Annotated in this window: 101 protein-coding genes, 1 tRNA gene and 18 pseudogenes (2 of these 120 only partly in view); 57 read left to right on the forward strand and 63 right to left on the reverse strand. The window is 64.3% G+C overall.

Annotated features, from left to right (window positions below; all coding sequences use genetic code 11):
* From ACTGJ9_RS05370 to ACTGJ9_RS05380, 3 genes and pseudogenes are all read left to right on the forward strand, one after another.
* Positions 1-432: the 3' portion of a glutathione S-transferase family protein gene (locus tag ACTGJ9_RS05370; RefSeq protein ID WP_456676227.1), read on the forward strand. Its footprint begins 261 nt before the window's first position; 432 of the gene's 693 nt are visible here — the last part of the coding sequence; its start codon lies off the left edge, out of view; its stop codon occupies positions 430-432.
* Positions 381-1,566, forward strand: a pseudogene (gene queG, locus ACTGJ9_RS05375) (tRNA epoxyqueuosine(34) reductase QueG). Before ACTGJ9_RS05370 ends, queG begins: the two are co-directional and overlap by 52 nt.
* A 182-nt stretch (positions 1,567-1,748) precedes the next feature.
* Positions 1,749-2,542: pseudogene (locus tag ACTGJ9_RS05380) on the forward strand (acyl-CoA thioesterase domain-containing protein).
* Between the two features lie 48 nt (positions 2,543-2,590).
* Here the strand turns inward: ACTGJ9_RS05380 and ACTGJ9_RS05385 are convergent.
* Together ACTGJ9_RS05385 and ACTGJ9_RS05390 are read right to left on the reverse strand one after the other, a co-directional pair.
* Positions 2,591-3,061 (reverse strand): nuclear transport factor 2 family protein, encoded by a 471-nt coding sequence (locus ACTGJ9_RS05385; RefSeq protein ID WP_456676228.1) that lies wholly within the window; start codon positions 3,059-3,061, stop codon positions 2,591-2,593.
* 141 nt (positions 3,062-3,202) lie between these two features.
* Positions 3,203-3,991, reverse strand: coding sequence for an alpha/beta hydrolase (locus ACTGJ9_RS05390; protein ID WP_456676229.1), 789 nt, complete (start codon positions 3,989-3,991; stop codon positions 3,203-3,205).
* A gap of 251 nt (positions 3,992-4,242) precedes the next feature.
* Between ACTGJ9_RS05390 and infC the strand changes: the two genes are divergently transcribed.
* Entirely contained in the window at positions 4,243-4,782 is a 540-nt protein-coding gene (gene infC, locus ACTGJ9_RS05395) for a translation initiation factor IF-3 (protein WP_148778009.1), read from the forward strand.
* A 64-nt stretch (positions 4,783-4,846) separates the two neighbouring features.
* On the opposite strand, the gene ACTGJ9_RS05400 is transcribed toward infC, so the two are convergent.
* Positions 4,847-5,242: a hypothetical protein gene (locus ACTGJ9_RS05400; RefSeq protein WP_456676230.1), complete on the reverse strand. Its 396-nt coding sequence runs from the start codon at positions 5,240-5,242 to the stop codon at positions 4,847-4,849.
* Positions 5,243-5,514: 272 nt separating this feature from the next.
* Between ACTGJ9_RS05400 and rpmI the strand changes: the two genes are divergently transcribed.
* The gene (rpmI, locus tag ACTGJ9_RS05405) at positions 5,515-5,715 is read left to right on the forward strand and encodes a 50S ribosomal protein L35 (RefSeq protein ID WP_008143958.1); all 201 of its coding nucleotides are present in this window, start codon (positions 5,515-5,517) and stop codon (positions 5,713-5,715) included.
* A 91-nt stretch (positions 5,716-5,806) separates the two neighbouring features.
* Complete coding sequence (gene rplT, locus ACTGJ9_RS05410; protein WP_014490867.1) at positions 5,807-6,166, forward strand: 50S ribosomal protein L20; 360 nt, start codon at positions 5,807-5,809, stop codon at positions 6,164-6,166.
* Positions 6,167-6,174: 8 nt separating this feature from the next.
* Here rplT and ACTGJ9_RS05415 read toward each other — a convergent pair whose 3' ends face one another.
* On the reverse strand, positions 6,175-6,600 hold the full coding sequence (locus ACTGJ9_RS05415) for a hypothetical protein (protein WP_456676231.1): 426 nt from the start codon (positions 6,598-6,600) through the stop codon (positions 6,175-6,177).
* Between the two features lie 151 nt (positions 6,601-6,751).
* Here ACTGJ9_RS05415 and pheS point away from each other — a divergent pair, with 151 nt between their 5' ends.
* From pheS to ACTGJ9_RS05435, 4 genes and pseudogenes are all read left to right on the forward strand, one after another.
* Positions 6,752-7,834: a phenylalanine--tRNA ligase subunit alpha gene (gene pheS, locus ACTGJ9_RS05420; RefSeq protein WP_456676232.1), complete on the forward strand. Its 1,083-nt coding sequence runs from the start codon at positions 6,752-6,754 to the stop codon at positions 7,832-7,834.
* 280 nt (positions 7,835-8,114) lie between these two features.
* Positions 8,115-8,357 (forward strand): annotated as a pseudogene (locus ACTGJ9_RS05425) (endonuclease domain-containing protein); the annotation flags it as partial.
* 136 nt (positions 8,358-8,493) lie between these two features.
* The gene (gene pheT, locus ACTGJ9_RS05430) at positions 8,494-10,902 is read left to right on the forward strand and encodes a phenylalanine--tRNA ligase subunit beta (protein WP_456676233.1); all 2,409 of its coding nucleotides are present in this window, start codon (positions 8,494-8,496) and stop codon (positions 10,900-10,902) included.
* Positions 10,903-10,956: 54 nt separating this feature from the next.
* Positions 10,957-11,726: pseudogene (locus ACTGJ9_RS05435) on the forward strand (sulfite exporter TauE/SafE family protein).
* Between the two features lie 8 nt (positions 11,727-11,734).
* Here ACTGJ9_RS05435 and ACTGJ9_RS05440 read toward each other — a convergent pair.
* On the reverse strand, positions 11,735-13,120 hold the full coding sequence (locus tag ACTGJ9_RS05440; RefSeq protein ID WP_456676234.1) for a flavin monoamine oxidase family protein: 1,386 nt from the start codon (positions 13,118-13,120) through the stop codon (positions 11,735-11,737).
* Positions 13,121-13,308: 188 nt separating this feature from the next.
* On the opposite strand from ACTGJ9_RS05440, the gene ACTGJ9_RS05445 reads away from it, so the two are divergent.
* Positions 13,309-14,265, forward strand: coding sequence for a YiiX/YebB-like N1pC/P60 family cysteine hydrolase (locus ACTGJ9_RS05445; protein WP_456676235.1), 957 nt, complete (start codon positions 13,309-13,311; stop codon positions 14,263-14,265).
* Between the two features lie 115 nt (positions 14,266-14,380).
* Here the strand turns inward: ACTGJ9_RS05445 and ACTGJ9_RS05450 are convergent, their stop codons facing one another.
* Positions 14,381-14,656 (reverse strand): metal-sensitive transcriptional regulator, encoded by a 276-nt coding sequence (locus ACTGJ9_RS05450; protein ID WP_007598521.1) that lies wholly within the window; start codon positions 14,654-14,656, stop codon positions 14,381-14,383.
* Between the two features lie 50 nt (positions 14,657-14,706).
* Here ACTGJ9_RS05450 and ACTGJ9_RS05455 point away from each other — a divergent pair, with 50 nt between their 5' ends.
* Positions 14,707-17,097: a heavy metal translocating P-type ATPase gene (locus ACTGJ9_RS05455; RefSeq protein WP_456676236.1), complete on the forward strand. Its 2,391-nt coding sequence runs from the start codon at positions 14,707-14,709 to the stop codon at positions 17,095-17,097.
* Positions 17,098-17,236: 139 nt separating this feature from the next.
* On the forward strand, positions 17,237-17,683 hold the full coding sequence (gene nikR, locus ACTGJ9_RS05460; protein WP_456676237.1) for a nickel-responsive transcriptional regulator NikR: 447 nt from the start codon (positions 17,237-17,239) through the stop codon (positions 17,681-17,683).
* A gap of 233 nt (positions 17,684-17,916) precedes the next feature.
* On the opposite strand, the gene ACTGJ9_RS05465 is transcribed toward nikR, so the two are convergent.
* Entirely contained in the window at positions 17,917-18,045 is a 129-nt protein-coding gene (locus tag ACTGJ9_RS05465) for a hypothetical protein (RefSeq protein WP_456676238.1), read from the reverse strand.
* Positions 18,029-18,256 carry a hypothetical protein gene (locus tag ACTGJ9_RS05470; RefSeq protein ID WP_456676239.1) on the reverse strand — a complete coding sequence of 76 codons (228 nt, stop codon included), beginning with the start codon at positions 18,254-18,256 and terminating at the stop codon, positions 18,029-18,031. The genes ACTGJ9_RS05465 and ACTGJ9_RS05470 overlap by 17 nt, the downstream gene beginning before the upstream one ends.
* A gap of 238 nt (positions 18,257-18,494) precedes the next feature.
* Between ACTGJ9_RS05470 and ACTGJ9_RS05475 the strand changes: the two genes are divergently transcribed.
* Positions 18,495-19,235: a sulfate transporter family protein gene (locus ACTGJ9_RS05475; protein ID WP_456676240.1), complete on the forward strand. Its 741-nt coding sequence runs from the start codon at positions 18,495-18,497 to the stop codon at positions 19,233-19,235.
* A gap of 14 nt (positions 19,236-19,249) precedes the next feature.
* Here the strand turns inward: ACTGJ9_RS05475 and ACTGJ9_RS05480 are convergent.
* Both ACTGJ9_RS05480 and nth read right to left on the reverse strand, forming a co-directional pair.
* Positions 19,250-19,413 (reverse strand): annotated as a pseudogene (locus tag ACTGJ9_RS05480) (HlyD family secretion protein); the annotation flags it as partial.
* A gap of 110 nt (positions 19,414-19,523) precedes the next feature.
* Positions 19,524-20,305 (reverse strand): annotated as a pseudogene (gene nth, locus ACTGJ9_RS05485) (endonuclease III).
* A 22-nt stretch (positions 20,306-20,327) separates the two neighbouring features.
* Between nth and ACTGJ9_RS05490 the strand changes: the two are divergent.
* Positions 20,328-20,861, forward strand: a complete 534-nt coding sequence (locus tag ACTGJ9_RS05490; RefSeq protein ID WP_456676241.1) for a DUF2244 domain-containing protein — start codon at positions 20,328-20,330, stop codon at positions 20,859-20,861.
* A gap of 54 nt (positions 20,862-20,915) precedes the next feature.
* Positions 20,916-21,812 carry a methylated-DNA--[protein]-cysteine S-methyltransferase gene (locus ACTGJ9_RS05495; protein WP_456676242.1) on the forward strand — a complete coding sequence of 299 codons (897 nt, stop codon included), beginning with the start codon at positions 20,916-20,918 and terminating at the stop codon, positions 21,810-21,812.
* Between the two features lie 71 nt (positions 21,813-21,883).
* Here the strand turns inward: ACTGJ9_RS05495 and ACTGJ9_RS05500 are convergent.
* From ACTGJ9_RS05500 to dnaK, 8 genes and pseudogenes are all read right to left on the reverse strand, one after another.
* A pseudogene (locus ACTGJ9_RS05500) lies at positions 21,884-22,506 on the reverse strand (2,3-bisphosphoglycerate-dependent phosphoglycerate mutase).
* An 85-nt stretch (positions 22,507-22,591) separates the two neighbouring features.
* A complete protein-coding gene (dapB, locus tag ACTGJ9_RS05505) occupies positions 22,592-23,407 on the reverse strand; it encodes a 4-hydroxy-tetrahydrodipicolinate reductase (protein WP_456676243.1) in 816 nt (271 codons plus the stop codon).
* A 232-nt stretch (positions 23,408-23,639) separates the two neighbouring features.
* A complete protein-coding gene (locus tag ACTGJ9_RS05510; RefSeq protein WP_456676244.1) occupies positions 23,640-23,951 on the reverse strand; it encodes a DUF1330 domain-containing protein in 312 nt (103 codons plus the stop codon).
* A gap of 23 nt (positions 23,952-23,974) precedes the next feature.
* A pseudogene (gene pyrF / locus ACTGJ9_RS05515) lies at positions 23,975-24,683 on the reverse strand (orotidine-5'-phosphate decarboxylase).
* 6 nt (positions 24,684-24,689) lie between these two features.
* The gene (locus tag ACTGJ9_RS05520; RefSeq protein WP_456676245.1) at positions 24,690-25,268 is read right to left on the reverse strand and encodes an NADPH-dependent FMN reductase; all 579 of its coding nucleotides are present in this window, start codon (positions 25,266-25,268) and stop codon (positions 24,690-24,692) included.
* Positions 25,269-25,325: 57 nt separating this feature from the next.
* Positions 25,326-25,924 (reverse strand): annotated as a pseudogene (locus tag ACTGJ9_RS05525) (class I SAM-dependent methyltransferase).
* Between the two features lie 93 nt (positions 25,925-26,017).
* On the reverse strand, positions 26,018-27,154 hold the full coding sequence (gene dnaJ, locus ACTGJ9_RS05530) for a molecular chaperone DnaJ (RefSeq protein WP_456676246.1): 1,137 nt from the start codon (positions 27,152-27,154) through the stop codon (positions 26,018-26,020).
* Between the two features lie 257 nt (positions 27,155-27,411).
* A complete protein-coding gene (dnaK, locus tag ACTGJ9_RS05535) occupies positions 27,412-29,313 on the reverse strand; it encodes a molecular chaperone DnaK (RefSeq protein ID WP_456676247.1) in 1,902 nt (633 codons plus the stop codon).
* 412 nt (positions 29,314-29,725) lie between these two features.
* Between dnaK and ACTGJ9_RS05540 the strand changes: the two genes are divergently transcribed.
* Together ACTGJ9_RS05540 and pncA are read left to right on the forward strand one after the other, a co-directional pair.
* Positions 29,726-30,667 (forward strand): hypothetical protein, encoded by a 942-nt coding sequence (locus tag ACTGJ9_RS05540; RefSeq protein ID WP_456676248.1) that lies wholly within the window; start codon positions 29,726-29,728, stop codon positions 30,665-30,667.
* Positions 30,668-30,785: 118 nt separating this feature from the next.
* Entirely contained in the window at positions 30,786-31,508 is a 723-nt protein-coding gene (pncA, locus tag ACTGJ9_RS05545) for a bifunctional nicotinamidase/pyrazinamidase (RefSeq protein WP_456676249.1), read from the forward strand.
* Between the two features lie 63 nt (positions 31,509-31,571).
* Here pncA and ACTGJ9_RS05550 read toward each other — a convergent pair whose 3' ends face one another.
* The 3 genes from ACTGJ9_RS05550 to hrcA all read right to left on the reverse strand — a co-directional run bounded on the left by ACTGJ9_RS05550 (position 31,572) and on the right by hrcA (position 34,379).
* Positions 31,572-32,396 carry an IS5 family transposase gene (locus ACTGJ9_RS05550; RefSeq protein ID WP_456676250.1) on the reverse strand — a complete coding sequence of 275 codons (825 nt, stop codon included), beginning with the start codon at positions 32,394-32,396 and terminating at the stop codon, positions 31,572-31,574.
* Between the two features lie 190 nt (positions 32,397-32,586).
* Positions 32,587-33,192, reverse strand: a complete 606-nt coding sequence (gene grpE / locus ACTGJ9_RS05555; RefSeq protein WP_456676251.1) for a nucleotide exchange factor GrpE — start codon at positions 33,190-33,192, stop codon at positions 32,587-32,589.
* 98 nt (positions 33,193-33,290) lie between these two features.
* Positions 33,291-34,379, reverse strand: a complete 1,089-nt coding sequence (gene hrcA, locus ACTGJ9_RS05560) for a heat-inducible transcriptional repressor HrcA (RefSeq protein WP_456676252.1) — start codon at positions 34,377-34,379, stop codon at positions 33,291-33,293.
* Positions 34,380-34,559: 180 nt separating this feature from the next.
* Here hrcA and rph point away from each other — a divergent pair, with 180 nt between their 5' ends.
* The 3 genes from rph to hemW are packed head-to-tail and all read left to right on the forward strand — an operon-like array spanning position 34,560 to position 37,121.
* The gene (rph, locus tag ACTGJ9_RS05565; RefSeq protein ID WP_456676253.1) at positions 34,560-35,273 is read left to right on the forward strand and encodes a ribonuclease PH; all 714 of its coding nucleotides are present in this window, start codon (positions 34,560-34,562) and stop codon (positions 35,271-35,273) included.
* Between the two features lie 11 nt (positions 35,274-35,284).
* The gene (gene rdgB, locus ACTGJ9_RS05570; RefSeq protein WP_456676254.1) at positions 35,285-35,920 is read left to right on the forward strand and encodes an RdgB/HAM1 family non-canonical purine NTP pyrophosphatase; all 636 of its coding nucleotides are present in this window, start codon (positions 35,285-35,287) and stop codon (positions 35,918-35,920) included.
* Positions 35,921-35,936: 16 nt separating this feature from the next.
* On the forward strand, positions 35,937-37,121 hold the full coding sequence (hemW, locus tag ACTGJ9_RS05575; protein WP_456678444.1) for a radical SAM family heme chaperone HemW: 1,185 nt from the start codon (positions 35,937-35,939) through the stop codon (positions 37,119-37,121).
* Positions 37,122-37,274: 153 nt separating this feature from the next.
* Here the strand turns inward: hemW and ACTGJ9_RS05580 are convergent, their stop codons facing one another.
* The gene (locus tag ACTGJ9_RS05580) at positions 37,275-38,429 is read right to left on the reverse strand and encodes a penicillin-binding protein activator (RefSeq protein WP_456678445.1); all 1,155 of its coding nucleotides are present in this window, start codon (positions 38,427-38,429) and stop codon (positions 37,275-37,277) included.
* A gap of 429 nt (positions 38,430-38,858) precedes the next feature.
* Here ACTGJ9_RS05580 and rsmI point away from each other — a divergent pair, with 429 nt between their 5' ends.
* From rsmI to ACTGJ9_RS05615, 7 genes are all read left to right on the forward strand, one after another.
* Positions 38,859-39,809, forward strand: coding sequence for a 16S rRNA (cytidine(1402)-2'-O)-methyltransferase (gene rsmI, locus ACTGJ9_RS05585; protein WP_456676255.1), 951 nt, complete (start codon positions 38,859-38,861; stop codon positions 39,807-39,809).
* Positions 39,796-40,209 (forward strand): YraN family protein, encoded by a 414-nt coding sequence (locus ACTGJ9_RS05590; RefSeq protein WP_456676256.1) that lies wholly within the window; start codon positions 39,796-39,798, stop codon positions 40,207-40,209. Before rsmI ends, ACTGJ9_RS05590 begins: the two co-directional genes overlap by 14 nt.
* A gap of 10 nt (positions 40,210-40,219) precedes the next feature.
* Positions 40,220-41,164, forward strand: coding sequence for a glutathione synthase (gene gshB / locus ACTGJ9_RS05595; RefSeq protein WP_456676257.1), 945 nt, complete (start codon positions 40,220-40,222; stop codon positions 41,162-41,164).
* Between the two features lie 282 nt (positions 41,165-41,446).
* On the forward strand, positions 41,447-42,274 hold the full coding sequence (cpaB, locus tag ACTGJ9_RS05600) for a Flp pilus assembly protein CpaB (protein ID WP_456676258.1): 828 nt from the start codon (positions 41,447-41,449) through the stop codon (positions 42,272-42,274).
* A gap of 10 nt (positions 42,275-42,284) precedes the next feature.
* The gene (locus ACTGJ9_RS05605; RefSeq protein WP_456678446.1) at positions 42,285-43,802 is read left to right on the forward strand and encodes a type II and III secretion system protein family protein; all 1,518 of its coding nucleotides are present in this window, start codon (positions 42,285-42,287) and stop codon (positions 43,800-43,802) included.
* 58 nt (positions 43,803-43,860) lie between these two features.
* Positions 43,861-44,595 (forward strand): CpaD family pilus assembly protein, encoded by a 735-nt coding sequence (locus ACTGJ9_RS05610; protein WP_456676259.1) that lies wholly within the window; start codon positions 43,861-43,863, stop codon positions 44,593-44,595.
* A complete protein-coding gene (locus ACTGJ9_RS05615) occupies positions 44,592-45,881 on the forward strand; it encodes an AAA family ATPase (protein WP_456676260.1) in 1,290 nt (429 codons plus the stop codon). Before ACTGJ9_RS05610 ends, ACTGJ9_RS05615 begins: the two co-directional genes overlap by 4 nt.
* 45 nt (positions 45,882-45,926) lie before the next feature.
* Here ACTGJ9_RS05615 and ACTGJ9_RS05620 read toward each other — a convergent pair whose 3' ends face one another.
* A complete protein-coding gene (locus ACTGJ9_RS05620) occupies positions 45,927-46,709 on the reverse strand; it encodes a tetratricopeptide repeat protein (RefSeq protein ID WP_456676261.1) in 783 nt (260 codons plus the stop codon).
* 83 nt (positions 46,710-46,792) lie between these two features.
* Positions 46,793-47,038 carry a PilZ domain-containing protein gene (locus tag ACTGJ9_RS05625; RefSeq protein ID WP_456676262.1) on the reverse strand — a complete coding sequence of 82 codons (246 nt, stop codon included), beginning with the start codon at positions 47,036-47,038 and terminating at the stop codon, positions 46,793-46,795.
* 237 nt (positions 47,039-47,275) lie between these two features.
* Here ACTGJ9_RS05625 and ACTGJ9_RS05630 point away from each other — a divergent pair.
* The 3 genes and pseudogenes from ACTGJ9_RS05630 to ACTGJ9_RS05640 all read left to right on the forward strand — a co-directional run bounded on the left by ACTGJ9_RS05630 (position 47,276) and on the right by ACTGJ9_RS05640 (position 51,828).
* Positions 47,276-48,813, forward strand: a pseudogene (locus tag ACTGJ9_RS05630) (YifB family Mg chelatase-like AAA ATPase).
* Between the two features lie 97 nt (positions 48,814-48,910).
* Positions 48,911-49,381, forward strand: coding sequence for a hypothetical protein (locus ACTGJ9_RS05635; RefSeq protein WP_456676263.1), 471 nt, complete (start codon positions 48,911-48,913; stop codon positions 49,379-49,381).
* A 230-nt stretch (positions 49,382-49,611) separates the two neighbouring features.
* A pseudogene (locus ACTGJ9_RS05640) lies at positions 49,612-51,828 on the forward strand (PAS domain-containing hybrid sensor histidine kinase/response regulator).
* A gap of 119 nt (positions 51,829-51,947) precedes the next feature.
* On the opposite strand, the gene coaA reads toward ACTGJ9_RS05640, so the two are convergent.
* From coaA to hisB, 7 genes and pseudogenes are all read right to left on the reverse strand, one after another.
* Positions 51,948-52,904, reverse strand: coding sequence for a type I pantothenate kinase (gene coaA / locus ACTGJ9_RS05645; protein WP_456676264.1), 957 nt, complete (start codon positions 52,902-52,904; stop codon positions 51,948-51,950).
* Positions 52,905-52,932: 28 nt separating this feature from the next.
* A complete protein-coding gene (locus ACTGJ9_RS05650; RefSeq protein WP_456676265.1) occupies positions 52,933-53,259 on the reverse strand; it encodes a phosphoribosyl-ATP diphosphatase in 327 nt (108 codons plus the stop codon).
* Positions 53,260-53,338: 79 nt separating this feature from the next.
* Positions 53,339-54,114: pseudogene (gene hisF / locus ACTGJ9_RS05655) on the reverse strand (imidazole glycerol phosphate synthase subunit HisF).
* Between the two features lie 3 nt (positions 54,115-54,117).
* A pseudogene (gene hisA, locus ACTGJ9_RS05660) lies at positions 54,118-54,854 on the reverse strand (1-(5-phosphoribosyl)-5-[(5-phosphoribosylamino)methylideneamino]imidazole-4-carboxamide isomerase).
* Positions 54,851-55,501, reverse strand: coding sequence for an imidazole glycerol phosphate synthase subunit HisH (gene hisH / locus ACTGJ9_RS05665; RefSeq protein WP_456676266.1), 651 nt, complete (start codon positions 55,499-55,501; stop codon positions 54,851-54,853). Before hisH ends, hisA begins: the two are co-directional and overlap by 4 nt.
* The gene (locus tag ACTGJ9_RS05670) at positions 55,498-56,028 is read right to left on the reverse strand and encodes a DUF2628 domain-containing protein (protein WP_456676267.1); all 531 of its coding nucleotides are present in this window, start codon (positions 56,026-56,028) and stop codon (positions 55,498-55,500) included. Before ACTGJ9_RS05670 ends, hisH begins: the two co-directional genes overlap by 4 nt.
* A 68-nt stretch (positions 56,029-56,096) precedes the next feature.
* Positions 56,097-56,690, reverse strand: a complete 594-nt coding sequence (gene hisB / locus ACTGJ9_RS05675; RefSeq protein ID WP_456676268.1) for an imidazoleglycerol-phosphate dehydratase HisB — start codon at positions 56,688-56,690, stop codon at positions 56,097-56,099.
* 202 nt (positions 56,691-56,892) lie between these two features.
* Here hisB and hslV point away from each other — a divergent pair, with 202 nt between their 5' ends.
* From hslV to ACTGJ9_RS05695, 4 genes are all read left to right on the forward strand, one after another.
* The gene (hslV, locus tag ACTGJ9_RS05680; RefSeq protein WP_027534993.1) at positions 56,893-57,453 is read left to right on the forward strand and encodes an ATP-dependent protease subunit HslV; all 561 of its coding nucleotides are present in this window, start codon (positions 56,893-56,895) and stop codon (positions 57,451-57,453) included.
* 4 nt (positions 57,454-57,457) lie between these two features.
* Positions 57,458-58,081, forward strand: coding sequence for a DUF2585 domain-containing protein (locus ACTGJ9_RS05685; RefSeq protein WP_456676269.1), 624 nt, complete (start codon positions 57,458-57,460; stop codon positions 58,079-58,081).
* A 67-nt stretch (positions 58,082-58,148) separates the two neighbouring features.
* On the forward strand, positions 58,149-59,453 hold the full coding sequence (gene hslU, locus ACTGJ9_RS05690) for an ATP-dependent protease ATPase subunit HslU (protein WP_456676270.1): 1,305 nt from the start codon (positions 58,149-58,151) through the stop codon (positions 59,451-59,453).
* Between the two features lie 28 nt (positions 59,454-59,481).
* Positions 59,482-60,606 (forward strand): hypothetical protein, encoded by a 1,125-nt coding sequence (locus ACTGJ9_RS05695; protein WP_456676271.1) that lies wholly within the window; start codon positions 59,482-59,484, stop codon positions 60,604-60,606.
* On the opposite strand, the pseudogene ACTGJ9_RS05700 reads toward ACTGJ9_RS05695, so the two are convergent.
* From ACTGJ9_RS05700 to ACTGJ9_RS05710, 3 genes and pseudogenes are all read right to left on the reverse strand, one after another.
* Positions 60,603-61,197, reverse strand: a pseudogene (locus ACTGJ9_RS05700) (Smr/MutS family protein). The gene ACTGJ9_RS05695 and the pseudogene ACTGJ9_RS05700 sit on opposite strands and share 4 nt — an antisense overlap.
* On the reverse strand, positions 61,194-62,717 hold the full coding sequence (gene mltA, locus ACTGJ9_RS05705; RefSeq protein ID WP_456676272.1) for a murein transglycosylase A: 1,524 nt from the start codon (positions 62,715-62,717) through the stop codon (positions 61,194-61,196). Before mltA ends, ACTGJ9_RS05700 begins: the two are co-directional and overlap by 4 nt.
* Positions 62,695-63,399 carry a Tim44/TimA family putative adaptor protein gene (locus ACTGJ9_RS05710; RefSeq protein ID WP_456676273.1) on the reverse strand — a complete coding sequence of 235 codons (705 nt, stop codon included), beginning with the start codon at positions 63,397-63,399 and terminating at the stop codon, positions 62,695-62,697. Before ACTGJ9_RS05710 ends, mltA begins: the two co-directional genes overlap by 23 nt.
* Positions 63,400-63,802: 403 nt before the next feature.
* On the opposite strand from ACTGJ9_RS05710, the gene secB reads away from it, so the two are divergent.
* Complete coding sequence (gene secB, locus ACTGJ9_RS05715; protein ID WP_456676274.1) at positions 63,803-64,309, forward strand: protein-export chaperone SecB; 507 nt, start codon at positions 63,803-63,805, stop codon at positions 64,307-64,309.
* A gap of 2 nt (positions 64,310-64,311) precedes the next feature.
* Here the strand turns inward: secB and dnaQ are convergent, their stop codons facing one another.
* From dnaQ to ACTGJ9_RS05735, 4 genes are read right to left on the reverse strand one after another with little or no spacing between them, the layout of a single operon-like run.
* Positions 64,312-65,031 carry a DNA polymerase III subunit epsilon gene (gene dnaQ, locus ACTGJ9_RS05720; RefSeq protein WP_456676275.1) on the reverse strand — a complete coding sequence of 240 codons (720 nt, stop codon included), beginning with the start codon at positions 65,029-65,031 and terminating at the stop codon, positions 64,312-64,314.
* Between the two features lie 41 nt (positions 65,032-65,072).
* Positions 65,073-65,672: a dephospho-CoA kinase gene (gene coaE, locus ACTGJ9_RS05725; protein ID WP_456678447.1), complete on the reverse strand. Its 600-nt coding sequence runs from the start codon at positions 65,670-65,672 to the stop codon at positions 65,073-65,075.
* Between the two features lie 14 nt (positions 65,673-65,686).
* The gene (locus ACTGJ9_RS05730; RefSeq protein ID WP_456676276.1) at positions 65,687-66,295 is read right to left on the reverse strand and encodes a Maf family protein; all 609 of its coding nucleotides are present in this window, start codon (positions 66,293-66,295) and stop codon (positions 65,687-65,689) included.
* A 9-nt stretch (positions 66,296-66,304) separates the two neighbouring features.
* Positions 66,305-67,144 (reverse strand): pyruvate, water dikinase regulatory protein, encoded by an 840-nt coding sequence (locus ACTGJ9_RS05735; RefSeq protein ID WP_456676277.1) that lies wholly within the window; start codon positions 67,142-67,144, stop codon positions 66,305-66,307.
* A gap of 459 nt (positions 67,145-67,603) precedes the next feature.
* On the opposite strand from ACTGJ9_RS05735, the gene hemJ reads away from it, so the two are divergent.
* From hemJ to ACTGJ9_RS05770, 7 genes and pseudogenes are all read left to right on the forward strand, one after another.
* Positions 67,604-68,038 (forward strand): protoporphyrinogen oxidase HemJ, encoded by a 435-nt coding sequence (gene hemJ, locus ACTGJ9_RS05740; protein WP_456676278.1) that lies wholly within the window; start codon positions 67,604-67,606, stop codon positions 68,036-68,038.
* Between the two features lie 248 nt (positions 68,039-68,286).
* The gene (gene rho, locus ACTGJ9_RS05745) at positions 68,287-69,552 is read left to right on the forward strand and encodes a transcription termination factor Rho (RefSeq protein WP_456676279.1); all 1,266 of its coding nucleotides are present in this window, start codon (positions 68,287-68,289) and stop codon (positions 69,550-69,552) included.
* A 307-nt stretch (positions 69,553-69,859) separates the two neighbouring features.
* A pseudogene (gene mnmE / locus ACTGJ9_RS05750) lies at positions 69,860-71,163 on the forward strand (tRNA uridine-5-carboxymethylaminomethyl(34) synthesis GTPase MnmE).
* Between the two features lie 278 nt (positions 71,164-71,441).
* A pseudogene (gene mnmG, locus ACTGJ9_RS05755) lies at positions 71,442-73,331 on the forward strand (tRNA uridine-5-carboxymethylaminomethyl(34) synthesis enzyme MnmG).
* Positions 73,332-73,340: 9 nt separating this feature from the next.
* Entirely contained in the window at positions 73,341-74,111 is a 771-nt protein-coding gene (rsmG, locus tag ACTGJ9_RS05760) for a 16S rRNA (guanine(527)-N(7))-methyltransferase RsmG (RefSeq protein ID WP_456676280.1), read from the forward strand.
* A gap of 28 nt (positions 74,112-74,139) precedes the next feature.
* On the forward strand, positions 74,140-75,006 hold the full coding sequence (locus ACTGJ9_RS05765; RefSeq protein WP_456676281.1) for a ParA family protein: 867 nt from the start codon (positions 74,140-74,142) through the stop codon (positions 75,004-75,006).
* A gap of 155 nt (positions 75,007-75,161) precedes the next feature.
* Positions 75,162-76,049: a ParB/RepB/Spo0J family partition protein gene (locus ACTGJ9_RS05770; RefSeq protein ID WP_456676282.1), complete on the forward strand. Its 888-nt coding sequence runs from the start codon at positions 75,162-75,164 to the stop codon at positions 76,047-76,049.
* A gap of 170 nt (positions 76,050-76,219) precedes the next feature.
* Here the strand turns inward: ACTGJ9_RS05770 and holA are convergent, their stop codons facing one another.
* The 4 genes from holA to ACTGJ9_RS05790 all read right to left on the reverse strand — a co-directional run bounded on the left by holA (position 76,220) and on the right by ACTGJ9_RS05790 (position 82,368).
* Positions 76,220-77,248 (reverse strand): DNA polymerase III subunit delta, encoded by a 1,029-nt coding sequence (gene holA, locus ACTGJ9_RS05775; protein WP_456676283.1) that lies wholly within the window; start codon positions 77,246-77,248, stop codon positions 76,220-76,222.
* A gap of 60 nt (positions 77,249-77,308) precedes the next feature.
* Positions 77,309-77,860: an LPS assembly lipoprotein LptE gene (locus tag ACTGJ9_RS05780; RefSeq protein ID WP_456676284.1), complete on the reverse strand. Its 552-nt coding sequence runs from the start codon at positions 77,858-77,860 to the stop codon at positions 77,309-77,311.
* Complete coding sequence (leuS, locus tag ACTGJ9_RS05785) at positions 77,847-80,471, reverse strand: leucine--tRNA ligase (protein ID WP_456676285.1); 2,625 nt, start codon at positions 80,469-80,471, stop codon at positions 77,847-77,849. The genes ACTGJ9_RS05780 and leuS overlap by 14 nt, the downstream gene beginning before the upstream one ends.
* 199 nt (positions 80,472-80,670) lie before the next feature.
* Positions 80,671-82,368, reverse strand: coding sequence for a diguanylate cyclase domain-containing protein (locus ACTGJ9_RS05790; RefSeq protein WP_456676286.1), 1,698 nt, complete (start codon positions 82,366-82,368; stop codon positions 80,671-80,673).
* A gap of 107 nt (positions 82,369-82,475) precedes the next feature.
* Here ACTGJ9_RS05790 and ACTGJ9_RS05795 point away from each other — a divergent pair, with 107 nt between their 5' ends.
* The gene (locus ACTGJ9_RS05795; protein ID WP_456676287.1) at positions 82,476-83,165 is read left to right on the forward strand and encodes a YggS family pyridoxal phosphate-dependent enzyme; all 690 of its coding nucleotides are present in this window, start codon (positions 82,476-82,478) and stop codon (positions 83,163-83,165) included.
* A 63-nt stretch (positions 83,166-83,228) separates the two neighbouring features.
* Here the strand turns inward: ACTGJ9_RS05795 and ACTGJ9_RS05800 are convergent, their stop codons facing one another.
* On the reverse strand, positions 83,229-84,002 hold the full coding sequence (locus ACTGJ9_RS05800) for a 2-keto-4-pentenoate hydratase (protein WP_456676288.1): 774 nt from the start codon (positions 84,000-84,002) through the stop codon (positions 83,229-83,231).
* A 6-nt stretch (positions 84,003-84,008) separates the two neighbouring features.
* A complete protein-coding gene (locus ACTGJ9_RS05805; protein WP_456676289.1) occupies positions 84,009-84,578 on the reverse strand; it encodes a L,D-transpeptidase family protein in 570 nt (189 codons plus the stop codon).
* A 202-nt stretch (positions 84,579-84,780) separates the two neighbouring features.
* Between ACTGJ9_RS05805 and ACTGJ9_RS05810 the strand changes: the two genes are divergently transcribed.
* Both ACTGJ9_RS05810 and ACTGJ9_RS05815 read left to right on the forward strand, forming a co-directional pair.
* A complete protein-coding gene (locus tag ACTGJ9_RS05810) occupies positions 84,781-85,467 on the forward strand; it encodes a response regulator transcription factor (protein WP_007598630.1) in 687 nt (228 codons plus the stop codon).
* 58 nt (positions 85,468-85,525) lie between these two features.
* The gene (locus tag ACTGJ9_RS05815) at positions 85,526-85,969 is read left to right on the forward strand and encodes a cyclic nucleotide-binding domain-containing protein (protein ID WP_254127397.1); all 444 of its coding nucleotides are present in this window, start codon (positions 85,526-85,528) and stop codon (positions 85,967-85,969) included.
* Between the two features lie 22 nt (positions 85,970-85,991).
* Here ACTGJ9_RS05815 and ACTGJ9_RS05820 read toward each other — a convergent pair whose 3' ends face one another.
* The 14 genes and pseudogenes from ACTGJ9_RS05820 to ACTGJ9_RS05885 form a co-directional block, all read right to left on the reverse strand.
* The gene (locus tag ACTGJ9_RS05820) at positions 85,992-86,903 is read right to left on the reverse strand and encodes a hypothetical protein (protein ID WP_456676290.1); all 912 of its coding nucleotides are present in this window, start codon (positions 86,901-86,903) and stop codon (positions 85,992-85,994) included.
* Positions 86,864-87,469, reverse strand: a complete 606-nt coding sequence (locus tag ACTGJ9_RS05825) for a hypothetical protein (protein WP_456676291.1) — start codon at positions 87,467-87,469, stop codon at positions 86,864-86,866. The genes ACTGJ9_RS05820 and ACTGJ9_RS05825 overlap by 40 nt, the downstream gene beginning before the upstream one ends.
* A 100-nt stretch (positions 87,470-87,569) precedes the next feature.
* Positions 87,570-88,385 carry an exodeoxyribonuclease III gene (xth, locus tag ACTGJ9_RS05830; RefSeq protein WP_456676292.1) on the reverse strand — a complete coding sequence of 272 codons (816 nt, stop codon included), beginning with the start codon at positions 88,383-88,385 and terminating at the stop codon, positions 87,570-87,572.
* Between the two features lie 127 nt (positions 88,386-88,512).
* Positions 88,513-89,269: pseudogene (locus ACTGJ9_RS05835) on the reverse strand (outer membrane lipoprotein carrier protein LolA).
* A gap of 152 nt (positions 89,270-89,421) precedes the next feature.
* Positions 89,422-91,896 (reverse strand): DNA translocase FtsK, encoded by a 2,475-nt coding sequence (locus ACTGJ9_RS05840; RefSeq protein ID WP_456676293.1) that lies wholly within the window; start codon positions 91,894-91,896, stop codon positions 89,422-89,424.
* 8 nt (positions 91,897-91,904) lie between these two features.
* Positions 91,905-93,119: an aminotransferase class I/II-fold pyridoxal phosphate-dependent enzyme gene (locus ACTGJ9_RS05845; RefSeq protein WP_456676294.1), complete on the reverse strand. Its 1,215-nt coding sequence runs from the start codon at positions 93,117-93,119 to the stop codon at positions 91,905-91,907.
* Between the two features lie 274 nt (positions 93,120-93,393).
* Positions 93,394-93,798 carry a GFA family protein gene (locus tag ACTGJ9_RS05850; protein ID WP_456676295.1) on the reverse strand — a complete coding sequence of 135 codons (405 nt, stop codon included), beginning with the start codon at positions 93,796-93,798 and terminating at the stop codon, positions 93,394-93,396.
* A gap of 220 nt (positions 93,799-94,018) precedes the next feature.
* Positions 94,019-95,467: an ammonium transporter gene (locus tag ACTGJ9_RS05855; RefSeq protein WP_456676296.1), complete on the reverse strand. Its 1,449-nt coding sequence runs from the start codon at positions 95,465-95,467 to the stop codon at positions 94,019-94,021.
* A 38-nt stretch (positions 95,468-95,505) separates the two neighbouring features.
* On the reverse strand, positions 95,506-95,844 hold the full coding sequence (locus tag ACTGJ9_RS05860; RefSeq protein ID WP_027535364.1) for a P-II family nitrogen regulator: 339 nt from the start codon (positions 95,842-95,844) through the stop codon (positions 95,506-95,508).
* Between the two features lie 401 nt (positions 95,845-96,245).
* Positions 96,246-96,848 carry an ATP-dependent Clp protease proteolytic subunit gene (locus ACTGJ9_RS05865; protein WP_456676297.1) on the reverse strand — a complete coding sequence of 201 codons (603 nt, stop codon included), beginning with the start codon at positions 96,846-96,848 and terminating at the stop codon, positions 96,246-96,248.
* 39 nt (positions 96,849-96,887) lie between these two features.
* Positions 96,888-97,238: an SRPBCC family protein gene (locus tag ACTGJ9_RS05870; RefSeq protein ID WP_456676298.1), complete on the reverse strand. Its 351-nt coding sequence runs from the start codon at positions 97,236-97,238 to the stop codon at positions 96,888-96,890.
* 52 nt (positions 97,239-97,290) lie between these two features.
* Positions 97,291-97,605: an ArsR/SmtB family transcription factor gene (locus ACTGJ9_RS05875; RefSeq protein WP_456676299.1), complete on the reverse strand. Its 315-nt coding sequence runs from the start codon at positions 97,603-97,605 to the stop codon at positions 97,291-97,293.
* Positions 97,606-97,646: 41 nt separating this feature from the next.
* Positions 97,647-98,948, reverse strand: a complete 1,302-nt coding sequence (locus ACTGJ9_RS05880) for an ammonium transporter (protein ID WP_456676300.1) — start codon at positions 98,946-98,948, stop codon at positions 97,647-97,649.
* Positions 98,949-99,086: 138 nt separating this feature from the next.
* Positions 99,087-99,425 (reverse strand): P-II family nitrogen regulator, encoded by a 339-nt coding sequence (locus ACTGJ9_RS05885; RefSeq protein WP_456676301.1) that lies wholly within the window; start codon positions 99,423-99,425, stop codon positions 99,087-99,089.
* Positions 99,426-99,661: 236 nt separating this feature from the next.
* Here ACTGJ9_RS05885 and ACTGJ9_RS05890 point away from each other — a divergent pair, with 236 nt between their 5' ends.
* Complete coding sequence (locus ACTGJ9_RS05890) at positions 99,662-100,555, forward strand: DUF4339 domain-containing protein (protein WP_456676302.1); 894 nt, start codon at positions 99,662-99,664, stop codon at positions 100,553-100,555.
* Here ACTGJ9_RS05890 and tesB read toward each other — a convergent pair whose 3' ends face one another.
* Complete coding sequence (tesB, locus tag ACTGJ9_RS05895; RefSeq protein WP_456678448.1) at positions 100,556-101,419, reverse strand: acyl-CoA thioesterase II; 864 nt, start codon at positions 101,417-101,419, stop codon at positions 100,556-100,558.
* A gap of 152 nt (positions 101,420-101,571) precedes the next feature.
* Here tesB and ACTGJ9_RS05900 point away from each other — a divergent pair, with 152 nt between their 5' ends.
* Complete coding sequence (locus tag ACTGJ9_RS05900) at positions 101,572-102,789, forward strand: ubiquinone biosynthesis hydroxylase (RefSeq protein ID WP_456676303.1); 1,218 nt, start codon at positions 101,572-101,574, stop codon at positions 102,787-102,789.
* Between the two features lie 221 nt (positions 102,790-103,010).
* Here the strand turns inward: ACTGJ9_RS05900 and ACTGJ9_RS05905 are convergent, their stop codons facing one another.
* Positions 103,011-103,208: a Trm112 family protein gene (locus ACTGJ9_RS05905; RefSeq protein ID WP_456676304.1), complete on the reverse strand. Its 198-nt coding sequence runs from the start codon at positions 103,206-103,208 to the stop codon at positions 103,011-103,013.
* Between the two features lie 58 nt (positions 103,209-103,266).
* Positions 103,267-103,797, reverse strand: coding sequence for a TetR/AcrR family transcriptional regulator (locus tag ACTGJ9_RS05910; protein ID WP_456676305.1), 531 nt, complete (start codon positions 103,795-103,797; stop codon positions 103,267-103,269).
* 106 nt (positions 103,798-103,903) lie between these two features.
* Here ACTGJ9_RS05910 and ACTGJ9_RS05915 point away from each other — a divergent pair, with 106 nt between their 5' ends.
* The 5 genes and pseudogenes from ACTGJ9_RS05915 (at position 103,904) to ACTGJ9_RS05935 (ending at position 106,705) form a co-directional block, all read left to right on the forward strand.
* Positions 103,904-104,254, forward strand: coding sequence for a hypothetical protein (locus tag ACTGJ9_RS05915; protein WP_456678449.1), 351 nt, complete (start codon positions 103,904-103,906; stop codon positions 104,252-104,254).
* Positions 104,255-104,293: 39 nt separating this feature from the next.
* Positions 104,294-105,097, forward strand: coding sequence for a crotonase/enoyl-CoA hydratase family protein (locus tag ACTGJ9_RS05920; protein ID WP_456676306.1), 804 nt, complete (start codon positions 104,294-104,296; stop codon positions 105,095-105,097).
* Positions 105,094-105,621 carry a PaaI family thioesterase gene (locus ACTGJ9_RS05925; RefSeq protein WP_456676307.1) on the forward strand — a complete coding sequence of 176 codons (528 nt, stop codon included), beginning with the start codon at positions 105,094-105,096 and terminating at the stop codon, positions 105,619-105,621. The genes ACTGJ9_RS05920 and ACTGJ9_RS05925 overlap by 4 nt, the downstream gene beginning before the upstream one ends.
* Positions 105,622-105,793: 172 nt before the next feature.
* A complete protein-coding gene (locus tag ACTGJ9_RS05930) occupies positions 105,794-106,072 on the forward strand; it encodes a PepSY domain-containing protein (protein ID WP_456676308.1) in 279 nt (92 codons plus the stop codon).
* Positions 106,073-106,091: 19 nt separating this feature from the next.
* A pseudogene (locus tag ACTGJ9_RS05935) lies at positions 106,092-106,705 on the forward strand (cytochrome b/b6 domain-containing protein).
* 173 nt (positions 106,706-106,878) lie between these two features.
* Here the strand turns inward: ACTGJ9_RS05935 and ACTGJ9_RS05940 are convergent.
* Positions 106,879-107,556, reverse strand: a complete 678-nt coding sequence (locus tag ACTGJ9_RS05940) for an LON peptidase substrate-binding domain-containing protein (RefSeq protein ID WP_456676309.1) — start codon at positions 107,554-107,556, stop codon at positions 106,879-106,881.
* Between the two features lie 33 nt (positions 107,557-107,589).
* A complete protein-coding gene (gene trxA / locus ACTGJ9_RS05945) occupies positions 107,590-108,513 on the reverse strand; it encodes a thioredoxin (protein ID WP_456676310.1) in 924 nt (307 codons plus the stop codon).
* Positions 108,514-108,785: 272 nt separating this feature from the next.
* Between trxA and ACTGJ9_RS05950 the strand changes: the two genes are divergently transcribed.
* From ACTGJ9_RS05950 to ACTGJ9_RS05965, 4 genes are all read left to right on the forward strand, one after another.
* Positions 108,786-108,860 (forward strand) — tRNA-Gly (locus tag ACTGJ9_RS05950).
* A 76-nt stretch (positions 108,861-108,936) separates the two neighbouring features.
* Entirely contained in the window at positions 108,937-109,923 is a 987-nt protein-coding gene (locus ACTGJ9_RS05955) for an NAD-dependent epimerase/dehydratase family protein (protein WP_456676311.1), read from the forward strand.
* A gap of 383 nt (positions 109,924-110,306) precedes the next feature.
* Positions 110,307-111,578: a PQQ-dependent sugar dehydrogenase gene (locus tag ACTGJ9_RS05960; RefSeq protein ID WP_456676312.1), complete on the forward strand. Its 1,272-nt coding sequence runs from the start codon at positions 110,307-110,309 to the stop codon at positions 111,576-111,578.
* Between the two features lie 95 nt (positions 111,579-111,673).
* Positions 111,674-111,903, forward strand: partial view of a c-type cytochrome gene (locus ACTGJ9_RS05965; RefSeq protein ID WP_456676313.1) — the 5' portion only. 364 nt of this gene lie beyond the right edge of the window; only the first 230 of its 594 coding nucleotides appear in the window; the start codon lies at positions 111,674-111,676; the stop codon falls past the right edge of the window.

A 111,903-nucleotide genomic window follows, 5' to 3' on the forward strand; every position in this document is an offset into this window, starting at 1 on the left:
GCGATCGCCGAGCGCGTCGAGGTGCGCCGGCTGATGGCCTGGTTCAACGAAAAATTCTTCGAGGAAGTCTCCCATCCGCTGGTCACCGAGCGTATCTACAAGCGCTTCATGAGCGAGGAGAATGGCGGCGGGCCGCCCTCGCCCGACGTGATGCGCGCGGCCAAAGCCAACGTGCGCTATCATCTGGCCTACATCGGCTGGCTGGCGCAGACGCGTAACTTCCTCGCCGGCGACCGGCCAACTTACGCGGATCTCGCCGCCGCGGCCCACCTCTCGGCGATCGACTATCTGGGCGACGTGCCATGGAGCGAGGACGACGCAGCAAAGGCGTGGTACGCGCGGGTGAAATCCCGTCCGTCGTTCCGTCCGCTGCTGAGCGAATGGCTGGCAGGCGTGCCGGCGTCGCGGACCTACGTGGACCTGGATTTCTGAACTCCGATCCGACCGAACTGAAGGCGGCGCTGGCGCGCGAAGCGCGCGCGCTCGGCTTCGACTGCATCGGCATCACCGAGCCGGGCACGATCGAGAACGCCGGACGACATTTTCTCGAATTCATCGCCGCGGGCGGTCATGGCGACATGGACTGGCTCGCGAACCAGCCGGAGCGCCGGGTCGATCCACGCGGGCTGTGGGCCGACGTGCGCAGCGTGATCATGTTCGGCGTCAATTACGGCCCCGACCAGGATCCGCTCGCGATCCTGCGAGAGCGCTCGCGCGCGGCAATCTCGGTCTATGCGCAGGGCGACGATTATCACGACCTCATCAAGAAGCGGCTGAAGGCGCTGGCGCGCTGGCTGGTCGCGACGGCGACTTGTGAGAAGACTTGCGAGGTCAAAGTGTTCGTCGACACCGCGGCGGTGATGGAGAAGCCGCTCGCGCAAGCGGCCCATCTCGGCTGGCAGGGCAAGCACACCAATCTGGTCTCGCGCGAATTCGGCTCATGGCTGTTTCTCGGCGCGATCTACACCACGCTCGAATTGCCGCGCGACGACGCCGAGATCGATCATTGCGGCTCGTGCCGGGCCTGTCTCGACATCTGCCCCACCGCAGCGTTTCCCGCGCCCTACAAGCTCGATGCACGGCGATGCATCTCCTATCTCACCATCGAGAACAAGGGACCGATCCCGCGCGAGTTTCGCAAGGCCATCGGCAACCGCATCTATGGCTGCGACGATTGCCTCGCGGCGTGCCCCTGGAACAAGTTTGCGCAGGAGGGACGTGAAGCCAGGCTCGCCGCACGTGACGAACTGCGCGCGCCCGGTCTTGCTGAACTTTCACGGCTCGACGATGCCGCGTTTCGCGCGCTGTTCACGAAGTCGCCGATGAAGCGGATCGGTCGCGATCGCTTCTTGCGCAACGTGCTGATTGCGATCGGCAACTCCGGCGATGTGATGCTGGCGGAAGAAGCGCGGCGGTTGCTGGGAGATGAGCGCGCTGGTGCGCGGGGCTGCGGTGTGGGCGCTCGGGCAGTTGCTGTCGCGGGATGAGTTTGCCGCGATGAAGAGCGCCGCGATGAGCAATGAGCGCGACGACCGCATGCGTGAGGAGTGGCACGCCGCCTCCTAACCCCCGCTGTCATCCTCGGCGAAAGCGGCGGATCCAGTACGCCGCAGCCTATCGATTTAATCGCTGCCTTCTCAGAGTACTGGGATTGCCCGGTCAAGCCGGCTATGACACCTGTGTTGCAGCCATGGTGCGCGCTCGCGCCGCCCTTGATTTCCACACCCGTTCCTTCAAGGTCGCGCGTCATGACAAACACGCCTTTCTTCTCCCGCGACGGCGACACATTCCATCCGACGGAAGTCGCCAACGGTCCGTGGGATCGAAATCGCTGCACGGACGCGTCATCATCGGCCTGCTCGGTTTCGTCATCGAGGAACGCCATTCCGGTCCTGAATTCGTGCCGGCGCGGTTGACGGTCGACATGTTTCGGCTGCCGACCATCGACAAGCCGATCGAGGTGACGACGCGGCTGGTGCGCGACGGCCTACGCATCCGCGTGATCGAAGCGGAGTTTGTCTCCGGCGGCGTCAGCATGGCGCGCGCCTCGTGCCAGCTGTTGCGACGGACGCAAAACCCCGACGGCAATGTCTGGTCGCCGCCGAACTGGGACGCGCCGAAGCCGGACGATATTCCAAGGCCGAGCGATCCCAGGCTCGGCATGAACGGCAAATGGACGACGCGGCCGATCGTCGGCCATATGGGCTCGCTCGGGCCACGCCGGCTCTGGATGAGCGAGGTGCGCGAGCTCGTCGCGGGCGTGCCGATGACGCCATTCGTCCACGCCGCCACCGGCGCCGATTTCGCGAGCCCGTTTGCCAACGCCGGCGACAAGGGGCTCGGCTACATCAACAGCGACGTGACGATCTATCTGCATCGTTTGCCGGTGACGAACTGGATCGGTTTTGAGGTGGTCAACCACCAGGCGACCGACGGCGTCGCGATCGGCGAATGCTGGCTTTATGACGAGCAGGGCCCGATCGGCACCGCGACGGTCGCAGCACTTGCGCAACGCAAGCCGATGGCGAAGCCGCCGCCGTAGGCTTTCCCGGTCGTTCCGGGGCGTGCGAAGCACGAGCCGGAATGACAGCTACGCCAGGTGCCGCGCCATCTCCGGCCGCGCCTTCAGCTCCGCGCCCTGCTTCCCGACGATCTTCGCAATCCGCTCCGGTGCAAACTTCAGATCGACGAACGCCGGCGCGGTGTTGGCGACCTCGTGATAGGACAGGATCTTGCCGTCGCGCAGCGTCATGATCGCAACGCCCTCGAACATCGCCCGCGCGCCGTTCGCTTCCGGCAGGGTCGATTTGTAGCTGAAGGTGTAGCGCGCATAGAGCGTGGTGCCGTTGCTGACGGGATCATGCATGTCCCAGCGGAATTCCGTCGCCGTGCGATAGAAGAAGTCGTCGACCATCGCGGCGATTTTTTCGCGGCCCGCAAAGGCGCCATAGAACACGTCGTGATAGACGCCGTCCTCGGTGAAGAGGTCCGCAAAGGCGCGGCCGTTGCGCTGTTCGACCGCGTCACAGAAGGCGCGCAGCATGGCAGTGGTGGTTGTCATTGGCATTTCTCCTCCTCTCCTCCGTCATGCCCCGCGAAGGCGGGGCATCCAGTACGCCGTGGGTTCTCGAGTACTATCACGGCCGTCACTGGGCTACTGGATTGCCCGCTTTCGCGGGCAATGACAGCGAGCATTAAACTTTCACCCGATTTCCGCCACCGCGGCAAGAATGCGCGCGACGTCTTGCGGGCGCGACAGACGGTGATCGCCGTCCTGGATCATGGTCAGCACGACGTCGTCGGCCGGCAGGCGATGCGTCAGTGCAAACGCATGCTGCCACGGCACGTCGGGATCCCGGGCGCCTTGAAGGATGCGGACGGGGCAGCCGAGATCGATGGCACTGCCGAGCACGAGATGGTTGCGCCCCTCCTCGATCAGCTTGCGCGTGATCGGATAGGGCGTGCCGTCGCCATATTCGGATGGCCGCAGCCAAAAGCCCTTGGTCTCGATCTCTTTCTTCACCTCGGGCGAGAAGGTCTTCCACATCAGCTCTTCCGTGAAGTCGGGCGCCGGCGCGATCAGCACCAGGCCGGCGAGCGATGCCTTTCCCGGACGCTTCTTGATCTCGCGCGCTAGCAGCAGCGCCATCCACCCGCCCATGGAGGAACCGATCAGGATCTGCGGACCGGTGCAGAACCGCTCGAACACCGCGATACTGTCCTCGAGCCAGCGTCCGATCGTCCCGTCGGCGAAATCGCCGCTGGATTCGCCATGACCGGAATAGTCGAACCGGACCGCGGCGCGGCCGTGCTCGCCGGCCCAGCCGTCGAGCGCCACCGCCTTGCCGCCCTGCATGTCCGACTTGAAGCCGCCGAGCCAGACCAGGCCGGGTCCTTGTCCGGCGCGGCTGCGCACCGCGATCCGGCGCGCCGACGGACCTTCGCCCAATTCGATGAAGTTGAGCACGGCATCGGGAATTGCTGGGGTCATGGAACGTTTACTCTGGCTGTGGGGTTTGGGCCGTTCGGGCGCATTCGCGAAGCAACCCTATATTGGTATTGACCCTTTGGGACGCTTGCGGAACAGGTGCAAGGTGTCTATGTCGAGCACCGTGCCGACGGGCGTGACCAAAAAGCCTCGCATTTGAGGGTTTTTCGCTCCCCGCAGGAGCGAGTTGCTTGCCGGCAACCGCATCTTCCTGCAAAATAGCCGCTTCCTTTCACAACTTTGGAGAACCACCCATTCGCCGTCCCAATAGAGCCCCGGCGCCTGCCGCCAAAGACGGGCCGCGCATCAATGATGATATTCGCAATGCGCAGATCCAGCTGATCGATCAGACCGGTGACAACAAAGGCACCGTCGAGACGATGCTTGCCATCAAGATGGCCCAGGAAGCCGGCATGGATCTGGTCGAGATTTCGCCAAATGTCAGCCCTCCCGTCTGCAAGATCATGGACTACGGGAAGTATAAGTATTCCGCCCAGAAGAAAGCCGCCGAAGCGCGCAAGCGTCAGAAGACCGTCGAGATCAAGGAGATCAAGCTCCGCCCGATGATCGACGATCACGACTATGACGTGAAGATGCGCGCTATGCTGCGGTTCTTCGAAGAAGGCGACAAGGTCAAGATCACCCTGCGCTATCGCGGCCGCGAAATGGCGCACCAGGAGATCGGCACCAAGCTGCTGGACAAGATCAAGACCGACGTCGCCGAGCTCGCCAAGGTCGAGCAGGATGCCCGGTTCGAGGGCCGTCAGGTCGTCATGGTCCTGGCGCCGCGCTGACACCGGCTCTGCAGGACTGAAAGTTCAACGGCCCGTCCGGATTTCCGGCGGGCCGCTTGTGTTTTCAGGTCCGCGTTGCCTGCCAGGTGCCGCTGCATTGGTCGCCAGAGATGATGCCCCTCCAGGAGCCGGCTCCCGCCGCGCCGCCAAGCCGGCCACCGCCGCTGGCATGCGAAGCGCCGACCGACACTTCCACCGCGACGGCACCGCCACGATTAACCCTGCCGGACACCCGGCCGCCGCCGGCGGACGACACCCGGCTGCCGGTTACGGTGAAGGGCACGCTGTAACCCGAGCTGCAATTGCCGCGGGTGGTCGCGAAGGTGACATTCCAGACCCCGTCATAACTGACGACGCGGGCATCGGCAGCCGACGGGACAGCGGCAGCGAGCATCGCGAACAGCGCCAGGTGGCGCGGACGGGCGAAAACCGACAAAATCGATTGGGAAAAGCGGCTCATTTTGGTCCTGCTCCGGACGGGACGACGTGAACAATGACGCGGCAACCCCCAATAGTCGCCGGCCAGGTTCTGGCGGTTCATCGTTGCCAATTGGCCCGTCCTCTGTCATAAGGCCGACCTTCATCGCCCGGCTGATTAAGGGCTGCCGTGGCGGTGTTTCGTGCGGGTCTCGCGCTTGTTCGCGAAACCTGAGCACAATCAACGCTCTAACGAGCATTTTTGACGGCCAGCCGCCTTCGCGGGCGGAATTCTGTGGCCATTAGGAGAGCCAAATGCCCAAGCTGAAGACCAAATCGGGCGCTAAAAAGCGCTTCAAGGTGACTGCCACCGGCAAAGTGATGTTCGCCCATCGCGGCAAGCGTCACGGCATGATCAAGCGGACGAAGAAGCAGATCCGTCAGCTCCGCGGCACCGCCGTGCTGTTCAAGACCGACGGCGACAACGTCAAGAAGTACTTCTTGCCGAACGCCTGATCGCGTCCAGGGATCGTCCAAGATCATTGCCAACTCTGCTGCGCCTCGCGCAGCGATCCGAAACCTAAGTCATCTCTGAAGGATATTTGTCATGTCTCGCGTCAAACGCGGTGTGACCGCCCACGCCAAGCACAAGAAAGTCTACAAGGCCGCCAAGGGTTTCTACGGCCGCCGCAAGAACACCATCCGCGCCGCCAAGCCGGCCGTGGAGAAGGCCCAGCAGTACGCCTTCCGTGATCGCAAGCGCAAGAAGCGCACGTTCCGCGCGCTCTGGATCCAGCGTCTCAACGCTGCCGTCCGTCCGTTCGGCCTGACCTACAGCCGATTTATCGACGGTCTCGCCAAGTCGGGCATCACCGTGGACCGCAAGGTGCTGTCGGATCTCGCGATCCACGAGCCCGCGTCGTTCCAGGCGATCGCCGAGAAGGCCAAAGCCGCGCTCGCAGCCTGAGGCTTGCGCTAGCGGGCCTTCCGGCCCGCGGCCTTCAGCGCGCGTTGCGAGTAACGCCGGGCGACCTCCGCCCGGCAGAATGCCGTAAACGAGAGATACATGGTGCCGGACTTGTTCCGGTACTTGCCGTCGCATACGCGCATCTCGCGTTTGTAGGCCCGTGCCTGCGCGGCGTTGAGGCCGGGTTTGAAATCCGCCTCGCATTTCTTCTCGACGGCAGCACCGAGTTGGACGTCGCCGCTTGCGGTCAGTTCGCAATCCCTGAAAACCTTCATCGCGCTTTCACAGCTCTTCTGCGCGCTGATGGTGTCGGCGACCTCGTCCAGCGTCATGGATTTGTCCATGCAGACCATCGCGCGCGCCGGGGTGGCTGCGACCGGCAGAACGACGGCCAGGACGGCAAGAAGAACGGCCAGGCAGCGTTTCGAAAGCATCGCAAAGCTCTCCTCATATCCCGGTTGGTGCCCCGCCCCCGCGCGAGGTTCAACCCAGCTGGTCCTGCGCCCGGAATGACCGGCTTTTTGCTTGACGTTACCGCCTTCGGGCGGCGACAACCCAGCCGAATTTGGCAGCAAGGATTTGACTGTGTCCGACCTCGCAACGCTCGAAACATCCATCCTCGACCAGATCGCCGCCGCCGGCGATGAAGCCGCACTCGAAGCGGTGCGCGTCGCAGCCCTCGGCAAGAAGGGCTCGATCTCGGCGCTGCTTGCCACGCTGGGCAAGATGTCGCCCGACGAGCGCAAGGTCCAGGGCGCGGCGATCAACCAGGCCAAGGACAAGGTCACCGAGGCGCTCGCCGCACGGCGCGATTTGCTGAAGTCCGCAGCACTCGATGCGCGGCTGGCATCCGAAACCGTCGACGTGACCTTGCCGCTGCGCGATGCCCAGGCCGAGGCCGGCCGCATCCATCCGCTGAGCCAGGTCTGGGACGAGCTGACCACGATCTTCGCCGACATGGGATTCTCGGTCGCCGAAGGCCCCGACATCGAGACCGACGATTACAACTTCACCAAGCTGAATTTTCCGGAAGGCCATCCGGCGCGCGAGATGCACGACACGTTCTTCTTCCATCCGAAGGAAGACGGCTCGCGCATGCTGTTGCGCACCCACACCTCGCCGGTTCAGGTGCGCACCATGCTCACCCAGAAGCCGCCGATCCGCGTGATCTGCCCGGGCCGCACCTACCGCATCGATTCCGACGCGACGCACACGCCGCAATTCCACCAGGTCGAAGGGCTCGTCATCGACAAGCACTCGCATCTCGGCCACCTCAAATGGATCCTGCACGAGTTCTGCAAGGCATTCTTCGAGGTCGACCACATCAACATGCGCTTCCGGCCGTCGTTCTTCCCGTTCACCGAGCCGTCGCTGGAAGTCGACATCCAGTGCCGCCGCGACAAGGGCGAGATCCGCTTCGGCGAAGGTGAGGACTGGCTCGAGATTCTCGGCTGCGGCATGGTGCATCCGAACGTGCTGCGCGCCTGCGGCATCGATCCCGACGAGTACCAAGGCTTCGCCTGGGGCATGGGCATCGACCGCATCGCCATGCTGAAATACGGCATCGCCGATTTGCGCCAGCTGTTCGACAACGACGTCCGCTGGCTCAACCATTACGGCTTCAAGCCGCTCGAGGTGCCGACCCTTGCCGGAGGGCTGAGCTCGTGATGCTCGCGTTCGGACAAGAGCTTGCGAAGGCTCTCTCCCTTCCCTCCGCGGCGGGAACCCTCTCCCTGCCCCTCTCCCGCAAGCGGGAAAGGGAATGGATGGAGCGAGCGCGCGGCGTTCAGCTCGTGGGCACGTATTCTCTTACTGCTCGACAGGTCGGGCTCCCTCCCCCGCTTGCGGGGAGGGTTGGGGTGAGGGTATCTCCTCGATGGGGCTGCCAATGGTCGATCCTGAACAACCGGCCTGGAAAGTGCCGGCCAAGCTGCGAGCCAACGCGCGGATGCTCAGGCGCAGCTCGACTGATGCCGAACAGATCCTCTGGTCGGAGCTGCGCGGTAACCGGCTGAATGGCGCGAGCTTCCGCCGCCAAGTGCCGATCGAACGCTACGTCGCCGATTTCATCTGCCACGTGGCAAAGCTCGTGATCGAGCTCGATGGCGGCCAACACTTCTCGAATGAAGGCGAGCGCGCCGATGCGCGTCGCTCTGCTGCGATCGAGGCGAAGGGCCTCAAGGTGCTCCGCTTCAGCAATCTCGACGTCATGACCAATCGGGCCGGCGTTCTCGAAACAATCGCGACTACCGTCGCGGAGAAACCCCACCCCAACCCTCCCCGCAAGCGGGAGAGGAGCAGACCGCCTCCGTGGAGAAAAAGCAGCCATGAAATTCACCCTCTCCTGGCTGAAGGATCATCTCGACACCGACGAGCCCTTGGAAAAGCTCGCCGACAAGCTCACCATGATCGGGCTCGAGGTCGAGAACATCGAGGACAAGGCGAAGGCGCTGAAGCCTTTCACCATTGCGAAGGTGATCTCGGCCGAGCAGCATCCCAATGCCGATCGGCTGCGGGTCTGCATGGTCGACACCGGTGACGGTGGCGCGCCGGTGCAGGTCGTGTGCGGGGCGCCGAATGCGCGCGCCGGGCTCGTCAGCGTGTTCTCGCCGCCCGGCACCTACATCCCCGGCAAGGACATCACGCTCGGCGTCGGCACGATCCGCGGTATCGAGAGCCGCGGCATGCTGTGCTCGGCGGCCGAGCTGCAGATCTCCAACGACCATGACGGCATCATGGAATTGCCGGCGGATGCGCCGATCGGCACCGGCTATGCCGAATGGGCGGCCCTTGGCGATCCCGTGATCGAGATCAACCTGACGCCGAACCGGCAGGACTGCACCGGCGTGCACGGCATCGCGCGCGACCTCGCCGCCGCCGACATGGGCAAGTTCAAGGACGCATCGATCAAGCCGATCAAGGGCGAATTCCCTTGCCCGGTGAAGGTCACGGTCGAGGACGCGACGCTGTGTCCGGGCTTCGCGCTGCGCCTCGTGCGCGGCGTCAAGAACGGCCCGTCGCCGGAATGGCTGCAGAAGCGGCTGACCGCGATCGGCCTGCGCCCGATCAATGCGCTGGTCGACATCACCAACTTCATGACCTACGACCGCGCGCGTCCGCTGCACGTGTTCGACGCCAGGAAGGTGGTTGGCAATCTCGTGGTGCGCCGCGCCCGCGACAGCGAAGCGCTGCTCGCGCTCGACGGCCGCGCCTACAATCTCGATCCCTCGATCTGCGTGATCGCGGACGAACACGGCGTCGAATCGCTGGCCGGCATCATGGGCGGCGAAGCCTCGGGTTGCGACGAGAACACCACCGACGTGCTGATCGAATCGGCGCTGTGGAACGAGATCAACGTCGCCCAGACCGGCCGCAAGCTCGGCATCAATTCCGATGCGCGCTATCGCTTCGAGCGCGGCGTCGACCCGGCCTTCATGGTGCCGGGGCTGGAGCTCGCGACCAAGCTCGTGCTGGAGCTGTGCGGCGGCACGCCGTCAGAGAACGTCGTGGTGGGCAAAACTTTCGGCGACGATCGCGTGATCGATTTCCCGCTCACCGAGGTCAAGCGCCTCTCCGGCATCGAGGTGCCGCAGGTCGAAATGAAGCGTATCCTGGCGCATCTCGGTTTCATGATGGCCGGCCCGGGTCCGGTGGTGAAGGTCGCGGTGCCGTCGTGGCGCACTGACGTGCATGGGAAGGCTGACATCGTCGAGGAGGTCATCCGTATCTACGGCGTCGACAAGGTGCCGATGACGCCGTTCGAGCGCGGCGAGGACGCACGCAAATCCGTGCTGACGCCACTGCAGCTTCGGACCCGCCGCGCCAGGCGCGCGCTCGCGAGCCGCGGCATGACCGAGGCCGTGACGTGGTCGTTCATCACCAAGCCCGCGGCAAAGCTGTTCGGGGGCGGCGAGCGCGAGCTGGAAGTCGCCAACCCGATCGCCGCCGATCTCTCCGACATGCGGCCGAGCCTGCTGCCGGGCCTGGTCGCAGCCGCGCAGGCCAATGCCGATCGCGGCTTTGGCGACGTCGTGCTGTTCGAGGTCGGTCAGGTGTTCAGGGGCGATCGCCCGCAGGATCAGTTCATGGCCGCGAGCGGCGTGCGTCGCGGTCTTGCGTCGTCGGACGGATTGGGACGGCACTGGTCGGGCTCGGCGCAGGCCGATGTGTTCGACGCCAAGGCCGATGCGCTCGCGGTGCTGGCAGCTGCCGGCGCGCCGATGCAGGCACTTCAGATCATCGCCGGCGGTCCCGCCTGGCTGCATCCGGGCCGCTCCGGCACGATCCAGATCGGGCCGCAGAACGTGCTCGGCACTTTCGGCGAGATGCATCCGCGCGCGCTGGAGGCGCTCGGCGCCGACGGCCCGCTGATGGTGTTCGAGGTGATCCTCGACCGCATTCCGGAAGCCAAGAAGAAGCCGACGCGCGCCAAGCCGCTGATCGAGCTCTCGGCATTTCAGCCGGTGTCGCGCGATTTCGCCTTCATCGTCGACCGCGGCGTGAAGGCCGGCGACATCGTGCGCGCCGCGCAGAGCGTCGACAAGAAGCTGATCACCGGCGTCAACGTGTTCGACGTCTATGAGGGCAAGGGCATCGACGACGGCAAGAAGTCGATCGGCATCGCGGTAACGATCCAGCCGCGCGAGAAGACGCTGACCGATCAGGAGATCGAGGCCGTCGCTGCGAAGATCGTGGCGGAGGTCACGAAGAAGACCGGCGGCTCTCTGCGAGCATGATGGCGAAAAGTGTGAAGCGGTTTTCGGAAACCATCATGCTCAAAATTGTCAAGCATGACCCTCGCCGACTTCCTTCCCAAGGACGTCAGTCTCACCATCGCGATGGCGCTCTGCGCCATCGCTTTCGTTTCGGGCACCGCGCGCGGCTTCTCCGGCTTCGGCTCGGCGCTGATCTTCATGCCCCTGGCGAGCAGCGTCGCGGCACCGCGGTTGGTCGCAGCACTGCTCCTCGTCATCGATTTTGTTGCTGCCGCGCCGCTGCTGCCCGACGCGTGGCGAAAGGCCGACCGCAAGGCCACGGCCGTGATCGTGCTGGGCGCGCTGGTCGGTGTCCCGGTCGGCACCTATTTCCTCAGCGTGCTCGAACCCGTCACCACGCGCTGGATCATCTCCTGCTTCGTGGCCGCGCTGCTTCTGCTGCTGCTGTCGGGCTGGCGCTATCGCGGCAAGGACCACGCCTGGCTTTCGGTCGGGATCGGCGCCCTCTCCGGCTTCTGCAGCGGACTGGCGCAGACCGGCGGGCCGCCGATCGTTGGCTACTGGCTCGGCCGCCCCATTGCTCCCGTCGTCGCGCGCGCCAATATCGTGCTGTTCTTCGGCGCGTCGGATTTCTTCTCGATGGCCAGCTATGCCACGACGGGATTGATCTCCCGCGAGTCCTCGTGCTGTCGCTGATCGTCGGCCCGGTCTACGCGATCGGCGTCGCCTTCGGCGCATCACTGTTCGGCCGCGCCAGCGAAGCGATATTCCGCGGCATCTGCTATGCACTGATTGCGATCGCGGTGATCGCCGGGCTGCCGGTGCTGGACGGGATTTTGCGTTAGTTCGCCTACTACCGCGGCGCGCGGCGGCGTTTGGTCGATTGCGTCGGCACCTCGGCCGGCTCATCCTTCAGCGCACCGATCTTGCGGAGCGCGGCGTCCGCGGCGCGTTCGCCGCTTTCCCAGGCGCCGTCGACCGTGCCCCACAGCGTCTCATGCGTGGCTTCGCCGGCGAGGAACATGTTGCCGATCGGCTCGGTCAGGACTTTTCGCGACAGCTGGCCGCCGGGCGAGGCCGCCGACATCGCGCCCATCACATAGGGCGAGGCGTTCCAGCGCGTCACAGCGGCCTTCTGCACATTGGCCGCCGCCTCGCTGCCGAACAGCTTCGTGATCCACTCCTTTGCGAAGGCCGCCATCGCCTTCTCGCCCTGCTCGGAGAGATCGCGGCCGAACGAGCCGCCGACGTCGATCGAGCACAGCGAGGAGCCGCCGATATTGGCGAACATCAGCGCGGTGCGCGTCGAGTTGCTCTGCTCGATCAGGATATCGTCGCGCGAGAGCCCGAGCGGATTTCCCGGCAGTTGCAGCACGATGTGATCGTAACTGCCGAGCGTAAGCTTTGACGCGGCGTCGAGCGTGCGCTTGGGGATGTCGGGCGCGAACTTGATCGCGCCGCCGGCGAGCACATTGGTCGAGACCGTGATGATAGCGGCGCGCGCGACGATCTTGCCTGCTTGCGTCTCCACACTGACGTCGCGATTGCTCCAGACAATGCGGCTCGCTGGTGTCGCAAGCGCAACCGGCGCCTGCTCGCCCAGCTTGGCAATCAGGGTGCCCAGACCCTGGCGGCAGGCGATCGGGGCATTGCGGTCCTGCGCACGCGCCTTGTCGATCGCCGATAGCTCTTTCAAATCCTTGCCGGCAAAACTCGCACCGAGCACGAACTCGGCGGCGCCCGACCAATCGCCGAGATCTTTTGGCAGGACCGACGCGCAGGACGTATCGAGCTTGCCGCGCCCGGCTTCGTCGATGGCACGATTGGCGCGCACCAGCGCCGCCAGGAACTCCTCGGTCTCGCCCGCGCGCGCATTGCGGCGGCCGATGCGCATCTTCTGGCCCGACGGTGCCGGGGAGACATCGAGGCCGGCAGCACGCGCCAGCCGGATCATCGGATTGGTATCGGGATTGTGCATCCAGCGCGCGCCGCGATCGAACGGCACGTCGAAGGTGGTGCTGTCAGTGATGCAGCGCCCGCCAATTTGCGACGCCGCCTCCACCACGACGGCCCTGCGATTGGCCGCCATGACGCGCCGCGCTGCAGCGATTCCGGCCGCGCCGGCGCCGATCACGACAATGTCAGCCTCGCGCGGAAGCGGCGCGGCCGTTGCGCCCAGGACCGGCATCGCGGCAACGGCCGCCGACGCCGATAGGAAGCTGCGGCGCGTGATTGTCATGTCATGGTTTCCGTAGACTTGCGGCGAACGGGAACAGCAGGCGAACTTTGCCGCATCTGATGTTGCGCAGCAACTATCATGGTGAATCAATCGTGCTTGATCTCACAGACTGATGAACCGGATGGCAACACGTTTCGACCATGATAGAGAAGGAAAAAAGCGGCCGGAAAGGCCTGGGGGAGTTCGATATGGGGACGGTCCTGGATTCAGTCGGCAAGTTGATTGCCGCGTATCTCTCGAAGGAGGTGCCGGGCTATGAGCCTTTCACGCCGAGCGACCCCGAGCATCTCCGCGGCGTGATCCAGCCCGGCGATGTCATGCTGGTCGAGGGCAACAACCGCATCTCCGGCATCATCAAATATCTGACGCAGTCGACCTGGTCGCATGCCGCACTCTATGTCGGCCCGGTCGAAGGCGCGGTCGAGCCCGACGGCGAGCCGCACGTGCTGATCGAGGCCAATATCGGCGAGGGCGTCACCTCTGCGCCGCTGTCGAAATATTTCCCCTACCACACCCGCATCTGTCGCCCGGTCGGGCTGTCCTACGAGGACCGCACCACGGTGTGCCGTTATGCGATCAACCGCATCGGCTTCGGCTACGACACCAAGAACATCGTCGATCTGATGCGGTTCCTGTTTCCTCTGCCGATACCGCAACGCTGGCGGCGACGCATGATCGCAATCGGCTCGGGCGATCCGACGAAGATCATCTGCTCGGCGCTGATCGCGCAGGCGTTCGATGCGGTGCGCTATCCGATCCTGCCCAAGATCACCAAAGCCGGCAGCCGCGCCGCGCGCCGCGAGATCCTGCACATCCGCGATTCCTCGCTCTACATGCCCCGCGACTTCGACATCTCGCCCTATTTCGAAGTGGTCAAACCCACCATCGTGCACGGCTTCGACTACACAGCCTTGCATTGGGCCGACAAGCAAAAGCCGCTCGAGGAGGTAGCGGGCTCATTCGGTGTGTTTCCAGAAGCGCTCCGTGCGCCGCCGCTCGTTCCTGAAGCGGCTGACGAAGAGACGCCGGGTAAAATTCCGGCTGAGCAAATGATGCGTGAGATGGACGCCACCTTCTCCGGTCAATTTGTGCTGCTGAACGAGCTCGCGATGCACCGTGCGCGGGCGCAAGAGATCGCGGCTTAGACCATCGCTCCCGCCGTCGTCATTGCGAGGAGCGAAGCGACGAAGCAATCCGGAAATCCTTCCACGGAGGGATTCTGGATTGCTTCGCTGCGCTCGCAATGACGACTGTGAGAGCCTACCGCTCCGCCCGTCCAATCACCGCCATCAGCTCCGCGATCTTCTCGCGCTGATCCGCCTTGTCCCCGCTCGCAATCGCATGCTCGACGCAATGGGCGACGTGGTCCTTCAGAACCTCTTCCTCGACCCGGCGGAGCGCAGCGCGCACTGCCGAGATCTGCGTGACGATATCGATGCAGTAGCGGTCCTCCTCGACCATTTTCGACAGGCCGCGAACCTGGCCCTCGATCCGGCCGAGACGTTTTCCGACGGATGCCTTGATGTCCTTGCGCATGGCGTCTATATACCCGTACCAGGTATGGGTTACAAGAGCCGAGTGCAGGAATGAACGACGCGGACCACAACCATCATCACCACGGCGACACGCATTCCAGATGCTGCGGCGGCCAAGGCGATCATGCTGACCATGACCGTGGCGGAGCCGCACCAAAAGTCCTCGACCCCATTTGCGGCATGACGGTCGATCCCGCGACCTCAAAGCACCGCTTCGAGCATCAGGGCGAAACATTCCATTTCTGCTCGGCCGGGTGCCGCACCAAATTCGCGGCCGATCCGGCCAAATATCTCGCCAAAGAGAAAACGCCCGAGCTGGAGATGCCGGCGGGCACGGTCTACACCTGCCCGATGCATCCGGAGATCCGCCAGGTCGGCCCCGGCAGCTGCCCGATCTGCGGCATGGCGCTGGAGCCGGAGGTCGCGAGCCTGGAGACCGGGCCCAATCCGGAGCTCGCCGACATGACGCGGCGGTTCTGGATCGGTGGCGCGCTGGCGCTGCCGCCTGTGGTGCTGGAGATGGGCGGACACCTCGCCGGTCCGCACAACTGGATCGAGCCGGTGCTGTCGAACTGGATCCAGCTCGTCTTCGCGACCCCAGTGGTGCTCTGGGCCGGCTGGCCGTTCCTGGTGCGCGGCTGGCAGTCGCTGCTGACGCGCAACCTCAACATGTTCACGCTGGTCGCGATGGGCACGGGAGTAGCCTATGTTTACAGCCTGATCGGCACCATCGCGCCGCAGATTTTCCCCACCACCTTCCGCGGCCATGAGGGCGCGGTCGCCGTCTATTTCGAAGCAGCCGCGGTCATCACCGTCCTGGTTTTGCTCGGCCAGGTCCTGGAGCTGCGGGCCCGCGATGCCACCTCGGGCGCGATCAAGGCGCTGTTGCAGCTCGCGCCAAAGACCGCACGGCGCGTCGAGCCTGATGGCAGCGAGCATGAGGTCGAAATCGATTCTCTGCACGCCGGCGATTCCTTGCGCGTACGTCCCGGCGAAAAAGTGCCGGTCGACGGCGTCATCCTCGAAGGCCGCTCCTCGCTCGATGAATCGCTCGTCACAGGCGAATCCATGCCCGTCACCAAGGAGGTCGGTGCAAAGGTCATCGCCGGCACGCTCAATCAGTCCGGCAGCTTCATCATGCGCGCCGACAAGGTCGGCCGCGAGACGCTGCTGTCGCAGATCGTGCAGATGGTCGCCGATGCACAACGCTCGCGCGCGCCGATCCAGCGGCTGGCGGACCGGGTCGCCGGCTGGTTCGTACCGACCGTGATCGCCGTCGCAGTCACCGCCTTCGTCGCTTGGGCCTGGTTCGGCCCGGAGCCGAGGCTCGCCTTCGGCCTCGTCGCCGCCGTCAGCGTCCTGATCATCGCCTGCCCCTGTGCGCTGGGCCTGGCGACCCCGATGTCGATCATGGTCGGCGTCGGCCGCGGCGCGCAAGCCGGTGTTCTCATCAAGAACGCCGAGGCGCTGGAGCGGATGGAGACAATCGACACGCTGGTGGTCGACAAGACCGGCACGCTGACCGAAGGCAAGCCGAAAGTGGTCGCGATCGTACCCGCGACCGGCTTTGCCGAGGATGACATCCTTCGGCTTGCAGCCAGCGTCGAGCGCGCCAGCGAGCATCCGCTCGCCGATGCCATCATGCGCGCCGCGAAAGAGAAAGAGCTCACTCTCGGCCAGGTCGAGCAATTCGATTCGCCGACGGGCAAGGGCGCGACCGGCAAGGTCGATGGCAAGACAATCGTGCTCGGCAACGCCAAGTACCTGACATCGATCGGCATCGACATAAATGCGCTTGGCGCGGGGGCGGAACGCCTGCGCGGCGACGGCGCCACCGTCATCAACATGGCGATCGACGGCAAGCTCGCCGGACTGTTCGCCATCGCCGATCCGGTCAAGGCTTCGACCCCTGATGCGCTAAGGGCGCTCGCGGCCGAAGGCATCAAGGTGATCATGCTGACCGGCGACAACCGCACCACGGCCGAAGCCGTCGCGCGAAGGCTCGGCATCGCCGACGTCGAAGCCGAGGTGCTGCCGGACCAGAAGAGCGCGGTGGTGACGAAGCTGCAAAAGGCCGGCCGCGGCGTCGCGATGGCCGGCGACGGTGTCAACGATGCACCGGCGCTGGCCGCGGCCGAGGTCGGTATTGCCATGGGCACCGGCACTGACGTGGCGATGGAAAGCGCGGGCATCACCCTGCTCAAGGGCGACCTCACCGGCATCGTCCGCGCCCGAAAGCTGTCGCAGGCGACGATGAGCAACATCCGGCAGAACCTGTTCTTCGCCTTCATCTACAACGCCGCCGGCATTCCGATTGCGGCCGGCATTCTCTATCCCGCCTTCGGTGTGCTGCTGTCGCCGATCATCGCGGCCGCGGCGATGGCGCTGTCGTCGGTGAGTGTGGTCGGCAATGCCCTGCGGCTGCGCGCGACGCGGCTGTGAACAGCTAAAAACCGCGTAGCCCGGATGGAGCGAAGCGAAATCCGGGTTCTGCTATCATATCGGCACTGCCCAGGATTGCGCTGCGCTCCATCCGGGCTACGGTTCAACGCCCACGGGCGAGGCGCGCGGAGAGGACCTGATGCAGCGGATTACGATCACGATCGAGGACGATTTGCTGGCGGAGATCGATGCCGCAGCCGAAGCGCGCGGCTACCAGAACCGCTCAGAGATCATTCGCGACCTCGCCCGCGCCGGACTGCAGCAATCGAGCAAGGACACGGCGCAGAGCGGCGCTTGCGTCGCCGGCCTCGTCTATGTCTACGACCACGCCGCGCGCGATCTCTCAAAACGGCTGGTGCAGGAATTCCACGGCCATCACGACCTCGCGCTGGCGACCCTGCACGTCCATCTCGACGACAATAATTGCATGGAGATGACCGCGCTGCGCGGCGACGCCGCCGAGGTCAGGCACTTTGCCGATCACATCATCGCGGAGCGTGGCGTCCGTTATGGACGTGTGGTGATGATCCCGACGGGAGAGAGCAAGCCGGCGAAGGTGCGGAAGCACGGGCATCGGCACGACTGACGGCGTCATCGGCGTGTTCAGCCTGATCACCGTGACGATGCTGCTCGTGGTGATCGCAATGGCGCTGAACGGTCCGAACGTGCGCGGCAAGGCGCTGGACACGGTGTGATCCTCAGCTCCCTCCGCACGTTATTGCGAGCGCAGCGAAGCAATCCAGTCTGCCTTCGCGGGAGACTCTGGATTGCTTCGTCGCAAGGGCTCCTCGCAATGACGGAGGAGAGAGTTGCTCTAACTCAGGCAGCCAGCAAATCCTGCAGCGCCGCGCCGTCGGGAACGCCGAGACCGGAGCAGGCGTCCCAGCCCGGGCCGGCCTTGTACATGCCGTGCAGCGAGCCGGTGATGTCGTTATTGCGTGACGTCACGGAACACGCCTTGCGCATGCGAGGCGTAGATCAGCGGATTGATGAAGCCGACCGTCTCGCCGAACTTCTTGGTCGTGGCCTCGTTGATGCGGGCGATCAGTCCGGCCATGAGCGGCGCAACTGCGCTGGTGCCGCCGATCGTGGTCATGACGCCATTGAGGAAGATCTGGTAGCCGGTCGCGGGATCTGCATCGCCGGAAACGTCGGGCACGCCACGGCCGCTCCGGCCCGCGGGAGTCCCTCATGGTGAGGAGCGCGGCGCGCGCGTCTCGAACCATGAAGGCCCGGCTGTCACCTCCGGGGTCTCTATCCTTCGAGACGCTTGCTACGCAAGCTCCTCTCAGGATGAGGAGCGAGAGTGCTTATGACGCAATCAGAGCAGGTCAGCCTCTCTTGCCGAAGCGACCCGGGGTGTCTACTTCTCGCGGGTGGTTTCGTGAGAGGTTCCCATGCTGGATGCCGCCGTCAAGGCGCTGTCGCAAATGATATCGTCGCCGATGCGCTCGATCCTGTGGCGATCGATCGGGCTTGCACTGGTGCTGATCATCGTGCTCGCGATCGGATTGCAGCGGCTGCTGAGCTGGTTCGCGACCTATGGCGAGGTCTGGCTGGAGGGCCTGCTCGGGCCTGGCTGGCACTCGTCGCTGGAGGTGTTCGCCTGGATCATCTCGATCGCGGCCGGTCTTGGCGTCGTGTTCGGCAGCGTCTTTCTGATGCCGGCGATCACCTCGCTGGTGGCGAGCTTCTTCGTCGACGACGTCGCCGATATCGTCGAGCGCGAATATTATCCTGCCGAGCGGCCGGGCGCGGCGCTGCCGTTCAACCAGGCGATCCTCGAGGGCATCAAGACCGCGCTGCTGACGATCGTGGTCTATCTGATCGCGCTGCCGTTCGTGTTCCTGGCCGGCGCAGGGTTCCTGATCTTCTTCCTCGCCGCCGCGTGGCTGTTGGGCCGTGAATATTTCGAGCTCGCCGCGATGCGCTTCCGTTCGCCGGAGGACGCCAAGGCAATGCGGCGCGACAATGCAGCAACGATCTTCACCGCGGGCCTCTTCATCGCAGCCTTCGTCTCGATCCCGGTCGTCAATCTGGCGACGCCGATCTTTGCCATGGCCTTCATGGTCCACATGCACAAGCGGCTGTCCGGACGGCGGCCCGAGCTGATTGAGCCGGCGCGGCAGGTGCGGTGAGGATCTAACTGTCAATCACAAGAACGGTCCGAGGTCTTTGCCTGAGCGATGGTTTCATGTTGCAGCGCGACCTGGTTGGCGAGATTGACGAGCACGTTTGCGCGGCGGCCACGGCCGCCTCGGACTGCGCGACCTGGGCCTGGTAATCGGCGGGATCGATCTGGATCAGGAGTTCGCCGGTCGCTGAGTTGACTTGGGTGGAGGAGCCGTTGTGGCGGCCGGCGACGGCGAAACTTGTTCCTGCTGACTCACGATAGTCCCCCAAACCACCTCGCCCGAATGCCATGCTCAGACCGTCTTCTCCGGCCACCGGCAAAGATCGTTGATCAGGCATACCTCGCAACGAGGCTTGCGCGCGAGGCAAGTATAGCGGCCGTGCAGGATCAGCCAATGATGGGCATGCAGCATGAATTCGGCCGGGATCACCTTTTCGAGACCAAGCTCGACTTCGAGCGGCGTCTTGCCGGGCGCGAGCCCCGTGCGGTTGCCGACGCGGAAAACATGCGTGTCGACCGCCATGGTGCGCTCGCCGAAGGCCATGTTGAGCACGACGTTGGCGGTCTTGCGCCCCGCACCCGGCAGCGATTCGATCTCGGCACGCGTGCGTGGCACCTCGCCGCCGAAATCGCTGAGCAGTTTTGCCGATAGCGCGATCACGTTCCTGGCCTTGGTGCGGTAGAGGCCGATGGTCTTGATGTAGTCGCGCAGGCGTTCTTCGCCGAGATCGAGCATCTTCTGCGGCGTATCCGCGACCGCGAACAAGGCGCGCGTCGCCTTGTTGACCCCGGCATCGGTCGCCTGCGCCGACAGCACCACGGCAACCAGCAGCGTGAACGGATTGAGGTGCTCGAGCTCGCCTTTCGGCTCGGGATTGGCTTTGCGAAAGCGGCTGAAAACCTCATGAACTTCGGCCGCCGTCCAGGGTTTGATAGCCTTGAGCGTTTTTTGGCCGACGCCGATTTCTTAGATGATTTCTTGGCGGAAGATTTGGGCTTCGCGCTGGCTGCCTTTGCCTTTTTCTCCGGCACCGCGGTTCTGCGCGGGGCCGGCTTGCGGGTGATTTTCGCCATGATCGGGATATACTGAGGGACGATGAGCACAGGCAACGAAATTGAGCGCCAAGATCTCGAAGGTCATGCCGAGCAGCAGATATTCTCCGCGCTGCTGACGCCGCATCGCTCGCTGAACCGTACCGGCTTTCTCGCCGTGATGCTGTTCCTGAGCGTGGTCAGCTTCGTTACCGGCATTGTCTTCCTGATGAAGGGCGCCTGGCCGGTGTTCGGCTTTTTCGGCCTCGACATCCTGGTGATCTGGTGGGCCTTCAAGGTCAATTTCCGCACTGCGCGGGCGCGCGAGGAGATCACGGTCACGACCACCGAATTGCGCGTGCGGCGCGTCAGCCATCGCGGCCAGGTCGCAGAATGGACCTTCAACCCGCTCTGGGTCCGCCTCGACACGGAAGTCGACGAGGATTTTGGCATCGAGCATCTCTACCTGATCTCGCGCGGCCACCAGATTCAGATCGCCCGCTTTCTCGGACCGGACGAAAAGGCAAGTTTCTACAAGGGCTTGATTGAGGCGCTGAATGCGGCCAAGCGCGGCCCGACCTACAATCCGGTCACCTGATCACGGTCGGAAATCGGGTGGTTTAGGACCCCCGCCAAGCCTACATTTCCGGTCATGATGACACTCGCCATACATGACCAGCGCCTGGCCAGGCCGGGCTCCCAGAATGCCGCGCTGCGCGATTATGATTCCGTGCGCCGGGCGATCGCCTTCATCTCGGAGAAATGGCGCGCGCAGCCGACCATCGAGGCGATGGCGGATGCGGCCGGCGTCACGCCGGATGAACTACACCATCTGTTCCGCCGCTGGGCTTCGATCACGCCGAAGGCCTTTATGCAGGCGCTCACCCTCGACCACGCCAAGGGATTGCTGCGGGACTCCGCGAGCATCCTCGACGCCGCGCTCGACTCAGGCCTCTCGGGGCCGGGCCGGCTGCACGATCTCTTCGTCACCCACGAAGCGATGTCGCCGGGCGAATGGAAGAACGGCGGCGCGGGCCTCACCTTGCGCTACGGCTTCCATCCCTCGCCGTTCGGCACCGCGATCGTGATTGCCACCGATCGCGGCCTGTCAGGTTTAGCCTTCGCCGATCCCGGCGAGGAGAAGGCTGCGCTTGCCGACATGACACGGCGCTGGCCGAACGCAACTTACATCGAGGATCACGAAGGCACTGCGCCGCTGGCACAACGCATCTTCGACACAAAGCTGTGGCGGCCGGATCAGCCGCTGCGGGTGGTGATGATCGGCACCGATTTCGAGGTGCGGGTGTGGGAGACGCTGTTGAAGGTTCCGATGGGCCGCGCGGTGTCGTATTCCGACATCGCCTGCAACATCAAGAGCCCCAAAGCCTCGCGCGCCGTCGGCGCGGCCGTCGGCAAGAACCCGGTGTCCTTCGTCGTGCCGTGCCATCGCGCGCTCGGCAAGAGCGGCACGCTCACCGGCTATCATTGGGGCATCACCCGCAAGCAGGCGATGCTGGGCTGGGAAGCCGGGCAGCTGGGGATGCAGTAGAACTACAAGCACACTGCCGGTGGGCACGCTGCGCTTTGCCCACCCTACGAGATCTACAATTTTCGCGAGATCTAGCCCGCCAGATCCAGCTTCGACGCCACCGTCGAATCCGCGTTGAGGCGATAGATGATCGGCGCACCCGTCGCGAGCTCGCGCTTCAAGATGCCTTCGGGTGACAGCTTCTCCAGCACCATGATCAGCGCGCGCAGCGAGTTGCCGTGAGCGGCAACAAGCGTGCGCTTGCCGTTAAGCACGCCGGGCAGGATTTCCTGCACATAATACGGCAGCGCCCGCGCCAGCGTATCCTTGAGGCTTTCGCCGCCGGGCGGCGGCACGTCATAGGAGCGGCGCCAGATCAGCACCTGGTCCTCGCCCCATTTCTTGCGCGCGTCGTCCTTGTTGAGGCCGAGAGATCGCCATAGTCGCGCTCGTTCAGCGCCAGGTTCTTCGAGGTCGGCAGCCCCTTCTGATCGAGCTCGCCGAGAATGAGATCGAGCGTGTGCTGCGCGCGCGTGAGCACCGAGGTGTAGGCGACGTCGAACACGAGGCCTTGCGCCTTCAGCTTGCGCCCGGCTTCCGAGGCTTCCTTCACGCCGAGCTCGGTGAGGTCAGGATCCTTCCAGCCGGTGAACAGGTTCTTCAGATTCCATTCGCTCTGGCCGTGCCGCACCAGCACGAGAAGACGTTCGCTCATTGACTGCTTTCCGTTCCAGTTAATGTTCGAGCATGATCTTGTCGGAAAACCGCTTCACGCTTTTCCGGATCATGCTCGCGTTCGTTCAGATGTCTGCAAGACCGAGCACATCGGCCATGGAGTAGTGTCCCGGCTTCTTGCCATGCGCCCACAGCGCCGCCTTGAGCGCTCCGTGCGCGAACAGCATGCGGTCCTCGGCGAGATGCGACAGCGTCAGGCGCTCGAACGGGCCGAGGAAGGTCACGCTGTGCTCGCCGGCGACGGTGCCACCGCGCAGGGAGGCAAAGCCGATCGCGCCCGGCTTGCGCGCGCCGGTGATGCCGTCGCGGCCGCGTTCCGCATTTTCCTCGAGCGAGATGCCGCGGCCGGCCGCTGCAGCCTGGCCCAGCATCAGCGCGGTCCCGGAGGGCGCATCGATCTTCATGCGGTGATGTGCCTCGACGATCTCGATATCAAAATTCTCGTCGAGCGCCTTGGCGACGCGCTTGACCACGGCGGCAAGCAGATTGACGCCCAGGCTCATATTGCCCGATTGCACCACGACCGCGCGGCTGGTGACGCTCTTGATCACCGCGTTGTCCGAGGCAGAAAGCCCGGTGGTGCCGATGACATGGACGAACCCGCGCTCGGCTGCGATTGCGACATTGGCGATGGTGGCCGCGGGCACGGTGAAATCCAGAATGCCGTCGGCCTCCTTCGACATCGCCCAGAGATCGGCGGACACCTTGATGCCGTTGGCGGGCAAGCCGGCAAGCACGCCGGCATCCTTGCCGAGCAGCTCCGAGCCCGGCGCCTCCAGCGCGCCAGCCAGCACCGCGCCTTTGCTGTCGGCAATCGCCCGCGTCAGGGCACGGCCCATCCGGCCGCCGGCTCCAGCAACAATCAAGCGCATGTCTGACATGGTGCGATCCTCTCAGGGCCGTTGTAGCGGCGGGATGCAGTTCCGGCAACCGAGGGGGATCAGGGCAGGTCGCCTGCGGCCATTCTTCGAGACACCCGCCTATGGCGGGCCCTCGGGTTGAGATCGCGGTTCGCGGCGAGATATCAGTCCCTCATGGTGAGGAGCCCGCCAAAGCGGGCGTCTCGAACGATGCAGGCCGAGCACCTCGGCGAGGATAAGAGAAGATCGAACCTCAACCGTCCGACGGCTGCGGGCCGTCATAGCCCTCGATGATGATGAGGTCGGCGATCGCGTGCGGCTGGCGCACCTTGATGTTGGCCTGGTATTCCGGCGAGTTGTAGCAGGCGATCGCGGTCTGGTAGTCCGGGAATTCGATCACGACGTTGCGGCTGCGGCTGGCACCTTCGACAGTGGTGAACTTGCCGGCGCGGACGACGAAGCGGCCACCCCATTTCTTGAAAATGGGGCCGTTGGCGACGGCGTAGGGTTTGTAGCCCTCGTCACTGCTGACGTCGACGCGTCCGATCCAGTAGCCTTTTGCCATTGTTCTTCTCCCTGTGTTGTTGGTCAGCCGAGCGCCTGCGCGATTTCGGCCTGGATGGCGTCCGCGATTGCCTTGGGATCCGTGGCTTCCACCACCGGGCGCCCAACGACGAGGTAATCGGCACCCGCGGCGATTGCGCGTCCGGGTGTCATGATGCGTTTCTGGTCGCCAGTTGCCGAACCCGCCGGGCGAATGCCGGGAGTGACGAGATGCATCTGGCGGCCGACGATCTTGCGCAAGGCTCCGACTTCCTCGGGCGACGACACGAGGCCATCGATGCCGAGCAGCTGTGCCCTGCGCGCGCGCTTCGACGAGCTCGGAGATGCCGAGCCGGTAGCCGGCCGCGTGCAGATCATCCTCATTGTACGAGGTCAGCACCGTGACGGCGAGGAGCTTCAGCTTGGAGCTGCCGCGGCCTTCGACGGCGCCCTTCATGGTCTGCGGATAGGCGTGCACGGTGAGGAAGGTCGCGCCCAACTTCGTGATGCTCTCGACGCCCTGCGTCACCGTGTTGCCGATGTCGTGCAGCTTGAGATCGAGAAAGACCTTCTTGCCCTTGTCGGCGAGCTTGGCGACCAGCGGCAAGCCGCCGGCATAAGCGAGGCGATAGCCGATCTTGTAGAAGGTGACGCTGTCGCCGAGCCTTGCGATCATCGCCTCCGCGGCATCGACGCTGGACAAGTCGAGCGCAACAATCAGGCGGTCCTTCGGGGCGATTTCGGCTGGCGTCATGTCACCTCACATCATGCGTTGGGAAACGTCGATCAACTGCCGCACCAACTCCTTCAACGAAGCGATATCGCCCTCGTTCTTCAGCCTGTCCATATCGTCATAGGCCTGGTCGGCAAAGCCGAGCGTGAGCTGGCTGGCAATCACATTGGCGTGGCAGGAGGTCAGGATCAGCCGCAACGCCTGCAGCGCGCGGGCGGCGCCAAGGCGGCTCTGCGAAGCGCCGGCAAGCGCGAAGGTGCGGTTGCGGAACACGTCGCCGCGCGCCTCTTGGAGCTCATGCACGCGGCTGACCCAGTCGATCGCGTTCTTCAGCAGCGGCGGCACCGAGGCGTTGTATTCGGGCGAAACGATCAGCACGCCATGATGCGCGCCGATCATGCGCTTGAGATTGATCGCGTGCTTGGGCACGCCCGACTTGGCCTGGAGATCGCCGTCGTAGATCGGCAGCGGAAAATCGGCAAGCGAGATGCGGGTGACGTCGACGCCGGCCCGGGCGAATTCATAGGCGGCAACCGCCGCCAGCTTCGCATTGTGCGAGCCGGTGCGGAGCGAGCCGGGAATGACCAGGATCTTCGGGGCTGACATCCAATCCAATGCGTTCGGCGAAACGAGCCCGCCGCGCATGAGAGAAAGGCGGCGGATTTAGTCCTTGCGATACACCCAGACGCGGGCCGGCGGAAGGTTCATCCAGATCCGTTCCGAGGCCTCTGTGGACACGCCGGGCAGCGCTTTCGGGATCGGCGGCACCACCGCATAGGTGAACTGGACGAAGGGCGCGCCGGGCGCGAGCGCCGTGAAGGCGTCGCGAATGAGCCGCAGCCGCGTCAGCATCGGTTTTGTGACGAGCGGCAGGCCGGAGACGACCGCGGAGGCCGGCGCGCTCAGCACGTTCCAGAGCGTGTCGCGCAGGCGATAGGCATCGCCCTGCACCACCTTGGCCTGCGGATAGCGGTCGCGCAAAAGCGCGCAGAAGCCGGGATTGTATTCGACGAGGACGAGGCGCTTCTGGTCGACGCCGCGCTCGACCAGCGCCGACGTGATGGCGCCGGTGCCGGGCCCGAGCTCGACCACCGGAGCGTCCGAATTGACGTCGACGTAGTGAGCCATGGTCGGGCCAGCAGCTTGCCCGACGGCATCACCGCGCCCATGTGGAGGGGCTTTTCGATCCACGACCTTAGAAAGCGCACCTCGTCATCAAGACGGGGCTTCTTCAACGCACGCGCGGACGACGGCAATGGCATGTCTGGACCGGACGGGACGAGACCGCGTGACCGCGGCATGTCAGAAAATGGTCACAAAGACGTATAGGCCGAAACCGATACGGTCAAGACGGCTCAATTCGCCCGATTGCCGAAGAAATCCTTGACCTTGGCGAAGAAGCCCTCGGATTCCGGCTGGGTGTTGCCGGAGGAGAGCTTGTCGAACTCGGCCAGTAATTCCTGCTGCTTCCTGGTGAGGTTCTGCGGGGTCTCGACCACGACCTGGACGTACATGTCGCCCATCTGGCGCGAGCGCAGCACCGGCATGCCCTTTGATGCAATGCGGAATCGGCGCGCGGACTGGGTTCCGGCGGGGACCTTCACCTTGGCCTTGCCCTTGTCGATGGTCGGCACCTCGAATTCACCGCCGAGCGCTGCGGTCACCATCGAGATCGGCACACGGCAATGCAGATCGGCGCCGTCGCGCTGGAAGAACTGGTGCTGGGCCAGCGACAGGAAGATGTAGAGGTCACCGGGCGGGCCGCCACGGACGCCGGCCTCGCCTTCGCCGGCGAGCCTGATCCTGGTGCCGTCCTCCACGCCCTGGGGGATGTTGACCGACAAATTCCGCTCGCGGGTCACGCGGCCCTGGCCCGAACAGGACGGGCAGGCATCCTCGATCATCTGGCCGCGGCCCTGGCAGCCGGGGCAGGTGCGTTCGAGGGTGAAGAAGCCTTGCGACTGCCGCACGCGGCCGGCGCCGCCGCAGGTCGAGCAGGTCTTGGGCTTGGTGCCGGCCTTGGCGCCGATGCCCGAGCAGGCCTCGCAGGTGACCGAGACCGGAATCTCGATCTGCGCGGTCTTGCCGCCAAAGGCTTCCTCGAGGGTGATTTCCATGTTGTAGCGCAGGTCCGCGCCACGCTCGCGGCCGCCACGGCCGCGCTGCCCGGCCATGCCGAACAGATCCTCAAAGATGTCAGAGAAGGAGGAGGCGAAGCCCGCGCCGAAACCGGCACCGCCGCCGCCAGGACCGCCCTGCTCGAAAGCGGCATGGCCGAAGCGGTCATAGGCCGCGCGCTTGTCCTTGTCCTTCAGGATCTCGTAGGCCTCGTTGATTTCCTTGAACTTGACCTCGCTGCTGTCATCCCCGGGATTGCGGTCGGGGTGGAATTTCATCGCCAGCTTGCGAAAGGACGACTTCAACTTGGATTCGTCGGCGTCACGTTCGACTTCGAGAGTTTCGTAGTAGCAGCGTTTGGTGGACGTGGACATGCTGAACTCGGTCTATCCAATCGCGATTCAAGTCGGGGCGAAGCAACGTTGCCACGCGACGATATAGGCGCGCGCCCGCCTTCCGGCAGAGGGCAGCACGGCAGCGTTGAGCATAATGGCTGGGAATTGATCGATCGTAACGGAGCCGACTGCAAAAGTCTTGGCCCGTCGAGCCCGACACGACGGCCTCCCCCTTGAGAGGGGAGGCCGGTGCAGCGTGTGGGGTCCAAGCCGTCCGCATCATGACCCTCTCGGGCTTAGGCGGACTTCTTGTTGTTCTTGTCGTCGTCGACCTCGGTGAATTCCGCGTCGACGACGTCGTCCTTCGCAGCGTCCTTGGCCGCGTCGGCCTCGGCCTGCTGCTTGTACATGGCCTCGCCGAGCTTCATCGACGCCTGGGCCAACGTGTTGGTCTTGGCCTTGATCGCCTCGGCATCGCTGCCCTTCAGCGCTTCCTTGAGGTCGCTGACGGCGTCCTCGATGGCACGGCGCTCGGTCTCGGCGACCTTCGAACCATGCTCGGCCAGTGCCTTCTCGGTGGAGTGCACCAGCGCATCGGCATGATTCTTGGCGTCGACCGCCTCGCGGCGCTGCTTGTCGGCCGCGGCATTGGCCTCGGCGTCCTTGACCATCTTATCGATGTCGGCTTCCGACAGACCGCCGGAGGCCTGGATGCGGATCTGCTGTTCCTTCGCAGTCGCCTTGTCCTTGGCCGAGACGTTGACGATGCCGTTGGCGTCGATGTCGAACGTCACCTCGATCTGCGGCATGCCGCGCGGAGCCGGCGGAATGCCCATCAGGTCGAACTGGCCGAGCATCTTGTTGTCGGCCGCCATTTCACGCTCGCCCTGGAAGACGCGGATGGTGACCGCGTTCTGGTTATCCTCGGCGGTCGAGAACACCTGGCTCTTCTTGGTCGGGATCGTGGTGTTGCGGTCGATGATGCGGGTAAACACGCCGCCCAGCGTCTCGATGCCCAGCGACAGCGGGGTCACGTCGAGCAGCAGCACGTCCTTGACATCGCCCTGGAGCACGCCGGCCTGGATCGCGGCACCGATCGCCACGACTTCGTCCGGGTTGACGCCCTTGTGCGGCTCCTTGCCGAACAGCTGCTTCACGACTTCCTGGACCTTCGGCATGCGTGACATGCCGCCGACCAGAACGACTTCGCCGATCTCACCGGCAGTGACGCCGGCGTCCTTCAGCGCCTTGCGGCAGGGCTCGACGGTCTTCTGGACGAGGTCGTCGACCAGCGCTTCGAACTTGGCGCGGGTGAGCTTCATCGTCAGATGCTTCGGGCCGGTCTGGTCCGCGGTGATGAACGGCAGGTTGATCTCGGTCTGCGTCGTCGACGACAGCTCGATCTTGGCCTTTTCAGCGGCTTCCTTCAGGCGCTGCAACGCGAGCTTGTCGTTGCGCAGGTTGATGCCCTGCTCCTTCTGGAACTCGTCGGCCAGATAGCCCACGAGGCGCATGTCGAAATCTTCGCCGCCGAGGAAGGTGTCGCCGTTGGTCGACTTCACCTCGAACACGCCGTCGCCGATTTCGAGAATGGAAATATCGAACGTGCCGCCGCCGAGGTCGTACACTGCGATCGTGCCGGCCTTGGTCTTGTCCAGGCCATAGGCCAGCGCGGCCGCGGTCGGCTCGTTGATGATGCGCAGCACTTCGAGGCCCGCGATCTTGCCGGCGTCCTTGGTGGCCTGGCGCTGGGCGTCGTTGAAGTAAGCGGGAACGGTGATGACCGCCTGGTCGACCTTCTGGCCGAGATGAGCTTCCGCGGTCTCCTTCATCTTCTGCAAGATGAACGCCGAGACCTGCGAGGGCGAGTAGGTCTGGCCGTCGGCCTCGACCCAGGCGTCGCCGTTGGAAGCCTTCACGATCTTGTACGGAACGAGCTTCTTGTCCTTCTCGACCATCGGGTCGTCGTAGCGGCGGCCGATGAGGCGCTTCACTGCGAAGAACGTACGCTCCGGATTGGTCACCGCCTGGCGCTTGGCAGGCTGGCCGACGAGGCGCTCACCGTCGTCCGTCACGGCGACGATCGAAGGCGTCGTGCGCATGCCTTCGGAATTCTCGATGACTTTGGCGTTCTTGCCATCCATTACGGCGACGCACGAATTCGTGGTGCCGAGGTCGATCCCAATGACCTTTCCCATGGTCCTGATATCCTTGTTTTTGCGGCAGGTTGGCTGGGCCCAGAAGGCACCCGAACCGAAACCCCCTAAGATCAAACATTCGCGATATTGCGATGGTTGACGCTCATATAGGAGGGGGGGAGGGGCCCGCAAGGACCGAACCGCAAGTTTCGGCCGTGAAAACATTGGGTTTTAGAAGATCATATCTAGGCCTCTCCGCCCTTGCGGGTGGGGAAATATTAACAGGTTCGGCCATCTGCCAGCCCCGCCGCCGTGACTGACCCGGCCCTGTTACCGGCGCGCCAAACCCGCTAAAAGGCCGACCTGCCGGACAGCCTCGTCATGGGCTGCTTCTCATTGGGCTGCTTCGCGCGACAAAGCCGCCCAACCGCCGACCATCGAACGGCCCCAATGTGAACCAATCAGAGTGCCCATGAAGCTGACCCGCCCCCTCGCCGCGCTCGCCCTGCTCGTCGCCACAGCTCTTCCGGCGCTCGCCGCCGACGCCGTCTACCCGCCAGGCCTGCGCCTCGGCATGGTGCCGCTGGTTGGGCTGAACACGGCCAAGACCTTTCCTGGCTTCGAGAGCGAAGACGGCAGCGTCAAGGTGCTGATCACCGAGCTGCCGCCGGCGGCCTATGGCGAGGTCGTGGGCGCCTTCAACGCCAATCCGGCCGGCAGCAACGGCGTCAAGCCGGACAAGATCGAGACGCCCGCGGGCCTTGCCTATTTCACCACCGAGAGCGGCAAGGCCGGCACGACCCCGGTGAAGCGCTATTCGATGATCGTGCCGGGCGCCGGCTTCTCCGGCTACGTCGCCGTGCAGGTGCCCGAGAACGCGTCGAAGATCTACACCGATGAGGCGGTGCGGCAGATGTTTGCGACCGCCGTGACCCGCAAGGAGGTGTCGGCTGACGAGCAGATCGGGCTGATGCCGTTCAAGATCACCGATCTCGCCAGCTTCAAGGACATCCGCACGCTGGTCCCGGGCTCGAGCATCATCCTGGCCGACGGCAACGAGAGCTCGGGCTATGAATCGAAGCCGTTCATGGTCCTCGGCCTGATCGGCGCGACGCCGCAACAGGCTGACGACCGCGCCCGCTTTGCCCAGGAGGCGGCGCTCCAGATCCCCGGCCTGCGCGAGTCCCGCGTCACCATGTCGGAGCCGATCCGCATCAACGGCCAGCCGGGCTTCGAGACCCGGATCGACGGCGTCAGCGGCAAGGACAAGACGCCTGTGACCGTGGTGCAATGGATCCGCTTCGCGCCCGGCGGTGCTTCGCTCCGCATCATCGCCAGCGCGCCGCGCGACCAGTGGGCGGACGCCTTCACCCGCTTCCGCGCCGTGCGCGATGGCATCCAGCCCAAGGGCTAGTTTCTTGGGGCTGGAAGCCCAACCGCTCGCCAACGCCGGCTGCATTTTCGGGCTTTTGTTCGTACACGAACGGAACTAGGCTTCCCTCCACTGGATCACGTTTGAGGGGAGGCGGACGATGCTTAATCGACGACAGATCTTGACGGCGCTGGGGACCACGGCGCTCGCGGGCCTCGCTCCCACTGCGCTCTTCGCGGCGGCCACGATCAAGCCGGACGACGCGTCCGCGCTGCTCGTGATCGACGTGCAAAATTGTTTCCTGCCCGGCGGCAGCCTTGCGGTGAAGGAAGGCGAGCAGGTCGTGCCTGTGATCAACAAGATGGCGAAAGCGTTCTCGAACGTGGTGATGACGCAGGACTGGCATACGCCCGGCCACGTCTCGTTCGCTTCGGTGCATTCCGGCAAGAAGCCGTTCGAGACCATCGACCTGCCCTATGGCAAGCAGGTGCTGTGGCCCGACCATTGCGTGCAGGGCACCGACGGCGCCTCGCTGTCGAAGGATCTTTCGATCCCGCAGGCCGAGCTCATCATCCGCAAGGGCTTTCACAAGGACGTCGACAGCTATTCGGCGTTCCTCGAAGCCGACGGCAAGACCTCGACCGGGCTTGCCGGCTATCTCAAGGGCCGCAAGATCAAGCGCGTCTTCGTTGCCGGTCTTGCAACGGATTTCTGCGTCGCCTGGACCGCGCTCGATGCGCGCAAGGCGGGTTTTGAGGTCTATGTGGTGGAAGACGCCTGCCGCGGCATCGACAATCAGGGCTCGCTCGCGAAGGCCTGGGCCGATATGGCCAAGGCCGGCGTGAAGCGGATTCAGTCTGCGGATATCGCGGCGAGCGCGTAAGCGGCAGGTAAAACTGCAAGACCCTCATCCTGAGAGTCTGACTCAAAATAAGTCATTGGTATCTCAGGTTCTGGCCAAACGGCGGGAGAGCAGGCGGATACTGGCGATCAAGACCCAAGCTTCCGCGCTGGCGATGGTTGCCTCGAAGTCTTTGGCGAGCCGTCGGTTGCGGCCGAACCAGGCAAACGTGCGCTCGATGACCCAACGTCGAGGCTCGGCTTTGAACGTTCCAACGCTTTGCGAGCGGGTGACGATTTCAATCGTCCATTGGCCAAAATCAGCGATCGCATCGAGCAGCTTTGGGCCACGGTAGACACGATCGGCGAAGATGTGGCGCAGGGTGGGGAATAGACGGCCGATGATCCGCAACAGCGGGACTGCACCATGATTGTCTTGAACATTGGCGGCATGCACCTGCACAGCCAGCAAGGAGCCCTCGGTATCAGTGACGATATGACGCTTGCGTCCCTTGATCCGCTTCGCCATGTCAAACCCGCTTGGACCGCCACTTTCCGTGGTTTTCACACTCTGGCTGTCGATGACGCCAGCTGTTGGAACAGGCTTGCGTCCTTGTCGCTCGCGCACTCGTCGGACCAGCGCGTCGTTGACCGTGCGCCATAAGCCAGAACCGCGCCACTTGTAAAAATAATGCTGAACCGTCGAGTATGGCGGAAAGTCCTTCGGCAGCGCTCGCCATTGGCAGCCTCTGGCTCCAACGTAGAGGATTGCATTCACAATCACCCGCAGGCTGATCTTGCGCGGCCGGCCGCGCCGCGATCGTGCAGGTAGCAACGGCTCGATCAACTTCCATTCCGCGTCCGTCATGTCGCTTGCATAACGCAGTCCGTCGCGCCGATATTGCTGTCGGGTGGTTTCAGTCCAACTCATGTTGTGCTCCTTGAGTCTTCGCAAACACAAGGAATCACAACCGGCTGGAATCACTCAACTTTCTTTTTCGGTCAGGCTCTGAGGAGCGCGCCTCTTAGCGCGCGTCTCGAAGGATGGAAGGCCGGGATGCTAGAGCCGGGCCTGCATGGTTCGAGACGGCGCTCGCGCGCCTCCTCACCATGAGGATCAATCAGTTCGCCTCGTTGCTGTTCGCCGCGGGCGCGGGCTTGGCACCGCCCTTGGCGACGCCGACCAGCGCCGGACGCAGCACGCGATCGCCGATGGTGTAGCCGGCCTGCATGACCTGCACCACGGTGCCGGCGGGCACCGACGCATCGGGCACCTCGTACATCGCCTGCTGGAAGTTCGGATCGAACTTCTGGCCCTGCGGATCGAACTTCCTCACGCCGTGCTTTTCCAGCGCGTTGAGCAGCGAGCGCTCGGTGAGCTCGACGCCTTCGATCAGCGCGGTCAGGCCAGGGTCGGCGGCGGCACGCGCTTCGGCCGGAACGGCGTCAAGCGCGCGCTGAAGATTGTCGGCGATGTCGAGCACGTCGCGGGCAAAGCCGGTGACGCCGTAGAGCTTGGAGTCAGCGACCTCCTTGGCGGTGCGCTTGCGCAGATTTTCCATCTCGGCCAGCGTCCGCAGCATGCGGTCGCGCGCCTCGGCGGCTTCCCTCTGCAGCAATTCCACCGAACCCGGCTCGGGATCGTCGGGCATGATGTAGGGTTTTGACACCACCGGCTCGCCGGTCGCGGCAGTCGTGTCTTCAGGTTGCCGGTCTCGATCGGTCATCGGCTCTCTTTTCAAACTCGTCTTACAGGATTTTGCTGGCCCGGATATCGTGCTTCGGGCGCTGAAAATCAAGCGCCCGTGATCGGCCCAAATGCCGGTCAGCCCCCCAGCAGCCGGCTGACGATGCGGGCGGCGTAGTCCACGGTCGGGATCACACGGGCATAATTCAGCCGCGTCGGCCCGATCACGCCCAAAACGCCGACGATGCGGCCGGCGGCATCCCGATAGGGCGAGATGATGGTGGACGAGCCCGACAGCGAGAACAGCTTGTTCTCCGAACCGATGAAAATCCGCACGCCTTCGGCGGTTTCGGCGCGCCCCAGCAGGTCGATCACGCCACGCTTGGTCTCGAGATCGTCGAACAGCAGCCGCACCCGCTCGAGATCCTCCAGCGCGTGCAGATCCTCCAGCAGATTGGCGTGGCCGCGAACGATCAGCTGGCGGTCCTCATTCTCCCCGCCGGACCAGCTCGCAATCCCGGCCGAGATCACCTTTTGCGTCAATTGATCGAGCTCGGCACGAGCCTCCGCGAGCGCGGTTTCCAGCTCGAGTCGCGCCTCGGCGAGCGTCCGGCCGCGAATCCGCGAATTGAGGAAATTGCCGGCCTCGGTGATGGCCGAGGAGGGAACCCCCGGCGGTAGCGTGAGCACGCGGTTTTCGACCTGGCCATCCTCGCCGACCAGGATCACCAGCGCCTTCTCGGGTTCCAGCCGGACGAATTCGATGTGCTTCAGCCGGGTATTCGATTTCGGCGTCAGGACGACCGCCGCGGTGCGGGTGAGACCCGACAGCCGCGTCAGCGCCTGATCGAGCGCCGCCTCGACCGACTGCGCCTGCCCGACCGAGGTCAGCTGGCTTTGAATCGACTGCCGCTCGGCGTCGTTGAGATCGCCGACTTGCATCAGGGCGTCGACAAAGAAGCGCAAGCCGAGTTCCGTCGGCAACCGGCCGGCAGAGGTGTGGGGCGCATAGATGAGGCCGAGATGTTCCAGATCCGCCATGACGTTGCGGACCGAGGCCGGCGACAGTGGCATCGCGATCAGCCGCGATATGTTGCGCGAGCCAACCGGCTCGCCGGTCGCGAGATAGCTTTCGACAATTTGACGAAAGATGTCGCGGGAACGCTCGTTGAGCTGGGCAAGCCCTGGGGGCGGCGCGATCAGATGGATCGGATCGTGATGGGCCACAGCGGTAACTCCTCTCAGACGCTCATAATTTGTCCATCCCTGAGCGTTCTGACAAGCGTGGCGTTTGCGGGGTGGAAAACCGGGGGTGAAAAAGCCTTGTCGTCCCCCCTTGCCGCCCACCCTCACCCCACCTACAAGCACCGCGAACAGCCCTTTTCCGAGAGTTTTGGAGGATTTCCCATGCGGCCAAGCCGCCGTGCGCCCGACGAATTGCGCCCCGTGACGCTGGAGCGTGGCGTGGTCAAATACGCGGAAGGCTCGTGCCTGGTGAAATTCGGCGACACCCATGTGCTTGTCACCGCGACACTGGAAGACCGCCTGCCGCCCTGGCTGAAGGGCCAAGGCCGCGGCTGGGTCACCGCCGAATACGGCATGCTGCCGCGCGCGACCTCCGAACGCACCCGCCGCGAAGCTGCCGCCGGCAAGCAGAGCGGCCGCACCGTCGAGATTCAGCGCCTGATCGGGCGTTCGTTGCGCACCATCGTCGATCTCGAAGCGCTCGGTGAGCGCCAGATCACGGTCGATTGCGACGTACTCCAGGCCGACGGCGGCACCCGCACCGCCTCGATCACCGGTGCCTGGGTCGCGCTCGCCGACTGCATCAACTGGATGAAGACGCGCAACATGATCAAGGCCAATGTGATGCGCGACAACGTCGCCGCGATCTCCTGCGGCATCTATCAGGGCAAGCCGGTGCTGGATCTCGACTATGCCGAGGATTCCGAAGCCGAGACCGACGCCAATTTCGTCATGACCGGCGACGGCCGCATCATCGAGGTGCAGGGCACCGCGGAGCGCGAGGCGTTTACGCAGGACGAGTTCCTCGCGCTGATCGCCTTGGCGCAAAAGGGCATCGCGCGTCTCGTGGACTTGCAGAAACTGGCTGTCGCGTAGTCAATAGGCTCATGCACCGTCGAATCACCGGAAAGCTCGTCATCGCGACCCACAATCCCGGCAAGCTCGCCGAGATGAAGGAGCTGCTCGCGCCTCACGGTATCGAAGTGGTGTCGGCCGGCGAGCTCGGCCTGCCCGAGCCGGACGAGACCGGCAACGATTTCCGCACGAACGCCGCGATCAAGGCGATCGCGGCGGCGCAGGCGACGAAATTGCCCGCGTTCGCCGACGATTCCGGTATCGTGGTCGATGCGCTCGACGGCGCGCCCGGCATCTACAGCGCGCGCTGGGCCGGACCGTCCAAAGACTTCGCTGCCGCAATGGCGCAGATCGAACGCCTGTTGCAGGAGCGTGGCGCCACCAAGCCGGACCAGCGCAAGGCGCATTTCGTCTCGGCGCTGTGCGTCGCATGGCCCGACGATCATCTCGAAGAAGTCGAGGCGCGCGTCGACGGCACCCTGGTCTGGCCGCCGCGCGGCACCGCCGGCTTCGGCTACGATCCGATGTTCCTGCCGGATGGTTACGACCGCACCTTCGGCGAGATGACGAGCATCGAAAAGCACGGCCTGCCACCGCTCGGTCTCGGCCTGTCGCACCGCGCCCGCGCCTTCGTGAAACTGGCGGAGATCTGCCTTGAGCCGCGCTAGAGCGTTTTCGAGCGAAGTGGATACCGGTTCGCGCCAGGAAAACGCGTCAAAACAAGAATCCGAAGCCTTTGGCGTCTACGTGCACTGGCCGTTCTGCCTGTCGAAGTGCCCCTATTGCGACTTCAACAGCCATGTCCGCCACGCCGCGATCGACGAGGCGCGCTTTGCCGCCGCCTTCGCCCGCGAGATCGAAACCACCGCACAGCGCTCGCCCGGCCGCGAGGTGACCTCGATCTTTCTCGGCGGCGGCACACCGTCGCTGATGCAGCCCGCAACCGTCGGCGCCGTGCTCGATGCGATCGGCAAGCACTGGAAAGTTGGCAACGACGTCGAAGTGACGCTCGAGGCAAACCCGACCAGTGTCGAAGCCACGCGCTTTGCCGGCTATCGCACCGCCGGCGTCAACCGCGTCTCGCTCGGCGTGCAGGCGCTCGACGACACCTCGCTGAAGGCGCTGGGCCGCATGCACAGCGCGCGCGAGGCGCTCGATGCGGTCGCGATCGCGCGCCGCTCGTTCGACCGCTACTCGTTCGACCTGATCTACGCCCGCCCGGACCAGACCCCGGCGATGTGGGCCGATGAACTGCGTCTCGCAATCGGCGAAGCGGCCGAGCATCTGTCGCTCTATCAATTGACGATCGAAGAAGGCACGCCGTTCTTCGGTCTGCATCGGGCCGGCAAGCTGAAGACACCTGACGAAGCGGTCGCACGCGCGCTCTACGACGTGACGCAGGAGACCTGCGACAAGCTGGGGCTGCCCGCTTACGAGATTTCCAACCACGCGCGGCGCGGCGCCGAGTGCCGGCACAATCTGGTGTACTGGCGCGGCGAGGAATATGCCGGCATCGGCCCCGGCGCGCATGGCCGCCTCGACATCGACGGCATCCGCCACGCCACTGCCACCGAGAAGCGCCCCGAAGCCTGGCTGATGCGCGTCGAAAGCAGCGGCCATGGCGTCGTCACCGACGATCTTCTCAACAGCGAAGAACGCGCCGACGAATTTTTGCTGATGGGACTGCGCCTCGCTGAAGGTATCGATCCCGATCGCTACACCGCGCTCTCCGGCCGTCCGCTCGATCCCAAGCGCATCGCGCTTTTGCGCGAGGAAGGCGCGATCACGGTCGACGCAACAGGACGGCTGCGCGTCACAAGCAGCGGCTTCCCGGTGCTGGATGCAGTGGTCGCCGATCTCGCGGCGTAAGTCTCAACCAAAGCGGCGGTGCGCCCCTCGCCCGCTTGCGGGAGAGGGTTGGGGAGAGGATGTCTCCGCACCGGGACAATCCCCAAGCGGAGAAAGCCCTCACCCGATTTGCTGCGCAAATCGACCTCTCCCGCAAGCGGGCGAGGTGAACCATCACGCCCCAAAGCTCTTCGGCGAGCCCGCGACTGCAACACCGCCGCCCGTCGTCACCTTCATCACCGCAAGGCCGCGCTCGTTGGTGCCGTCGGCGCGGAAGCGGAACAAGCCATCGATGCCGGCGAAGCCGGAGGGATTGGTGAGCACATCCGACGAGAAGCGGGTGGTGCCCTGCGTGCGCGCGAGCGCTGCGACGAGCGCGACCGCGTCATAGGCGAGCGTCGCTGTGCGGATCGGATCGGCGCCATATTTAGTGCGATAACGGCCGGAGAACGCACGAAAACCTGCCGGATCCGGTGCGGCGTAGAGGCCACCCTGCAAGCTCGGGCTCGCATAGACACGCGGGCTGTCCCACAGGCCGGTGCCGAGCAGCTGGATGTTGCGCAAATTCGCACCCGCCGCGGTCATCGCATCTGCGACCGCAACGACGGCATCGCCGTCATCGGCAATGAACAGCGCATCGGCGCTGCCGAGCTGCTGCGCCACGGTGCGCGCCGGCGTCGCGCGATCGGCGCCGTATTTCTCGAACGCGACGATGCGTCCGCCGCGCCGTGGCACCGCAGCTTTGACTGCGGCCTCGACCACATTGCCATAGGCATTGTCGGGCACGAGCACGGCGACGGAGCGTTTTCCGATACTGGCGGAATATTCGACGATGCGATTGACGTCGGACTCCGGCAGGAAGCTCAAGAGATAGACGCCGCGGCCGGCGATGCTCGAATCGGTCGAGAACGCCATCACCGGGATGCCGCGCGCGCGTGCGACCTGCGCTACCGCCGGCACCGACTGTGCGAACAGCGGCCCCAAAATGATCTCGGCGCCTTCGTCGACCGCCTGCTGCGCGCCGGCTTGCGCGCCCTGCGGGCTGCCATTGTCGTCCTTGATCAGGAGCTGGATGTTCGGGTTCTGGAACTCGGCCAGCGCCATCTCGGCGGCGTTGCGCATCGACTGCGCGGCAAGTCCGGCATTGCCTGCGGCCGAGAGCGGCAGGATCACGCCGACCTTCACCCCGCCGGTGCCGGCGGTCGTCGCCTGCTGCGGCGGCCCGGCCGGCTGGGCCGGCGGGGATGAGCTCGGGAACGGGCTGGAAAACTGGCTGAGGCTCTGCTGCACGCCGGCGCAGGCCGACAGCAAGGGCGTGCCGAGCAGCAGGCCAAGCGCACTCCGCCGGGTCGCCCCGACAAACGGGCCCCCTCGACGGGAGACTTCAGATCACGCAGGCGCACCATGGCAGCTCTTCTTTTGATCTTCCGTCGCCGGCCGATCACAGCAAATCTTGCCGCGACAGAAGCCGCGGATTCAGGCATATTGTCGGCAAATAGTTAACCAAAACAAAAGGATAATGACCGCTTAACGCGGCTACCGCTCAAGTCCTGGCTGGCTCTCCGCCGTCCGTCACGAAAGCATCAAGGCGCCGTTTCCGCCGCGAATATGGCGCTGGCGCTCCGTTCCCTCTCGAATGTGATGCCGGATGGATCACATTCCAGCCCTTCCTCGCCCCAGTTCAGTATCCTGTCCCGTACGATCTTTTTCGAAGGACCGGTTCCCTGCCCCGGGGATCATGCCTAAGTTCGATTCATTATGCGCGCAAAGCCGGCCCCGATAAATACGACTGAAGCTGAGGACGCCGCCCCGCGCGGCTTCTCCATCGACGCCCATCGGCTCACGGTGCCGAAGCCTCCGGCCGGCCTCTATCTGGTCGCGACCCCGATCGGAAATCTCGGCGACATCACGCTCCGTGCGCTGCAGACGCTCGCCGGGGTCGACGTCATCGCCTGCGAGGACACCCGCATCACGCGGCGCCTGACCGAGCGCTACAATATCTCGGCGCAACTCAAGCAATATCACGAGCACAATGCCGAGACCGCCCGCCCAAGAATCCTGGAGGCGCTTGCCGCAGGCGGCTCGGTCGCGCTGGTATCGGATGCCGGCACGCCGCTGATCTCCGATCCCGGTTACAAGCTGGTGCGCGAGGTCTGCGCGGCCGGCCACGCGGTCTATGCACTGCCGGGCCCGTCCTCGGTGCTGGCGGCGCTGTCGGTCGCGGCGCTGCCGACCGACCGTTTCTTCTTCGAGGGATTCTTGCCGGCTAAATCCGCCGCGCGGCGGTCGCGCCTCGCCGAACTTGCCCGCATCGACGCCACGCTGGTGATGTTCGAATCCGGCAACCGGGTGCAGGATACGCTCGCCGAACTCGCCGAGATCATGGGCACGCGCGAGGCCGCAATCTGCCGCGAGCTGACAAAACTGCACGAGGAGATTTCGCGCGCGAGGCTGGACGAGCTGGCGCGCGAGGCGGACACGCTGGAGACGCGCGGCGAATTCGTGCTGGTGATCGCTCCGCCGGCCGCCGATGCCGACGTGCTCTCATCGGATGCGCTGGACGATCTCCTGCGCGAGCAGCTGGCCACGCATAGCGTCAAGGACGCCGTCGCGCATGCGGTCGCGCTCTCGGGGCGGCCGCGCCGCGAGGTCTATGCCCGCGCGCTCGAGCTCGCAAAAAATTTGCGGGGCGGCGATGGCGAAGACTAAGGACGCACCGGAACCGAAACAGGAGCCGAAGATCGCCTCGCCCGAGCGCGTTGCCGCGTTCCGCACCGGCATCTCGGCCGAGAGCCGCGCCGCCGCCTATCTGATGGCGAAGGGCTATCGCATTCTGGCCAAGCGCTATCGCACTCCGCATGGCGAGATCGACCTCGTGGCGCGCCGCCGCAACCTGATCGCCTTCGTCGAGGTCAAGGCGCGCGCCAGCCTCGATGAGGCTGCCTACGCCGTGACGCCGCGCCAGCAGCGGCGCATCATCGACGCCGCGCAGGGCTGGCTTGTGACGCATCCCGAGCATGCGGAATTCGAGTTGCGATTCGACGCCATGCTGATTGCGCCGCGATCACTTCCACGCCATGTGTTGGCGGCATTCGACGCCTCGACCTGAAAGGCAGACCATGAAACTGAACGTCGCCGTCCAGATGGACCCCATCGCCCGCATCAACATCAAGGGCGATTCCACCTTTGCGCTGCTTCTGGAGGCGCAGAAGCGCGGCCATGGCCTGTCCTATTACACACCCGACAAGCTCTCGATGGTCGGCGACGAGATCGTCGCACCCGTCCAGCTCCTGACCGTGCGCGACGAGCCCGGCGATCACTTCACCCTCGGCGAGCCCAGGCGCGAGGCGCTGAACGGCTTTGACGTGGTGCTGCTGCGCCAGGATCCGCCGTTCGATCTCGCCTACATCACCTCGACGCATCTGCTCGAGCACATTCATCCGAAGACGCTGGTCGTCAACGATCCCGCTTCGGTGCGCAACGCGCCCGAAAAGCTGTTCGTGATGAATTTTCCGCAACTGATGCCGCCGACCCTGATCTCGCGCGACCTGGATGAGATCAACGCCTTCCGCGACAAGCACGGTGCCGTGGTGATGAAGCCGCTGCACGGCCATGGCGGCGCCGCGGTGTTCCGCGTGATGCCGCAGGACATGAATTTCGGCTCGCTCTACGACATATTCTCGGTCACCTTCAAGGAGGCCTGGGTGATCCAGCAGTTCATCCCCGAGGTGAAGCTCGGCGACAAACGCATCATCCTGGTCAATGGCGAGTTCGCAGGCGCGGTGAACCGGGTGCCGGCTGCCGACGACCTCCGCTCCAACATGGTGCGCGGCGGCGCGGCGAAGGAGACCGAGCTGACGCCACGCGAGCGCGAGATCTGCGCCACCGTCGGTCCGGCGCTGCGCGAGCGCGGACTTCTGTTCGTCGGCATCGACGTCATCAACGGTAACCTCACCGAGATCAACGTGACCTCGCCGACCGGCATCCGCGCCATCGCGCGGCTCGGCGGCCCCGATGTTGCGGCGAAGATCTGGGACGCGATCGAGCAGAAGCGGGCGAAGTAGCGGCGGCGCTGCGGACATCAACGGAAACGTTGACCGCGCTTCACTAACCACCCATTCACCATGACGTCCCGCGCCGCGTGCGAATGCACCGGCGCGCCTGCGTGAATCTACGGGGTCAGTGGCCGAACGGCTAACGCGGCATTCACCATCTGCCCAAAACCCGCACCGTCACTGATCATCACACTGGGCCTCGCAACACCCCTTATACTTTTACTCCCTACTCATCGATGCCGGGGAACCCGCCACGTGCGGTTCGAGTGCCCCGCGTAAGAGTAGAAGCGTATGAATACCGCACGCATTGTCGTTCTCGTCATCGCACTAGGCGCCGGCGGCGTCGCCGCGTATCTGGCGAGCGGCTACGACAACAAGCCCGCGCCCGCGCTCGCGGTGGCCGAGAAGCTGCCGACCGTCGAGGTGCTCGTCGCCAAATCCGACATTCAGCTCGGCCAGGCCGTGAAGGCCGAGGATCTGCAATGGCAGATCTGGCCGCAATCGACCGCAAGCAGCGCCTTTATCCGCCGCGACAGCAGGCCCGACGCACAGACCCAGATCGCCGGCTCGATCGCACGCGTGCCCTTGATGCAGGGCGAGCCGATCCGCGAGCAGAAGCTGGTGAAGGCCGACGGATCCGGCTTCATGGCCGCGATCCTGCCGTCCGAGCGGGCCGTGTCGACGGAGATCTCCGCCGAGACCGCGGCCGGAGGCTTCATCCTGCCGAACGACCGCGTCGATATCGTCCTGACGCGACGCCTGAAGAACCCCGATGGCGCCAACAACAACAACAACAGCCCGGCTGGCGGCAACGACCTGATCCTGTCGGAAGTCATCCTGACCAACATCCGCGTGCTCGCGATCGACCAGGCGCCGAAGGAGAAGGACGGCCAGAACGCCGTGATCGGCAAGACGGTCACGCTCGAACTCAGGCCGGACCAGGTCGCGACGCTGTCGGCCTCGCGCCAGGGCGGCACGCTGACACTTGCACTGCGCAGCATCGCCGATGCCAGCGCCTCCGACGGCACGCCCGAGGACCAGGCATTCAAGCAGCGTTCGAGCGGCGTGAACGTGATCCGCTACGGGGTGCAGGCGCGACAATTGACGTCACAGAAGTGATGGGGACATGATGAACTACGGGGATAATCGGACGAGCCTGCGCATTCGGGGGAAGCGCGCCGGCTCGTTCTGGGCAGGGGCAATGCTGGTACTGGGGCTGCTCGCAGCCGCCGATCTCGTCCATGCTGCGGATGCGCCGGTCGGAGACCAGGCGCCTATGCAGGCGCCGGATCTCGGCGTCTCGCCGGTTGCAACCATCGCGCCGGCGCGGACGCGTTCGCTGTCGCTCGGCATCGGCAAGTCGGTCGTCATCGACCTGCCGCGCGAGGTCAAGGACGTGCTGGTGGCCGATCCCAAGATCGCCAATGCGGTGATCCGCTCGTCGCAGCGCGCCTACATCATCGGCGGCCAGGTCGGCCAGACCAACGTGGTGTTCTTCGCCGCCGACGGCCAGCAGGTTGCTTCCTACGACATCGCGGTCAAGCGCGACCTCAACGGCATGCGCACGGCGTTGCGCTCGTCGCTGCCGGGCGTGCAGATCGAGGGCGTCGGCGACAGCGTAATGCTGACCGGCTCGGTGTCGAGCCCGGTCGAGGCCCAGCAGGCCGGCGACGTCGCCGCCAAGCTCGTCGGCGGCGCCGACAAGGTCGTCAACAACATCGTCGTGCGCGGCCGCGACCAGGTGATGCTGAAGGTCGTGGTCGGCGAAGTCCGCCGCGACATCGTCAAGCAATTGGGTGTCGATCTCAGCGCCAGCCTGAATGCCGGCACCGCAGTGGTGAATTTCAACAATTCCAACCCGTTCTCGGTCAGCGGTGGACCGCTGGTCTCCAGTAACGGGCTCGGCGTCGCCGGCCTGACCAAGGGCGTCGCCACCGTCAGCGCCACGATGCGCGCGATGGAAAGCGCGGGCGTGATGCGAACGCTGGCCGAGCCGAGCCTGACCGCGATCTCGGGCGAATCCGCAACCTTCATCGCGGGCGGCGAATTCCCGATCCCGGCAGGCTATTCCTGCGATCCGACAACGCATGTCTGTACCACCCAGATTTCCTACAAAAAGTTCGGTATCTCCCTGAACTTCACGCCGGTCGTGCTCAGCGAGGGCCGCATCAGCCTGCGCGTGATGACCGAGGTTTCGGAGCTGTCGAACCAGCAGGCGATCACGGTGACGCAGGCAGTGTCGTCGACCGCGAACAACTCCATCACCATTCCCTCGATCCAGACCCGCCGCGCCGAAACCACACTCGAGATTCCCTCGGGCGGCTCGATGGCGATGGCCGGCCTGATCCAGCAGCAGACCAAGCAGGCCGTCAACGGCCTGCCGGGCATCGACCAGGTGCCGATTCTCGGCGCGCTGTTCCGCAGCCAGGACTTCGTCAACAACGAGACCGAGCTGATGGTGATCGTGACTCCCTATGTGGTGCGCGCGGTCGCGCAGAAGGAATTGTCGCGGCCGGATGACGGCTTCGCGCCGTCGTCGGACGCGCAGTCGGCGCTGCTCGGGCGCATGAACCGCCTCTATGGCATCGCCCGCCGTGTCGATCCGATGGACGGCAACCAGGGCGATTTCGGCTTCATCATCGACTGACGCGCGAACGGACTGTTTGGGGAACGGGGCGGGAAACGGGGTAAGTGGGGACAAGCCGATGACGAAGACAAATGATCGACGTCGCAATTTGCGCATGGCGCTCGCGCTGACGGGGCTCTCCGTCATGCTGGGAGCCTGCAACACCACGGGCGACGTCGTCACCACCCAGACGGTGCCCACCGACTACCGCATGCGTCACCCGATCGCGGTGCAGGAAGGCAAGCGCTCGATCGTGATCTTCGTCGGCAAGGCGCGCGGCGGACTTTCGGCCGCGCAGCACGCCGACGTGATGGGCATTGCCCAGGACTGGGTGCGCGAAGGCACCGGCTCCGTCGTCGTCGACGTGCCCATCGACACTGCGAATTCGCGCGCGGCCGCTGCGACCTATCACGAAATCCGCGCCGTGCTGGGCAGCGGCGGCGTGCCGTCGCGCGCCGTCGTCCAGCATCCCTATCGTCCCGAAGATCCCGCCCTGCTGCCGACCATTCGGCTGAGCTATTCCAAGATCACCGCGGTGGCCGGCCCCTGCGGGCTGTGGCCCGAGGACATGGGGCCGTCGATCCTCGACCCCGGCTACAACGAGAACCGGCCCTACTTCAATCTCGGTTGCGCCACCCAGCGCAATCTTGCCGCGATGATCGACAACCCCGCCGACCTCGAGCAGCCCCGCGCGGAGACGCCGGCCTACACCGCACGGCGCGACATCGCGTTCGACCGCTACCGCAAGGGCACGACCACGGCGACCTCCTACCCCGAGGCTGAAAAGGCCAAACTCAGCGACACAGGCAAATGACGGGCATCCACTACGAAGAGGCGGACCATCCGCAGCATCCCGACGAACACATTGCGCCGGTTCCCCGAATCTCGGTGCAGGCCTTCTGCGAGACCGAGCAGACGCTGGCCGCGATGACCGCGGCCGGCCAGGACCGCCGTCTCGCCAAGGCGCATCTCACCGCCAGGAGCGGCGGCCTCGCCGCGGCGATCGAAGTCTATGACACGATGCCCACGCCGAACGTGATCGTGATCGAATCCGACGGCACCCGCGACATCCTCGAGGGCCTCGATGACCTCGCCGGCGTCTGCGATCCCGGCACGCGCGTGGTCGTGATCGGCAATCCCAACGACACCGCGCCCTATCGCGAGCTGGTACGTCGCGGCGTCAACGACTACGTGATCGGGCCGGTCGAAACCCTCGACGTGGTGCGATCGATCTGCAGCCTGTTTTCGGCCTCCGAAGCCATCATCACCGGACGCGTCATCGCGGTGGTCGGTGCCAAGGGCGGCGTCGGCGCCTCCACCGTCGCGCACAACGTGGCCTGGACCATCGCGCGCGACCTCGCGCTTGATTCCGTCGTGATCGATCTCGACCTCGCCTTCGGCACCGCCGGCCTCGACTACAACCAGGATCCGGCGCAGGGCATCGCCAACGCGGTGCTGTCGCAGGACCGGCCGGACACGGCGCTGATGGAGCGCCTGCTCGCCAGATGCACCGACCGCCTCAGCCTGCTCGCCGCACCGGCCACCCTTGATCGGGTCTATGATTTCGGCGCGGAAGCGTTCGATGCGATCTTCGATACGCTGCGCATGACCACGCCCTGCATCGTGCTCGACGTGCCGCATCAATGGTCGGCCTGGACCAAGCGCGCGCTCGTCAATGCCGACGACATCGTCATCGTGGCCGAGCCGGATCTCGCGAACTTACGCAACACCAAGAACATGCTGACCGTGCTCAAGGCGGCGCGACCGAACGACCGGCCGCCGCTCTATTGCATCAACCAGGTCGGCATGCACAAGCGCGCCGAGATCGACGTCAAGTCGTTCGCCAAGACCATGGAAAGCCAGCCGCTCGCGGTGATCCCGTTCGATTCGAAGCTGTTCTCGACCGCGGCCAATAACGGCCAGATGATCGCGGAGGTCTCCAGGAGCCACCGCACCACCGAGCTGTTCCAGACCATGGCCAACCGCCTCGCCGGGCGCGGCGAGGCGAAGAAGCCGAAGCGTTCGCTGCTCGGACCGCTGCTGAAGAAGTTGAAGGGGAGGACCGGACGCGCATCCGCTCCGCATCGCAAGGCGTCGTAAGCGCGAAAGCGTTTCCCGGCGCGCAAGACTCGCGGCGGCGGCGGATTACTTCTCCGCCCGCTGCTGCTGCTTCTTCGACAGCAGCTGGCGCAGCGCGGTGATCTTTGCCGCCGCCTGATCCGGCGGCAGATCGGCCTTCACGATGGTCTCGGCCTCGGCCTGCTTGCCTTCCAGCCCCAGCACCAGCGCGAGGTTGCCCCGCACGCGGGAATCGGCCGGGTTGCGCTGATAGGCGCGGCGCATGGTTTCCTCGGCCCGCGGCAGGTTATTCTGAAGCATGTAGGACAGGCCGAGATTGGACAAAACCTGCGGCTCGTCCGGCACGATCTTAAGTGCCGTCGCATAATATTGCTGCGCTTCCTCGTTGCGGCCGAGCTGATCGAGCGCCGCACCCTGCGCCGACAAGATGTGCCAGTCCGGATCCTCCGGCGTATGCGCGCGGCTGAGCACGTCGAAGGCCTGCTGGAAATTGCCATTATCGGCGAGCGCGCGGCCATAGCCGGCAAGCAGCGCCTTGTTGCTGGGATGGGCGAGCACGGCCTGCTCCATTACCGCGACCGCCTGGGCGCGCTGCCCGGTCTCGCGCAACGCCTTGCCGTAGTCGAGGGCGATGGCGGGATCGCTGGGCCTGGCGCGATAGCGCTCGCGCAAGCCGTCCATGTCAGGCCTGGCGTCCGCCATAGCGGCAGGTTCCGGCTTGCCACCGACGCCAAGCGCGCCGGTCACATCCTCCAGGCTCGTGGTCTGGCAGCCACCGAGCGCGAGCACCAGAAGCACAGGAAGCAGGAATCTCGCCGGGGGAGAGGCAAGGGACGAACGCTTGGACATACTCTGATCACCGCCGGCGGACTGATCAGAGATGCTTTGCCGATTAACGCTAAATTCCCGTTAAGGAAACGCGTCGATCAGGATTAGTCGGTGAATTCCGCACCGAATTCGCAGCCGATGCGCCAGCGCAGGCGGCATTGGCGGGAATAGTCGGGTGCGAAGATGATGGTGAATTGCGGCGGCACTTCCAGGAATTCGGCCACGACCTTCACCCCGCCATTCGAGATATCCGTAATCGTGCAGTCCCGCGGCAGCGACCCCGCGCCAAAATGGATCTTGGCGAGCCGCGTGCACACCCGTCGTTCGCTTCTGCGGCGATTTGCAAGCATTTGAATTGTTCACCCGTTAGATCACGGCCCATCCCGCAGCTCTAGGAGTAGCGGACATTCGTTGGAATGTGCTGAGCGCAGCCGCTCGCATTCGAGACGTAGTCGAAGCTTAGTGTCTTGGTCCCGTTTACCGGTCGTTAGGAATTCCCCCCCCCGTCTTCCGTTCTTGTATTGTTCTTGTCAGGACCATCGCGCTCTGCTACCCTCGATTGTGCAAGAGGGCAGGCTGGTTTGGGCATGGTTCAGCGGGTTTCGACAGTCGCTTTTGAGGGGATCGAGGCCCGCGCGGTCGACGTGCAGGTGCAGGTCGCGCCGGGGCTGCCGGCCTTCGCCATCGTCGGGCTGCCCGACAAGGCGGTGTCGGAGGCGCGCGAGCGGGTCCGCGCCGCGCTGATCGCCTCGGGCCTGGCGCTGCCGGCCCGGCGGATCATCGTCAATCTCGCCCCCGCCGACGTCCCGAAGGAAGGCAGCCATTACGACCTGCCGATTGCGCTGGGGCTGATGGCCGCGATCGGCGCGATTCCGCCGGATGCGCTGACGGGTTTTACCGTGCTCGGCGAGCTCGGCCTCGACGGCTCGATCGCGCCGGTGGCCGGCGTTTTGCCCGCCGCGATCGGCGCCAATGCCCGCGAGGAAGGTCTGATCTGCCCGGCGGCCTGCGGCTCGGAAGCGGCGTGGGCGAGTCCGGACATCCAGATCGTCGCCGCGCAATCGCTGATTCAGATCGCCAACCATTTCAAGGGCACGCAAGTGCTGTCGCGGCCCGTGCCGAAAGTCCACGAAGCAGCAAGCTCGCTGCTCGACCTGCGCGACATCAAGGGCCAGGAGAGCGCCAAGCGGGCGCTGGAGATCGCAGCCGCGGGCGGGCATCATCTCTTGATGATCGGCGCGCCCGGGGCCGGCAAATCGATGCTCGCGGCACGCCTGCCCTCGATCCTGCCGCCGCTGTCGCCAGGCGAACTACTCGAGGTCTCGATGATCGCCTCCGTCGCCGGCGAGATCGAGGGCGGCGCGCTGACATCGCGGCGGCCGTTCCGTTCGCCACATCATTCCGCCAGCATGGCCGCGCTCACCGGCGGCGCGCGCGCGCAAAGCCCGGCGAGATCTCACTGGCGCATCAGGGCGTGCTGTTCCTCGACGAGCTGCCCGAGTTCGATCCGCGCGTGCTGGATTCGCTGCGCCAGCCGCTGGAGAACGGCGAGGTCTCGGTCTCCCGCGCCAACCACCGCGTGACTTACCCGGCGCGCTTCATGCTGATCGCAGCGATGAACCCCTGCCGCTGCGGCAATGCGTTCGAGCCGGGCTATGCCTGCAAGCGCGGCCGCATCGACCGCTGCACCGGAGACTACCAGGCGCGCATCTCCGGCCCGCTGATGGACCGCATCGATCTGCGCATCGAAGTCCCGGCCGTGACTGCTGCCGATCTGATCCTGCCGCCGCCGGCGGAAGGCTCCGCCGAAGTCGCCGCCCGCGTGGCGGCGGCGCGCGACATCCAGCTCGCGCGCTATGCCGATGCCGGCCTGCCGCAGATCCGCACCAATGCCGAGGCGCCGGCATCCGTGCTGGAGGACATCGCCAGGCCGGACGCGCAGGGGCAGAAGCTGCTGCGCGATGCCGCCGAGACGATGCGGCTGTCGGCGCGCGGCTATCACCGCGTGCTGCGGGTGGCCCGCACGCTCGCCGACCTTGACGGCGCCGACAAGATCGGCCGGCTGCATCTTGCCGAGGCGCTGTCCTACCGCGCACTCGCGGAGGATGTGCGCCAGCTGGCTTGATCATCCCGCGCATCAACCCGGCGGTAACGAGTTTCCTTTACGCTCTGCAAACCACAAGGCCCACAAGTTCCAGTCCGGGCCCGGCGAGTAGAGTGTCATGTTGCGTTTCAAGATCCTGGCCTCGGTGGTTCCCCTGTTGGCGGCTGCGGTGTTCGCCCGCAACGAGATCGGATCGGTCTCGCATCCCTGCATCGCCCTCGGCGACACCTCGGTCGAGCTGACCTCCCTGTTCTGGACGGCCGGCGTCCGTGTCGCCTTCACCGACGATCTATCGCGGGCCACGGTGCGGGTCCAGATCACCGACGATGCGGATGCCGCCGACTTCGCGGTCGTCGACGACGGCGCAAGCGGCGAGCCGGGCGCCTGCCAGGGAAATCCATCAACCCGTCTCATTGCGATCGCCGCGCAACCGGTCGAGGGCGGTCCGGTGATCTATCTCTCCAGCGAAGGCCCGGCCGATTACCGCATCTATGTGCGCTCGAAGGCGTTCTCGCAGAAGGAAGCGGCAGCCCTGATCGTCGGCGCCCGCGGCGGGCACCCGCTGCCCCTCCAGGCCGCCTCGCTCTGAAGCGCCCTCGCGCTTCAGAGCGTTGTTGAGCATGATCTCCGCGCAAACGCGTTCCGCGTTTGTCGCGAGGGAAAACCGCTACACACTTTTCCGGATCATGCACTGAGACGTTAACGCCTCGTCAACCCTGTTTGGAGGCCGCCGCAAAGCCTCAAGCTGTTCGCAAGGTCGGCGAGACATCGTCGCAAGCGGCGGTGGCGGGTTTCGGACAAGAGTCGGGGTCGGTGGCAATGGGTCGGACGTTCCGGATCAAGGTGCGCATGCGCCGCTTCAGGCGGCAGCACCCCGAATCGCCTTCGCGATCCGCTCCTTCATGATCTTTTCGGCGACGTTCGGCGGCGCCTATGGCTTCGTCACCGGCAGCCGCGCGCCAAATTCCGGCTACGATCCCAACGCCTTTGCGATCGGCGCGAGCTTCCTGTTTGCGCTGGCCTGCCTTGGCCTTGCGACGCTCAGCATGCGGCTGCGCTTCGTCAACAAGCGGATGCGCAGGCTCGCCGCCCACAACGAGGCGCTGATCGATCGCAATTGGGAGCTGAAGGAAGCCGAAGAGCGCGCCCGCAGCCTGTTCGAATCTCAGGGCGATCTGATCGTGCTGCGCGACCATCAGGGCCGCATCACCTTCGCCAACGACGCCTATTGCGCGCTGGCCGGGCAGACCCGCCGCGCGCTGGTCGGCACCCGCTTCGACTTCGACGTGCTGGAGCAGGGCGACAGCGCGCGCGAGCAACGGCACGCGCATCCACGACCAGAGAATCTCCACTCCGCTCGGCCCGCGCTGGATCGCCTGGCGCGAAGGATTCGTGCGGCTCGATGCCGGCCAGCCTGCCGAACTGCAGAGTGTCGGCCGCGACGTGACCGACCGCACCGAGACCGAACGCGCGCTGTCGGATGCCCGCGACCAGGCCGACGCCGCCAACCGCGCCAAGTCGCGGTTCCTCGCGATGGCCTCGCACGAGATCCGCAATCCCCTGAACGGCATCATCGGCATGGGCGGGTTGCTGCTCGACACCACGTTGACCCCGGAGCAGACGACTTACGCCAGGGCGGTGAAAACTTCGGGCGAAGCGCTGATGGCGCTGATCGAGGAACTGCTCGACTATTCCAAGATCGAAGCCGGCAAGCTCGATCTCGACCAGCGTCCTTGCGCTCTCGACCTTGATCGAGGAGGTCACCGAGCTGCTGGCGCCGCGCGCGCAGGCGAAAACCTCGAGATCGCGGCCTATGTCGACGAGCGCCTTCCGATGGAAGTCGTCGGCGATGCCGCACGCCTGCGCCAGGTGCTGCTCAATCTCGCCGGCAACGCCATCAAGTTCACCGCGAGCGGCGGCGTGGCGCTGATCGTCGAACCCGGCATCTGGCCGAACGAGATCAGTTTCCTGGTCCGCGACACAGGCATTGGCATCGCGCCGGACGCACAGCAGCGCATCTTCCGCGAGTTCGAGCAGGCCGACAACCGCGTCGCCCGCACCTATGGCGGCACCGGGCTTGGCCTCGCCATCAGCGAGCGCATCGTCAAGCGCATGGGCGGCCGCATCACGTTGGAGAGCGCGCCGGCCCAAGGCTCCACCTTCGAGGTCGCAATCCCGCTCGCACCATCGCACGGCGAGGCCGGCCAAACGGCGTTTCCGTGTCCGGACCTCGCCGGCAGGTCGATCCTGCTGGTGGCCGACGGCATCGAGGCGTCGCTGATCGCGCGCCGGCTGGAGCGCTGGGGCGGCCAGACCTGCCTGGTCGCGGATGCGGCTGTAGCCGAGGCGCTGCTGCAGGAACGTTCATGGCATGCGGTGTTGATTGACCGTGCGCTCGGTCCGGCTGTTGCCGATCGCCTCGGCGAAGTCGCCCGCGCTCACGCGACGCAGCGGCTTATCCTCCTGACGCCGAGCTCGCGTCATGACAAGCTGTCGCCGGCCTTCACCGGCTTCCTGGTCAAGCCACTGCGCGCGGCCTCCTCGCCGCGCGCCTCTCGCTGGCGCCGGAAGTCCCCTCGCCCGATCTCGCGCCCGAGCCTGTCCAGCCGGCCGCGGTCAGAACGCCTGCCAATGGCCTGTCGATCCTCGTCGCCGAGGACAACGAGATCAACGCGCTCTTGATGCGGTCGCTCCTCAAAAACTCGGTCACCGCGTCGTCATCGCGGTCCATGGCGAGGCCGCGCTGGAATCCTGGCTTGCGGCCAGCTCTGCGGGCACACCCTATGATCTGGTTCTGATGGACATCCAGATGCCGCAGCTCGACGGCATCGAAGCAACCAAACGCATCCGCGCGCATGAGGCCGCCACCGGCGGCCACCGCACGCCGATCCTCGCGCTAACCGCGAACACACTGGTGGAAGATCGCTATGCCTGCTTCGAGGCGGGCATGAACGGGTTTTGATCAAGCCGCTCGATCGCGAGAAGCTGGACGAGGCGCTGGCCGGGCTGGCGGCGTCACGGCAGTTGGCGGTGTAGCCGCAATCGACGCTGCCGTAGGGTGGGCGAAGCGTAGCGTGCCCACCAATTGCATTCGAAGATCCCGATGGATGGTGGCACGGCGCTATGCGCCTTTGCCCACCCTACGAGACCTTTGCCTATAGCCTTCGCAGCGCCACGCTCTCCACGGCGTGATCTGCGCCCTTCTTCAGGATCAGCGTCGCACGCGGGCGGGTCGGCAAAATATTGTCCTCGAGATTGGCGAGGTTGGTGCGCTCCCAGATCGCGGTGGCGGTGGCGATGGCCTCCTCGTCCGACAGCAGCGCATAGCGGTTGAAGTAGGATTTTGGATTTGTGAACGCGGTGTCGCGCAGCGCCAGGAAGCGCTTGATGTACCAGCGCCGCAGCGCCGCCTCGTCGGCATCGATATAGACCGAGAAATCGAAGAAGTCGGAGACCACCGGCACCGCCTTGCCGTCGCGCGGCAGCTTGCCGGTCTGCAGCACGTTGACGCCCTCGACGATCAGGATGTCGGGCTGGTCGATCTCGGCCCATTCGTTCGGCACGATATCGTAGGTGAGATGCGAATAGACCGGCGAGCGCACATGACGGCGGCCCGCCTTGATGTCGGACAGGAAGTTGAGCAGCAGCGGCAGGTCGTAGCTCTCCGGAAAGCCCTTCTTCTGCAAAATGCCTTGCTGCTCGAGCAGGGCCTTCGGGTAGAGGAATCCGTCCGTCGTGATCAGCTCGACCTTCGGACGCGGCGACCAGCGCGCCAGCAGCGCCTGGAGCACGCGGGCCGTGGTGGACTTTCCGACTGCGACCGAGCCGGCCACGCCGATGATGTAGGGCACCTTGCGGTCGCGGATGTTGAGGAACTGGCGCTCCGCGTAGTACAGGCGCTGCATCGCATCGACATAGATCGAGAGCAGTCGCGACAGCGGCAGATAAATGTCCTCGACTTCCTTGAGATCGAGGCGGTCATGCAGCGAGCGCAGCCGGTCGAACTCGCCCGGCTCCAGCGTCATCGGCGTATCGTCGCGCAGCCGCGCCCATTCTTCGCGCGAATAGACGCGGTATGGATTATATTGCTGCTCGGGTGCGCGGATATCCATGACGCGACCTTCTCCGTAAAGAGCCCGGCTAGCCGCCGCTCTTGCGCGATGCTTTCTCTTCCAACCCGGACATGTTCGTGCGCTTGTCCAGCGCCGCTTCCACCTCTTCCAATCTTACGCCGCGCGCCTTGAGCAGTACAAGGAAGTGATAGAGCAGGTCGGCACCCTCGGCGATCAGATGATCGCGATCGTTTTCGACTGCTGCGATTACGGTTTCGACTGCTTCCTCACCGAACTTTTTGGCGCAATGTTCGGCACCCTTGTCGAGGAGCTTGCGGGTATAGGAGCCCTCGGCACCGGAGGCCGCGCGGGCATCGATGGTGACGGCGAGATCGTGAATCGTGAAACGCGGCATACTGAATACTCGAAACGCGCGTCTGGCCGGTTGGGCCAGTCCCCGCCGGTTGATGTAGCACTTTTATGAACGGAAGTCGTCAGGCATCCAGGCGCATGGGTAGTCCGCGCCGGGCCATGTGCTCCTTGGCTTCACGGATGGTGAATTCTCCGAAGTGGAAGATCGAGGCGGCCAGCACGGCGGTAGCGTGCCCGTCGCGGATACCGTCGACGAGGTGGTCGAGATTTCCGACGCCGCCGGAGGCGATCACGGGAACGGGAACGCTGTCCGCGATCGCCCGGGTCAGCGGAATGTCAAACCCCGCCGGGTGCCGTCGCGGTCCATCGAGGTGAGCAGAATTTCGCCAGCGCCGAGCGAGACCACCTCCTGGGCATATTCGATCGCGTCGATGCCGGTCGAGTTGCGGCCGCCATGGGTGAAGATCTCCCAGCGCTCGCCGCCGCCGGCGCGCTTGACCCGCTTGGCGTCGATCGCGACCACGACGCACTGCTCGCCGAATTTTTCGGCGGCTTCCTTGACGAACTCGCGCCGCGACACGGCGGCGCTGTTGATCGAGACTTTGTCGGCGCCCGCGCGCAGCAATGTCTTGATGTCGTTGACCTCACGGACACCGCCGCCGACGGTCACCGGCATGAAGCAGGCTTCCGCCGTGCGCCGGACCACGTCGAGCATGATGCCGCGGTTCTCATGGGTCGCGGTGATGTCGAGGAACGTCAACTCGTCGGCACCGGCGGCGTCATAGGCGATGGCGGCTTCGACGGGGTCGCCGGCATCGCGCAGATCGACGAAGTTGACGCCCTTGACGACGCGGCCGTCCTTGACGTCGAGGCAGGGGATCACGCGCACCTTGAACATATGTCAGCTCCCGGCCGCGTTGCGGATCAAGGTGAGGGCGGCGGCAGGATCGAGCCGGCCGTCATAGATTGCACGGCCGGCGATCGCGCCGGCGAGCTTTTGGCGTGCGGCGTCAGCATCGCCTTGACGTCCTCGATCGAGGCGAGGCCGCCGGAAGCAATCACGGGAATCGAGATGCTGTCTGCGAGCGCAATGGTCGCATCGAGGTTGAGGCCCTTGAGCAGGCCGTCGCGTGCGATGTCGGTGAAGATGATGGCGGCGACGCCGGCATCCTCGAAGCGCCGCGCGATCTCCAGCACCGTCACTTGCGAGGTCTCGGCCCAGCCTTCGACCGCGACCTTGCCGTCCCGCGCGTCCAGCCCGACCGCGACGCGGCCGGGGAAATTTTTCGAGGCGAGCTTCACCAGCTCCGGATCGCGCACCGCGGCCGTGCCGATGATGACGCGGGTGATGCCCTTCTCGAGCCACGCTTCGACGGTCCCGAGATCGCGGATACCGCCACCGAGTTGTACCGGGATCTTGATCGTCTTCAGCATCCCTTCCACCGCCTGCGCATTTACCGGCTTGCCGGCGAAGGCACCGTCGAGATCGACGACGTGGAGATACTCAAAGCCCTGCGTGACAAAACTCTCGGCCTGCGCGGCGGGATCGAGGTTGAACACGGTCGCGCGCGCCATGTCGCCTTGCTCGAGGCGCACGCACTGGCCGTTCTTGAGGTCGATGGCAGGAAAGAGAATCACGGCTTCCATCGCAAAAAGTTCGAGATCAGGGCCAGGCCAAAACGCTGACTCTTCTCGGGGTGAAACTGCGTACCGATGGCGGTGTCCTTGGCGACGATCGCCGTGACTGGCCCGCCATACTCGGCGCGTGCGAGCACGTCCGCCTCGTTCGCGGCGTTGAGGTGATAGGAGTGCACGAAATATGCGTGCTGGCCCTTGGGGCCGAGCGGCAGCTTGTTCAGCACCGGATGCTCCCTGAGCACATCGAGCGTGTTCCAGCCCATGTGCGGAATCTTCAGGCTTTCATCGCGCGGCGTGATCTTCTCGACGTCGCCGCCGATCCAGTTCAGCCCTTGCGTGATGACGTGCTCCTTGCCGCGGGTGGCGAACAGCTGCATGCCGACGCAGATGCCGAACATCGGCCGCGCCTTCACGCGCACGGCTTCCGTGATCGCCTCGACCATGCCGTTGACCGCGTCTAACCCGCGCCGGCAATCGGCAAAGGCGCCGACGCCCGGCAGCACCAGACGGTCGGCGCCATAGGCCTGGTCCGGATCGCTGGTCACGAAGACCTTCTGCGGATTCTCCATGCTGCGCGCAGCGCGCTCAAACGCCTTGGCGGCGGAATGCAGATTGCCGGAACCGTAATCGATGATGGCGACGCTCATCTTTGCCCTCCCGGTTCTGGAAACAATCCAATGATGCCGCCCGCCGGCATCGGCGGCGGGCTGGAAAATTGCTGACCCGGCAAATTGCGGGTCGGCGGCGGGCCGCCGCGATCAATGGCCCATTGATCGTTGACGATGCCGCGCTGCTTCTGGCTCCAGCGCTCGAAGAAGCGGCGCTCGGCGGTGTCCTCGTCGTCAGCGACGACGACGTCGAGCTGCCGCCACTTGCCGCGCGACAGCGTCCAGCGGCGCAGGCTGGAGGCCTCGAACCCCATCAGCAGCGCGACGATGATGTTGGCAAAGAAGATCGAGCCGCGGCTGACCCCGAGGCTGTGCAGCCCGGCATCGAACGCGGCGAGAAAGACGATCCAGCCGATCAGCGCCAGCCAAAGCCTGTTCCAGGCCAGCCAGAACGGCCCGAAGATCATCGCCCAGAAATGGAAGCCGTCGCGCACGAACACGAATTTGTCGGTCGCGCGCAGATCGGCCCCGCCTGGGGTGGGAGCATGAACTGTATAGACAGGCATTTTTGATGCCCCGTTCTCGAGAATTGAGCAGATGCCGCCGGCAGCGATTGGCCGACGAGACGGAGATGTCAGCCGCCGAGCGAGCCCTTGGTGGACGGGATCTCGCCCGCCGTCTTGGGATCGATCGCAACCGCGGTGCGCAGCGCCCGCGCCAGGCCCTTGAAGCAGGACTCGGCGATATGGTGGCTGTTATCGCCATATAGGGTCTCGACGTGGAGAGTCACGCCGGCGTTGATGGCGAAGGCCTGGAACCACTCGCGCACCAACTCGGTGTCGAATTCACCGATCTTGTCACGGGGGAAGTCGGCCTTGAACACCAGGAACGGCCGCCCCGAGATGTCGATGACCACGCGCGACAGCGTCTCGTCCATCGGCATGTGCACGCCGGAATAGCGGGTGATGCCCGCCATGTTGCCGAGCGCCTGCCTGACCGCCTGGCCGAGCGCGATGCCGGTGTCCTCGGTGGTATGGTGATGATCAATGTGCAGGTCGCCGACCGCCTTGACCGTGAGGTCGATGCGGGAATGGCGGGCGAGGAGATCGAGCATATGGTCGAAAAAGCCGATGCCAGTCGCGATATTGGCCACGCCGGTGCCATCGAGGTTCACGGTGACCTCGATGTCGGTTTCCTTGGTCTTGCGCTTGATCGTCGCGGTGCGCATTGAAAGCTGGCTTTCATCCTGGCTTGAGGGCCGAAAACGCCAGTCTCTTAACAGCCAAATGACGCCTTCGCTACTGCGGGAACGGCTGGCCGGCCTCTACTTCTGCCTATGGTGAGCGAATTTGAGGCCGGAACGGCCCGTTGTGCGCAGGTTGTCCCTTTGGCTCCGACCGCCTAAATCAGCCCGGACAACGAGGATCATTATGCAGGATTCCCAGAACAGCTCGCCGGTCTGGCACGGCACCACGATTTTGACGGTCCGCAAGGGCGGCAAGGTGGTGGTCGGCGGCGACGGCCAGGTCTCGATCGGCCAGACCGTGATCAAGTCCAACGCCAAAAAGGTCCGGAAACTCGGCAAGGGCGACGTCATCGGCGGCTTTGCCGGCGCCACCGCCGACGCCTTCACCCTGTTCGAGCGGCTGGAGAGCAAGCTCGAGCAATATCCGGGACAGCTGACCCGGGCCGCCGTGGAGCTCGCCAAGGATTGGCGCACCGACCGTTATCTGCGGCGGCTGGAGGCGATGATGATCGTGGCCGACAAGGATGTCTCGCTGGTCCTGACCGGGACCGGCGACGTGCTCGAGCCCGAGGCCGGGGTCATGGCGATCGGCTCCGGCGGCAATTATGCACTGGCCGCGGCCCGCGCCCTGATCGACACCGACAAGGACGCCGAGACCATCGTCCGCCGCTCGCTCGATATCGCAGCCGACATCTGCGTCTACACCAACCGCAACGTCACCATCGAAGCGCTGACGGCCGGCTGAGCGGATGGCATTGGCCCGCAGCGACAGCCCGACCCAACCCGCGTTGTCGCCACTCGCCTCGATCGGCATCGGGCTGCTGTTACTGGCGTTGCAGGCTTCGATGCTGTTGGCGATGGGACGGGTGCCGATCTGCACCTGCGGCTACGTCAAGCTCTGGCACGGCGTGGTGAACAGCTCGGAGAATTCCCAGCACATCGCCGACTGGTACAGCTTCTCGCACGTCCTGCACGGCTTCCTGTTCTATGGACTGACGTGGCTTTTGTTCTCGGGACGTCTCTCCTTGTTGCGGCTGTCCTGGCCCGCCCGGCTCCTCATCGCGATGCTGATCGAGGGCGCCTGGGAGATCGTCGAGAATTCGCCCGTCATTATCGAGCGCTACCGCGCCGGCACGATCTCGCTGGACTATTACGGCGACAGCATCGTCAACTCGGTCTCGGACACGCTGTTCATGGTGCTCGGGTTCCTCACCGCGCGCGTGCTGCCGATCCCCGCAACCGTCGTGCTCGGGCTCGCCTTCGAGATCATGCTGGCACTGCACATTCGCGACAATCTGACGCTCAACGTCCTGATGCTGATCCATCCGATCGAGGCCGTGAAGCAATGGCAATCCGGTCCGCCGATCATTTGACAGTCAAAACAGCGGCTTGCAAAAAAGCGGCTTGTCCCCGCCTGCTTCTAATCCTAGCTAAGGTCCCATGACAGACTTCTCTCCCCGCGAAATCGTTTCCGAACTCGACCGTTTCATCGTCGGCCAGGCCGACGCCAAGCGCGCCGTCTCGATCGCGCTGCGCAACCGCTGGCGGCGGCAGCAGCTCGAAGGCTCGTTGCGCGAGGAAGTGCTGCCGAAGAACATCCTGATGATCGGTCCGACCGGCGTCGGCAAGACCGAGATCGCGCGGCGGCTCGCCAAGCTCGCGAACGCGCCATTCCTGAAGGTGGAAGCCACAAAATTCACCGAGGTCGGCTATGTCGGCCGCGACGTCGAGCAGATCGTGCGTGATCTCGTCGAGGTCGCCATTTCTCAGGTGCGCGAACGCAAGCGCAAGGACGTGCAGGCACGCGCGCAGCTCGCCGCGGAGGAGCGCGTGCTCGATGCGCTGGTCGGCGCCAATGCCAGCGCGGCAACCCGCGAATCCTTCCGCAAGAAGCTGCGCGCCGGCGAGCTCAACGACAAGGAGATCGAGATCGAAACCCAGTCGTCCGGCAGCGGCATGCCGATGTTCGAGATCCCGGGCATGCCGGGCGCCCAGATGGGTGCGATCTCAATCGGCGACATCTTTGGCAAGCTCGGCGGCCGCAGCAAGACACGGCGGCTGACGGTCCAGAGCTCGCACGAGATCCTGGTCAACGAGGAATCCGACAAGCTGCTCGACACCGATCAGCTGACGCTGGAGGCGATCAGCGCGGTCGAAAACAACGGCATCGTGTTCCTGGATGAAATCGACAAGATCTGCGCCCGCGAGGGCCGCGTCGGCGGCGATGTCTCGCGCGAAGGCGTGCAGCGCGACCTGCTGCCGCTGATCGAGGGCACCACGGTCTCGACCAAGCACGGTGCGGTCAAGACCGACCACATTCTGTTCATTGCCTCCGGCGCCTTTCACGTCGCCAAGCCGTCCGACCTGTTGCCGGAACTGCAGGGCCGCCTGCCGATCCGCGTCGAGCTGCAGGCGCTGAGCCGCGACGACATGCGGCGCATCCTGACCGAGCCCGAGGCCTCGCTGATCAAGCAATATGTCGCGCTGATGCAGACCGAGGGTGTCACGCTCGACATCACCGACAGCGCCATCGACGCGCTCGCCGACGTCGCGGTTGCCGTCAATTCCACCGTCGAGAACATCGGCGCGCGCAGGCTCCAGACCGTGATGGAGCGGGTGCTGGACGAAATCTCTTTCACCGCCCCCGACCGCAGCGGCGAGACCGTCCGGGTCGATGCCGATTTCGTGCAGAAGCACGTCGGCGACCTCGCCAAGAACGCCGATCTGAGCCGGTTTATTTTGTAATTCCGTGCGGCCACGCTATTGATGCGGCGTGACCGCACGCATCCTGCAAAACCCCTGGCGCCTTCTGCTCGCGATCAACGCCGCCGTCATCGCCGGCGTGTTCGTTCACAAGATCCAGCTGCCGCCTTACGTCCCCTACGTCCACCTCCTCGTCGATTACCATTTCGGCTTCATCAAGCGCGCCTTGATCGGGGCAATTGTTGCGCTGTTCACGACCAGGGTGCCGGTCTGGCTGGTGTTCGCGCTCGGTGGCGCGACGTGGCTGGTGACGCTGGGGCTGTACGCAAAACTGTTTCAGAAGACGTTCGGCTTCACGGCGAGGACGCTGCCGCTGTTCGTCTTCATCGCGGGCTCGCCATTCTTCCTGAAGAACTTCATGCACACGCTCGGCCATTTCGACATCTATGGCTGCGCGCTGACGATCATCCTGCTGCTGATGCCGGCGGGCTCATTGCTGTTCGTGGCGACGGCCGCGCTGTTCTCGATCATTCTCGTCCTGATCCACCACATTCATCTGCTGATGTATGTGCCGACGATCATCACCATCGTCGTGACCAGGCACTATCTGGCCTATGGCTTCAATCGCAGCGACGTCGCATTCGGCATCGTGGCCCTCGCCCCGGTCTCCGCGCTGTTCTTCGCCGCGCAGTTCCTCGGAACAATGCCGATCCCCGAAGCGGATTTCGTCGCCTATCTGAAGACCCGGATGGTCGATCCCTCGCGCACCGATCTCCTGCAGTTCAGCTACATCTGGTATCAGCCGCTGGAGAAGGAGATTTCCGACACATGGGGACGCCTGCCGCACAACAGCCTCGGCATCCCCGTCTTCGCCCTGCTGATCTGGCTGCACGCGCCGCTGTGGCGCTATTTTGCGGATCTGATCGGCTCGCTCGCGCACGAGGCCCACCGACGGCTCGTCATCGCGGCCCTGATCGGCGTCAGCCTGGCCTATCTCGTGATGTTCGCGATGGTGTTCGACTATTCGCGCTGGATCTCGAACTGGGCGGTGTGCATGTTCCTGATCCTGCATGCGGTGAAGATGCTGCCGACCAAGAAGGAGACGCCGTTGATTCCGGCCGGGGACCAGAAGACCAACATCTTCGGCTTGATCATCACGCTGATCCCGCGCGTCGGGATCGTGCGGCCGTTCTAGAATCGCGCCCGCCTGATCCGCACATAGAGCGCGCCCTCGCCGCCGTGGCCGATGCCGGCTTCCTCAAACCCGACCACGAAAGCGCGGAATTCCGGCAGGCTCAACCATTCCGGCACCTGCCGACGCAGCACGCCGCTTTCGCCGCCGCTGCGGCCCTTGCCGGTGATGACCAGGACAAAAGTCAGGCCGTCGTAATGGGCGCGGTGCAGGAAACCCGATAGCGCGCGATGGGCGCGCAGCTGGGTCATGCCGTGCAGATCAAGCCGCGCCTCGATCTCGCTGCGGCCGCGCGCCAGTTTTGTCCGCTCGCGCTTGCCGAGCGGGGCGAGCGGCGGCATCGCCGGCTTTGACGGACGCGGGGCGGGCGCTTGCGCCAATGGACGCGGCGACAGCGCGGCCTTGGTGGCAACCGCTGTCGAGGAGGGGCTCAGCGCGCGGCGCAGCCTGCACCTTCGTCGCGCGATGCTTCCGGAGCGGCTTGACCTGCTTTGCGACGAGCTCCCACAACTCGCGATCTTCCTCGGTCAGCCCACGACGACGCGGCGAAGGACGCGGAGGATCCAGCACGGGCGGACGGGACGATCGCTTCATTGCTGGTGGGAACGACTTTTCATGTGCCTGCGCGGTTCGCGAACAGGTTCTATCACAGGACGCGGCGCCGGCAGCGGCACCGGGCCGGCAATTGCAACGGTCTCGCTCTTCGCCGGATCCTTGGCAGTATCCTTGGCAGTATCCTTGGGATTGGTCTGCGGAAACAGCTTTGCGATCTTCTCCGACGGACGCGGATCCGGCACCGGCAGCTTTGCGGCGCGCACGCCGGGGTCCAAGCTCTTCGGCACCAGCATCACGAAATGCATGGCGTGGCGCAGCCGGCCCGAGACGCGGCCGGCGTCAGCACCCGCGCCAAAATAGAGATCGGCACGCGCGGGGCCGATAATGGCCGAGCCGGTGTCCTGCGCGATCATCAGGCGATGGAACGGGGTTTTGGCGCGGTCGGACTCGATCGGCAGCTCGCCCTCGATGAAGAACGGCGTGCCGTAGACATGGAGGGATTTGTCGACGGCGATCGAACGGCCGGCGGTCAGCGGGATGCCTTGCGCACCGACGGCTTCGTCCTTGTCGGACAGATTGACCTCGTGGAAGAAGATGTAGGAGCGGTTCTGGCGCCGCAGCTCCTTGGCGCCGTCGGGGTTCTGCGCCATCCACTCCCTGATCTTCTGCATCGACATCTCTTCCCTTGGAATGATGCCGCGCTCGATCAGGATACGCCCCACGGCGGTGTAGGGATAGCCGTTGTAGGAATCGTAGTTGAGCCGGATGGTAGCGCCGTCGTCGAACTTGATCCGCGCCGAGCCCTGGATCTGGGCGAACAGCAAATCGGTCGGGTCCTTCAGCCAGGCGATCTCGAGCCCGCGGCCGGCAATCTTGCCGTCCTCGATCTCGCCGCGGTCGTAATAGGGCACGAGCTTGCGGCGGCCGATCTTGCGATAGACCGATCCCTTGTTGGGCAGGCTGACCGAGGCCTGATTGTAGCCGCGTACGAACAGGTTCGAGGGCCGGCGATACACCGGGACGTTGTAGACATCGGTCTGCGTGCGCGATCCCTCCAGCACCGGCTCGTAATAGCCGGTGACGAAACCGTCGGGCTCGCCGAGCCGCGAGATCCGCAGCGGCGAAAAATTGTTCTCAAAGAAAGTCTTTGCCTGGGCGTCGTCGGCCGGCTCGAGCGACTTGGCGGCCCGGCAGGGTTCGCTCAAGGAGCCGCCCAGTGCCTTCTGTTCACCAGCACCGGTCTGCGCGTTGATCGAGCGGCAGCTGGCGCGAAAGGTCTTGTAAGCCGCGAGATGATCGTCATCGCTCCAGCCCTTCACGTCGGCCCAGGCCAGCGGCAGGTATTGTGCGCCGGGAATTTCGAACGGGAGCGGGAGCTGCGGGTAGGGCAAGGCGCGCGGCGGGATCGCCGCGATTTCGGGAAGGTGATGGTAATGGCTGCGGGAGTGGCGCCGCGCAGCCTCGGCGCCAAGCGAAAACGAAGCTAGCACGACGACACCTGCGCAAAGCGCCGTCGCGCTGTTCTTCAGATAGATCTTAATTCGCGCTTCCGGTGCCAACCAGCTTCCAGTTCGGATCGCGAGAGGTGGTATCGCGGGCGAAAGTCCAGATGTCGGTAATGTCGGCGACCTTGTCGGCGTTGCCGTCGACGATGTTGCCGGCCTTGTCGCGGGTGACCGAGATCATCTGCGACACGAAGCGGACGGTTAGCTGTGCCGTGCGGTCGCGCAGCTCGGCACCGACCAGCTCGGCCTTGTCGATCGAGACGAAGCGCGTCTCCGTCTTCTGCTCGTTCTTCTCGCGGTCCTTGATCGCGGCGTCGAAGCTTTCATAGACCTCGGACGACAAGAGGTCGCGCAGCGCGCGGCGATCGCCATTGGCAAAGGCCAGCACGATCATCTCATAGGCGCCGCGGGCGCCCGAGATGAAGTGGCGCGGATCGAAGGTGGAATCTCTCTCGACGATCGCGTCGAGGCCCTCGGCAAGCGCAGTGCCGGGCTCGGTCAGGTCCTTCCAGCGGTCGGAGGGCGGTGTCGGCTCGGCCGTCGGCGCCAGCGGCGCCTGGTCGATCACCTTGCCCGGCATGGTCACGACGTTCTTGTCGGGGGCACCACCCAGCGCATTGCGAGCCGCGCGGTCGAACGGCGGCCGCTCGTTGCCGGTCCGCTGCCCCAGCACGCTGCGCAGCCGCAGGAAAATAAAGACCGCCAGCGCCAGGAAAATGATGGTGTAGATGTCCACGTGGTATTCGCTTTCTGGTCTTCTCGAGAAGGGGCCGTCGCCGGGAAAATCGATCCGGCCAGTAGACCGTTCCATACGGGAACGGCAAGTCTACGTCGACCATTTGGGTCCGCGCGTTACGTCCGCCGGATGTAGGCACGAAATTTGGCCCGGCCAATGGCGCCTTTTGGCACAGCGCGGAGTGTAGCGCGTTTTATGCTTAAGGGGAAACCCGATCCTGCCCGGAAATCGCGCATCTTCAAACGTTTAACGTGCGATTTGGTGTCCGGGGCGGTTCAAACGTCACAGTTCCGGCCGCGGCCTGGATCGACCCTCCGGAGGCGTTCGTCCTTGTGGAATGAGGCGGCCCTATGTTAGCCAACCGCCGCGAAATTCAGCCCAAATCGGGTAAGGAGACACTTCGATGACCAACGGTAACGGCACCCCTCCCGAGGCGGCCCAGGCTCCCCAGCTCAACGTGCTGGCGCAATATACCAAGGACCTCTCGTTCGAAAATCCGAACGCACCGACCTCGCTCCAGCCGCAGAGCCAGGCGCCCCAGATCAACATCCAGATCAATGTCAGCGCCAACAATCTCAGCGAATCCGAGTTCGAGGTGACGCTGTCGGTCGAGGGCAAGGCCGAGAACGCGGGCAAGGTGATGTTCTCGTTCGAGCTTGCCTATGCCGGCGTGTTCCGGATCGTCAACGTGCCGAAGGAGAATCTGCACCCGCTGGTCATGATCGAATGCCCGCGCCTGCTGTTCCCGTTCGCCCGCGAGATCATCGCGACTGCCGTGCGCGACGGCGGGTTCCCGCCGCTGATGCTGGACCCGGTCGATTTCGTCGGTCTCTATCGCCAGAACATGGAGCGGCAAATGGCTGCCGGTGGTCAGGCCGGCCAAGCCTCAACTACCTGGCCCAACCAATAGGCCTAGCCAGCCGGATTGACGGCAGCTGGAGCGGGCAAAAACTCGTTCCAGATCGCCTTGTCGCCGAGGGTTGCGATGAAAGCCCGATGGGCGTCGCGCTCGGCGTCTGAAACCCGCGGCGCGAGCGGCACAGTCCGCTGCCGCCGCGGCGCATCGCCCGCGGCATTGACCCGAATGTCCTGGGAATCCGACGCCAGCAGCAGCTGCGACTGCCGCGCCCCGACCAGATCGACATAGACTTCTGCGAGCAGTTCGGAATCGAGCAACGCGCCATGCTTGGTGCGGTGCGAATTGTCGATCGCGTAGCGCGAGCAGAGATCGTCGAGCCGGTTCGACACGCCGGGATGCTTGCGCCGCGCCAGCAGCAGCGTATCGACCAGCCGCTCGCGCGGGATCGCGGCACGCTTGATCCGGTCGAGCTCGGCATTGATGAAGCTGATGTCGAACGACGCGTTGTGGATCACCAGCGGCGCATCGCCGATGAATTCCAGAAACGCGTCGACGACTTCATGGAACAGCGGCTTGGTCGACAAGAATTCGGCCGACAGCCCGTGCACCGCAAACGCCTCCGCCGGCATGTCCCTTTCAGGATTGATATAGACGTGAAACGTCTGTCCCGTCGGCATGCGGTTGAAAATCTCGACGCAGCCGATCTCGACCAGCCGATCGCCGCGGAGCGGATCGAGGCCGGTGGTTTCGGTATCCAGAACGATTTCACGCATGATTTCGAGGTGCCGTGCAAGAAGCCCTGTAAGTCGGCGAATCAGGCTCGCCGTTGCGGCATCTTAACGACCTCGGCCAAGATGTGCGTGATTTGCGCGCGCACCGGCTCCAGTCCGTGCGAGGTATCCACGACGAAATCGGCCCGCTTGCGCTTTTCGGCATCCGGCATCTGCTTGGCGATGATGGCATCGAGTTTTGCTTCGTCCATGGTGCCCCGTGCCAGCACCCGCTCGCGCTGAAGTTCCGGCGAGGTCGAGACCACGACGACGGCGTCGACGCGCTTCTCGCCGCCGGTCTCGAACAGCAGCGGGATGTCGAGAACCACGACGGGCGCCTTGGCGGCTTCCGCAGCGGCAAAGAATCTTTGCCGGGAGGCGCCGAGCATGGGGTGAACGATCTGCTCGAGCCGCTTGATCGCGGCGGGATCGTGCACCACGCGTGCCGACAGTTTAGGACGATCGACCTTGCCATTCGCGGTGGTGCCGGGGAAGGCCGCCTCGATCGCAGGCACCGCCTCACCTTCATAGAGCTGATGGACGGCGGCATCGGCGTCGTAGACGGGCACGCCGGCCTCCGCGAACAATTTTGCGGTGGTGGATTTGCCCATCCCGATCGAGCCGGTCAGTCCGAGAATCCGCATCATTGCCCTATCATTTACACCGCAATGAGCCGCTCGCGCCGCAGGAACGCAAGCAGCGGCAGCAACGGCAGGCCGAGAATGGTGAAATGGTCACCCTCGATACGCTCGAACAGATGGATGCCGAGGCCTTCGAGCTGATAGGCGCCGACGCTCGTGGTGACGACGTCGCCGGCGGCCTCGAGATAGGCTGAAAGTTCGGCCTCGGACATCTGTCGCATGGTCATGCGGGCGACGCACACATCCTCGAAGATAATCCTGCCGTCATAGGCCACGGCGACCGCCGAATTCAGCTCGTGGCTATGGCCGGCGAGATCGCGCAATTGCGCCAGCGCCTGAATGCGCCCGGCAGGCTTGTTGAAGAGACGATCGCCGAGGGCGAGCGTCTGGTCGGCGCCGATCACATAGCGTCCGGGATGATGAGCCGAGACTGCCCTGGCTTTCTCGCGCGCCAGCAGCAGGCCGATCTCGCGCGGGTTTGAAAGTTTTGAAGCAGTCTGAATACCGCGCTCGTCGATGTCAGCCGTAATAGTTTCGAATTCGAGCCCGGCATTCGCCAGCAGCATCTTCCGTGCGCTGCTCTGCGAGGCCAGGATCAACGGAGTTTTGCCGCGCCACAGAGCCATTTTCGAAAACTATTCAGACGGCCGGTTGCGCTGGCGATCGCTGTAGAGCTTCATGATCGCCGCCGCGGTTTCCTCGATCGAGCGCCGTGTGACGTCCAGCAGCGGCCAGTCATGCTTGGCGCTCAGCTTGCGCGCAAACGCGACCTCCTCGGTGACCGACTGCCTGTCGGTATAGGTGTCACTGCCGGATTCGGCTCCCATGGAGAGCAGCCGGTTCTGACGGATCTGGATCAGACGTTCCGGCGTTGCGTGCAGGCTCACCACCAGCGGCTTGGTCAGCGTCTCCAATTGCGCCGGCACGGGAATCCCCGGCACCAGCGGCACGTTGGCGGTGCGGATGCCGCGGTTGGCGAGATAGATCGATGTCGGCGTCTTAGACGTGCGGGATACGCCGACTAGGACGACGTCGGCGTCCTCGAGCCCGTCGACGTGCTGGCCGTCATCGTGGATCATCGTGTAGTTCAGCGCGTCGATGCGCTTGAAATATTCGGCGTTGAGCACGTGCTGCGCGCCGACGCGACCGGTGGTCGCAGCGCCGAGATAGGCTTCGAACAATTGCATGACCGGGCCGATGATCGAGAGGCTCGGAACGTTGATGTTCTTGCATTTGTCCTCGAGCCTGGAGACCAGATCTTTCTCCAGCAGGGTGAACAGCACGATACCGGGCGCTTCCTCGATCTCGTCGAGCACGCGATCGAGCTGCTTCTGGCTGCGCACCAGCGGATAGACATGCTCGACCGGCGTGACGTTCGCGTACTGCGCAGCGACGGCGCGCGCGACCGTGATCAGGGTCTCACCGGTGGAGTCGGAGACGAGGTGCAAATGGAAATAATTGTTCGAGGTCGGCACAAAAACTCTTTGTATGAAGCCGGTGTGGTTTGTGGATTTCTGTGGACCTTAACCCCTCGGAAAGGGTTGCGCGACACCAGGGGCGGGACAAGTGCCAGTTTTCTTCACACCACTGCCCGTCGGAACAAGTTTGGGAGCCTTCCGAGAGGGAAACGGGATTGCGCGGACAAGTCCCTTGATAGGCTGCGGATAGAAATGCGCAAGCCTTTGAGCCCAGACCATTTATCTGGCCGGGCGGGAACTGTCGGGGACATGTTGATGGATGTGAACAAGCGTCTGCGAAGTGGCGGACGGCATTGTGTGAGTCCAATCCACCGTCACTCAGACTCAAACCTTAAGAATCTAAGATTCTTTATTGGAGAAGGGCGCTCCAGAGAGATATGTGTGCAGGTGAGACCTTAACGAGTTCTTACTATCCCCAGATCGCCGAACGGCTGGACGCAAAGGTGGACGCCGGACATGTTTGAAGACGTCTACCTCTGGATCAAGGCGCTGCACGTGATCGCGGTCATCTCATGGATGGCCGGGATGCTCTATCTGCCGCGACTGTTCGTCTATCACTGCGAGGCCGAGATCGGTTCGAAACAGTCGGAAACCTTCAAGGTCATGGAACGCCGCCTGCTCAAGGCGATCATCAACCCTGCCATGATCGTCACCTGGCTCGCCGGGCTCTACCTTGCCTGGGCCGGCCATTGGTTCACTTTCGGCTGGCTGCACGTAAAACTGGCACTGGTGCTGGCGATGTCCGCGCTCCACGGCTTTTTTTCCCGCTGGCTCAAGGACTTCGCTGCCGACAGGCGCCCGCACAACCAGAAATTCTTCCGGATTATCAACGAGGTGCCGACCGTCCTGCTGATCGTCATCGTCATCATGGTGATCGTGAAGCCGTTCTAGGCAGCAATCCTGGACGATCGCTCACCGCTTCGGCTTGCGGAGTGGGAAGCGATTTTCTATATTAGCGATATCCCACCCAACGCAGGCGGATGTGGTTGTGTCCGAGCTTTCCAGAAGCCGGACACCGCATCAGGTTTGAAGCCCCCACCGGCACTCTCCTTGCCAGACCTGCGGACCTTACCTTTTCGCGTCCGCATTTCAGAGCCTCCTCGCACCCCCTCCCCAGGTTACCCCACAGGACCACCCCAATGCGGGAAATTAAGCTCCAGGACCTCAAGTCGAAGACGCCGGCCGAGCTCGTCTCGTTCGCGGAAGAGAACGGGGTCGAGAATGCCAGCACCATGCGGAAGCAGGAGCTGCTGTTCGCCATCCTAAAGCAGCTTGCGCTGGCCGAGACCGACATCGTCGGCGAGGGCGTCGTCGAGGTGCTTTCCGACGGATTCGGCTTTCTCCGCTCGCCCGATGCCAACTATCTGCCGGGCCCGGACGACATCTACGTCTCGCCCTCGCAGATCCGCCGTTTCGGCCTGCGCACCGGCGACACCATCGAAGGCCACATTCGCAGCCCGAAAGAGGGCGAGCGCTATTTTGCGCTGCTGAAGGTCAACACGCTCAATTTCGAGGATCCGGAAAAGGCCAAGCACAAGGTCAATTTCGATAACCTCACGCCGCTGTTTCCGAATCAACGTTTCCGCATGGAAATCGACGATCCGACGCGAAAAGACTTGTCTGCAAGGGTAATCGACATCGTCGCCCTGATCGGCAAGGGCCAGCGTGCGCTGATCGTCGCGCCGCCGCGCACGGGTAAAACCGTGCTGATGCAGAACATCGCGCATTCGATCACGCACAACCATCCCGAATGCTATCTGATCGTGCTGCTGATCGACGAGCGTCCGGAAGAAGTCACGGACATGCAGCGCTCGGTGAAGGGCGAGGTCGTGTCGTCAACCTTCGACGAGCCGGCTGTGCGTCACGTCCAGGTCGCCGAGATGGTGATCGAAAAAGCCAAACGTCTGGTCGAGCACGGCCGCGACGTCGTCATCCTGCTCGATTCGATCACGCGTCTGGGTCGCGCCTACAACACCGTGGTGCCGTCATCCGGCAAGGTGCTGACCGGCGGTGTCGACGCTAACGCGCTGCAGCGCCCGAAGCGCTTCTTCGGTGCCGCCCGCAACATCGAGGAGGGCGGCTCGCTGACCATCATCGCGACCGCGCTGGTCGATACCGGCAGCCGCATGGACGAAGTCATCTTCGAAGAGTTCAAGGGCACCGGTAACTCGGAACTGATTCTCGACCGCAAGGTCTCGGACAAGCGCACGTTCCCGGCCATCGACATCTCGCGCTCCGGCACCCGCAAGGAGGAGCTCATCACCGACAATCAGGTGCTGAAGAAGATGTACGTGCTCCGCCGCATCCTGAACCCGATGGGCACCATGGATGCGATCGACTTCCTGCTCGACAAGCTGCGCTCGACCAAGAGCAATTCGGAGTTCTTCGACTCCATGAACACCTGAGCCGGGTGTCTATCTAAAATTTTGAGGGCGCCTTCGGGCGCCCTTTTTGTTGTGCGGAATTGCTGCGCAGAAAGTGCAGCATCGAGGTGAACTTTACGTCGGAGCAGATTTCAAGTATCTCGTTGATATGGCTTACGAATACTTGACTGTCGATACCTTGGTGGTCGTCGGCGGAGGCATTCTGCAGTAGATGTGGATTGTTGCATTGCAATATTTTATGGCTGCAGGTTTAGGACGCAGCAAAACGGGTCATGGCCGCCCAAGCACAGGCCGTTTGCCTTTTCCCGGCCAGCCGGACAAATAGGCTGTGCACCCGCGAGACCAGACCATCTTTGCGCTGTCGTCCGGTCGTCCGCCAAGCGCGATCGCCGTGGTGCGCGTCTCGGGCTCGCAGGCTGGCCTGGTGCTGACAACGCTCGCAGGCAAGCTGCCCGCGCCGCGGCAGGCCAGCCGGCGGCTGCTGCGAGATCGTGCGGGCCAGCCGATCGATGATGCGGTCGTGCTCTGGTTTCCGGGGCCGGGGACTGCGACGGGCGAGGACGTCGCCGAATTCCACGTCCATGGCGGACGCGCCGTGCTGGCCGCGCTCCTCGCTGCGATTTCTCTAATTCCGAATACACGGGCCGCCGAGCCCGGCGAGTTCACGCGGCGCGCGTTCGAGAACGGCAAGCTCGATCTCACCGAGGCCGAGGGCCTCGACGATCTCATTCACGCCGACACAGATCGCCAGCGCCGCCAGGCGCTGCGGCAATTGCAGGGCCTGCTCGGCGATCGCGCGCGCGACTGGCGCGAGCGCATCATCGAGGCGTCGGCGCTGATCGAGGCGGGCATCGATTTCTCCGACGAGGGCGATGTGCCCGCGGAATTGATGGCGCCGGCCGTGAAAGCGATCCAAGCGCTGCACGATGAAATTGCAAAGGTCCTTGCGGCACAGGGACATTCTGAACGCTTGCGCGACGGCCTGGTGGTTGCGATCGCAGGCGAGCCGAATGTCGGCAAATCGACGCTGATCAATCAGCTTGCGCGCCGCGAGGTCGCAATCGTCTCGCCCCACGCCGGCACCACCCGCGATGTCATCGAGGTGCAGCTGGATCTCGATGGCTATCCCGTCACGATTATCGATACCGCCGGCATTCGCGAGACCGACGATCCCGTCGAGCAGGAAGGCGTGCGCCGGGCGAGGGCGCGGGCCGAAGACGCCGACCTCGTGCTGTGGCTGGTGGAGGGCGAGCGCGCCGTCGCTCAGTCCGGCGGTCAGGTCTGGATCGTGCGCAACAAGATCGATCTCGGGGGACAGGATCATCCGGCGAGTTCGGCATCTCTGCGAGCCGGGGCGACGGCATTCCAGAACTGGTCGAAGCCCTCGTGAAATTCGCGGCTGACTTTTTCGGAACCGCCGAGGGCGCGTTGGTGACCCGGGCCCGGCAACGAGATCTGTTGGGCCGGGCCTCGGACAGCTTGCGCCGGAGCCTGGAGCTTATAGACAAGGGCGAAGAACTCGCCGCTGAAGAGCTGCGTGCCGCCGCCTATGCCTTGGGCCGGCTGCTCGGTCGGGTGGACGTCGAGGACGTGCTCGGGGCCATTTTCCAGAAGTTCTGCATTGGAAAGTAAGGCTAGTTCTTCAATGTAGAACTAGGGTTTGTTCCACTCCTTGTATTTCTGCGAACGCGCCTCTGGCTTCCTTGTGAAACAGGTGCCGTGCGTTCCCGGTGCTCCACACTCGACGGAGTGTTCTGTTTCACGTGAAACAGTAATCGACCCGACGCACTCTGTGCATGGGGTTGTCTTCGCGAACCGGGTTGGCCTCCGACTACGTCGTTTCATGTGAAACGCTGGCGTCGCCGAGTTTCCGCTTCCGGCTTTCCTGCCGCTGAGCTAGAAGTCCGCCCATGCGATCAGAGCGAGATCCTTTCGACGTCATCGTCATTGGCGGCGGCCACGCCGGCTGTGAAGCCGCGGCTGCGTCCGCTCGGATGGGAGCGACGACCGCTCTGGTGACGCACCGGTTCTCGACCGTCGGCGCGATGTCCTGCAATCCGGCCATCGGGGGTCTCGGGAAGGGGCATCTGGTGCGCGAGGTTGATGCGCTCGATGGTCTGATGGGGCGGGTCGGTGATGCCGGCGGCATCCAGTTTCGCGTTCTCAATCGGCGCAAGGGTCCTGCGGTTCGTGGCCCGCGGGCGCAAGCCGACCGGAAGCTCTATACAGCTGCGATGCAGGCCGCGATCGAGGAGACCGAGGATCTTTCAGTCATCGAGGGCGAGGCCGACGACCTGATCGTGGCCGATGGCCGGGTCACCGGACTGCGCCTGGCAGACGGTCGGGTGCTCCGGGCCGGGGCTGTCGTCGTCACCACCGGCACCTTCCTCCGCGGTCTTATCCATCTCGGCGAGAAGAACTGGCCCGCCGGCCGTGTCGGTGAGGCGCCGGCGACGGGTCTTTCCGCGTCCTTCGAGCGCGCCGGCTTCACACTTGGACGGTTGAAGACCGGGACGCCGCCGCGTCTGGATGGCTCCACCATCGACTGGTCCGCGGTCGAAATGCAGCCCGGAGACGAGCCCCGGAGCCGTTCTCGGTCATGACCGAGCGGATCACGACCCCGCAGATCCAGTGCGGGATCACCCGGACGACGGCCGCCACCCATGACGTGATCCGCGCCAATGTTCATCGCTCCCCAATGTACTCCGGCCAGATCAAGAGCTCCGGTCCGCGCTATTGCCCCTCGATCGAGGACAAGATCGTCCGCTTCGGCGACCGGGACGGCCACCAGATCTTCCTGGAGCCGGAAGGGCTCGACGACACCACGGTCTATCCCAACGGCATCTCGACCTCGCTGCCGGAAGAGGTCCAGCTGGCGATCCTCGCCAGTATCCCCGGTTTGGAGCGGGTGAAGATGGTCCGTCCGGGCTACGCCATCGAATACGACCACATCGATCCCCGGGAGCTCGATCCGACCCTGCAGACCAAGCGTCTGCGTGGTCTCTTCCTGGCCGGGCAGATCAATGGCACCACGGGCTACGAAGAAGCTGCCGGGCAGGGCATCGTAGCCGGCCTCAATGCGGCACTTTCCGCCAGCGGGGCTGCACTCACCGTGTTCGACCGGGCAGATGGCTATCTCGGGGTCATGATCGACGACCTCGTCACCCGCGGGATCAGCGAGCCCTATCGGATGTTCACCTCGCGGGCCGAATACCGGCTGACCCTGCGGGCAGACAATGCCGATCAGCGCCTGACCGAGAAGGGGATCGCGCTGGGCTGTGTCGGCAGTGCCCGGACCCGGCATCACCGCGCCAAGATGGATGCCCTGAACGCGGCGCGAATGCTGTCGAAGTCGCTGACCATCACGCCGAACGAGGCCATCAAGCACGGACTGTCCCTGAACCGGGATGGCCAGCGCCGATCGGCTTTCGAGTTGATGGCCTATCCAGACATTGGCTGGAGCCAAGTCCGCACCATCTGGCCGGAACTGTCCGCCATCGATTCCGTCATCGCCACCCATCTCGAGATCGATGCCAAGTACGATGTCTATCTCGAACGCCAGAGCGCCGACGTCGAAGCTTTCAGGCGGGATGAGGGGATGGTGCTGTCGGAGGTCGACTACCAGCAGGTCCCCGGTCTCTCCAACGAAGTCCGCGCCAAGCTGGAGAAGGCGCGGCCGTTCAGTCGGCCAGGCCGGCCGGATCGATGGCATGACACCGGCGGCGCTGGGCATCCTCGCGGCCTACCTCCGCCGTGAAGCTCGGAAGACTTCCAAGGCAACTTCCAAGGCAATCGCATAGGCATTTCACGTGAAACAGCGCGGATCGGGCGGGGACAAACCGCTATCCCGACGACCCGGAACAGGTGAGGGCGCTGGTCGATCCGAACCGGCACCGGCCAGGCCGAAGGCCGACAAGGCCAGCGCCAGCCATCAGGCGCTCGACTCCATCATCGCCGCCGACAAGCGTGAAGCGTTGAAGCTCGCGTCCGTTTCACATGAAACGGAGGTTCGGCTCGATCGCTACATCGCACTGCTCCGGGAGTGGCAGGCCAAGACCAATCTCGTCGCGCCTTCGACGTTGCCGCAGCTCTGGACCCGTCACATCGCCGACTCGCTTCAGCTGGTCGATCTCGCACCATCAGCAAAGCGCTGGGCCGATCTCGGCAGCGGCGGCGGCTTTCCCGGCGTCGTGCTGGCCTGCGCCCTTGCCGGGACACCGGACGCCAGCGTCCACCTCGTCGAGCGAATCGCCAAGAAGGCCGCCTTTTTGCGCGAAGCTATCCGCGTCACCACATCTCCGGGGGTCGTACATCTCGCTGAGATCGGGGATAATGTGGATAGAATCACCGGCCCGGTCGATTGCGTCACTGCCCGCGCGTTGGCTCCGCTACATCAACTCATCGGCTTTGCGGAGCCGCTGATGCGCAAGAACGCAAAAGCGTTGTTTCTCAAGGGCCAAGATGTAGAGGCTGAATTGACCGAAGCCGCTAAATATTGGAATATTCAGCCGCAGCTCCACCAAAGCCGCACGGGCGACGGGTGGATCGTCGAGCTGACTTCCGCCGAACGGCGCGGGTGATGCGTTCAGGGGCGAGTGGGGAATTTCGATGACCGTGATTGACGAGCCGCAGCAAGGCCGGACTGACCAGGAAACCGATAACGTCCCGCATGGTCACCCGCGCATCCTGGCGCTGGCGAATCAGAAGGGCGGAGCGGGAAAAACAACCACAGCGATCAATCTTGGCACGGCGCTCGCGGCGATTGGCGAGCGTGTTTTGATCGTCGATCTCGATCCGCAGGGCAACGCCTCCACTGGCCTCGGCATCGATCGACGCAACCGCTCGTGCTCGATCTATGACGTGCTGATCGGCGAATCCAGCTTGCGCGAAGCGGTGGTCTCGACCGCGGTGCCGCGGCTGCACATAGCGCCCTCGACCATGGATTTGTCCGGCCTCGAGCTCGAGCTCGGCACCACGCCCGGCCGCGCCTTCAAGCTGCGCGACGCGATCGGCGCGCTCAACAACAACGTCTCGCCGGAGGCCGATTACACCTACGTGCTGATCGACTGCCCGCCGTCGCTCAACCTGCTCACGGTCAACGCGATGGCTGCGTCGGATGCGATCCTGGTGCCGCTGCAGTGCGAGTTCTTCGCGCTCGAAGGTCTGTCGCAATTGCTGCAGACGGTGGAGCAGGTGCGCTCGACGCTCAACCCGAGCCTGTCGATCCATGGCATCGTGCTGACCATGTTCGACTCGCGCAACAATCTCTCGAACCAGGTCGTCGCCGACGTCCGCCAGTTCATGGGCGAGAAGGTCTACAAGACCATGATCCCCCGCAACGTGCGCATTTCGGAAGCGCCGTCCTACGGCAAGCCGGTGCTGGTCTACGATCTCAAATGCGTCGGCAGCGAAGCTTATCTGCGCCTCGCCACCGAAGTGATCCAGCGCGAGCGCGAGCTGCGCGTGGCGCATTAGCGGTGCCGTGGGTCGGTAGGGTGGGTTAGCCGAAGGCGTAACCAACCACGTCTGCCGCCGCGAACAAACCAATGGTGGGTTACGCTTCGCTAACCCACCCTACGATCTGAAATTCAGTTCTGGAGTGCTGCAGCGTGAATCCAAGGGAGCTGGCAATGGCCGACGAAGCGCGTTCGCGACTGGGCCGAGGTCTTGCGAGTCTGATCGGTGACGTCGGTGGCGAGGCTCAGCACGTCGACCGTCCACGCGCACAGCGCAAGGTGCCGATCGAATTCATCAAGGCCAATCCGCGCAACCCGCGCCGCACCTTTTCGGACACCGAGCTCAAGGAGCTTTCGGAGTCCATCAAGCAGCACGGTGTGATCCAGCCGATCGTGGTGCGCCCCGTGAAGGGCGCGCAGGATCGCTTCGAGATCATCGCCGGTGAACGGCGCTGGCGCGCCTCGCAGATGGCCGGCCTGCATGAAGTGCCGATCGTGCCGGTCGACATCAGCGACAGCGATGCGCTGGAATTCGCGATCGTCGAGAACGTGCAGCGCGAAGACCTCAACCCGATGGAAGAGGCGCAGGGCTATCACGCGCTCGCCAACGAGTTCAAACGCAGCCAGGACGACATCGCAAAAGTCGTCGGCAAGAGCCGCAGCCACGTCGCCAACATGATGCGGCTGACCAAGCTCCCGGCCGAAGTGCAGGCCTTCATCGCAACCGGCGAGCTGACCGCCGGTCATGCCCGTGCGCTGATCGGCGTGCCCGATCCGCTCGCCGCCGCCAAGCGTATCGTCGCGGAGGGCCTCAACGTCCGCCAGGCCGAAGCGCTCGCACATGAAGAGGGCGTGCCGGAGCGCAAGCCGCAAAAGGCACGCGCCACCGGTGCGAAGGAGAAAGATCCCGATACGATCGATCTGGAGAAGCGCGTCAGCGACGCGCTCGGCCTCAAGGTCACCGTCAGTCACCGCGATCCCGGCGGCTCGGTCCAGATCAACTACCGCAACCTCGATCAGCTCGACGAGGTGATGAAGCGGCTCGCGAAGGGCGCGCTGTAATTCACCTTCAGTGTTGGTAGACGCGCAACTCTTCCCACGCGTCATTGCGAGCGAAGCGAAGCAATCCAGAATCTCTGCGCGGACGGATTCTGGATTGCTTCGTCGCAAGGGCTCCTCGCAATGACAGGTGGAGAGAGCGCTGCTCGCAATGACGTGGAGAGATTGGGGCGTTAGCCTCGCCGCTTCGCATTCGCGGCGATCGCCATCAGCGTGCGCTGGGCGATGGCGGCGGCGAGCGTCGATTGCTTGCGGGTATCGAGCGCGGCGGTTGCGAGCTGCTCGATGATGCCGGCGAGCCTTGCCACGCTGAAATTGCGCAGCGCGGTTTCGACCGCAGCCTTTCGTGAAAAATGCAGCCGCGGATATCCGCCGTCGAGCACGGCGGAGGTAGGCTGGCCGTCGGCGATCGCGAGTGCGGATTTGTGCAGCCACGCGGCCTGGCGCTGTGCCGCCGAGATGATCACGCCGGGATAGGTGCCGGCGATCATGGCCTTTGCAAATTCGGTCTCGACGACATCGGGCCGGCCGGCGAAGGCGCCGTCGACGATCGGATCGAGCTTCAGCTCGGACGCGTCGGCGACGACGGCCATAACGTCATCCAGCGTGATCTCGCCTTTGCCGTGGGCGTAAAGCGTGAGCTTGCGCAGCTCGTTGCGCGAGGCCTGGCGGTCGCCGCCGAGGAACGACATCAGCGCGGCGCGGGCATCCTGGGCGATGCGCAAATTGGCGATGCGGAGCTCGTCCTCCATCAGCTTCGCCAGATCGCGCTCGGTGTCGGGATAGCAGCCGATCGCCACGGCGGTCTTGGCCTTCTCGCAGGCCTTGCGCAGCGGCGATTCCGGGCGCAGCTCACCGGCCTCGATCACGATGCGGCAATCCTTCATCGGCATCTCGGCCAGCGTATCGACGCCGCTGGCAAAGCTGCGTGAGCCCGCGCGGATGCGAATGGCGCGGCGGCCGCCGAACAGCGGCACGGTCATCGCTTCGTCGACCAGGCGCGACGGCTCGGCGGAGAGTTCGTCGCCGTCAAGTTTGACAAGCGAGAAGGGATCGTTGGGATCGTCGACGGCGGACGCAATCAGCGTGTCGGCGCGCTCGCGCACGAGGCCGGCATCGGGTCCATAGAGCAGGATGATCGGCCGGCCCGCGTCAGGACGGGCGAGAAAGGCATCGATCTCTTTTCCGCGCAGTGCGACCATGTTGCCCGAGGTTCGTCATTCCGGGGCGCGTGTCGCGAGCCCGGAATGACGGGAAATGAACTAAGTGCCTGCGGTGAAGAACGCGGCGAGCCGTGTGTTGATGTTGTCGGCGATCTCGTTGGCGGCACGATCCTCGGCATCACGCACCGCGCGGTTGCGGGCGAAGCGCTGGTAGGACCCGGGCATGTCGTAGGACACGCGCGAGAACGTCGTGCCGGTCATCACTGATTTTCCGGTCGCGACCTCGATCAGATTGTACTGGCAGTCGATGCCGTAATTCTCGCTGTTCGGCAGGCCGGTGGCGGGATCGACGATCAGGGACGACTTGCTGGAGTTGAAGCGGATCACCAGGCGATGGGTCGGCGGCATGCCCGTGGCCGAGCCGTAGAGCTTGAACGCCAGCGCGTTGCGAACCTCGACCCCGACCCGGGCTTCGCGCGAAGCGTTCGCCTTGTCGATCGGCGGCAGCTCGATCCCCATCAGCTTCTCACGCAAGCCGGGGGTGCCGTCGGTATGCTCGGCATACATCGGCTGGAAGCAGCCAGCCGTCAGCGCCGCCAATGCGGCGACCGCCAGCAAGCGGGCTGCGATGCGGATCCTAGCCGACAACATTCACGATCCTCTTGGGGACGATGATCACCTTGCGAACGGGCTTGCCGTCCAGCGCCAGTTTTACAGCATCGAGGGCCAAAGCGGCAGCCTCGATTTCCGGATTTTGGGCCGCTGTTGCAACCGTGACCTCACCCCGTTTCTTGCCGTTGACCTGAACCACAAGGGTCACGCTGTCTTCAACCAGCAAATCGCGTTCGATTTGCGGCCAATTGGCCTCGGAAACCAGCCCGGGCTGGCCCAGAACCTGCCAGCACTCCTCGGCCAGATGCGGCATCATCGGGGAGAACAGCTGCACCAGGATCTGGCTGGCCTCCCGAATCGCCCAGGCGAGGTCAGGGGCAGGCTGGTCCGGGCGCTGCAGCACCTCCGAAAACGTATTGGTGAATTCACGGATATGGGCGAGGCAGACGTTGAAGTGCAGCCGCTCGATGCCGGTCGTGACCTTGTCCAGCGCGCCATGGGCTGCCTTGCGCAAGGACGTCGCATCCGGGCAGAACGAGGCCGGACGGGCTCCCGGCGCAGCCTTGCCGAACTCCACCGCATCGTTCACCAGCCGCCACAGCCGCTGCACGAAGCGCGAGGCGCCCTGGACGCGCTCGTCGCTCCAGATCACGTCGCGGTCGGGCGGGGAATCCGACAGCATGAACCAGCGAGCAACGTCGGCGCCGTAGGTCGCGATGATGTCGTCAGGGTCGACCGTGTTCTTCTTCGACTTCGACATCTTCTCGATCGCGCCGATCTGGATGTCCTCGCCGGTCGAAAGCAGCGTGGCACGGCGTCCGTTGCTGCCGACCTCGACCTTCACCTCGGCCGGCTGCACCCAGCTGCCGTCGGCCGTCTGGTAGGTCTCGTGCACCACCATGCCTTGCGTGAACATGCCGGCGAACGGCTCGTCCAGCGCGATGTGCCCGGTCGCCTTCATCGCGCGGGTGAAGAAGCGGCTGTAGAGCAGATGCAGGATCGCGTGCTCGACCCCGCCAATATACTGGTCGACCGGCAGCATCCGGTTGGCGATTGCAGGCGTGGTCGGCGCGTTCTCGTTCCAGGGATCGGTGAAGCGCGCAAAATACCAGGACGAATCCACGAAGGTGTCCATGGTGTCGGTTTCACGGAGCGCCTTGGCCCCGCACTTTGGGCAGGCGACGTGCTTCCAGGTCGGGTGATGGTCGAGCGCGTTGCCCGGCTTGTCGAAGCTCACATCCTCCGGCAGCACCACCGGCAGGTCGGCATCCGGAACCGGCACCACGTCGCACGTCGGACAGTGGATCACGGGAATCGGGCAGCCCCAATAGCGCTGGCGCGAAATGCCCCAGTCGCGCAGGCGGAAATTGACCTGGCGTTCGCCAACCGGCGCGTTGCCACGCAATTCAGCTTCCAAACGTTTCGCCACTTCGTCCTTGGCCTGATCGATGGTCATGCCGTCGAGGAAGCGCGAGTTGATCATGCGGCCGTCGCCGTCATAGGCAGTGTCGGTGATGACGAACGTCTTGGGATCCTGTCCCTCGGGACAGACGACCGGCGTATTGCCGAGGCCGTACTTGTTGACGAAGTCGAGGTCGCGCTGGTCATGCGCGGGGCAGCCGAAGATCGCGCCAGTGCCGTATTCCATCAGCACGAAGTTGGCGACATAGACCGGCAGCTTCCAGCTTGGGTCGAACGGATGCACCGCGCGGATGCCGGTATCGAAACCCTGCTTCTCCGCGGTGTCGATGATCTCTTGCGCGGTGCCGATCTTCTTGATGTCGGCGATGAACCGCCCAAGCTCGGGGTTCTTCGCGGCCGCGGCCTGCGCCAGCGGGTGATCCGACGAGATCGCCATGAATTTCGCGCCGAACAGCGTGTCGGGGCGCGTCGTGAAGATCTTCAGCTCGCTCTCGCCGGCGGGCGTGGTCGCCTGATCCAGCGCGAAGCGGATCAGCAGGCCCTCGGACCGGCCGATCCAGTTGCGCTGCATCAGCCGCACCTTGTCGGGCCAGCGGTCGAGCCCATCCAGCGCGGACAGCAATTCCTGCGCGTACTTCGTGATCTTGAAGACCCACTGGCTCATTTCGCGCTGTTCGACGACAGCACCCGAACGCCAGCCGCGGCCGTCGATCACCTGCTCGTTGGCGAGCACGGTCATATCGACCGGGTCCCAGTTCAGCTTGCGCTTCTCGCGCTCGGCGAGGCCTGCGGCGAGCATGTCCAGGAACATCTTCTGCTGATGCTTGTAGTAGCTGGGGTCGCAGGTCGCGAATTCGCGCGACCAGTCCAGCGACAGCCCGATCGAGCGGAGCTGCTTCTTCATCGCTGCGATGTTGGCGTAGGTCCAGGCTTTCGGCGCGACCTTCCGCTCGATGGCGGCGTTCTCGGCCGGCAGACCAAAGGCATCCCAGCCCATCGGGTGCAGTACGTTGTAGCCCTTGGCGCGCATGAAGCGGGCCAGCACGTCGCCAAGCGTGTAGTTGCGGACATGACCGATATGGATGCGCCCGGACGGGTAGGGGAACATCTCCAGCACATAGTATTTCGGCCGCGAATCGTCGTTCTTGGAGACGAAGATCGCCTGTTCGTCCCACTGGCGTTGCCAGCGCGGTTCGGCGTCGCGGGCGTTATAGCGTTCGGAGGTCATGGAATCGTTGCGTTTTTTTCGTGGTTTCGGCGGCCTGAAGAGGCCGGACTAGGCCATAAAAGTCGTCGGGGGTCAACAGTTGCCGCTGGAGGCCGGGCCCCGCAATGCTGCTCCGCAAAAGTACGGAGGGGCATTGGAATGGAATTGAGGGGTCGGTTTGGAGAGCGAGTTCGATCGCGCCGAGGCTGCGGGCTAGCTGCTAGCCCGCCATCGCGATTCCAGTGGGGCTGCCTTCGATCCGCAGAATGCCGTGCTCGACGACTTTGTTGCGGCCGCGGTGCTTGGCGGCGTAGAGCGCGGCGTCAGCGGCTTCGATCAGGTCGCCCGGACGCAAGGCCTCGTTCGGCCGTGTCGCCGCAACGCCGATCGACACCGTGACCACCATGTGGGCGGACGTGATGTGCGGCAGGCAAAGCTTCAGCACGGCGGCGCGCACCTGCTCACCGATCTCGACGGCACGGTGCACGTCGGTGTTCGGCAGCAGCAGGCAGAATTCCTCGCCGCCATAGCGCGCGGCAAAGCCCATGGTGTCGGCGGCGATGCCGGACAGCGACTCGCCGAGCCGGGTCAGGCAGGAATCGCCTTCGAGATGGCCGTAAGTGTCGTTGAACAGCTTGAAATGGTCGACGTCGATCATCAACAGCGCGAGCTCGCTGCCATATTGCTGCGCGCGCATCCATTCGAAGTCGAGACGGCTCTGGAAGCCGCGACGGTTGGCGAGTCCCGACAGCATGTCGATCGACGCCATCACCGTCAGCCGGTCGTTGCTCGCGATCAGCTCGCGCTCGCGCTGGCTGAGTTGGGCGGCCATCGCGTTGAAGGCGCGCGCCAGCGGCACGAATTCGGACGGCAGCCGGTTGCGCGCCGCGCGGGCCGACAGGTCGCCCTCGCCGAGACGCTTGGCCATGTCCGCGAGCATCTCGATCGGCTTGATCACCAGCTTCTCGGCGGCGATCAGCGCGCCGAGCAGCACGAACACGACGACGAAGGCGAGCTGGAGATAGGCGGTGCGGATGTCGCGGCTGACCGCCGCGGACACCTTGTCCTCATCGATGCTGGCGATCAGGCGGGCATTGGTGCCGGCGATGCGGGTGTAGCTGACTGCGCGGCGTGAGCCATCGGCGGCGAGGAACGACAGCGCGCCTTCGTCCTGGTCGGAGCGCAAGGCCATGTCGGCGATGGCCGACATCAGCGGCATGTTGTCGAGCGGACGTCCGACCGCGCTGTGCTGGTCGGCGGGCGCAGCCAGCACGGTGCCGGCGCTGTCGACCAGCACCGCCGTGATGCCGGCGCGGCCGCCCAGATTGTTCATGACCTTCGACATCCAGTCGAGATTGACGGTTGCGAGCACGACCGCATCGGCAACGCCGCTGAACGCGGAGACCGGATAGACCGCCATCACGGTCGGCGACTGCACCGGCCGCGACAGGATGAAGTCGGACAGCACGAAGCGGCCGGTCTCCTGCGCCTGCTGGAAATACGGCCGGTCGGAGAGATCGAGGCCGACATACATGTTGTTGGTGGCGCACTGGATGCGGCCGTCCTGGCCGGCGATCAGGAGCGTGCGAATCCAGGGAAGGCTCGTCGGCAGGCTCGCACGCAGCACGTCGCAGCTCTTGCTGATGCCGCCGGCGGAGGCGCGGATGAAGGCTTCCGATTTCAGGATGGTCTCGACCGACGAGATCACTTCGCGCTGCGCGTCCGCACTGTGCCTTGCCACTGTGGTGAACTCGGCGGTGGCCTGCGCGATCTGCTTGGTACGGGTGTCTTCGAGCGAACGAATGCGATCGAGCATCAAGGGTGCGACCAGAATCACCGCGAGCAACGCAAGCCTGGCCCTAATGCCGAGGACCTGCTTGAGTTTTGCCCGTTTGCGGTTGAAACTGACGTTTGCCATCTTCGCTACTCACCCCGCGGGCAAGGTAAAGCGAAGGGCTCAAAAACTCTTTCTTGAACTCGGTAAAATTGGAACTAGCTCCGTTACTCCTGCAACCGATCGACGTCATGACAGAAGCCAATGCCGCGCCGGTAACCGGCGATTCACCAAGCGCGCTCACCGCGGTCGAAGCGGAGATTGCACGCGCCTGCAAGGATGCGCGGCGCGAGCGTGCATCCGTGACGCTGATCGCGGTCTCCAAGACTTTCGCAGCGGATGCAATTATCCCGGTTATCGGCGCCGGACAGCGCGTATTCGGCGAGAATCGCGTGCAGGAGGCCAAAGGCAAGTGGCCGGCGTTAACGTCTGTTTACTCCGACATCGCACTGCATCTGATCGGGCCGCTGCAATCCAACAAGGCGAAAGAGGCGGTGGCGCTGTTCGATGCCATCCATTCGGTCGACCGTCCGAGCATTTGCCAGGCATTAGCCAAAGAAATCGAATCGCAGAACAAGCACCCGCAACTCTTCGTGCAGATCAACACCGGCGAGGAGCCGCAGAAGGCCGGCGTCGCGCCCGGCGAGGCCGACGCCTTCCTCGCGAGCTGCCGCGACACCTACGGGCTGACGATCTCCGGCCTGATGTGCATCCCGCCGGTGGACGAGCCGCCGGCGGCGCATTTCGCGCTGACCGCCAAGATCGCCGCGCGGAACGGATTGCAGAATTTGTCGATGGGCATGAGCGCGGATTACGCGACCGCCATCATGCTCGGCGCCACCCATGTGCGCGTGGGAAGCGCGATCTTCGGGCATCGGTAATAGCCGTTGGCGAGGGCCGAGAGCCAACACGAGCGCTCGCAATGACGGCCGAGCGTGGGGCGCCTATTCGAACCTCACCGACGCCTTGCCCAAGACGCCGAAATCCACCGCAAAGTGATCGCCGGCCTGGATTGGCAGCGGCGGATGGCACGTGCCCGTCGTCACCACCTCCCCTGCCCGCAAGGTGATGCCGAGCCCGCGCAGCTCGTTGGCGAGCCAAGCCAGTGCCACGCGGGGGTCGCCGAGCACGTTCTTGCCGTGACCGACATAGCGCTCGCCACGCAGCGTGATCTGCGGCCGCTCCTCGACGAGATCCATCGCGCGCCAATTGGCTGATGTTGCGGCACGCAGTACGAAGAGATGGGCGCAGGCATTGTCGGCGATGAGCTGCGCCTCGCCGGCGCTGGCGAAATCAACGAAGCGCGAATCCGGAATTTCGATCGCGGGATGCAGGGTGTCGACGGCCGCAAGCACCTCGTCGATGCCGTAAGGCGCCGGACGCGGCGCCAGATCGCGCCCCATCCGGAAGCAGAATTCCGGCTCGCCGACGCGCATCGCATTGCCCTTCATCGACGCGGTGCCGCCGTCGGCGATCACCATCTCGCGCGTGATGCGACCAGCCAGCGGGCCTGCGACATTGATGTGCTTCTGTCCGGCCTCGCTCGTCGCGGCGATCTTCCAGCCGAACACTTGACTGCCAAGCGCGGCCTGCACGTCATAACCTTCAGTGCGGCTCTGCGGCCGCAGCCGCGTCTCGAGCGCATCAAGCTTGCTGCCGTCACGCCAATGTTGAACGAGGAGCTGCGAGGCAGCGGCGATCTGATTCTGGTCGAGCATGTGTCCTCACCCGATGATGATTTTTGTTCTTGGTCCGATCAGCCGCAGCAATTGCAGCATCGCCGCCTTGGTCATGGAGACGCAGCCCGCGGTCGGGCCGAAATTGTCGCGCGCCAGATGCAGGAACACCGCGCTGCCGCGGCCGGCGATGCGTGGCCTGGTGTTGTGGTCGATTTCGATGATGAAGTCATAGAGCTGGTCGGCGCGCCTGAGCCGATCGCCACCCTCGCCCTCCTCGCGCCGGATCCACTGATTGTAGTGGCGGTCGCCGGGATGTTCGCACCAGGCGTCCGCGGCGGTGATGATTCGGGCCGGCAGAAACGTGCTGGGACGGCTATGCCTGTCGCCCCGCCACCACAATCGTCGGGGCCGAAAATGGCCCCTGGGGGTACCGCCGTCGCCCTCGCGCTTGTTGGCCAGAATGCCGCCGCGCCCCAGCGCCACGGGAATCGTCAGCTGTCCGGCTGTCAGCCAGCCCCGGCGTGGATTGCCGGCGGCAGGCTTAACGCGGATCGCCGAGAGCTGCCGGGAGCGCCGCTTCATCGGATAAGCATTTGAATTAGCGTTATTTTTCATGTGAACGCGCGATGTCGAATTCATTACAGGACATTCATCAAATCGCCCTGCTATTCTGGGTTAGAGTAATTCCGGCTTGTGAATCGGTAACAGCCCACTACTTCAACACGAACAACAATAAAAACGGCTACCTTGAAACTCCCCATCACGGCTGGGTGCGGCATGCTCGCGCGCCTGGTCGATCCCAGAAGGATGACCCCCTATGGCCAATGCCCGCAAGATCCTGATCGTGGATGACGATACCGATCTGCGCGACACGTTGGTGGAGCAATTATCGCTACACGAAGAATTTGAAGCCTCCGCCGTCGATACTGGCGCCAAGGGCGCCAGTGCCGCAAAGGCCAACGCCCCCGATCTCGTGCTGATGGATGTCGGCCTTCCCGACACCGATGGTCGCGAAGTGGTCCGCTCTCTGCGCAAGGGCGGCTTCAAGGCGCCGATCATCATGCTGACCGGGCATGACACCGATTCCGACACGATTTTGGGCCTTGAATCCGGCGCGAACGATTATGTGGCCAAGCCGTTCCGCTTTGCCGTGCTGCTGGCCCGCATCCGCGCCCAATTGCGGCAGCACGAGGCCAGCGAGGACGCGGTGTTCTCGGTCGGCCCCTACTCTTTCCGCCCCGGCTCCAAGATGCTGACCGCCGCCAATGCGCGCAAGGTCCGCCTCACCGAGAAGGAAACGGCGATCCTGCGCTTCCTCTACCGCGCCGGCCAGATGCCGGTCTCGCGCGAGACCCTGCTCCAGGAGGTCTGGGGCTACAATTCCGGCGTCACCACCCACACGCTGGAAACCCACATCTACCGCCTCCGCCAGAAGATCGAGAAGGATGCCGCCAACCCGGAAATCCTGGTGACGGAAGCCGGTGGCTACAAGCTGGTGCCGTGATACGCTTCGGGGGCGTGCGAATCGTTATAGATTGCGTGCCCTTGAGCCTCGGATCTGAATGTCAATCGACGACGACGTAGCGCTGCTCGAGCGTGTCCCGACACTGCGCCTGTTGGGAGACGCCTCGTTGCGCATGCTGGCGATCGGCTCCGAGCAGCGTGACTTCGTCCGCGGCGACATCCTGTTCAATCTCGGCGACGATGCCGACGCCGGCTTCGTGGTCCAGCGCGGCGCCTTTCGCGTCGATGACGGCGCCGGCGCCGAGATGATCGCAGGCCCCGGCACGCTGATCGGCGAGCTCGCGCTGGTCGTGCCGATGAAGCGGCCCTCGGGCGCGGTGGCGCTGGAGCACTCCTCCGTCATCCGCGTCGCGCGCAGCCTGTTTCAGCGGGTGCTCGAAAGCGACCCTGCCGCCGCACTCCGTCTCCGCGATGAATTCGCGGTTCGCTCCAGCCAGATCGCGAGCGACATTCTGATGGCCGGTGCGAAGCTGAGCACCTGAGATCGTTCGGTGTCTCCAGGCTTCATTCCTTGTTGAACGCGAAGAGCGCGCTGCGGTCGTCCTGGTAAAGCCGCCGCAGTCCCGGCATGATTGCGAGGTGCGCCGCATCGACGTCGAGCAACCAGACATAGTCGAAGCGATCGCGCGGAATTTGCGCGATCCTTTGCGCGAGCGTGGCGCTCAGATCGCCATCGCAGCCGCCCGGGGCGACCTCGATATACTGGGACGGATCTGCGTTGAACGCGGTGCCGCGCGCATGGAGCGGTGCCAGCAGCTGTTGACCGCCCGATGCATCCCATTGCGAATTGACGAAAGCGTCCCGCCGGACGATCGCGAGCGACCCCAGATGCGCGACACGCGGTGCGCGCCATTGCTCGCAGGTTGGTGGCCGTGTCAGGACCGCGATGCTTGCGCCACGCGAGACGTCGTTCAGGGCGCGCAAATGTTGCGCGTAACCGGAATCGTAGGCCGCAAATCCGACAGCCATGGCGACGATCCGAATCGCGAACACCGCCAGCGCCATGCCGGCAACCACGCCGGAGCTGCGCTGCATGCCATCGGCGGGCGCGACGGCGGTAAGGCTGACGATGAAGAAGATGGGCCACAGCCGGACATCGGCATAGACCGCGCCGAACATCTGGCCTGGCATCAGCAGGATCAGAATGAGGAAGCCCGCTGCTCCGACCAGCAGTGGTGGATTCACTCTGGTGTTACGGCTGCGGATTCCAAAATACAGCAGGCCAATCGCCAGCAGCAGGCTCAGCGTGTCCAGCCAGATATTCTGGTCGCGCAGGGTCCATACCAGTCCAAGGATCTTTGTGCCGATATCGAAGAAATGACCCGTCGAGGCGGCGCCATTGCCTTGCCGCCAGACAATCATGAGCACGGCGGGAATCATGATGGGCCAGGCGCGTCGCAGGATGACGAGCACCATGGAAGGCCACGCTGCCGGCGCGCGATGCCAGCCGCGGCAGAGCTCGAAAGCGCCGACGAGGACGACCAGAACGACCCAGCCATAGGCGTGAGCGAGCCAGACCAGGCAGGCGGCTGCCGCGAACAGCGCCGCGCGCAGCACCGGGCCATTCCTCCTGTGGTCTCGACCCAGGATGCGAAAACGTGAAACGCCAGCGCGCAGCCAAGCCAATAATTCACGAAGCCGAGCTGGAACGGATAGGACATCGCGAACCATGCGGCCGCGATGGCGAAAGGCGTAAGCTCGCCGTGCAACGCTCGGCTGACACGGCCGATCGCAGAGATCATGAGGAGCGGAAGCGCCAGCGCAATCAGCCAGGCGGCGCGTTCGAGGCCGAGCATCGGTGCCAGTGCAGCGATGAGCAACTCAACGCCGAGATTGCCGACCAGCTGCCAGTGAAAATCCCAGTTCTGCTGGAGCGCCGGCGAGTCCGCCAGATGCAGCTCCACGTGGTAGCGGCCGATATGGGCCAGGAAGTCGACCAGCGGCGGCGTGCGCACGAACCAGAAGGGTACCGTGCTCAGCAACAGCAATCCCGGCACGACGAAACGGGAATTCCACCATGCGCGAGCCGGCGGTTCTATGTGCTCTGACGGTGCGGGCGCGCCCATCCTCGTCTCCGAAGGCTTAAACGTCCAGCGTCACCGTCACCGGCACGTGGTCCGACGGCCGCTCCCAGCTGCGGGCATCGCGCAAAATCCTGAAATCCTGGACCGCGTCCTTCAGCGCGCGCGAGACCCAGATGTGGTCGAGCCTGCGGCCGCGGTCGCCGACGGTCCAGTCGGCGGAGCGATAGCTCCACCACGTATAGACCTTTTCCGATAGCGGGATACGGTCGCGCGCGACGTCGACCCATTCGCCGGCGTTGAGGGCTGCCTGCAGCTTTTCGGTTTCGATCGGCGTGTGCGAGACGACTTTCAGAAGCTGCTTGTGCGACCACACGTCGTTCTCGTGCGGCGCGACGTTGAGGTCGCCGACCAGGATGTGGCGATCTTGTCCCCGTGGATGCAGCGGCTCGCACGCCTTCATCTCGTCGAGGAAGCGGAGCTTGTGGTCGAATTTCTCGTTCAGCGCGGGATCGGGGACGTCGCCGCCGGCGGGCACGTAGAAATTATGCAGCACCAGCGGCTTTGCGATATTGGCCTTCTCGCCGAACGACACCGAGATATGACGTGAATCCACCTTGTCGCAGAAGGTACGGATGTCCGTGGCCTCGAATGGAATCTTGGAGACGATGGCGACGCCGTGATAGCCCTTCTGCCCGTTCAGCGCGACGTGCTCGTAGCCGAGCCGCTTGAAGCGCTTCAGCGGAAAGGCGTCGTCGATGCACTTGGTCTCCTGCAGGCACAGCACGTCGGGCCGCGCGCTCTTGAGAAACTTCGCGACCAGATCGATGCGCAGCCGCACCGAATTGATGTTCCAGGTTGTCAGGGAAAGACGCATGAGAATTGCGTCTTAGCAAGCTCCCGTAGGGTGGGCAAAGGCGCAAAGCGCCGTGCCCACCGACTTTTCTGGGTTTGATCGAATGGTGGGCACGCTTCGCTTTGCCACCCTCTACGGCACCACGGAATTACCCCGGTGACGGCACGCTGTAATTGGTGAAGTCGATCTTGAACATGTTGGGATCGAGCTTCTTGCCCGCATCGAGATTGTAAACGGCAATCGTAGTGTCATAGCCCTGCGGGTCGGTGACGGTCCATTGCTTCAGTTGGCCGTCCTTGGCGCCGATCATCAGCAGCAGCCGGCTGGTGCCGACCAGCGCCTGCTTCTCCTCGATGGTGACGCTGATGAAGAGATCGTCCGCGGTCACGTTGACGACGTTGGTGTCCTTCATCAGGTCGATGCGGTCCGACAGCAAGAAGCGCAGTGGCGTCTGCGATAGCGGATAGACGTCCTGCGTAGCGAGCTTGCGGTCGCGCACCACGAGGGAGGATCCATCGGCAACGATGTCGATCGGGCTCGGCGGATCATATTCGAAACGCAGCCTGCCCGGTTTTTGGATGTAGAAATCGCCCTGCGTCTTGCTGCCGTCGGGGCCGACCTGGACGAAATTCCCGACCAGCGTCGACAGCGAGGACAGATAGGCGCTGACCTTGGCCGCCTGCGCCTTCTGGTTCGCGTCGAAAGTCTGGAAAATGCTGCTCGGCACGTTGCGGCGCGGATCGGGAATGACGGGATTCGGTGGCGCCTGCGTTGCGCCCGTGATCGAGGGCCCCCGACGGCGGAGCAGCGTCGCGCCCCTTCGGCGCAGGCTTCGGCACGGGCACGGTCTGCGCAAATGACGGAACGGCCACCATCGCGGCGGCGACGAGTAGCGCGCCCGCCACGCGCCCGCTGCGCGCAGCGAAAGAGGCCGCGAATCGAATGTCCGGATGTTGGGTCAACGCGTCGTCCTGTGTGGCTGGGCGTCGTTTTAGCGTGATTTCGGGCAAAAGCAGATAACGTTTTTGCGTGAAACAGGAATTTGAGGCCGCTCGCCTCACATATGGCTGTCTTCTTCCTCGACCAGAATCTCGCGCTTGCCGGCGTGATTGGCGGGGCCGACGATGCCTTCCAGTTCCATGCGCTCCATCAACGATGCGGCGCGGTTATAGCCGATCTGCAGGCGGCGCTGGATGTAGCTGGTCGAGGCCTTGCGGTCGCGTTTGACGATGGCAACGGCCTGCTGGAACAGGTCGCCGCCGCCATCCGCGCCCATGCCGCTGGCGTCGAACACGGCGCCGCCGTCCTCGTCCTCGGTCGGCTCTTCGGCCGTGACGGCTTCGAGATATTCGGGCTGGCCCTGCGTCTTGAGATGGCGCACCACCTTCTCGACTTCGTCGTCCGAGGCGAAGGGGCCGTGCACGCGGCTGATGCGGCCGCCGCCGGCCATATAGAGCATGTCGCCCTGGCCGAGCAGCTGCTCGGCGCCCATCTCGCCCAAAATGGTGCGGCTGTCGATCTTGGAAGTGACCTGGAAGGCGATGCGGGTCGGGAAGTTCGCCTTGATGGTGCCGGTGATGACGTCGACCGATGGACGCTGTGTCGCGAGGATCACATGCAGGCCGGCTGCACGCGCCATCTGCGCGAGGCGTTGAACGGCGCCTTCGATGTCCTTGCCGGCGACCATCATCAGGTCGGCCATTTCGTCGACGATGATGACGATGTAGGGCAGCGGATCGAGCGAGAGCTTCTCTTCCTCGTAGATCGCCTTGCCGGTTTCCTTGTCGAAGCCGGTATGCACGGTGCGCGTCGGCTCTTCGCCCTTGGCTTTCAACTCGCCCAGACGCGTGTTGTAGCCGTCGATGTTGCGCACACCGAGCTTGGCCATGTTCTTGTAGCGCTCTTCCATCTCGCGCACGGCCCATTTCAACGCGACCACCGCCTTCTTCGGATCGGTCACGACGGGGGTGAGCAGATGGGGAATGCCGTCATAGACGGAGAGTTCGAGCATCTTCGGATCGACCATGATCAGCCGGCACTGGTCCGGGCGCAGCCGGTAGACCAGGCTGAGGATCATGGTGTTGATGGCGACCGATTTGCCCGAGCCGGTCGTACCGGCAATCAGCATGTGCGGCGTGCGCGCGAGGTCGATGATGACGGGGTCGCCGCCGATGGTCTTGCCCAGGCAGAGCGGTAGCTTAGCAACCGTGTCGACGGTCTCCTTGGCGACCAGCAGTTCGCGCAGATAGACCTTTTCACGATGCGCGTTCGGCAACTCGATGCCGATGGCATTGCGGCCGGGAACGACGGCGACGCGCGCCGACAATGCGCTCATCGAACGCGCGATATCGTCGGCAAGCCCGATCACGCGCGACGATTTGATGCCGGGAGCCGGTTCGAGTTCGTACAGCGTGACGACCGGACCTGGATTGGATTTCACGATCTCGCCGCGCACGCCGAAATCCTGCAGCACGCCTTCGAGCGCGCGCGAATTGGCTTCAAGCTCAGCCTTGCTGAGCGGCTGCCGATCGCCGGCCTTGGGCGCAGCCAGCACGGATACGGACGGAAGCTCGAACTTGTCGGAGGATCTCCTGGAAGCGGGTTTCGGTGCAGCCTTCTTGCGCGATGGGCGCGCGGGCGGCACCTCTTGCTCCTCCTCGTCTTCCTCTTCTTCCCGTTCGTCCTCGTAATCCTCGTCCGCGGACTGCGGTGAGATCGAAGGTGCGGCGCGGCCTCCGAGGTTGGGTTCCTGCCGGCTGAACGAAGCGGCCTTGGTCTTCGGGCCGCTCGAGACCAGCGAGCGATAGGCCGCGCCGAACAGCCAGATCAACCGCGCCTTGGTGCTCATCAGCGCGTGGAACAGCCAGCCCAGCGATACCGAGCCACGATCGCTCTCCTCGTCTTCGTCGACCGGCTTGTCGTCGTCCTCGATCTCCGCGAGCTCTTCGTCATGCGCGCGTGCGCCGAGCCCGCAGGCGATCAGGAAGGTCGCAGCCAGCGCGACAAACAGGATGGTGCCGAGCACCATGCGATAGATCACGCCGGGCGGCCCGAAGATCACCGCGGGTGCGCGCACCAGCGCATCGCCGACCACGCCGCCAAGCCCGGTCGGCAGCGGCCAGGCGCCACCATGCGGCCAGCAGCTGACAAAGCCCGCCGTGATCGCGGTGCAGAGAACCCACGAGCCGAGCCGCAGCGCCTCGCGGTCGAACGGCCGATGGGTCATCATGCGCCAGCCCCACACCGCAACCGTCAGGACCAGCATGATCGCGCCGAGGCCGAGGATCTGCATGGCGAGGTCGGCACCGATGGCGCCGGCATAGCCGAGAACGTTGTGGATCGGCCGCGAGGTCGCGTGGCTGAGGCTCGGGTCCTGCACCGACCAGGTCATCAGCGCGGCAGATGCGACGCCCGCGAGCGTGATCAGGCCGAAGCCGGTGAGCTCGCGCACGCGCCGGCTCAGCGCCTCGCGGATCGAAGGCGGCAGATGGCCGACCAGGGGAATGACACGTTCGATTGCCGACATGCTCATGGGGCCGCCTAACCCAGAGTTTCGACCAGCCGGTGCAGCGCCTGCGCCGTGGTCTCGCTGTCCTGCACCAGCGCCAGGCGAATGTAGCCGGCACCGGGATTGAAGCCGTCGGGCTGACGCCGCGCAAGATAGGAACCGGGCACCACGCGCACGCCGGCTTCCCTGAAAAGCCTCAGAGTCACCGAGACATCGTCGCCGATCCCGGAGGTATTGAGCCAGACGCAGAAACCGGCGTCGGGCCGGCGATAGCCGTAACGATTGCCGATGATCTGGTCGGCGAGATCGAACTTGATGCGGTACAGCCTGCGGTTCTCCTCGACATGCGCCTCGTCGCCATAGGCAACGGTCGCGACATGCTGGAGCGGCACCGGCACCTGCGGCGCCGCGATGTTGCGCAGCTCCAGGAACATGCCAATCAGCTTCCTGTCGCCGGCGGCGAAGCCGACCCGCAGGCCCGGCAGGTTGGAGCGCTTCGACAGCGACTGGAACGCAACCACGCGGGTGAAATCGGGGCCGGCGCATTCGAGCGCGCTGCCCGGTGCTTCCCGGGTGTAGATCTCGGAGTAGCACTCGTCACTGAGAATCACGAAATTGTAGCGATCGGCGAGGCTCTTCAGGCGCGTGAAATAATCGCGCGATGCGACCGAGCCCTGCGGATTGGCGGGTGACGCCAGATAGAACGCCACGGTGCGGGCGAGCGTCGCATCGTCGATGGCGTCGAGATCGGGCAGGAAGCCGTTTTCGACGGTGGTCGGCAGATAGACCGGCTCGCAGGCCGCGGCGCCTGCCCCGGCGCCATAGACCGGGTAGAACGGGTTCGGCATCAGGATGGCGGGCTTGCCGGGACGCGGCCCAACGTAGCGCGCCGCGGCGATCGCGGCGAGGAAGAGCCCCTCCCGGCTCCCATTGAGGACGAGAAGCTCGCTCTTGGGATCGAGCGGTCGCGGCAGCCTGAAGCGTGACGACAACCAGGCGCTCGCTGCCTGACGGAACGGCTCGGTGCCCTGGTTCATCGGGTAGCGGCCGAAATCGGCGATGTGCTTGGCCAGCACCGGACCGACGAAGTCAGGCACGGGATGCTGCGGTTCGCCGACGGCGAGCGAAATCAAGGGCTTGCCGGGCTGATGCGGCGCCAACAGCTCGTTCAGCCGGACGAAGGGCGAGCGTTCGTTGTCGGAGCTTCCACCGGCTAGCGGCGCACGGGATGAAGCGGTCATAGCCATTCTGGGCGCCAGCACTCTTGGAACGGCCGGCGCATGGATGCGCCAGCGGGAAAGCGGTTCAGTTCACCATAGATAGGGCGAGGTTAAGACGCGATTAACCATCGGCAGGCCGGCCCGTCCAGAGCGGGAATAATGCGGCCGGATAACAACGGGATGCATGGCTACGGGCGGGGCTGGTTCGTCGACCTCTCCCGCCTGCCTGCGGGAGAAGTCGGCGCGCAGGGATTGTCCCGATGTTGAGACACCCTCTCCCAGCCCTCCCCCGCATCGCGGGCTAATGCGCCGGCAGCTTCTCGAACGTTGCCATGCCCGCGGGGATCGCGTGGAACTCCTGCTTGTCGCAGGTATAGATCGCCATCTGGGGATGGAACTGCTTGGGTTCGTCCAGGGTGCCGACCTTCAGGATCGCCGCTGGCAGCCCCGGAACCTTGGTCACCAGATGAGTGCCGCATTCGGCGCAGAATTCGCGGGTCACGGCGCGCTCGAGATCCTTGCGCGTGAACTGCTTGGGCTGACCGGTGATGTAGGTGAAACCCGCCGCCGGCATCGCAATGAAGGTGTTGGGCGCGCCGCCCGAAATGTACTGGCACTCGCGGCAGTGACATTGGGCCTGCATCATCGGATCGCCCTCGGCCACATAGCGCACTTCGCCGCAATAGCATCCACCTTCCAAACGCATGACGACCTCCCGTTTTGTTGTTCGTTGTGGTCGTTATTTCTGCGCCGGCAATCTGGAATGGCAATCCTTTTCTTCTTTGCACGGTCAAAAAGAATCCCGCAAAAAAAGGGGGCTCCAACTTGCGCTGGAGCCCCCCAACGGTCGGGGCATTGCCGGGTATGTGCCCAAACCGTAGTTGTGGACGCGATCGCCAAGGAGAGATCGCGTCCGGGAGGACCGGTTACATGTTGTAGGCGCGCTCGGTGTGGTCGGTGATGTCGAGACCTTCACGCTCGCTCTCGACGTTGGCGCGGAGGCCAACGATCACATCGACGACCTTGAAGAGGATCGCGGAACCGACGCCCGACCACACCAGCGTGGTGCAGACGGCTTCGATCTGGGAGATCATCTGCGCCGCGAAGTCGTAATCGGCAACCTTGGGCGGAATCGCGGTGTAGTCGATGATGCCCGCACCACCGAGAGCCGGATTGACCAGGATGCCGGTGCCGAGGGCGCCGACGATGCCGCCGATGCAGTGCACGCCGAACACGTCGAGCGAGTCATCGTAGCCGAGCGCGTTCTTCACCACGGTGCAGAAGAACAGGCAGACCACGCCGACCACGAGGCCGAGGACGATCGCACCCATCACGCCGGAGAAGCCGGCGGCAGGCGTGACGGCCACGAGGCCCGCGACAGCGCCGGAGATGATGCCGAGCACCGACGGATGACCCTTCACGATCCACTCCGCGAACATCCACGACAGCGCGGCGGCTGCGGTGGCGACGAAGGAGTTGGTCATGGCGAGCGCAGCGCCGCCGTTGGCTTCGAGGTTGGAGCCGGCGTTGAAGCCGAACCAGCCAACCCAGAGCAGCGAGGCGCCGATCATCGACATGGTCAGCGAGTGCGGAGCCATCAGCTCCTTGCCGTAGCCGGTGCGCTTGCCGATCAGGAGAGCGCCGACGAGACCGGCGATGCCGGCGTTGATGTGCACCACGGTGCCGCCAGCGAAGTCGATCGCGCCCTTCTTGAAGATCCAGCCGGCGTCGGCGTTGATCTCGTCGAGCTTGGCCTGAGCCGCGGTCTTCGCCGCTCCATCAGCTGCAGCAGCGAGAGCCTTGGCAGCGTCCTGGATCGCGTCCGGGCCGGGCCAGTACCAGACCATGTGCGCGATCGGGAAGTAGATCAGCGTGACCCAGAGCGGAATGAACAGGGCGATCGCCGAGAACTTCATGCGCTCGGCGAAGGCACCGACGATGAGGGCGGGCGTGATCGCCGCGAACGTCATCTGGAAGCAGACATAGACGAGTTCCGAGATGTTGGCGTCGACCGAGAAGGTCGCGGCCTTCGAGTCGGTGGTGACGCCCATCATGAAGGCCTTGGAGAAGCCGCCGATGAAGTCGGAGCCGCCGGTGAAGGCGAGGCTGTAGCCGTACACGGCCCAGATCACGGTGACGATGCAGACGGTGTAGAACACCTGCATCAGGACCGAGAGCATGTTCTTGGAACGAACGAGGCCGCCGTAGAACAGCGCGAGACCCGGGATCGTCATCAACAGCACGAGCACTGTCGATGTCAGCATCCAGGCGTTATCTCCCTTATTGACCGTTGGCTCGGCATAGGCTGCGGTCGCAGCGAACAGGCCGACTGCGAGAGCCGCCAATCCCGCGCCATAGGGACGCTTAAACGTCATTTCATTTACTCCTGATTGGATTTTGGTTGAGCGCGAAATCAAAGGGCCGCGGCGTCGGCCTCGCCGGTGCGGATGCGGACCGCATGGTCGAGGTTGATGACGAAGATCTTGCCGTCGCCGATTTGTCCGGTTTTCGCAGCGGACGTGATGGCGTCGATGGTCTTGTCGACCTGCTCGGAAGCGACAGCGACTTCGATCTTGATCTTGGGCAGGAAGCTCACGGCATATTCGGCGCCACGATAGATTTCCGTATGGCCTTTCTGACGGCCATAACCCTTGACTTCCGTCACCGTGAGACCGTGAACGCCAATGGCGGTCAGGGCGTCACGGACTTCTTCCAATTTGAATGGCTTGATAATCGCCATAACAATTTTCATGGGTCCTATCCCCGCTTGGGCCCGGTCCGGACGTGGCCGGGCGTTTCTCGACTGGTTCGCCACGAGGGAGAAGTTCACTACGCGGGCACAGCCACGAGCCTTAGAATCAAATGCCGTGCCAGATCGGGCGGCTTGCCTAACGGACTATGAAAGCGGGGGTTTTCGCGTTTGGCGGGCATTGCGCTGCAGTGCGCCATTACGTCGCGCTCAATCCCTGGTCAGGCCTGATCAAAAAGCAGGCATGACAGGCTGTCGACACATTTCATGCTCACGTGTCGGGCAGTCGAGAGGTAAAATATTACGGGATTATGCCGGCTGTAGGGCTCGCCGCGCTATATCGAAGCGGATTGCGGCGTGCTCATGGGATACGCTCACGGGAGACGCGCAACCAAGCTGGACCGTTAGGCCGCCTCGCGCGCCGCAAAGACCCGGTCGATCAATCCCCATTCGACGCCCTGCTGCGCGGTCATGAAATGGTCTCGGTCCAGGGTCCGTTCCACCTCCGCCTCGGTGCGCCCGCAATGCTGCGCGTAGAGCCGGGTGATGCGCCGCTTGGTCTCCTGCATTTCGTTGGCATGGATCAGGATGTCGGACGCCTGGCCCTGGAAGCCGCCGAGCGGCTGATGCACGTGGAGGCTCGCATTGGGCAGCGCGGCGCGGTGACCGGGCTCCCCGGCCATCAGCAGGAACGAGCCCATCGAGCGCGCGGTGCCCATGCACAGCGTATGAACCGGCGCCTTGATGAACTGCATGGTGTCGTACATGGCGAGCCCAGACGTGACCACGCCGCCATAGGAGTTGATGTAGAGATTGATCGGCCTGTTCGGATTCTCCGCCTCCAGGAACAGCAGCTGCGCGCAGACCAGTCCCGACATCGCATCATTGACCTCGCCGTTGAGGAAGATGATGCGCTCGCGCAGGAGCCGCGAATAGATGTCGAAGGATCGTTCGCCGCGGGCGGATTGCTCGACAACCATAGGGACGAGCTGAAGCATGTCGCGCATCGGCGACCTCCATGTCTGCAGGTGATGAAGTCTGTTTGTTTAGGCGGCGGCGCGCATCAGGCAGCAATTGGTGTTGGCAGCTTGCGGCAGTGCTACGTCGCAGGCTTGCTGGATGATGCGGAAGCGGGTGCCGCCGTCTTCGTTCGGCTCGATCCGGAAGATGACGCGGCTCTCGCGAAACGGCGGCTCCGCGTCGCGAAGCCGGTAGCGCACCTCTTCGCCTGTGATCGTTGATTCCGGCTCGGCGCCTGCAAGGTCGCAATCCGGCAGCCAGCGCTCGCGCAGGGCCGGAATGGTCACGGCGCGCCAGACCTTTGCCGGCGGCGCATCGAACTCATATTCGAGCACAAGGTCTGCGTCCGAGGGATCAGGCTTTGCTGCGTCGCTCATTGAACCAGGTCCTTGTTGATCCAGCCCTTGTTGATCCAGCCCTTGTTGGTCCTCATTGATCCATGTCCTTGAGGAGATCGGCGAGTGCTTCCATGCGCTTCGGCCAGTAGGCGCGGTAGCGCGCAAGCCATGCCCCGATGGCCACGATTCCGTCCGGGTCGACTTCGTAATTCACAAAGCGGCCCTGCCGCTGCTCGCGCACGAGGCCTGCCGCACGCAGCACCGAAAGGTGCTGCGACATCGCCGGCTGGCTGATCTCCAGACCGTCGCGCAAAGCGCTGGCATTCAGGCTGCCGTCAGCGAGTTTCTCAAAGACCTTTCGGCGGGTCGGGTCGGCCAGCGCCTTGAAGATGTCGGCTTCGATCATGCCAATACATAAGCACGTACTTATGTGTGGTGCAAGCCCGATTACTGAAGGGCCTCGCCGTGCTGCGAGATGTCGAGACCCTCGAGTTCGTGCTCGCGCGACACCCGCAGGGGCACGAACAGCCCGACCAGCTTGAGCAGGACAAAGCTCACGCCCGCCGACCAGACGAAGGTGACGGCGACGCCGTAAAGCTGGAGCAGCAATTGCTGCGGATGCCCCTCGAGCAGGCCGGCGGTGCCGCCGATCGCGCTGGTTGCGAATACGCCGGCGAGCAGCGTGCCGGTCAGTCCGCCGATGCCGTGGACGCCGAACACGTCGAGCGAATCGTCGTAGTTGAAGCGGTGCTTCAGCCAGGTGCAGGCCCAGTAGCAGATGCCACCCGCGGCGATACCGATGACGATGCCGTGCCACGGCGCGACGAAGCCGGAGGCCGGCGTGATGGTGCCGAGGCCCGCCACCGCGCCCGAGATCATGCCGAGCACGGACGGCTTGCGCCGCGTCGACCATTCGATCGCGCCCCAGGTCAGCGCGCCCGAGCAGGCCGCAAGATGCGTTGCGATGATCGCCATCACCGCGCGCGAATTGGCAGCACCGGCCGAGCCGCCGTTGAAGCCGAACCAGCCGACCCACAACAGGCCGGTGCCCATCACGGCGAGCGAGAGATCGAACGGCGAGAGATTTTCAGTGCCATAACCGTAACGCCGCCCCATCACCTTCGCCGCCACGAGGCCGCCGGTGCCGGCCGACAGATGCACGACGAGGCCGCCGGCGAAATCCAGCACGCCCATGCTGTTGAGGAAGCCGCCGCCCCATACCCAATGCGCCAGCGGAATGTAGACGAAGATGAACCATGCGACCGAGAACAGCAGATAGGCGGAGAAACGCATGCGGTCGGCGACGGAGCCCGCGACCAGCGCCACGGTGATGATCGCAAACGTCATCTGGTACAGCATGAACAGCGCTTCGGGGATCGTCTTCGCTGCCGGGTTGACGCTGTCCATGGTCATGCCGGCGAGGAACCAGCGATCGAGCGAGCCGATCCACGGCCCGTCACCGACGAAGCAGAGCGAATAGCCGAACGCGACCCAGAGAATGGAGATGATCGTCACCGCGGCTAGGCTCTGCGCCATGGTCGCGAGCACGTTCTTCTTGCGCACCATGCCGGAATAGAACAGCGCAAGCCCCGGGATCGTCATCATCAGGACCAGCGCGGTGGCGACGATCATCCAGGCGGTGTCGGCGGTGCTGATCTCGCCCGTCGCGGCGCGTGCCGGCGAAACCATGACCAAAGCAAATCCGATCGGCGCAGCCATAGCAGCTGCGCGGCGCAACAATCCCGCCATGTCATTTCCCCCCGGGCATCATTTGACGTCGCACGCTATGGCGTCGTTGCCCGGTGCGATCAAAGAAGGCTGTATCAGAGCGTTTTCGAGCGAAGTGGATACCGGTTCGCGTGAAGAAAACGCGTCAAGACAACAAGTTTACAGCGCGTCGCTGTCGGTCTCGCCGGTGCGGATGCGCAGCGCGTGGTCGATCGGCGTGACGAAGATCTTGCCGTCGCCGATCTGTCCGGTGCGCGCCGAGGCGGTGATCACGTCGACCGCCTTTTCGGCAATGTCGGAGGCGACCGCGATCTCGATCCGCAGCTTCGGCAGGAAATTCACGACATATTCCGCGCCGCGATAGATCTCGGTGTGACCCTTCTGGCGGCCGTAGCCCTTCACCTCGGTCACGGTCATGCCGTGGACGCCGATCGCCGTCAGGGCCTGGCGGACCTCATCGAGCTTGAAAGGTTTGATGATCGCGACGACGAGTTTCATGGTCAGGCCTGTTTCCCGGGGAGCGCCGCGCCGTATGTCCCCGGCGCTGCGTCAATCTGGCATCTTTCCGGGCAAATGGCACAAAAAACTTGCAGATTGAAGCGGAAAAACGCTTGGGCGTGTGAACGGCCGCCTCTGTACAGGGCAGCCGTTCATCCCTCACAATGCATTTTTGGCATGGATGCGGTGAACCAGCACCCGTCGAGCGGTACATAAGTATTTTGGGGGGGCGCGTCATGGCGAGTTGGTTCTACGCATCCGAGGGCAAGCAGCAGGGACCCTACCCGGAGGGGCAATTCCGCGACCTCGTTGCGCAGGGCGTCGTGCGCGGCGATACGCTGGTGTGGTCCGAAGGCATGGCGGGCTGGCAGAAGGCTGCCGAAATTCCCGGTCTGATGTCGGGCGGCGGTGCGCCGCCGATGATGCCGGCGGGCGGGCCGCCGATGATGGGCGGCGGTGCCTATACCGGTGCAGGCAGCGCCGCCGGCGGATCGCTGTCGGTCGATTTCGGTATCCTCGACTTCACCTGGCGCACGCTGGTGATGCTGATTGGCTCGTGCTTCATCATCCCGATTCCGTGGCTGTTCGTCTGGTACACGCAATGGATCGTGTCCTGCGTGAGGGTCCCGGGCCGGCCCAACCTCTCCTTCACCGGCACTGCCATGGCGATCGTGCCCTGGTTCTTCGGGTTCATCGTTCTGGCGATTGTCGTCGGCTACACCGGCATCCAGATTTTGAGCACCGCGCTCTACATCGTCCAGATCGTTCTCTACTGGATGCTGCTGAAATGGATGGTCGCCAACATCGCCTCCAACGGGCAGCCGGTCGGCCTCAGCTTCACCGGCTCGGTCCTGGGTTATATCGGCTGGAACCTGCTGTTCGCGATCTCCCTCATCACGATCATCGGATGGGCCTGGGTCGCCGCAGCCCAGCTGCGCTGGACCTATCGCAACATCCAGGGCACGCGCCGGGAGATCATCTTCAGGGGCAGCGGACTGGGGATTCTCTGGCGCGGGATCGTGGCCGCGATCCTGTGCGGCTTCATCATCCCGATCCCGTGGGTCTATCGCTGGATCATGAACTGGTTTGCGTCGCAGACCGAGCTCGTGCCGCGCGGCTCGCTCCAGTGATCAGCTTCTCCGCTCGCGCACGCTGCCTTCCTGCGCCACGGAGGCGACCAGCGTGCCGTCGGGCTTGAAGATCGAGCCGCGGGTCAAGCCGCGGCCGCCTTGCGCGCTCGGCGAATCCTGCGCGTAGAGCAGCCATTCATCGGCGCGGAACGGGCGGTGAAACCACATGGCGTGGTCGAGGCTCGCCGGCATCATGCGCTTGTCGAACAGGGTGCGGCCATAACGTGCCATGATGGCGTCGAGCAGCGAGAAGTCCGAGGCATAGGCGAGAGCGCACATGTGCAGCGCCGGATCGTCCGGCAGCGTCGCCGCCGTCCTGATCCAGACATGGATGCGGCCGTCCTCGATCCTCTCGCCGAAATAACGGCCGAGCTCGACCGGGCGCAGCTCGATCGGGCGATCGGACTCGTAATAGCGGCGGATGAAGTCCGGCATCTCGCGGAACATCGGCTGCTTCGCCACCTCCTCCGCCGTGAGCTTTTCCGGCGGCGGCACGTCGGGCATCTTCTCCTGGTGGTCGAACGCGCTCTCCTCCTCGGCATGGAACGACACCATGATCGAGAAGATCGCATTGCCGTGCTGGATCGCGGTGACGCGGCGGGTCGAATAGCTCTTGCCGTCGCGCAGCCGCTCGACCTGGTAGATGATCGGGATCTGCGGATCGCCCGGAAGGATGAAATAGCAGTGCAGCGAGTGCGGCAGGCGGCCTTCGACGGTGCGGCAGGCCGCGACCATCGCCTGTCCGATCACCTGGCCGCCGAACACCCGCTGCCAGCTCGTCTTCGGGCTGTTGCCGCGGAACAGATTCACCTCGAGCTGCTCGAGATCGAGGATCGAGATCAGATCGATCAGGCCTTTGGACATCGGATTCAGCTTTCGCATCGTCATTCCCGGCTCGCTGCTCCGGAATGACACAATGGGGCGTTTCGCCCTTGTTTCACCGCACTGTTTCGCCCACCTCAAGTCTGCTAGCAAGACCAAGAATTGGCCGGGAATTTTGGCAGGACAAGCTGGGTATGTCACAGGGTAGCATTGTCATTGGCGGCGGCGCGTTTGCCGGCCTGGCGCTCGCGCTGGCGCTGCGCCAGGGGCTTGGACCCGAGATTCCCGTCATCGTCGCCGACCCCGCGCTCGCCACGCGGCCGAGCCGCGATCCCCGCGCCACCGCCATCGTCGCGGCCTGCCGCCGTCTGTTCGAGGCGCTCGGCGCCTGGGATGATGTCAAGGCTGAGGCCCAGCCGATCCTCGACATGGTCGTCACCGATTCCAAGCTCGAGGACGCCACGCGTCCGGCATTTCTGAATTTCACCGGCGACGTCGCGCCCGGCGAACCCTTTGCGCATATGGTCGAGAACCGCCGCCTGATCGATGCGCTTGTCCTCCGCGCCGAAGCTGAAGGCATCGACCTCCGCGCGACGACCGTTGCGTCTTATGATGCCAGCGCCGGCGGCATTGACATCACGCTCGGCGATGGCAGCAGGATTGCCGCGAGCCTCTTGGTCGCGGCCGATGGTGCGAAGTCAAAGCTGCGCGAGCGTGCCGGCATCGCCACCCATGGCTGGGAATACGATCAATCCGGCATCGTCGTCACCGTTGGCCACGAGCGCGATCATGAAGGCCGGGCTGAAGAGCACTTCTTGCCTGCGGGTCCGTTCGCGATCCTGCCGCTGACCGGCAAGCGATCGTCGCTGGTGTGGACCGAGCGCCGCACAGAGGCCGCGCGCATCATCGGCTTGAGCGAAGAAGAATTTCATGGCGAACTCGAGCAGCGGTTTGGTTTGCATCTCGGCGAGGTGAAAGCGCTCGACAAGCCGCGTGCGTTCCCGCTGTCCTATTTCGTGGCGCGCTCCTTCGTGGCCGAGCGCCTCGCGCTGGTCGGCGATTCCGCCCACGTCATTCACCCCATCGCCGGACAGGGCCTCAACATGGGGCTGAAGGATGTCGCCGCACTGGCCGAAGTCGTGGTCGATGCCGCCCGGCTCGGCATGGATCTCGGTGGCGCCGACGTGCTCGAGCGCTACCAGCGCTGGCGCCGTTTCGATACCATGGCGATGGGCGTCGCCACCAACTCGCTGAACTTCCTGTTCTCGAACCAGTCGACCTTGCTGCGCACGGTGCGCGACATCGGCCTCGGCATCGTCGACCGCACGCCGCCGCTGAAGAATCTCTTCATCCGCCAGGCGGCGGGTTTGACCGGTGAGATACCGAAATTGCTGAAGGGCGAGGCGCTGTAGCTCTCGCTAGCGCTCCACACTCCGCCGTCGTCCCGGACAAGCGCAGCGCAGATCCGGGACCCATACTCCGCAGCATCAGTTTTGCGAAGACTCGGAGTGACCAGCTTCGCTCCACAACCACTCCCTGTGGTTATGGATCCCGGCTCCCGTGCGCAATTGCGCACCAGGCCGGGATGACACCGAGAGTGTTGCGCGGTCATCGCGCAGAACCCTCGCAATATTTAATCGATCTTGCGCGCCTCTTCCGGCAGCATGATCGGAATGCCGTCGCGGATCGGATAAGCGAGCTTGGCGTTGCGCGAGATCAGCTCCTGCCTGGTGGAGTCGAATTCCAGCGGGCCCTTGGTGAGCGGGCAGACCAGGATCTCCAGCAGTTTTGGATCGACGCTGTTTTCGGGGCGTTCTGTGGGCGCGTTCATCAGGGTCTCCGGCGATCGGCTGCGTGTAGCATAGAAAATTGCGGCCGCCCATCGCGGGCTACGCGGATATCATCCGCTGGATCTCGTCGAGCAGCCCTTGCAGCCGTGCGGTCGAGAGCTGGGGAGCCGAGAACGCATAGCCCAGAAACGTCCAGTACAGGATCTGCGCACGCGCCTGCGCGGTTGCAGCGGTGAATCCGCGTCGTTGCAGCAGCGCCTCGATATAGTCGAGCCTGCGGCGGTCGATGGCGCGGACGGCCGCTTGCGCCGCCGGATCGAACGCCGCCCAGTTCCGCACCGCGCGCTCCAGATCGAGCCGGGCGCCAAACGTCCTGCGCAGCAGCGCCGTCAGCGGCTCCTCGCTGTCGGCCTCGACCCCGGCGATGATCTCTTCGGCCGCGATCTCGCGCCAGCGTTTCAGCACGGCCGCGTGGAACGCGCCGAGATCGGCAAAATGCCAGTAAAAACTGCCGCGCGAGACGCCGATGGCCTTTGCCAAAGGATCGGCCTTCAGCGCGGTGAAGCCGCTTTTGGTGAGCGCCTTGAGGCCCTCTTTGATCCAGTCGTCGGCGGAGAGCTGGTCGGTCATGTCTGGTTCCGAAATCCGAACATACACTAGTGTATTGACAGGTGCCGCGCCAGCGTCTATCTCACCATACACAGATGTATGGTCGAAAATTCGAGGAGCTTTGATGATGCGTGATCTCTTGCTCCGGTCCGCCGGAATCCTCGCCATATTGGTGGCTCTCATCCATGGCCTCCTCGGTGAGACCAAGGTGTTTCCCCGCGCCACGATCGAGCCAGCGCGGCTCCGCACCTTGCTCCGCCTGGTCTGGCAGGCCTCGACCGTCGCCTGGATCGGCTGCGGCATGCTCCTGATCGCGGCGCCCTGGATGGACTCCGCGCCGGCGCGCCGCTGGATCGTCCTCACCATGATCTGCGTGTTCGGCTTCTCCGCCGGTGCCAACGCATGGGCGACACGCGGCCGGCATTTCGGCTGGATGGCGCTGAGCATGGTCGTGGTGATGGCGGCGGCGGGCTACTGATGCCGGAACGACAGCCACGCATTCGAATGGAGCTGCGTCATGGAAGATCGTGTTCGGCTGACCATCGTGGATGGCGTGGCCCATGTCCGGCTCAATCGCCCGGACAAGATGAATGCCCTCGACCCCGCGATGTTTGAGGCGCTCATCGCGGCCGGCACGCAGCTCAGTGCGCGCAGGGATGTCCGCGCCGTTATTCTGTCCGGCGAAGGGCGGGCGTTCTGCGCGGGCCTCGATCTGGATCGGCTCATGGCGACCACCAGAGGCGATTCACTGATCCCGTCAGTCGACTTGACACGGCGAAGCCACGGCTTCGCAAACTATGCGCAGCACCTCGTCTGGCTCTGGCGCGAGTTGCCTGTGCCCGTGATTGCCGCGGTCCATGGCGTCGCCTTCGGCGGTGGCTTCCAGCTCGCGCTCGGCGCGGACCTTCGCTATCTCGCGCCGGCGACACGGCTCGCCGTCATCGAGACCAAATGGGGGCTGGTACCCGACATGGCGGGCACGCAATTGATGCGCCATCTCGCGCGCGAAGATGTCGTGCGCGAGCTCACCTATACGGGCCGCGTGTTTTCGGCGGACGAGGCGCTGGCCTATGGTTTTGCGACACGGGTTGCCGACGATCCGCTGGCTGCCGCATCGACAGTCGCGCATGAGATCGCAAGCCGCAGCCCCGATGCCGTACGCGCCGCCAAGCGGCTCCTCAATCTCGCCGCGACCTCGGACGTCGCCAGCGGTCTTGCCGCCGAAACCGCCGAGCAGGCCGCACTGCTTGGCACCCCCAATCACGTCGAAGCGGTCAGGAGCAATCTCGAGCAACGCCCGCCACGATGGAGCTGTGCATGAGCACCCAAGGCTTCGATCTGCAAGCTCTCAAGGCCGCTAATTCGTCCGCCGCCTTTAACCGCATGGCGGAGTTCGATGTCGTTGCGGCCGGCGACGGCGAGGTGACAATCCGCATGAGATGGCGCGACGACTTCACTCAATATTCCGGACACCTCCATGCTGGCGTGATCGCGGCTTTGCTCGACACCGCCTGCGGCTTTGCCGCCGCGACGCTGGTCGGCTCGGTCACCGCATCGCACTTTGCAATGAACTGCCTGAGGCCGGCCGTCGGTCGTCATTTCATCGCCAAGGGTATGACGGTGCGGCCCGGACGCCGGCAGGTGTTCGCGCGGGCCGAGCTGCTCGCGGCCGACGAGCAGGGCGAACTCTCCCTCGTCGCAACCGGAGAGACCGTGCTCGTTCCTACCGGCGGGCCATCGAGCAAGGCTGACGGAGCTAACATGACGTTGACACGCGTCACCGGAGGCACGGGGCATCCCGGCCGGGAGATCGTCGATTGGCTTGCGAGCAGATCGGAGCCGTGAGGCTTAAGGCCGCAGCGAGCTGCCAAACACGCGCTGTGCACGGACGGCGCTGATGTTTTGACGACCGTTAGAATTTCTCTAAAGGCATCTGAGCCCTGCGCCGAGTTGACTTCAGCATCCCTCTTGCTTCCTTCGGGCGCGCTTTGCGCACACGACAGAGGAGGAGACATTCGTGAGAGTCATTCGTGTTCTTGCCATTGCACTGACGGTCGGGATCGGCATGGGATCGACGGCGATGGCCGACGGTTTCAGGACCTGCACCAAGCTCGACAAGGCGTCGTGGAAGCCGGCAGGCGATGCCGAAGCCAAGGCCAAGGCGGCGGGCTATGAAGTGCGCCGTTCCAAGATCGAAGGCTCGTGCTATGAGGTCTATGGCGTCAAGGAAGGCAAGCTTTACGAGCTGTTCTACAGCCCGGAAGATCTCAGCCTGAAGCACACGATCGCCAAGTAATCTTTGCGGGCATTGCGGTTTGAATGATAAAGCGGTGCAGGACACGCACGGGGTGTCCGATTGGACCCCCGCGGATCGGACGGTCGCGGTCTGGGACCTTCCGTTGCGTCTCTGGCACTGGGCCCTCGCGGCAAGCGTCCTGGCCGCGTGGTTCACGCCCACCGTTTACGACAGCCTTCACCGCCTCGTCGGCTATGCTGTGATCGGGCTATTGGCCTTCCGCCTGGTCTGGGGCTTTGGGGCAGCCGCTACTCGCGCTTCCGCATGATCGGGGTCAGGCTTCGTGCTGCGCCCTTCTATCTCTGGAATCTGCGCCGCGGCATCACCGGCCGCTACATCGGGCTCAATCCAGCCGGCACCTTGATGATGACGGCGCTGCTATTGTCACTCACCATCTCGGCGATCACGGGCGCGCTGTCGGTGACCGTCACCTTCTTCGGGGTCTGGTGGATCGAGGACACCCACGCTTACGCATCGGACGCGGTCATCGCCCTCGTCGTGCTGCACATCGTCGGCGTGGTCGGAATGGGACTGCTTCAACGCGAGAATTTGATTCGCGCGATGATCACGGGACGCAAACGCATCCGGCATCCCCACACCTCTCCCGAAAGGAGAGGTCGGATCGCATCGTAAGATGCGATCCGGGTGAGGGCTTACGGTCTGACCGAATGCTGCGGCCCCTCACCCGGATTGCTCCGGACGATGCTTCGCATCACCGAGCGCAATCCGACCTCTGCCCGCTGGGGAGAGGTAAACAATGCGGCAACAGCTTTTGCCTAATTTCGATTGATCGTCGCGTCGCGCGCTCACTGCAGCGGCGGATCGCCGCTGGTGCGCTTCTTGGCGAGGTCCATCTCGGTCACCGCGATCAGGATCTCGGCGCGGGTCTTCAGGTCAGGTGCTTCCAGCATCGCCTGCTTCTCGGCGGGGCCATAGGGCGACATCATCGCAAGCGCGTTGACGAGTGCCTCGTTGGGCGCGCTCTCGACGCCTTCCCAATCGACCTTGAGATTGTTGGCCTTCAGGAAATCTGCGAGCACCGTCAGCAGCGCCTCGCGATCGACCGCCTCCTCACCCTTGCGCGCCGTGAAATCGTCGGTGAAGGCGAAGAAATCGACCTTGCACTGCCGGTAGGGGGTCAGCACCTCGAGCTCCTCGACCACCCTGAAGCGGGCGACCCCGGTGAGCTCGAGGATGTAGCGGCCGTCGCCCGATTCGGCGAGCTGGGTGATGCGGCCGACGCAGCCGACGCGGAACAGCGCCGGCCTGTCGGAATCCTTCGGCGAATGCGCCGCATCCGGCTGGATCATGCCGATCAGGCGATGGCCATCGCGAAAACTGTCGTCGACCATCGCGAGATAGCGCGGCTCAAAAATGTTGAGCGGCATCTGGCCCCGCGGCAACAGCAATGCGCCCGGCAGCGGAAACACCGGGATGATTTCCGGAAGGTCGGCGGGCCCGCGATATTCGATGTTGATCGGCATCTGGTCCCCGCTGACGTCGCCTGCACGTTGCCCTTATGAAAACAGGATCGTCGACAAGCGCTTGCGTCCCTCGACGGTTGCTTCGTCCGTGCCGCCCCAGGCCTCGAAGAACTGCACCAGCTGCTTGCGGGCGCCGTCATCGTTCCATTTGCGGTCGCGCTTGACGATCGCGAGCAGCTGCTCGGTGGCAGCGGCCCGGTTGCCCTGCGCGTTCAGCGCCGTGGCGAGGTCGAAGCGTGCCTGATGATCGAGCGGGTTTGCGGCGACTTTCTGTTCGAGTTCGGCGATGGGCCCGAGCTGTTCCGCCTGCTCCGCGAGGTCGATCGCGGTCTGCACGGCCTTCACGGCCGCGTCGTTGCGCTTGGATTCCGGCACCATGGCCAGCGTCTGCTTCGCCTGCTCCATCGCGCCGGAGGTGACGTAGCATTTTGTGAGGCCGGCGAGCGCTGCGATGTTGGTCGAATCGTACTGGAGCACTTCGGCGTAGATCTGCGCGGCGGCTGCGGCGTCGCCCTCGGCGAGAACGGCCTCGGCTTCCTGCAGAATCTCGGCGATGTTGGGCTCGCCGGGCGCAGTGACGCCCTTGGTCAGCTTTTCGATGAAGGCATTGATCTGGCTCTCCGGCACGGCGCCCATGAAGCCGTCGGCGGGCTGGCCGTTCACGAAGGCGATCACGGCCGGGATCGACTGGATGCCCATCTGGCCCGGGATGGCCGGATGCTGGTCGATGTTCATCTTGACCAGCTTGACCTTGCCCTTGGCCGCCTTGACCGCCTTCTCCAGCACGGGCGTAAGCTGCTTGCAGGGGCCGCACCACTCCGCCCAGAAGTCGATCAGCACCGGCTGGCGCTTCGATTCCTCGATGACGTCCTTCACGAAGGTCTGGGTGGTGGTGTCCTTGATCAGATCGGCCGCAGCCGGGACTGCGGCTCCGTTACCCTGGTCGATGATCGTCACGGGATCCCCTCGTCTGATGTCTGGAATGGCGGGTCTTTAGCACGGCGCCATCGCATATGCTTCGTTTCAGGCCCTAAATTTGGGCCGGGACGGCCGAATTTCAATCCACCGGCGTCGATTCGGCAGTTCCGGTGCTTTTAGGGCGATTCGGTCGGGTTCGGGCTCATATTGGGGCTCGGAAAGCGATCTATGCCGCCCGTAGCTGTTGCATTCGCCGCCCGGTTTTGGCATACGACAGCCGTTGCCGGCGCGTCACGCGACCGACACAGGATGCGGGTGTAGCTCAGTGGTAGAGCACGACCTTGCCAAGGTCGGGGTCGAGGGTTCGAGCCCCTTCGCCCGCTCCAGTTTTTCCCAGAGCATCCAGCCAGATCAGGTCGGGTCCTGGTTTTCCACGCCGCTGGCCACTGGCGTGAGTCTCAAATGACCATCCTCGTCACCGGCAGTGCCGGCCACCTCGGGGAGGCCATTCTCCGGACGCTCCGGCGTCGCGGGTCAACTGCGCGCGGGATCGACCTGAAGGCATCGCGCTTCACCGACGCGGTCGGCTCGATCGTCGATCCCGGCTTCGTCCGGGCGCAGATGGAGGGCGTCACCGCTGTCATCCACACGGCGACGCTGCACAAGCCGCATGTGGCGACCCACAGCAAGCAGGCCTTTGTCGACACCAACGTTACCGGCACGCTCAATCTGCTCGAGGCGGCCGACGCGGCCGGCGTGAAGAGTTTTGTTTTCACCAGCACCACCAGCGCGTTCGGCTCGCAGCTCCGGCCGGAGGCGGGCCAGGCGGCGGTGTGGGTCACCGAGGAGCTGCCGTCGATCCCGAAGAACATCTACGGCACTACAAAGCTGATGGCGGAAAACCTGTGCGAGCTGTTCTTTCGCGAGCGCGGACTGCCGGTCGTGGTGTTGCGGACTTCGCGGTTCTTTCCGGAGGACGATGACGATCCCGCAATGCGATCGGTCTACCCGCGGGACAACGCGCAAGCGAACGAGCTGCTCTATCGGCGGCTGGATATAGCGGACGCAGTGAGCGCCCATCTGCTCGCTGCGGCGCGCGCGCCTGAGATCGGGTTTGCCCGCTATATCGTCTCCGCGACCACTCCATTCGCGCAACACCATCTCGCCGCCCTCCTCCGTGATGCCGCCGGTGTCGTGCGCGAGCTCTATCCGGATTGCGCCCGGCTCTATGCGACGCGCGGCTGGCGGCTATTCCCCGGGATCGACCGCGTCTATGTCAACGAGCGCGCGCGATGCGAGCTGGGTTGGCATCCGGAATTCGATTTCGCCCATGTGCTGCGCAGCCTGCGCGATGGCTCCGATTTCCGTAGCTCCCTGGCGCGCGAGGTGGGAGCGAAGTTCTATCACGACACGCAATTTGACGATGGACCCTATCCCGTCGCCAAATAGTCGCCGCTTTTGTCAATTCGCACGATGCTTCAGGTGTGTGGCCGGGATGACCGCGCATCGTCCGGTCTCGGTCGTTCTACTGTGCATGGGGTTGTTTTCGCGTTTTTGGATTGGTCGACCATTCTGCTGCCCGCAAATGAGGCGCGCGTCACGTCGATGCCGCGTTGCAGCGAGAGTGTCGTCGGTCGGCACCTGCACGCCGAGAGACAATCCCGTCTCAATCTTTATTGACCGCAGCTGCCGACCACGCGACCCGCTTCTCTCCACTCGCAGATGTGCTAACCTTTTTGCGTCTGCCACCTCGACAGACCAAGAACTTCGCCTGCTCGAACAGCAAAACAAAGAACGCGCAGCTCTGACGGCTGCCTTAGGGGAGTGACGCGATGACATCGATGATCCATCGATCCGTGTTGGCGCTTGCAGCGGTGGCCCTTCTTGCCGGGACCAGCGTTGTCAACGCACAACAGGACAAAGGCCGGGCGCTCAAGAAATACGAATCCGGCACTAAGGACTTCTGGACCCATCCGCCGGATGACTGGTTCCTCGGCGACGAGACCGAGGCGCAGAAGGGCCTCGCCCCGCCCTCGGGTCCGCCGACCGGCGCCTCCGATGCCGAGCTCGCCAACATCATCAAGAAGGTGAAGCTGCCGGCGGGCTTCAAGATGGAGGTCTATGCCTCCGGCGTGCTGGCCGCGCGGCAGATGGCCTGGGGTGACAAGGGCACGCTGTTCGTCGGCTCGTTCGGCCTCGGCAACGTCTATGCCATCAAGGACAAGAACGGAAAGAAAGAGGTCAAGACCATCCTCAAGGGCCTGAACATGCCCACGGGTCTGGCCGTCAAGGACGGTGCGCTCTACGTCATCGCGGTCGACAAGCTGATCCGCTATGACGACGTCGAAAACAAGCTCGACAATCTCGGCGAGGGCAAGGTCGTCTATGACGACATGCCGTCCTATGCCGCGCATGGCTGGAAGTATCTCGCAGCCGACAAGGACGGCTGGTTCTACATTCCGTTCGGACCGCCGTTCAACGTCGGCATTCCCCCGACCAGCGTCTCGCAGATCCGGCGCGTCGATCCCAAGACCGGCAACGCCGAAATCTATGCGCTCGGCGTTCGCAACTCGGTCGGCGGCGATGTCGATCCGCGCACCGGAAAATACTGGTTCACCGAGAATGCGCGCGACTGGGTCAGCGACGACCTCCCCTCCGACAAGCTGAACATGATCTCGAAGATGGGCGAGCATTTCGGCTATCCCTACTGCCACCAGGGCGACCTTCCCGATCCGAAGTTTGCCATGGGCCACAAGTGCTCCGAGTTCACGCCGCCCGTGCTGAATCTCGGCGCTCACGTCGCGCCGCTCGGCATGAAGTTCTATACCGGCGACCAGTTCCCCGCCGAGTACAAGAACAACATCCTGATCGCCGAGCACGGCTCCTGGAATCGCCACAAGTACCAGGGCGGGCGCATCGTGCGCGTGATCGTCGGGCCCGACGGCAAGAACCCCAAGCAGGAGGTGTTCGCCTCCGGCTGGATCGAGGGTGATCAGGGCTATCTCGGCCGCCCCGATGATATCATCCTCGCCAAGGACGGCTCGATCCTCGTCGCCGACGACTGGGCCGGAGCGATCTATCGGATCAGCTACAGCAAGAAGTAACGCAACATGACCACGAGGCTGCGGTGGCCGAGAGGCGCCGCAGCCTTTTCCATTTCGAAGTCTCACGCGGCAGTCGATAGATCGGGATTCCTTCCATGCGCCGGCAGCTCATCTCGCACGCAATCAGGGCGGCCGCGCTCCTCACGTTCGGCGCCCTTCCCGCAAGCGCCGCCGATAATACTGCGATCCAGGAGAAGGTAGCCGTTTGCTCCGGCTGTCACGGCGAGAACGGTATTTCGCAGACCGAGAACATTCCCTCGCTGGCCGGCCAGCCCGATCAATTCCTGCAATGGCAGCTGGTGTTCTTCCGCGCCGGCTCCCGCAA

Origin of the sequence: Bradyrhizobium sp. RDM12 (assembly GCF_051917485.1) — a bacterium.
Classification (GTDB): Bacteria; Pseudomonadota; Alphaproteobacteria; order Rhizobiales; family Xanthobacteraceae; genus Bradyrhizobium.

Coding starts and splice junctions, on each gene's coding strand:
- ACTGJ9_RS05385 (WP_456676228.1), bottom strand. CDS start 3,061: ATGACAACCACCACTGCCATGCTGCGCGCCTTCTGTGACGCGGTCGAA.
- ACTGJ9_RS05390 (WP_456676229.1), bottom strand. CDS start 3,991: ATGACCCCAGCAATTCCCGATGCCGTGCTCAACTTCATCGAATTGGGC.
- ACTGJ9_RS05400 (WP_456676230.1), bottom strand. CDS start 5,242: ATGAGCCGCTTTTCCCAATCGATTTTGTCGGTTTTCGCCCGTCCGCGC.
- rpmI (WP_008143958.1), top strand. CDS start 5,515: ATGCCCAAGCTGAAGACCAAATCGGGCGCTAAAAAGCGCTTCAAGGTG.
- rplT (WP_014490867.1), top strand. CDS start 5,807: ATGTCTCGCGTCAAACGCGGTGTGACCGCCCACGCCAAGCACAAGAAA.
- ACTGJ9_RS05415 (WP_456676231.1), bottom strand. CDS start 6,600: ATGCTTTCGAAACGCTGCCTGGCCGTTCTTCTTGCCGTCCTGGCCGTC.
- pheT (WP_456676233.1), top strand. CDS start 8,494: ATGAAATTCACCCTCTCCTGGCTGAAGGATCATCTCGACACCGACGAG.
- ACTGJ9_RS05440 (WP_456676234.1), bottom strand. CDS start 13,120: ATGACAATCACGCGCCGCAGCTTCCTATCGGCGTCGGCGGCCGTTGCC.
- ACTGJ9_RS05445 (WP_456676235.1), top strand. CDS start 13,309: ATGGGGACGGTCCTGGATTCAGTCGGCAAGTTGATTGCCGCGTATCTC.
- ACTGJ9_RS05450 (WP_007598521.1), bottom strand. CDS start 14,656: ATGCGCAAGGACATCAAGGCATCCGTCGGAAAACGTCTCGGCCGGATC.
- ACTGJ9_RS05455 (WP_456676236.1), top strand. CDS start 14,707: ATGAACGACGCGGACCACAACCATCATCACCACGGCGACACGCATTCC.
- nikR (WP_456676237.1), top strand. CDS start 17,237: ATGCAGCGGATTACGATCACGATCGAGGACGATTTGCTGGCGGAGATC.
- ACTGJ9_RS05475 (WP_456676240.1), top strand. CDS start 18,495: ATGCTGGATGCCGCCGTCAAGGCGCTGTCGCAAATGATATCGTCGCCG.
- ACTGJ9_RS05490 (WP_456676241.1), top strand. CDS start 20,328: ATGAGCACAGGCAACGAAATTGAGCGCCAAGATCTCGAAGGTCATGCC.
- ACTGJ9_RS05495 (WP_456676242.1), top strand. CDS start 20,916: ATGATGACACTCGCCATACATGACCAGCGCCTGGCCAGGCCGGGCTCC.
- dapB (WP_456676243.1), bottom strand. CDS start 23,407: ATGTCAGACATGCGCTTGATTGTTGCTGGAGCCGGCGGCCGGATGGGC.
- ACTGJ9_RS05510 (WP_456676244.1), bottom strand. CDS start 23,951: ATGGCAAAAGGCTACTGGATCGGACGCGTCGACGTCAGCAGTGACGAG.
- ACTGJ9_RS05520 (WP_456676245.1), bottom strand. CDS start 25,268: ATGTCAGCCCCGAAGATCCTGGTCATTCCCGGCTCGCTCCGCACCGGC.
- dnaJ (WP_456676246.1), bottom strand. CDS start 27,154: ATGTCCACGTCCACCAAACGCTGCTACTACGAAACTCTCGAAGTCGAA.
- dnaK (WP_456676247.1), bottom strand. CDS start 29,313: ATGGGAAAGGTCATTGGGATCGACCTCGGCACCACGAATTCGTGCGTC.
- ACTGJ9_RS05540 (WP_456676248.1), top strand. CDS start 29,726: ATGAAGCTGACCCGCCCCCTCGCCGCGCTCGCCCTGCTCGTCGCCACA.
- pncA (WP_456676249.1), top strand. CDS start 30,786: ATGCTTAATCGACGACAGATCTTGACGGCGCTGGGGACCACGGCGCTC.
- ACTGJ9_RS05550 (WP_456676250.1), bottom strand. CDS start 32,396: ATGAGTTGGACTGAAACCACCCGACAGCAATATCGGCGCGACGGACTG.
- grpE (WP_456676251.1), bottom strand. CDS start 33,192: ATGACCGATCGAGACCGGCAACCTGAAGACACGACTGCCGCGACCGGC.
- rph (WP_456676253.1), top strand. CDS start 34,560: ATGCGGCCAAGCCGCCGTGCGCCCGACGAATTGCGCCCCGTGACGCTG.
- rdgB (WP_456676254.1), top strand. CDS start 35,285: ATGCACCGTCGAATCACCGGAAAGCTCGTCATCGCGACCCACAATCCC.
- rsmI (WP_456676255.1), top strand. CDS start 38,859: ATGCGCGCAAAGCCGGCCCCGATAAATACGACTGAAGCTGAGGACGCC.
- ACTGJ9_RS05590 (WP_456676256.1), top strand. CDS start 39,796: ATGGCGAAGACTAAGGACGCACCGGAACCGAAACAGGAGCCGAAGATC.
- gshB (WP_456676257.1), top strand. CDS start 40,220: ATGAAACTGAACGTCGCCGTCCAGATGGACCCCATCGCCCGCATCAAC.
- cpaB (WP_456676258.1), top strand. CDS start 41,447: ATGAATACCGCACGCATTGTCGTTCTCGTCATCGCACTAGGCGCCGGC.
- ACTGJ9_RS05605 (WP_456678446.1), top strand. CDS start 42,285: ATGAACTACGGGGATAATCGGACGAGCCTGCGCATTCGGGGGAAGCGC.
- ACTGJ9_RS05610 (WP_456676259.1), top strand. CDS start 43,861: ATGACGAAGACAAATGATCGACGTCGCAATTTGCGCATGGCGCTCGCG.
- ACTGJ9_RS05615 (WP_456676260.1), top strand. CDS start 44,592: ATGACGGGCATCCACTACGAAGAGGCGGACCATCCGCAGCATCCCGAC.
- ACTGJ9_RS05620 (WP_456676261.1), bottom strand. CDS start 46,709: ATGTCCAAGCGTTCGTCCCTTGCCTCTCCCCCGGCGAGATTCCTGCTT.
- ACTGJ9_RS05625 (WP_456676262.1), bottom strand. CDS start 47,038: ATGCTTGCAAATCGCCGCAGAAGCGAACGACGGGTGTGCACGCGGCTC.
- ACTGJ9_RS05635 (WP_456676263.1), top strand. CDS start 48,911: ATGTTGCGTTTCAAGATCCTGGCCTCGGTGGTTCCCCTGTTGGCGGCT.
- coaA (WP_456676264.1), bottom strand. CDS start 52,904: ATGGATATCCGCGCACCCGAGCAGCAATATAATCCATACCGCGTCTAT.
- ACTGJ9_RS05650 (WP_456676265.1), bottom strand. CDS start 53,259: ATGCCGCGTTTCACGATTCACGATCTCGCCGTCACCATCGATGCCCGC.
- hisH (WP_456676266.1), bottom strand. CDS start 55,501: ATGAGCGTCGCCATCATCGATTACGGTTCCGGCAATCTGCATTCCGCC.
- ACTGJ9_RS05670 (WP_456676267.1), bottom strand. CDS start 56,028: ATGCCTGTCTATACAGTTCATGCTCCCACCCCAGGCGGGGCCGATCTG.
- hisB (WP_456676268.1), bottom strand. CDS start 56,690: ATGCGCACCGCGACGATCAAGCGCAAGACCAAGGAAACCGACATCGAG.
- hslV (WP_027534993.1), top strand. CDS start 56,893: ATGCAGGATTCCCAGAACAGCTCGCCGGTCTGGCACGGCACCACGATT.
- ACTGJ9_RS05685 (WP_456676269.1), top strand. CDS start 57,458: ATGGCATTGGCCCGCAGCGACAGCCCGACCCAACCCGCGTTGTCGCCA.
- hslU (WP_456676270.1), top strand. CDS start 58,149: ATGACAGACTTCTCTCCCCGCGAAATCGTTTCCGAACTCGACCGTTTC.
- secB (WP_456676274.1), top strand. CDS start 63,803: ATGACCAACGGTAACGGCACCCCTCCCGAGGCGGCCCAGGCTCCCCAG.
- dnaQ (WP_456676275.1), bottom strand. CDS start 65,031: ATGCGTGAAATCGTTCTGGATACCGAAACCACCGGCCTCGATCCGCTC.
- coaE (WP_456678447.1), bottom strand. CDS start 65,672: ATGCGGATTCTCGGACTGACCGGCTCGATCGGGATGGGCAAATCCACC.
- ACTGJ9_RS05730 (WP_456676276.1), bottom strand. CDS start 66,295: ATGGCTCTGTGGCGCGGCAAAACTCCGTTGATCCTGGCCTCGCAGAGC.
- hemJ (WP_456676278.1), top strand. CDS start 67,604: ATGTTTGAAGACGTCTACCTCTGGATCAAGGCGCTGCACGTGATCGCG.
- rho (WP_456676279.1), top strand. CDS start 68,287: ATGCGGGAAATTAAGCTCCAGGACCTCAAGTCGAAGACGCCGGCCGAG.
- ACTGJ9_RS05765 (WP_456676281.1), top strand. CDS start 74,140: ATGACCGTGATTGACGAGCCGCAGCAAGGCCGGACTGACCAGGAAACC.
- ACTGJ9_RS05770 (WP_456676282.1), top strand. CDS start 75,162: ATGGCCGACGAAGCGCGTTCGCGACTGGGCCGAGGTCTTGCGAGTCTG.
- holA (WP_456676283.1), bottom strand. CDS start 77,248: ATGGTCGCACTGCGCGGAAAAGAGATCGATGCCTTTCTCGCCCGTCCT.
- ACTGJ9_RS05780 (WP_456676284.1), bottom strand. CDS start 77,860: ATGTTGTCGGCTAGGATCCGCATCGCAGCCCGCTTGCTGGCGGTCGCC.
- leuS (WP_456676285.1), bottom strand. CDS start 80,471: ATGACCTCCGAACGCTATAACGCCCGCGACGCCGAACCGCGCTGGCAA.
- ACTGJ9_RS05790 (WP_456676286.1), bottom strand. CDS start 82,368: ATGGCAAACGTCAGTTTCAACCGCAAACGGGCAAAACTCAAGCAGGTC.
- ACTGJ9_RS05795 (WP_456676287.1), top strand. CDS start 82,476: ATGACAGAAGCCAATGCCGCGCCGGTAACCGGCGATTCACCAAGCGCG.
- ACTGJ9_RS05800 (WP_456676288.1), bottom strand. CDS start 84,002: ATGCTCGACCAGAATCAGATCGCCGCTGCCTCGCAGCTCCTCGTTCAA.
- ACTGJ9_RS05805 (WP_456676289.1), bottom strand. CDS start 84,578: ATGAAAAATAACGCTAATTCAAATGCTTATCCGATGAAGCGGCGCTCC.
- ACTGJ9_RS05810 (WP_007598630.1), top strand. CDS start 84,781: ATGGCCAATGCCCGCAAGATCCTGATCGTGGATGACGATACCGATCTG.
- ACTGJ9_RS05815 (WP_254127397.1), top strand. CDS start 85,526: ATGTCAATCGACGACGACGTAGCGCTGCTCGAGCGTGTCCCGACACTG.
- ACTGJ9_RS05820 (WP_456676290.1), bottom strand. CDS start 86,903: ATGGTGCTCGTCATCCTGCGACGCGCCTGGCCCATCATGATTCCCGCC.
- xth (WP_456676292.1), bottom strand. CDS start 88,385: ATGCGTCTTTCCCTGACAACCTGGAACATCAATTCGGTGCGGCTGCGC.
- ACTGJ9_RS05840 (WP_456676293.1), bottom strand. CDS start 91,896: ATGAGCATGTCGGCAATCGAACGTGTCATTCCCCTGGTCGGCCATCTG.
- ACTGJ9_RS05845 (WP_456676294.1), bottom strand. CDS start 93,119: ATGGCTATGACCGCTTCATCCCGTGCGCCGCTAGCCGGTGGAAGCTCC.
- ACTGJ9_RS05850 (WP_456676295.1), bottom strand. CDS start 93,798: ATGCGTTTGGAAGGTGGATGCTATTGCGGCGAAGTGCGCTATGTGGCC.
- ACTGJ9_RS05855 (WP_456676296.1), bottom strand. CDS start 95,467: ATGACGTTTAAGCGTCCCTATGGCGCGGGATTGGCGGCTCTCGCAGTC.
- ACTGJ9_RS05860 (WP_027535364.1), bottom strand. CDS start 95,844: ATGAAAATTGTTATGGCGATTATCAAGCCATTCAAATTGGAAGAAGTC.
- ACTGJ9_RS05865 (WP_456676297.1), bottom strand. CDS start 96,848: ATGCGCGACATGCTTCAGCTCGTCCCTATGGTTGTCGAGCAATCCGCC.
- ACTGJ9_RS05870 (WP_456676298.1), bottom strand. CDS start 97,238: ATGAGCGACGCAGCAAAGCCTGATCCCTCGGACGCAGACCTTGTGCTC.
- ACTGJ9_RS05875 (WP_456676299.1), bottom strand. CDS start 97,605: ATGATCGAAGCCGACATCTTCAAGGCGCTGGCCGACCCGACCCGCCGA.
- ACTGJ9_RS05880 (WP_456676300.1), bottom strand. CDS start 98,948: ATGGCGGGATTGTTGCGCCGCGCAGCTGCTATGGCTGCGCCGATCGGA.
- ACTGJ9_RS05885 (WP_456676301.1), bottom strand. CDS start 99,425: ATGAAACTCGTCGTCGCGATCATCAAACCTTTCAAGCTCGATGAGGTC.
- ACTGJ9_RS05890 (WP_456676302.1), top strand. CDS start 99,662: ATGGCGAGTTGGTTCTACGCATCCGAGGGCAAGCAGCAGGGACCCTAC.
- tesB (WP_456678448.1), bottom strand. CDS start 101,419: ATGTCCAAAGGCCTGATCGATCTGATCTCGATCCTCGATCTCGAGCAG.
- ACTGJ9_RS05900 (WP_456676303.1), top strand. CDS start 101,572: ATGTCACAGGGTAGCATTGTCATTGGCGGCGGCGCGTTTGCCGGCCTG.
- ACTGJ9_RS05905 (WP_456676304.1), bottom strand. CDS start 103,208: ATGAACGCGCCCACAGAACGCCCCGAAAACAGCGTCGATCCAAAACTG.
- ACTGJ9_RS05910 (WP_456676305.1), bottom strand. CDS start 103,797: ATGACCGACCAGCTCTCCGCCGACGACTGGATCAAAGAGGGCCTCAAG.
- ACTGJ9_RS05915 (WP_456678449.1), top strand. CDS start 103,904: ATGCGTGATCTCTTGCTCCGGTCCGCCGGAATCCTCGCCATATTGGTG.
- ACTGJ9_RS05920 (WP_456676306.1), top strand. CDS start 104,294: ATGGAAGATCGTGTTCGGCTGACCATCGTGGATGGCGTGGCCCATGTC.
- ACTGJ9_RS05925 (WP_456676307.1), top strand. CDS start 105,094: ATGAGCACCCAAGGCTTCGATCTGCAAGCTCTCAAGGCCGCTAATTCG.
- ACTGJ9_RS05940 (WP_456676309.1), bottom strand. CDS start 107,556: ATGCCGATCAACATCGAATATCGCGGGCCCGCCGACCTTCCGGAAATC.
- ACTGJ9_RS05955 (WP_456676311.1), top strand. CDS start 108,937: ATGACCATCCTCGTCACCGGCAGTGCCGGCCACCTCGGGGAGGCCATT.
- ACTGJ9_RS05960 (WP_456676312.1), top strand. CDS start 110,307: ATGACATCGATGATCCATCGATCCGTGTTGGCGCTTGCAGCGGTGGCC.